General features: G+C 67.0%; 107 protein-coding genes, 1 pseudogene and 1 riboswitch (2 of these 109 cut by a window edge). Of the genes and pseudogenes, 58 read left to right on the top strand and 50 right to left on the bottom strand.

Annotated elements, in window-relative coordinates; translation table 11 throughout:
- Nucleotides 1–2,753 carry the 5' portion of a rhamnogalacturonan lyase family protein gene (locus tag CI785_RS17660; RefSeq protein ID WP_276308029.1) on the bottom strand. The gene continues 2,269 nt to the left of window position 1, outside the view, so only the first 2,753 of its 5,022 coding nucleotides appear in the window; the start codon lies at nucleotides 2,751–2,753; its stop codon lies beyond the left edge, outside the window.
- Nucleotides 2,754–2,994: 241 nt separating this feature from the next.
- Here CI785_RS17660 and CI785_RS12680 point away from each other — a divergent pair, with 241 nt between their 5' ends.
- From CI785_RS12680 to CI785_RS12665, 4 genes are all read left to right on the top strand, one after another.
- Nucleotides 2,995–3,915, top strand: coding sequence for an AEC family transporter (locus tag CI785_RS12680; RefSeq protein ID WP_105032450.1), 921 nt, complete (start codon nucleotides 2,995–2,997; stop codon nucleotides 3,913–3,915).
- Nucleotides 3,916–4,183: 268 nt separating this feature from the next.
- Entirely contained in the window at nucleotides 4,184–5,404 is a 1,221-nt protein-coding gene (locus CI785_RS12675) for an MFS transporter (RefSeq protein ID WP_157940266.1), read from the top strand.
- Between the two features lie 335 nt (nucleotides 5,405–5,739).
- Complete coding sequence (locus CI785_RS12670; RefSeq protein ID WP_105032448.1) at nucleotides 5,740–7,365, top strand: BCCT family transporter; 1,626 nt, start codon at nucleotides 5,740–5,742, stop codon at nucleotides 7,363–7,365.
- A gap of 53 nt (nucleotides 7,366–7,418) precedes the next feature.
- On the top strand, nucleotides 7,419–8,462 hold the full coding sequence (locus tag CI785_RS12665; protein ID WP_105032447.1) for an alcohol dehydrogenase catalytic domain-containing protein: 1,044 nt from the start codon (nucleotides 7,419–7,421) through the stop codon (nucleotides 8,460–8,462).
- Between the two features lies 1 nt (nucleotide 8,463).
- Here CI785_RS12665 and CI785_RS12660 read toward each other — a convergent pair whose 3' ends face one another.
- Nucleotides 8,464–9,498, bottom strand: a complete 1,035-nt coding sequence (locus CI785_RS12660) for an NAD(P)-dependent alcohol dehydrogenase (RefSeq protein WP_105032446.1) — start codon at nucleotides 9,496–9,498, stop codon at nucleotides 8,464–8,466.
- Between the two features lie 94 nt (nucleotides 9,499–9,592).
- Here CI785_RS12660 and CI785_RS12655 point away from each other — a divergent pair, with 94 nt between their 5' ends.
- On the top strand, nucleotides 9,593–10,168 hold the full coding sequence (locus tag CI785_RS12655; RefSeq protein ID WP_105032445.1) for a TetR/AcrR family transcriptional regulator: 576 nt from the start codon (nucleotides 9,593–9,595) through the stop codon (nucleotides 10,166–10,168).
- 41 nt (nucleotides 10,169–10,209) lie between these two features.
- Nucleotides 10,210–11,181: an acyl-CoA thioesterase gene (locus tag CI785_RS12650; protein ID WP_105032444.1), complete on the top strand. Its 972-nt coding sequence runs from the start codon at nucleotides 10,210–10,212 to the stop codon at nucleotides 11,179–11,181.
- A gap of 18 nt (nucleotides 11,182–11,199) precedes the next feature.
- Here the strand turns inward: CI785_RS12650 and CI785_RS12645 are convergent, their stop codons facing one another.
- The 5 genes from CI785_RS12645 to CI785_RS12625 all read right to left on the bottom strand — a co-directional run bounded on the left by CI785_RS12645 (nucleotide 11,200) and on the right by CI785_RS12625 (nucleotide 17,769).
- The gene (locus tag CI785_RS12645; RefSeq protein WP_105032443.1) at nucleotides 11,200–12,654 is read right to left on the bottom strand and encodes a hypothetical protein; all 1,455 of its coding nucleotides are present in this window, start codon (nucleotides 12,652–12,654) and stop codon (nucleotides 11,200–11,202) included.
- Between the two features lie 115 nt (nucleotides 12,655–12,769).
- The gene (locus CI785_RS12640) at nucleotides 12,770–13,843 is read right to left on the bottom strand and encodes a putative glycoside hydrolase (protein WP_105032442.1); all 1,074 of its coding nucleotides are present in this window, start codon (nucleotides 13,841–13,843) and stop codon (nucleotides 12,770–12,772) included.
- Nucleotides 13,840–15,534 (bottom strand): GT4 family glycosyltransferase PelF, encoded by a 1,695-nt coding sequence (gene pelF, locus CI785_RS12635; protein ID WP_105032441.1) that lies wholly within the window; start codon nucleotides 15,532–15,534, stop codon nucleotides 13,840–13,842. The genes CI785_RS12640 and pelF overlap by 4 nt, the downstream gene beginning before the upstream one ends.
- A gap of 45 nt (nucleotides 15,535–15,579) precedes the next feature.
- Nucleotides 15,580–17,040, bottom strand: a complete 1,461-nt coding sequence (locus CI785_RS12630; RefSeq protein WP_240615182.1) for a hypothetical protein — start codon at nucleotides 17,038–17,040, stop codon at nucleotides 15,580–15,582.
- Nucleotides 17,041–17,454: 414 nt separating this feature from the next.
- Nucleotides 17,455–17,769 carry an MmcQ/YjbR family DNA-binding protein gene (locus tag CI785_RS12625; protein ID WP_105032440.1) on the bottom strand — a complete coding sequence of 105 codons (315 nt, stop codon included), beginning with the start codon at nucleotides 17,767–17,769 and terminating at the stop codon, nucleotides 17,455–17,457.
- Between the two features lie 214 nt (nucleotides 17,770–17,983).
- Here CI785_RS12625 and CI785_RS12620 point away from each other — a divergent pair, with 214 nt between their 5' ends.
- Nucleotides 17,984–18,718, top strand: coding sequence for a hypothetical protein (locus CI785_RS12620; RefSeq protein ID WP_105032439.1), 735 nt, complete (start codon nucleotides 17,984–17,986; stop codon nucleotides 18,716–18,718).
- Nucleotides 18,719–18,786: 68 nt separating this feature from the next.
- On the opposite strand, the gene CI785_RS12615 is transcribed toward CI785_RS12620, so the two are convergent.
- Nucleotides 18,787–19,437 carry an SGNH/GDSL hydrolase family protein gene (locus CI785_RS12615; RefSeq protein WP_240615181.1) on the bottom strand — a complete coding sequence of 217 codons (651 nt, stop codon included), beginning with the start codon at nucleotides 19,435–19,437 and terminating at the stop codon, nucleotides 18,787–18,789.
- A gap of 180 nt (nucleotides 19,438–19,617) precedes the next feature.
- Here CI785_RS12615 and CI785_RS12610 point away from each other — a divergent pair, with 180 nt between their 5' ends.
- Complete coding sequence (locus CI785_RS12610) at nucleotides 19,618–20,262, top strand: nucleoside/nucleotide kinase family protein (RefSeq protein WP_240615180.1); 645 nt, start codon at nucleotides 19,618–19,620, stop codon at nucleotides 20,260–20,262.
- A gap of 188 nt (nucleotides 20,263–20,450) precedes the next feature.
- On the opposite strand, the gene CI785_RS12605 is transcribed toward CI785_RS12610, so the two are convergent.
- Together CI785_RS12605 and CI785_RS12600 are read right to left on the bottom strand one after the other, a co-directional pair.
- A complete protein-coding gene (locus CI785_RS12605) occupies nucleotides 20,451–21,233 on the bottom strand; it encodes a ThuA domain-containing protein (protein WP_105032437.1) in 783 nt (260 codons plus the stop codon).
- Nucleotides 21,233–22,324, bottom strand: coding sequence for a Gfo/Idh/MocA family protein (locus CI785_RS12600; RefSeq protein ID WP_240615179.1), 1,092 nt, complete (start codon nucleotides 22,322–22,324; stop codon nucleotides 21,233–21,235). The genes CI785_RS12605 and CI785_RS12600 overlap by 1 nt, the downstream gene beginning before the upstream one ends.
- Before the next feature lie 152 nt (nucleotides 22,325–22,476).
- On the opposite strand from CI785_RS12600, the gene CI785_RS12595 reads away from it, so the two are divergent.
- From CI785_RS12595 to CI785_RS12585, 3 genes are all read left to right on the top strand, one after another.
- Nucleotides 22,477–23,334, top strand: coding sequence for an SDR family oxidoreductase (locus CI785_RS12595; protein WP_105032436.1), 858 nt, complete (start codon nucleotides 22,477–22,479; stop codon nucleotides 23,332–23,334).
- A gap of 116 nt (nucleotides 23,335–23,450) precedes the next feature.
- The gene (gene soxR / locus CI785_RS12590; RefSeq protein ID WP_105032435.1) at nucleotides 23,451–23,891 is read left to right on the top strand and encodes a redox-sensitive transcriptional activator SoxR; all 441 of its coding nucleotides are present in this window, start codon (nucleotides 23,451–23,453) and stop codon (nucleotides 23,889–23,891) included.
- A 62-nt stretch (nucleotides 23,892–23,953) separates the two neighbouring features.
- Nucleotides 23,954–24,472 carry a flavin reductase family protein gene (locus CI785_RS12585; RefSeq protein ID WP_105032434.1) on the top strand — a complete coding sequence of 173 codons (519 nt, stop codon included), beginning with the start codon at nucleotides 23,954–23,956 and terminating at the stop codon, nucleotides 24,470–24,472.
- 42 nt (nucleotides 24,473–24,514) lie between these two features.
- Here the strand turns inward: CI785_RS12585 and CI785_RS12580 are convergent, their stop codons facing one another.
- Nucleotides 24,515–25,528, bottom strand: coding sequence for a zinc-binding dehydrogenase (locus tag CI785_RS12580; protein WP_240615178.1), 1,014 nt, complete (start codon nucleotides 25,526–25,528; stop codon nucleotides 24,515–24,517).
- Nucleotides 25,529–25,685: 157 nt separating this feature from the next.
- Here CI785_RS12580 and CI785_RS12575 point away from each other — a divergent pair, with 157 nt between their 5' ends.
- A complete protein-coding gene (locus CI785_RS12575; protein WP_105032433.1) occupies nucleotides 25,686–26,105 on the top strand; it encodes a GtrA family protein in 420 nt (139 codons plus the stop codon).
- Nucleotides 26,106–26,286: 181 nt separating this feature from the next.
- Nucleotides 26,287–27,069 (top strand): hypothetical protein, encoded by a 783-nt coding sequence (locus CI785_RS17655; protein ID WP_157940265.1) that lies wholly within the window; start codon nucleotides 26,287–26,289, stop codon nucleotides 27,067–27,069.
- Between the two features lie 212 nt (nucleotides 27,070–27,281).
- On the opposite strand, the gene CI785_RS12570 is transcribed toward CI785_RS17655, so the two are convergent.
- From CI785_RS12570 to CI785_RS12550, 5 genes are all read right to left on the bottom strand, one after another.
- Nucleotides 27,282–29,111 (bottom strand): immune inhibitor A domain-containing protein, encoded by a 1,830-nt coding sequence (locus CI785_RS12570; protein WP_338064908.1) that lies wholly within the window; start codon nucleotides 29,109–29,111, stop codon nucleotides 27,282–27,284.
- Between the two features lie 183 nt (nucleotides 29,112–29,294).
- A complete protein-coding gene (locus CI785_RS12565; protein ID WP_105032431.1) occupies nucleotides 29,295–30,434 on the bottom strand; it encodes an aminotransferase class V-fold PLP-dependent enzyme in 1,140 nt (379 codons plus the stop codon).
- On the bottom strand, nucleotides 30,431–31,408 hold the full coding sequence (locus CI785_RS12560; RefSeq protein WP_105032430.1) for a D-cysteine desulfhydrase family protein: 978 nt from the start codon (nucleotides 31,406–31,408) through the stop codon (nucleotides 30,431–30,433). Before CI785_RS12560 ends, CI785_RS12565 begins: the two co-directional genes overlap by 4 nt.
- Nucleotides 31,409–31,541: 133 nt before the next feature.
- The gene (locus tag CI785_RS12555) at nucleotides 31,542–32,768 is read right to left on the bottom strand and encodes a DUF2382 domain-containing protein (protein WP_105032429.1); all 1,227 of its coding nucleotides are present in this window, start codon (nucleotides 32,766–32,768) and stop codon (nucleotides 31,542–31,544) included.
- A gap of 129 nt (nucleotides 32,769–32,897) precedes the next feature.
- Nucleotides 32,898–33,875 (bottom strand): MsnO8 family LLM class oxidoreductase, encoded by a 978-nt coding sequence (locus tag CI785_RS12550; RefSeq protein WP_105032428.1) that lies wholly within the window; start codon nucleotides 33,873–33,875, stop codon nucleotides 32,898–32,900.
- A 149-nt stretch (nucleotides 33,876–34,024) separates the two neighbouring features.
- On the opposite strand from CI785_RS12550, the gene CI785_RS12545 reads away from it, so the two are divergent.
- Both CI785_RS12545 and CI785_RS12540 read left to right on the top strand, forming a co-directional pair.
- Nucleotides 34,025–34,870 (top strand): metal-dependent hydrolase, encoded by an 846-nt coding sequence (locus CI785_RS12545; RefSeq protein WP_105032427.1) that lies wholly within the window; start codon nucleotides 34,025–34,027, stop codon nucleotides 34,868–34,870.
- Between the two features lie 76 nt (nucleotides 34,871–34,946).
- A complete protein-coding gene (locus tag CI785_RS12540) occupies nucleotides 34,947–35,171 on the top strand; it encodes a hypothetical protein (RefSeq protein WP_105032426.1) in 225 nt (74 codons plus the stop codon).
- A gap of 44 nt (nucleotides 35,172–35,215) precedes the next feature.
- On the opposite strand, the gene CI785_RS12535 is transcribed toward CI785_RS12540, so the two are convergent.
- On the bottom strand, nucleotides 35,216–35,911 hold the full coding sequence (locus tag CI785_RS12535; RefSeq protein WP_105032425.1) for a DsbA family oxidoreductase: 696 nt from the start codon (nucleotides 35,909–35,911) through the stop codon (nucleotides 35,216–35,218).
- A 64-nt stretch (nucleotides 35,912–35,975) separates the two neighbouring features.
- Nucleotides 35,976–36,140 (bottom strand): hypothetical protein, encoded by a 165-nt coding sequence (locus CI785_RS17170; RefSeq protein ID WP_157940264.1) that lies wholly within the window; start codon nucleotides 36,138–36,140, stop codon nucleotides 35,976–35,978.
- Nucleotides 36,141–36,272: 132 nt separating this feature from the next.
- Here CI785_RS17170 and CI785_RS12530 point away from each other — a divergent pair, with 132 nt between their 5' ends.
- Nucleotides 36,273–37,736 (top strand): protein adenylyltransferase SelO, encoded by a 1,464-nt coding sequence (locus CI785_RS12530; RefSeq protein ID WP_105032424.1) that lies wholly within the window; start codon nucleotides 36,273–36,275, stop codon nucleotides 37,734–37,736.
- 148 nt (nucleotides 37,737–37,884) lie between these two features.
- Complete coding sequence (locus tag CI785_RS12525) at nucleotides 37,885–40,230, top strand: coiled-coil domain-containing protein (RefSeq protein ID WP_105032423.1); 2,346 nt, start codon at nucleotides 37,885–37,887, stop codon at nucleotides 40,228–40,230.
- 82 nt (nucleotides 40,231–40,312) lie between these two features.
- Here CI785_RS12525 and CI785_RS12520 read toward each other — a convergent pair whose 3' ends face one another.
- Together CI785_RS12520 and CI785_RS12515 are read right to left on the bottom strand one after the other, a co-directional pair.
- Complete coding sequence (locus CI785_RS12520; protein ID WP_105032422.1) at nucleotides 40,313–40,831, bottom strand: gamma carbonic anhydrase family protein; 519 nt, start codon at nucleotides 40,829–40,831, stop codon at nucleotides 40,313–40,315.
- 98 nt (nucleotides 40,832–40,929) lie between these two features.
- Nucleotides 40,930–43,377, bottom strand: coding sequence for a glycosyltransferase family 2 protein (locus tag CI785_RS12515; RefSeq protein WP_105032421.1), 2,448 nt, complete (start codon nucleotides 43,375–43,377; stop codon nucleotides 40,930–40,932).
- A gap of 201 nt (nucleotides 43,378–43,578) precedes the next feature.
- On the opposite strand from CI785_RS12515, the gene CI785_RS12510 reads away from it, so the two are divergent.
- On the top strand, nucleotides 43,579–45,141 hold the full coding sequence (locus tag CI785_RS12510; RefSeq protein ID WP_105032420.1) for a chitinase: 1,563 nt from the start codon (nucleotides 43,579–43,581) through the stop codon (nucleotides 45,139–45,141).
- Between the two features lie 121 nt (nucleotides 45,142–45,262).
- On the opposite strand, the gene CI785_RS17165 is transcribed toward CI785_RS12510, so the two are convergent.
- From CI785_RS17165 to CI785_RS12485, 6 genes are all read right to left on the bottom strand, one after another.
- On the bottom strand, nucleotides 45,263–45,973 hold the full coding sequence (locus CI785_RS17165; RefSeq protein ID WP_157940263.1) for a hypothetical protein: 711 nt from the start codon (nucleotides 45,971–45,973) through the stop codon (nucleotides 45,263–45,265).
- A gap of 430 nt (nucleotides 45,974–46,403) precedes the next feature.
- Nucleotides 46,404–46,979, bottom strand: a complete 576-nt coding sequence (locus tag CI785_RS12505; protein WP_157940262.1) for a DUF7010 family protein — start codon at nucleotides 46,977–46,979, stop codon at nucleotides 46,404–46,406.
- 170 nt (nucleotides 46,980–47,149) lie between these two features.
- The gene (locus CI785_RS12500) at nucleotides 47,150–48,034 is read right to left on the bottom strand and encodes an NAD-dependent epimerase/dehydratase family protein (RefSeq protein ID WP_105032418.1); all 885 of its coding nucleotides are present in this window, start codon (nucleotides 48,032–48,034) and stop codon (nucleotides 47,150–47,152) included.
- The gene (locus tag CI785_RS12495; protein ID WP_105032417.1) at nucleotides 48,031–48,882 is read right to left on the bottom strand and encodes an oxidoreductase; all 852 of its coding nucleotides are present in this window, start codon (nucleotides 48,880–48,882) and stop codon (nucleotides 48,031–48,033) included. The genes CI785_RS12500 and CI785_RS12495 overlap by 4 nt, the downstream gene beginning before the upstream one ends.
- 93 nt (nucleotides 48,883–48,975) lie before the next feature.
- Nucleotides 48,976–49,206: a hypothetical protein gene (locus CI785_RS12490; protein ID WP_105032416.1), complete on the bottom strand. Its 231-nt coding sequence runs from the start codon at nucleotides 49,204–49,206 to the stop codon at nucleotides 48,976–48,978.
- A gap of 109 nt (nucleotides 49,207–49,315) precedes the next feature.
- Complete coding sequence (locus CI785_RS12485) at nucleotides 49,316–49,777, bottom strand: Fur family transcriptional regulator (protein ID WP_105032415.1); 462 nt, start codon at nucleotides 49,775–49,777, stop codon at nucleotides 49,316–49,318.
- Nucleotides 49,778–49,851: 74 nt separating this feature from the next.
- Between CI785_RS12485 and CI785_RS12480 the strand changes: the two genes are divergently transcribed.
- From CI785_RS12480 to CI785_RS12460, 5 genes are all read left to right on the top strand, one after another.
- A complete protein-coding gene (locus CI785_RS12480) occupies nucleotides 49,852–51,513 on the top strand; it encodes a catalase (RefSeq protein WP_105032414.1) in 1,662 nt (553 codons plus the stop codon).
- Nucleotides 51,514–51,614: 101 nt separating this feature from the next.
- Nucleotides 51,615–52,721: a spore photoproduct lyase family protein gene (locus tag CI785_RS12475; RefSeq protein WP_105032672.1), complete on the top strand. Its 1,107-nt coding sequence runs from the start codon at nucleotides 51,615–51,617 to the stop codon at nucleotides 52,719–52,721.
- A gap of 99 nt (nucleotides 52,722–52,820) precedes the next feature.
- Nucleotides 52,821–53,522 (top strand): TetR/AcrR family transcriptional regulator, encoded by a 702-nt coding sequence (locus CI785_RS12470; RefSeq protein ID WP_105032413.1) that lies wholly within the window; start codon nucleotides 52,821–52,823, stop codon nucleotides 53,520–53,522.
- Between the two features lie 159 nt (nucleotides 53,523–53,681).
- A complete protein-coding gene (locus tag CI785_RS12465) occupies nucleotides 53,682–54,149 on the top strand; it encodes a carboxymuconolactone decarboxylase family protein (RefSeq protein ID WP_105032412.1) in 468 nt (155 codons plus the stop codon).
- Nucleotides 54,150–54,269: 120 nt separating this feature from the next.
- Nucleotides 54,270–55,673, top strand: coding sequence for an NAD(P)/FAD-dependent oxidoreductase (locus tag CI785_RS12460; protein WP_105032411.1), 1,404 nt, complete (start codon nucleotides 54,270–54,272; stop codon nucleotides 55,671–55,673).
- Nucleotides 55,674–55,727: 54 nt separating this feature from the next.
- Here the strand turns inward: CI785_RS12460 and CI785_RS12455 are convergent, their stop codons facing one another.
- Nucleotides 55,728–56,810 carry a TerC family protein gene (locus CI785_RS12455; RefSeq protein ID WP_105032410.1) on the bottom strand — a complete coding sequence of 361 codons (1,083 nt, stop codon included), beginning with the start codon at nucleotides 56,808–56,810 and terminating at the stop codon, nucleotides 55,728–55,730.
- Between the two features lie 206 nt (nucleotides 56,811–57,016).
- Between CI785_RS12455 and CI785_RS12450 the strand changes: the two genes are divergently transcribed.
- The 3 genes from CI785_RS12450 to CI785_RS12440 are packed head-to-tail and all read left to right on the top strand — an operon-like array spanning nucleotide 57,017 to nucleotide 59,055.
- Nucleotides 57,017–57,718 (top strand): histidine phosphatase family protein, encoded by a 702-nt coding sequence (locus tag CI785_RS12450; RefSeq protein ID WP_105032409.1) that lies wholly within the window; start codon nucleotides 57,017–57,019, stop codon nucleotides 57,716–57,718.
- Between the two features lie 15 nt (nucleotides 57,719–57,733).
- On the top strand, nucleotides 57,734–58,288 hold the full coding sequence (locus CI785_RS12445; RefSeq protein WP_105032408.1) for a DUF3090 domain-containing protein: 555 nt from the start codon (nucleotides 57,734–57,736) through the stop codon (nucleotides 58,286–58,288).
- Nucleotides 58,288–59,055: an SCO1664 family protein gene (locus CI785_RS12440; protein WP_105032407.1), complete on the top strand. Its 768-nt coding sequence runs from the start codon at nucleotides 58,288–58,290 to the stop codon at nucleotides 59,053–59,055. The genes CI785_RS12445 and CI785_RS12440 overlap by 1 nt, the downstream gene beginning before the upstream one ends.
- Nucleotides 59,056–59,178: 123 nt before the next feature.
- Here the strand turns inward: CI785_RS12440 and CI785_RS12435 are convergent, their stop codons facing one another.
- The gene (locus tag CI785_RS12435) at nucleotides 59,179–60,219 is read right to left on the bottom strand and encodes a PDDEXK nuclease domain-containing protein (protein ID WP_105032406.1); all 1,041 of its coding nucleotides are present in this window, start codon (nucleotides 60,217–60,219) and stop codon (nucleotides 59,179–59,181) included.
- A 68-nt stretch (nucleotides 60,220–60,287) separates the two neighbouring features.
- Here CI785_RS12435 and CI785_RS17550 point away from each other — a divergent pair.
- Nucleotides 60,288–60,491: pseudogene (locus CI785_RS17550) on the top strand (DUF4193 family protein); the annotation flags it as partial.
- A 151-nt stretch (nucleotides 60,492–60,642) separates the two neighbouring features.
- Here CI785_RS17550 and CI785_RS17160 read toward each other — a convergent pair.
- The 4 genes from CI785_RS17160 to CI785_RS17155 all read right to left on the bottom strand — a co-directional run bounded on the left by CI785_RS17160 (nucleotide 60,643) and on the right by CI785_RS17155 (nucleotide 62,774).
- Nucleotides 60,643–60,834: a hypothetical protein gene (locus tag CI785_RS17160; protein WP_157940261.1), complete on the bottom strand. Its 192-nt coding sequence runs from the start codon at nucleotides 60,832–60,834 to the stop codon at nucleotides 60,643–60,645.
- Between the two features lie 83 nt (nucleotides 60,835–60,917).
- Complete coding sequence (locus CI785_RS17770; RefSeq protein ID WP_476692380.1) at nucleotides 60,918–61,328, bottom strand: ubiquitination-like system serine protease family protein; 411 nt, start codon at nucleotides 61,326–61,328, stop codon at nucleotides 60,918–60,920.
- Nucleotides 61,325–62,500 (bottom strand): DUF6791 domain-containing protein, encoded by a 1,176-nt coding sequence (locus CI785_RS12425; RefSeq protein WP_105032404.1) that lies wholly within the window; start codon nucleotides 62,498–62,500, stop codon nucleotides 61,325–61,327. Before CI785_RS12425 ends, CI785_RS17770 begins: the two co-directional genes overlap by 4 nt.
- Nucleotides 62,475–62,774 carry a multiubiquitin domain-containing protein gene (locus CI785_RS17155; RefSeq protein ID WP_157940259.1) on the bottom strand — a complete coding sequence of 100 codons (300 nt, stop codon included), beginning with the start codon at nucleotides 62,772–62,774 and terminating at the stop codon, nucleotides 62,475–62,477. Before CI785_RS17155 ends, CI785_RS12425 begins: the two co-directional genes overlap by 26 nt.
- Before the next feature lie 104 nt (nucleotides 62,775–62,878).
- On the opposite strand from CI785_RS17155, the gene CI785_RS12415 reads away from it, so the two are divergent.
- The 3 genes from CI785_RS12415 (at nucleotide 62,879) to CI785_RS17765 (ending at nucleotide 64,580) form a co-directional block, all read left to right on the top strand.
- Complete coding sequence (locus CI785_RS12415) at nucleotides 62,879–63,214, top strand: type II toxin-antitoxin system RelE/ParE family toxin (protein WP_105032402.1); 336 nt, start codon at nucleotides 62,879–62,881, stop codon at nucleotides 63,212–63,214.
- Nucleotides 63,215–63,229: 15 nt separating this feature from the next.
- Nucleotides 63,230–64,351 carry an ImmA/IrrE family metallo-endopeptidase gene (locus CI785_RS12410; RefSeq protein WP_105032401.1) on the top strand — a complete coding sequence of 374 codons (1,122 nt, stop codon included), beginning with the start codon at nucleotides 63,230–63,232 and terminating at the stop codon, nucleotides 64,349–64,351.
- Nucleotides 64,352–64,463: 112 nt separating this feature from the next.
- Nucleotides 64,464–64,580 carry a DUF4913 domain-containing protein gene (locus CI785_RS17765; RefSeq protein ID WP_157940258.1) on the top strand — a complete coding sequence of 39 codons (117 nt, stop codon included), beginning with the start codon at nucleotides 64,464–64,466 and terminating at the stop codon, nucleotides 64,578–64,580.
- A 154-nt stretch (nucleotides 64,581–64,734) separates the two neighbouring features.
- Here CI785_RS17765 and CI785_RS17150 read toward each other — a convergent pair whose 3' ends face one another.
- Nucleotides 64,735–65,592, bottom strand: a complete 858-nt coding sequence (locus tag CI785_RS17150) for a hypothetical protein (protein WP_157940257.1) — start codon at nucleotides 65,590–65,592, stop codon at nucleotides 64,735–64,737.
- Between the two features lie 628 nt (nucleotides 65,593–66,220).
- Between CI785_RS17150 and CI785_RS12405 the strand changes: the two genes are divergently transcribed.
- Nucleotides 66,221–66,439, top strand: a complete 219-nt coding sequence (locus tag CI785_RS12405) for a hypothetical protein (protein WP_105032400.1) — start codon at nucleotides 66,221–66,223, stop codon at nucleotides 66,437–66,439.
- A 233-nt stretch (nucleotides 66,440–66,672) separates the two neighbouring features.
- On the opposite strand, the gene CI785_RS12400 is transcribed toward CI785_RS12405, so the two are convergent.
- On the bottom strand, nucleotides 66,673–67,485 hold the full coding sequence (locus CI785_RS12400) for an oxygenase MpaB family protein (RefSeq protein ID WP_240615177.1): 813 nt from the start codon (nucleotides 67,483–67,485) through the stop codon (nucleotides 66,673–66,675).
- Nucleotides 67,486–67,961: 476 nt separating this feature from the next.
- Here CI785_RS12400 and CI785_RS12395 point away from each other — a divergent pair, with 476 nt between their 5' ends.
- Complete coding sequence (locus CI785_RS12395; RefSeq protein WP_105032399.1) at nucleotides 67,962–69,884, top strand: hypothetical protein; 1,923 nt, start codon at nucleotides 67,962–67,964, stop codon at nucleotides 69,882–69,884.
- Between the two features lie 21 nt (nucleotides 69,885–69,905).
- Here CI785_RS12395 and CI785_RS12390 read toward each other — a convergent pair whose 3' ends face one another.
- The 8 genes from CI785_RS12390 to CI785_RS12355 all read right to left on the bottom strand — a co-directional run bounded on the left by CI785_RS12390 (nucleotide 69,906) and on the right by CI785_RS12355 (nucleotide 76,334).
- Nucleotides 69,906–70,301 (bottom strand): hypothetical protein, encoded by a 396-nt coding sequence (locus CI785_RS12390; RefSeq protein WP_240615176.1) that lies wholly within the window; start codon nucleotides 70,299–70,301, stop codon nucleotides 69,906–69,908.
- Between the two features lie 113 nt (nucleotides 70,302–70,414).
- Complete coding sequence (locus CI785_RS12385) at nucleotides 70,415–70,717, bottom strand: hypothetical protein (RefSeq protein ID WP_105032397.1); 303 nt, start codon at nucleotides 70,715–70,717, stop codon at nucleotides 70,415–70,417.
- A gap of 10 nt (nucleotides 70,718–70,727) precedes the next feature.
- The gene (locus CI785_RS12380) at nucleotides 70,728–71,390 is read right to left on the bottom strand and encodes a recombinase family protein (RefSeq protein ID WP_105032396.1); all 663 of its coding nucleotides are present in this window, start codon (nucleotides 71,388–71,390) and stop codon (nucleotides 70,728–70,730) included.
- Between the two features lie 191 nt (nucleotides 71,391–71,581).
- The gene (locus CI785_RS12375) at nucleotides 71,582–72,595 is read right to left on the bottom strand and encodes a ketopantoate reductase family protein (protein ID WP_105032395.1); all 1,014 of its coding nucleotides are present in this window, start codon (nucleotides 72,593–72,595) and stop codon (nucleotides 71,582–71,584) included.
- A 64-nt stretch (nucleotides 72,596–72,659) separates the two neighbouring features.
- Entirely contained in the window at nucleotides 72,660–73,082 is a 423-nt protein-coding gene (locus CI785_RS12370) for an organic hydroperoxide resistance protein (RefSeq protein WP_105032394.1), read from the bottom strand.
- A gap of 149 nt (nucleotides 73,083–73,231) precedes the next feature.
- Nucleotides 73,232–74,560: an NtaA/DmoA family FMN-dependent monooxygenase gene (locus CI785_RS12365; protein ID WP_276308032.1), complete on the bottom strand. Its 1,329-nt coding sequence runs from the start codon at nucleotides 74,558–74,560 to the stop codon at nucleotides 73,232–73,234.
- Nucleotides 74,561–74,730: 170 nt separating this feature from the next.
- Nucleotides 74,731–75,516, bottom strand: coding sequence for an SDR family oxidoreductase (locus CI785_RS12360; RefSeq protein WP_105032392.1), 786 nt, complete (start codon nucleotides 75,514–75,516; stop codon nucleotides 74,731–74,733).
- 233 nt (nucleotides 75,517–75,749) lie between these two features.
- Nucleotides 75,750–76,334 (bottom strand): TetR/AcrR family transcriptional regulator, encoded by a 585-nt coding sequence (locus tag CI785_RS12355; RefSeq protein ID WP_105032391.1) that lies wholly within the window; start codon nucleotides 76,332–76,334, stop codon nucleotides 75,750–75,752.
- Between the two features lie 216 nt (nucleotides 76,335–76,550).
- Between CI785_RS12355 and CI785_RS12350 the strand changes: the two genes are divergently transcribed.
- Both CI785_RS12350 and CI785_RS12345 read left to right on the top strand, forming a co-directional pair.
- Nucleotides 76,551–78,026: a DHA2 family efflux MFS transporter permease subunit gene (locus CI785_RS12350; protein WP_105032390.1), complete on the top strand. Its 1,476-nt coding sequence runs from the start codon at nucleotides 76,551–76,553 to the stop codon at nucleotides 78,024–78,026.
- 103 nt (nucleotides 78,027–78,129) lie between these two features.
- On the top strand, nucleotides 78,130–78,684 hold the full coding sequence (locus tag CI785_RS12345; protein ID WP_170068240.1) for a flavin reductase family protein: 555 nt from the start codon (nucleotides 78,130–78,132) through the stop codon (nucleotides 78,682–78,684).
- Nucleotides 78,685–78,765: 81 nt separating this feature from the next.
- On the opposite strand, the gene CI785_RS12340 is transcribed toward CI785_RS12345, so the two are convergent.
- The 3 genes from CI785_RS12340 to CI785_RS12325 form a co-directional block, all read right to left on the bottom strand.
- Nucleotides 78,766–79,674 (bottom strand): DNA/RNA non-specific endonuclease, encoded by a 909-nt coding sequence (locus tag CI785_RS12340; protein ID WP_105032389.1) that lies wholly within the window; start codon nucleotides 79,672–79,674, stop codon nucleotides 78,766–78,768.
- Nucleotides 79,675–79,721: 47 nt separating this feature from the next.
- Complete coding sequence (locus CI785_RS12335) at nucleotides 79,722–79,925, bottom strand: hypothetical protein (protein ID WP_205753628.1); 204 nt, start codon at nucleotides 79,923–79,925, stop codon at nucleotides 79,722–79,724.
- 455 nt (nucleotides 79,926–80,380) lie between these two features.
- The gene (locus CI785_RS12325; RefSeq protein ID WP_105032386.1) at nucleotides 80,381–80,665 is read right to left on the bottom strand and encodes a ribbon-helix-helix protein, CopG family; all 285 of its coding nucleotides are present in this window, start codon (nucleotides 80,663–80,665) and stop codon (nucleotides 80,381–80,383) included.
- Between the two features lie 525 nt (nucleotides 80,666–81,190).
- Between CI785_RS12325 and CI785_RS16860 the strand changes: the two genes are divergently transcribed.
- From CI785_RS16860 to CI785_RS12290, 10 genes are all read left to right on the top strand, one after another.
- Nucleotides 81,191–81,709: a mismatch-specific DNA-glycosylase gene (locus tag CI785_RS16860; RefSeq protein ID WP_108724250.1), complete on the top strand. Its 519-nt coding sequence runs from the start codon at nucleotides 81,191–81,193 to the stop codon at nucleotides 81,707–81,709.
- 167 nt (nucleotides 81,710–81,876) lie between these two features.
- Nucleotides 81,877–83,508: a class I SAM-dependent DNA methyltransferase gene (locus CI785_RS12320; protein ID WP_105032385.1), complete on the top strand. Its 1,632-nt coding sequence runs from the start codon at nucleotides 81,877–81,879 to the stop codon at nucleotides 83,506–83,508.
- 19 nt (nucleotides 83,509–83,527) lie between these two features.
- Nucleotides 83,528–84,667, top strand: a complete 1,140-nt coding sequence (locus CI785_RS12315) for a restriction endonuclease subunit S (protein ID WP_157940255.1) — start codon at nucleotides 83,528–83,530, stop codon at nucleotides 84,665–84,667.
- Between the two features lie 96 nt (nucleotides 84,668–84,763).
- A complete protein-coding gene (locus CI785_RS12310) occupies nucleotides 84,764–87,958 on the top strand; it encodes a type I restriction endonuclease subunit R (protein ID WP_105032383.1) in 3,195 nt (1,064 codons plus the stop codon).
- A 125-nt stretch (nucleotides 87,959–88,083) separates the two neighbouring features.
- Nucleotides 88,084–89,148, top strand: a complete 1,065-nt coding sequence (locus CI785_RS12305) for a restriction endonuclease (protein ID WP_105032382.1) — start codon at nucleotides 88,084–88,086, stop codon at nucleotides 89,146–89,148.
- 422 nt (nucleotides 89,149–89,570) lie between these two features.
- Nucleotides 89,571–90,701, top strand: coding sequence for a hypothetical protein (locus CI785_RS17365; protein ID WP_205753627.1), 1,131 nt, complete (start codon nucleotides 89,571–89,573; stop codon nucleotides 90,699–90,701).
- A 203-nt stretch (nucleotides 90,702–90,904) separates the two neighbouring features.
- Nucleotides 90,905–91,726 (top strand): hypothetical protein, encoded by an 822-nt coding sequence (locus CI785_RS17145; RefSeq protein WP_157940254.1) that lies wholly within the window; start codon nucleotides 90,905–90,907, stop codon nucleotides 91,724–91,726.
- A gap of 1 nt (nucleotide 91,727) precedes the next feature.
- A complete protein-coding gene (locus CI785_RS17140) occupies nucleotides 91,728–92,159 on the top strand; it encodes a hypothetical protein (protein ID WP_157940253.1) in 432 nt (143 codons plus the stop codon).
- A gap of 216 nt (nucleotides 92,160–92,375) precedes the next feature.
- Nucleotides 92,376–92,861: a restriction endonuclease subunit M gene (locus CI785_RS12295; protein WP_205753626.1), complete on the top strand. Its 486-nt coding sequence runs from the start codon at nucleotides 92,376–92,378 to the stop codon at nucleotides 92,859–92,861.
- Nucleotides 92,839–93,381 carry an NYN domain-containing protein gene (locus CI785_RS12290; protein WP_205753625.1) on the top strand — a complete coding sequence of 181 codons (543 nt, stop codon included), beginning with the start codon at nucleotides 92,839–92,841 and terminating at the stop codon, nucleotides 93,379–93,381. Before CI785_RS12295 ends, CI785_RS12290 begins: the two co-directional genes overlap by 23 nt.
- Nucleotides 93,382–93,505: 124 nt before the next feature.
- Here CI785_RS12290 and CI785_RS17135 read toward each other — a convergent pair whose 3' ends face one another.
- From CI785_RS17135 to ribD, 5 genes are all read right to left on the bottom strand, one after another.
- The gene (locus tag CI785_RS17135; RefSeq protein WP_157940252.1) at nucleotides 93,506–94,156 is read right to left on the bottom strand and encodes a DUF6308 family protein; all 651 of its coding nucleotides are present in this window, start codon (nucleotides 94,154–94,156) and stop codon (nucleotides 93,506–93,508) included.
- A gap of 350 nt (nucleotides 94,157–94,506) precedes the next feature.
- A complete protein-coding gene (gene ribH, locus CI785_RS12280; protein WP_105032379.1) occupies nucleotides 94,507–94,989 on the bottom strand; it encodes a 6,7-dimethyl-8-ribityllumazine synthase in 483 nt (160 codons plus the stop codon).
- 51 nt (nucleotides 94,990–95,040) lie between these two features.
- A complete protein-coding gene (gene ribB / locus CI785_RS12275) occupies nucleotides 95,041–95,667 on the bottom strand; it encodes a 3,4-dihydroxy-2-butanone-4-phosphate synthase (protein ID WP_105032378.1) in 627 nt (208 codons plus the stop codon).
- Nucleotides 95,667–96,326, bottom strand: coding sequence for a riboflavin synthase (locus tag CI785_RS12270; RefSeq protein WP_105032377.1), 660 nt, complete (start codon nucleotides 96,324–96,326; stop codon nucleotides 95,667–95,669). Before CI785_RS12270 ends, ribB begins: the two co-directional genes overlap by 1 nt.
- 52 nt (nucleotides 96,327–96,378) lie before the next feature.
- Nucleotides 96,379–97,419 carry a bifunctional diaminohydroxyphosphoribosylaminopyrimidine deaminase/5-amino-6-(5-phosphoribosylamino)uracil reductase RibD gene (ribD, locus tag CI785_RS12265; protein WP_105032376.1) on the bottom strand — a complete coding sequence of 347 codons (1,041 nt, stop codon included), beginning with the start codon at nucleotides 97,417–97,419 and terminating at the stop codon, nucleotides 96,379–96,381.
- Between the two features lie 190 nt (nucleotides 97,420–97,609).
- Nucleotides 97,610–97,751: riboswitch (FMN riboswitch) on the bottom strand.
- Nucleotides 97,752–97,894: 143 nt separating this feature from the next.
- Here ribD and ribA point away from each other — a divergent pair.
- The 14 genes from ribA to CI785_RS12195 form a co-directional block, all read left to right on the top strand.
- Entirely contained in the window at nucleotides 97,895–98,533 is a 639-nt protein-coding gene (ribA, locus tag CI785_RS12260; protein WP_205753624.1) for a GTP cyclohydrolase II, read from the top strand.
- 118 nt (nucleotides 98,534–98,651) lie between these two features.
- On the top strand, nucleotides 98,652–99,341 hold the full coding sequence (locus CI785_RS12255) for a GntR family transcriptional regulator (RefSeq protein ID WP_105032374.1): 690 nt from the start codon (nucleotides 98,652–98,654) through the stop codon (nucleotides 99,339–99,341).
- A 145-nt stretch (nucleotides 99,342–99,486) separates the two neighbouring features.
- Complete coding sequence (locus tag CI785_RS12250; RefSeq protein ID WP_205753623.1) at nucleotides 99,487–100,224, top strand: SDR family NAD(P)-dependent oxidoreductase; 738 nt, start codon at nucleotides 99,487–99,489, stop codon at nucleotides 100,222–100,224.
- Nucleotides 100,217–100,822, top strand: coding sequence for a carboxymuconolactone decarboxylase family protein (locus CI785_RS12245; RefSeq protein WP_105032372.1), 606 nt, complete (start codon nucleotides 100,217–100,219; stop codon nucleotides 100,820–100,822). The genes CI785_RS12250 and CI785_RS12245 overlap by 8 nt, the downstream gene beginning before the upstream one ends.
- Before the next feature lie 65 nt (nucleotides 100,823–100,887).
- Nucleotides 100,888–101,895 (top strand): TAXI family TRAP transporter solute-binding subunit, encoded by a 1,008-nt coding sequence (locus tag CI785_RS12240; protein WP_105032371.1) that lies wholly within the window; start codon nucleotides 100,888–100,890, stop codon nucleotides 101,893–101,895.
- Between the two features lie 3 nt (nucleotides 101,896–101,898).
- The gene (locus CI785_RS12235) at nucleotides 101,899–102,402 is read left to right on the top strand and encodes a hypothetical protein (RefSeq protein ID WP_105032370.1); all 504 of its coding nucleotides are present in this window, start codon (nucleotides 101,899–101,901) and stop codon (nucleotides 102,400–102,402) included.
- A complete protein-coding gene (locus tag CI785_RS12230; protein WP_105032369.1) occupies nucleotides 102,399–104,630 on the top strand; it encodes a TRAP transporter permease in 2,232 nt (743 codons plus the stop codon). Before CI785_RS12235 ends, CI785_RS12230 begins: the two co-directional genes overlap by 4 nt.
- The gene (locus tag CI785_RS12225; protein ID WP_105032368.1) at nucleotides 104,627–105,913 is read left to right on the top strand and encodes an MFS transporter; all 1,287 of its coding nucleotides are present in this window, start codon (nucleotides 104,627–104,629) and stop codon (nucleotides 105,911–105,913) included. Before CI785_RS12230 ends, CI785_RS12225 begins: the two co-directional genes overlap by 4 nt.
- Nucleotides 105,910–106,815 carry a dihydrodipicolinate synthase family protein gene (locus CI785_RS12220; protein WP_105032367.1) on the top strand — a complete coding sequence of 302 codons (906 nt, stop codon included), beginning with the start codon at nucleotides 105,910–105,912 and terminating at the stop codon, nucleotides 106,813–106,815. Before CI785_RS12225 ends, CI785_RS12220 begins: the two co-directional genes overlap by 4 nt.
- Complete coding sequence (locus CI785_RS12215; RefSeq protein WP_105032366.1) at nucleotides 106,815–107,588, top strand: SDR family oxidoreductase; 774 nt, start codon at nucleotides 106,815–106,817, stop codon at nucleotides 107,586–107,588. The genes CI785_RS12220 and CI785_RS12215 overlap by 1 nt, the downstream gene beginning before the upstream one ends.
- Nucleotides 107,589–107,620: 32 nt before the next feature.
- Complete coding sequence (locus CI785_RS12210) at nucleotides 107,621–108,523, top strand: fumarylacetoacetate hydrolase family protein (protein WP_105032365.1); 903 nt, start codon at nucleotides 107,621–107,623, stop codon at nucleotides 108,521–108,523.
- 25 nt (nucleotides 108,524–108,548) lie between these two features.
- On the top strand, nucleotides 108,549–109,766 hold the full coding sequence (locus tag CI785_RS12205) for a CaiB/BaiF CoA transferase family protein (protein WP_420808236.1): 1,218 nt from the start codon (nucleotides 108,549–108,551) through the stop codon (nucleotides 109,764–109,766).
- 4 nt (nucleotides 109,767–109,770) lie between these two features.
- The gene (locus CI785_RS12200) at nucleotides 109,771–110,931 is read left to right on the top strand and encodes an acyl-CoA dehydrogenase family protein (RefSeq protein ID WP_105032364.1); all 1,161 of its coding nucleotides are present in this window, start codon (nucleotides 109,771–109,773) and stop codon (nucleotides 110,929–110,931) included.
- A gap of 7 nt (nucleotides 110,932–110,938) precedes the next feature.
- A protein-coding gene (locus CI785_RS12195) for an IlvD/Edd family dehydratase (protein WP_105032363.1) crosses the window boundary here: on the top strand, nucleotides 110,939–112,652 show its 5' portion. It continues 53 nt past the right edge of the window; the window shows 1,714 of its 1,767 coding nt (coding positions 1–1,714); the start codon lies at nucleotides 110,939–110,941; the stop codon falls past the right edge of the window.

Here is a 112,652-nt window from a genome sequence, read left to right as displayed (position 1 = left end):
TAGGTCGCGCCGTCGGCGCGTCCCACCAGCTCGAACTCGCCGAGCGAACCGTCGGCCTTCGGCTCGGCGCGATACACCTGGTAGAACAGGGCGCCCTCCGACGGCGTCCAGCTGATGGTGACGTCGTTCTTGTTGACCGCCCCGAGGACCAGGCCCGCAGGTACCGGCGCCTTCGGGACGTCGGGATCCACGGTGGTGAGGACGAGCGCGTTCGAGGCGACGGACTCACTGCCGCCCGCATCGAGCGCGACGACGGTGTAGGTGTATTCGAGACCGACGTCGGCCGAGGTATCCGTGAAGGCCGCTCCCGTCACATCGCCGACGGCGACGCGCCCGGTGGAGCCCGTCGCGGTGCGGTACACCCGGTAACCCGTGGCACCCTCGGCCGGCTGCCAGGCGAGGGACACGGCCACGCCGGATCCGTCGATGGTGAGGTCCCGCAGCTCGAGCCCGGAGGGCGCGAGTTGCAGCGGGGTGATCTCGATGCCGTTCAGGCGCGACGACGTCCCCGTCATCACGAGGTTCAGCTGACCGTCGGTCACGGTGACGGGTTCGCTGGTCTTCCGGGCCACGGCCCCGGCTCCGGCGTTGGCCGACCCGAAGTCCTTGCCCTCGAGCTGGACGTTGGAGCGGCTGGTGCCGATCCAGTCGCCGTTGTAGGTGCGGACCGAATAGGCGCCGTTGGGAACGTCGACGGCGAAGGTGTGTGCCGGTGTCGGCAACAGGAAGTCACGTTCGAGATCCGTGGGGCGCGGCGTGAAGGCGACACCCCGGTCCCGCCCGCCGAGCCCCGTGGTGTTCAGGAACCCCCAGCCGCGCTCCGCGGAGTAGGCGCTCGTCTGGTTCACCTCCGTGTAGCCGGGCATGACGGGCGATCCGGCGAGTTGCACGTCGAACCGGTAGAGCGGCGACCTGGTGGCCACCCGGACCGCGGCGGACGGTGCGGAGTCGCCCCGGCCGTTGACCGCGACGACACGCACGTCGTACTCCCTGCCCTCGGCGAGGCCGGGCACCGCGGCCTGGGGCAGCGTCGAGGTGGTGACCAGCGCGTAGGCGGCATCGTCAGCACCGGCGTCCCTCCGGAACACGCGGTAGATGTCCGCGCCCTCGACGGCGCGCCAGGTGAGCTGGGCACTCGCGTTCGAGACACTGGTGACGACGACCCCGGACGGGGCGGCGGGTACGGCGGCCGGGGGCTCCGCCTCCTCCACCTCCGCCGCGAGCGGGATCTCGAGGGCGGCCACGCCTCCGGCGACGAGCCGTGCCATCTGGATGGCGCCGTACTCCTGGAAGTGGGTGTCGTCGACGGTGCCGGTGGGCCTGCTCGGGTAGACCCCGGCCGGCACGTGGAGGAAGACGGACTTCGCCGTCTCGGCTCCGATCTCGTCGAGGTACTCGCGGCTGGACGCGGCGAGGTCCACGAGTGGCGTGCCCGTCTCCGCCGCGAGCTTCCGCACCGCTTCGACGTAGGCCGGGAAGGACACCACCGCCTTGCCGTCCGCCCCGAACGCACGGCGGGAGACGGGGGTGACGAGGACCGGGGTGGCACCACGCTGCCTCGCCCCGTCCACGTAGGTGCGGAGGTATTCGTAGTAGTCGGCGGGGGCTGCGAAGCGGTCGTCGACGCCGTAGCTGTTGTCGTTGTGCCCGAACTGGACGAAGAGGTAGTCCCCGGGCTTGATGCCGCGCAGAACCTCGTCGAGGCGTCCCTGGCTGATGAAGTTCTTGGAGCTGCGTCCGCCGATCGCCCTGTTGTCCACGGTGACGTCGTCGTCGAGGAAGCGGTCGATCATCTGGCCCCAGCCGGCCTGCGGCGCCACATCCGAGCGGTAGGTCTGCACCGTCGAGTCGCCCGTGAGCCAGACGGTGGGCGAGGGGGCCTGTGCACGGTCGGGCAGTCGGGTGATGGTCAGGGCATTGAGATTCGCGGCCGTGCCTGCGAGGTCGAGGTTGAGCTGCCCGTCCACGACCGCGATGTCGAAGGACATCTCGAGGTACTGACCGGCCACCCGGGTGGTCGGTTGCACCTTCGTCATCTGTTCGGCGACCAGTGCGATGTCGGTGGGTCCGGCCGCGTCACCCGCGATGAGGGTGACCGTGTAGTCCCCGTTCGGCAGATCCACCACCAGTTCGGTGTCCCCGACCGTCACGAAGTCGGACCGGAGGGCGTCGGGTGTCCCGCGGTCGCTCGCCGTGACCTTCGAGGGATCGACGAAACCCGCGCGGGTGCCGGGACCGTAGGCGGTGGTGGCGCTGATCGCCGTCGCACCGGGAGCCACGGCGCCCGACCCGAGGTCGAAGCTGAGTTCGCCGCCCTCGGGCAGTGCCGGCGGATTGTTGTAGAAGCTGGACGCCGTGGCCGCTGACGGCGCGGTGACTCCGTCAGCACCGCGTGCCCGGACCCGGTAGAAGCGGGGCGCCGAGGTGTCGGCGGTGGTGTCCGTCGCGAAGACGTCGCCCGTCGTCTCCGCCACGCGCACATAGTCCCCGTCGATCGTGTCCGCGCGGAGCACGATGTATCCGGTTGCACCCGGCACCTCGTTCCAGCGGAGCATCACGCTCGAGTCCGTCAGGCGTGCGAGCCGGACGTTGGTGGGCACGGGAAGCGACGACGACGGCTCCTCCGCGGCGGCGGGTGGAGGCGGAGGGTCGACGGCGAGAGCGGGCACCCCCGAGAGTGAGACGCCGAGGACGGTCACTCCTGCCAGGAGCGGTGACCGGAAAAGGGCGCGTTTGAGACCGGATGATGACATGAGGAGGTACCTTCTCGCTTCGTCATTGAAAACGGGGTGGGGATCCACCGCAGTACCGGGACGCCGGATGGGGCGGCGTCGAGGTGGAGACCGGCGGTGACGTGCAGTCAGCCTAACGGCGGTCCATTCCGCGATCAAGGGATTTGGGAAAACGCTTCCCACGAAAAGTTCGGCGGTCGACGCGGAACGCACTAGGTTCGTGGAGGGCGGCCGGACCGCCCGTGGCGTGGAGGGAGGACCGATGCTGGGAGTGCTGGGCGGATTCGCCGTCGTGGGAGCCGTGATCCTCGTCGGCTATCTCGCCGGGCGGCTCGCGATCGGCGGGCCCCAGGCCGGGTTCACCCTCAACCAGGTGGCCTTCTTCGTGACCAACCCGGCCCTCCTGTTCACCGTGCTGGCCGACGCCGACCTCGGGGCGGTGTTCTCCGAGTACGTGCCGATCGCGCTCCTGTCCTCCCTCGCCGTCGCGGCGCTCTACGTGGCGCTGAGCCGGGTCTTGTTCCGCCGACCCGCGGCGGAGACCGCGATCGGCGCCATGGCCAGCTCCTTCGTCAACGCGAACAACATCGGCATCCCCATCACCGTGTACGCGCTCGGAGACCCGACGCTGATCGCCCCGGTGCTGCTCGTCCAGCTCCTGCTGCTGGCGCCGCTCTACCTGACGATCCTGGACCTGACCTCCAGCCGGAAGCCGTCCGTGGGGGCCGTCCTGACCCAGCCGTTCCGCAATCCCATGATCATCGCGTCACTGCTCGGCGTCGCCGTGTCGGGGACCGGGTTCCGCCCGCCCGCGCCCCTGTGGGACTCCCTGGCGCTGCTCGGCGGCGCCGCCGTGCCCATGGTGCTTCTCTCGTTCGGCATGTCCCTGCCGGGAAGCCGCCCGCTCCGGCCCGGACCGGACCGGCTGCAGGTGCTCACCGCCACCGCGCTCAAGACCGCCTGCATGCCGGTTGCGGCATATCTGATCGCCCATCATCTCTTCGGGCTCGACGGCGAGAGGCTGCTCGGCGCCGTGGTCGTGTCGGCCCTGCCCACCGCGCAGAACGTCTTCATGTTCGCGAGCCGCTACGGCCGGGGCATCCCCCTCGCCCGCGACACCGTCCTGCTGTCCTCGGCGCTCGCCATCCCGGCGCTCGTCGTCGTCGCGGCCATCCTTGCGTGAGCGCCACCGGCGCCCCGACCCGCAACCGGGCCGGAGACCCCGCCGCACCCCCGCGGCGCCGTCGCAGATCCGCGGGTGCGCCCCGGTACCTCCGGCCGTTCGACGCGGTGGCCTGTCCGCGGAGGTACGGCAGGAATGTCCCGGGACCTTCCGGTGTTGCCATCAGAGAAGTCAAGGCTCTCCGTGGTGTTGGCTCGAGTACGCCCCACGGTTCCCAACGGCGCAACCGAGGCAACGACCGCCGGCAGTTCCCACGATTGGTACCCCCTTGTCTGTCTCCTCCCCGGTGAAAACCACCGCGCCGTTCCCCTATATCGGCCTGCTGTCGCTCGCGGGCGCGATCTTCGTCTCCGTCACCAGCGAGTTCCTGCCCACCGGGCTCCTGCCCGCCATGGCCCGCGACCTCGACGTCGGGATCTCGACGGCCGGCTACCTCGTGACCGTCTTCGCGGGCACCGTCGTCGTGGCCACCACGCCACTGGCCGCCGTCACCCAGCGGTTCTCGCGGAAGTCGCTGGTCGTCACGGTGCTGCTCGTGATCGCCGTCGCGAACGTCCTCGCGGCCATCGCCCCCACCTACGGTGTCCTGGTTGCCGCGCGCATCCTCGGCGGACTGGCACACGGACTCTTCTGGGCCGTGGTGGCCGCCTACGCCGCGCACCTCGTCCCGGCCCAGCAGCTCGGCAAGGCCGTGGCCATCACAGCCGGCGGCGGCACGGCCGCCTTCGTGCTCGGGGTCCCGGTGGGCACTGCGATCGGCAACGCGCTCGGCTGGCGCGCGGCCTTCACCATCATCGGTGTGGTCGTGGCGATCCTGGCCCTCGTGATCGTGAAGTTCCTCCCACCCGTGAACCACCGCCAGGAGCGCGCCGCCGGCGAGGAGCCCGTCCCGCTGCGCCGCGACCCGAGCTTCCGCGGCGTGCTTCTCCTGTGCACCGTCATCCTGATCCTGATCACCGGCCAGAACGTGTTCTACACGTACATCGCCCCCTGGCTGACGGACGTCTCGTCCTTCGAGCCGGAATCCGTGGCCCTGGTCCTGTTCCTCTACGGCGGGGCCGGCATCATCGGTCTCGTCGGGGCCGGATACGCGGCCGACCGCTTCCCGCGCAAGGCCTTCGCCGGCGTCGTCCTGGTGGTCATGGCCGCCGTCCTCACCCTCGCCCTCGCGACCACCAACACGGTGGTGGTGCTGATCGCCGTGATCGTCTGGGGTGCCGCGTTCGGTGGCATCCCCGCCATGCTGCAGACCCGCATGCTGCGCACCGCCTCCTTCCGCACGCGCGACCTCTCGGCCGCCCTGCAGACGACGGCGTTCAACATCGGCATCGGTGGGGGTGCACTGCTCGGCGGGCTCCTGCTCGACGGGATCGGCCTCGATGTCCTGCCCTTCGTCATGATCCTGCTCGTCGCCGTGGGTCTCGGGCTGAGCCTGACCACCGACACCGCCACGACCCGCCGGGAGCGTCGCCGCCTCCGGGCGGGCTGACCCGGGCGAGGGTCTCCTGCAGGCCGGTGCCACGAGAGCCCTCGGAATGGGTGCTTCGTCACACTCGAAGCGCCTGCCAGGTCGCTCCTGCCGGCGTCGGCGCAGCCCCTCCGAGAGTGACGCACGGTGACGGAGGACGAGGGAGGGCATGGCGGCAGGAACAGCCCGCGATCCCCGCGAACCCAAGGAAGCAGGGCCGGTGGGCCGGTACCGGGGTCGGCGCCCGAGAGGCGGCTCCGGCTGCGCCTGACGCACCAGGAGGGGGTTCCGGCAAGGGTTTTCGGGGCTCCGATCCGCCGGGCCCCGGTGCCGGCCGCCCACGTACCCTAAGCCCTATGTCTAATTCCACCGAGCACATCCAAGGATCACCGCCCAGCGAGGACACGCCTTTCGAGGCCCCTCCGGGAGAGGCTCCTGCCAAGGCTCGGCTGGATCGGCCCGTCCTGTTCGTCTCGCTCACGATCGTCATCCTGCTGATGCTCACGGCGGTCGTCTTCCCCACCGGCTTCTCGGATTTCACCACCTCCGTACTCAACGGACTGGTGGCGAACTTCGGGTGGGCGTTCGTGCTCACGGCCACCGGCTTCGTGGTGTTCGCCCTCTTCCTCGCCTTCAGCAAGTACGGCCGGATCCCGCTCGGGAAGGACGGCGAGAAGCCCGAGCACTCGCGGGCGTCCTGGATCGCGATGATGTTCAGCGCCGGCATGGGCATCGGCCTCATGTTCTACGGCGTCACCGAGCCCATCTCCCACTACCTCGCCCCGCCGGTCGAGGGCATCGCGCCCGGCAGCTCCGAAGCGGCCCAGCAGGCCATGAGCTACACGCTCTTCCACTGGGCCATCCACCCCTGGTCCATCTACGCCGTCGTCGGCCTGGCCCTCGCCTACTCCGCCTTCCGCAAGGGACGCGGCGCAGGTTTCAGCGGTGCCTTCACGGCCCTGTTCCGCGGACGCCCCACCCCCGCCGGGATGCGGGCCATCGACGTGTTCGCGATCTTCGCGACCCTCTTCGGCTCAGCCACGTCCCTCGGGCTCGGTGTCCTGCAGATCAACGGCGGGCTCACGAAGGTCTTCGGCATGGGCAGCAGTCTCGCCCTCCAGATCACGCTGATCGCGATCCTGACGGTCTGCTTCGTCGTCTCCGCGGTGTCCGGCGTGAGCCGCGGCATCAAGTGGCTGTCGAACGGCAACATGATCCTGGCGCTGGCCCTGCTCTTCTTCCTGTTCGTCGTGGGGCCCACGGTCTTCATCCTCGAACTCATCCCGGCCTCGGCGGGCAACTATCTCATCGGCCTCCCCCAGATGTCCTCCCGCACGGGTGCGTTCGGCGGGCACGAATGGCTCGCGGCGTGGACCATCTTCTACTGGGCCTGGTGGGTCTCGTGGACGCCCTTCGTGGGCTCCTTCCTCGCCAAGATCTCGCGCGGCCGCACCATCCGCGAGTTCGTCATCGGCGTCGTGGCCGTACCCAGCATCATCAGCGTGATCTGGTTCGGCGTGTGGGGCGGTTCGGCCCTCAGCCTGCAGAACACCGGCGTGGACATCGCGGCGGCGAACGCCGAGAGCCAGGAGTCGGCGATGTTCGCGCTGCTCGCCGAATACCCGCTGGCCTCCGTCACCTCGATCCTCGTGGTGGTCCTCGTGGCCGTCTTCTTCATCTCGGGTGCTGATGCCTCCTCGATCGTGCTGGGGTCGCTCTCCTCCTTCGGTGCCGCCGTCCCCCGCAAGTGGCTGACCATCCTCTGGGGCGTCCTGACCGGTGGCGTCGCCGCCGTCCTGCTCTCCGTCGGCAGCCTCGAAGCCCTGCAGACGCTGACCATCATCGCCGCCGCCCCGTTCCTGCTCGTGATGATCGGCCTGTGCGTGGCGCTCATGATGGACCTGGCGAAGGATCCGCTGATCACCGGGGGGCGCCGCACGGGGTCGCGTGCAGTGCGCAGGACCGTGCGCACCAGGGTGTGACGACGTCTGCGGGCGATGCACCGGGCGGGGACTCCCCGGGGCAGAATGGTGCGATGCGCGCTGTCTGCTTCGACGGGTTCTCCGCCCGCCCCGTCCTCCGGGACGTCCCCGCCCCCACCCCCTCGCCGCGCGGCGTCGTGGTCCGCGTCGAGGCCACGGGCCTGTGCCGCAGCGACGTGCACGGCTGGCTCGGGCACGACGACGGCATCACCCTCCCGCACGTCCCCGGCCATGAACTGGTGGGTACCATCGAGGCCGTCGGCGACGACGTACGGCTCTTCTCCGTGGGGGACCGCGTGACGACGCCGTTCGTCTGCGCCTGCGGGCACTGCCCGGAGTGCGCGTCCGGCAACGGCCAGGTGTGCCGCAACCAGACCCAGCCGGGCTTCACGCACTGGGGCTCGTTCGCGGACCTCGTGGCCCTGCATGACGCCGACACGAACCTCATCGCCGTCCCCGCCTCCCTCGATGCCGGCGCGGCGGCGCTCCTCGGCTGCCGTTTCGCGACGTCGTACCGCGGCCTCGTGCACCAGGCCCGCCTCGGGGCCGGGGAGTCGCTCGTGGTGGTCGGGTGCGGCGGCGTGGGCCTGAGCGCCGTGATGATCGGCGTGGCCCTGGGCGCACGGGTGGTTGCGGTGGACATCGATGCCGCCGCACTGGAGCGCGCCGCACGCTTCGGCGCCGACCGTACTATCGACTCCTCCGGCCTGTCCCGCGCGGAGGTGCTGGCCGGGCTCGCCGAAGCGGCGCCGCAGGGCTTCGACGTCTCGGTGGACGCCCTCGGCCGGGAGGGGACCGCCGCCGTGGGGATCCTCGCGCTACGCCCCCGCGGCCGGCACGTGCAGATCGGCCTCTTCCCCTCCGATCCCGTGATCCCCATGGGCGCCGTGATCGGCCGGGAGCTGTCCGTCCTCGGCAGCCATGGCATGCCCGCGCGCGACTACCCCGGGCTGCTGGACCTCGTGGCCGCGGACCGGCTGCGCCCGCAGGACCTCATCGAACGTCGGATCCCGCTCGAGGACGTCCCGGACGCCCTGGTGGCGATGGCCGGCGACCGGTCCGCGGGCGGTGTGACCGTCATCGACGTCGGCGCCTGAACTACGCGGTCAGGTCGAGGACGAAGCGGTAGCGGACGTCGTTGCGCCGAAGCCGGTCCAGCGCCTGGTCGACCTCGCCCACGGGCAGCACCTCGACGTCGGCCGTGATGCCGTGCTCGCCGCAGAAGTCCAGCAACTCCTGCGTGGCCCTGGTGCCGCCGCTGCCGGCCGACGCGAGGCTCTTGCGGCCGATCAGCAGGGCCATCGGGTCGAAGTCAAGGCGCTCGGTGATGCCCAGGGTGCACAGCGTGCCGTCCAGGGCCAGCGCCCGTAGGTAGGGGGTCATGTCGTGGGTGGCAGATGCCGTGTCCAGGATCAGATGGTGCGTGTCGAACTGTGCGGCCATGGCGGCGTCGTCGCTGGAGAGCACGACGTCGTCCGCGCCGAGCAGGTACGCCGCATCGGCCTTGGCGGGTGACGTGGTGAAGACGGTGACGCGTGCGCCGAGCGCCTTGGCGAGCTTGACGGCGAGGTGCCCGAGGCCACCGAGCCCGACGACGCCCACGGAACTGCCCGGTCCCACCTGCCAGCGCCGCAGCGGCTCCCACACCGTGACCCCCGCGCACATCAGGGGCGCGACGGCAGCGGGGTCCAGCTGCGGAGGGATGCGGTAGGCGAAGTCCTCACGGACCACGTACTCGTCGGAGTAGCCGCCCTGCGTGGGCAGGCCGTCCTGGCGGTCCACGCCTCCGTAGGTGAGGGTCGGGAAGTCATGGCAGTAGTTCTCCTGGCGGGCCAGGCAGGCCGGGCACGTGCCGCAGGAATCGACGATGTTGCCCACGGCGACAGCGTCCCCGACGGCGAACCGCGTGACGTCCGCGCCGACCTCCGTGACCGTCCCGGTGAACTCGTGGCCGGGTACCAGCCGGGCCGATCCCCGGGCGGCCGACGCGAGGGCATCGAGGTCGCTGTGGCAGACGCCGCAATAGCCGATGCCGACGGCGATGTCATCGGGGCGGAGGTCCCGCCGCTCGAAGGTCCAGGGCGTCACGCCGGTGCCGCCCGGGATCGATGCGAATCCATTGGTGTGTCTCATCTGCACTCCTTAGAAACCAACTGTTTGGTTATACGGGGAGACTGTACCTGCCGCTGAGCCGGAAATAAACCAAACGGTTGGATAGACTGATCGGATGGGAAACAGCGATGCCACCAAGCAGCGGATCCTCGAGGCGGCCACCGAGGAGTTCGCCGAGCGCGGGATCGCCGGGGCGCGCATCGACCGCATCGCCCGGGCCGCGCAGGCCAACAAGGCCCAGTTGTACGCCTACTTCGGCAACAAGGAGCAGCTCTTCAGCGCGGTGCTCGCCGAGCGCCTCCGCGCGATCGTCGACGCCGTGCCGATCGACGGCCGGGACCTGCCCGGCTACGCGGTGCGCCTGTACGACGACTACCTCGCGCACCCCCTCGTGGTGAAGCTCGCGGTCTGGACGCGGCTCGAGCGCGCGCCCTTCGGCGGACTCGGTCCGGAGATCGGCACCCTCGACCAGCCCAAGTTCGCAGCCATCGCGGCCGCCCAGGCCGAGGGGCTCGTGGACCCGAGCATCCCGCCGTCGGACCTCTTCTCGATGGTCATCGCGCTCTCCCTGACCTGGTCGCCCGTGAGCACCACGATCGCCGCGTCGCCCGACGACGACGACGCGGAGCACGAGCACCGTCGCCGCCTGATCCGCACGGCCGTGCGCCGCCTGGTCACCCCCGACGCGTAGCGCTGCTTCCGGATGCGTCCGGAACGTGGTGATACTGGGTCATGAACCCCTCCAACTCCATCACCCTGAGGTTCCTCGCCTCCCCCACCGACCTCGGCCACAGCGGGTCGGTGGACGCCGGCACGGTGCTCGAGTGGGTGGACAAGGCGGCCTACGCGGCCGCCGTCGGCTGGGCGAAGACGTACTGCGTGACCGCGTACGTGGGGAACATCCAGTTCGCGGATCCGGTGGTGGTCGGTGACCTCGTGGAGGTCGAGGCCACGATCGTGCACACCGGCACCTCGTCGATGCACATCCGCACCATCGTCTCCTCCGGATCCGTCTCGGGGGGCGACGGCGGCAGGCGCAGCGAGTGCCTCGTGATCTTCGTGGCCGTGGGCCCCGACGGCCGGCCCGTCGCCGTCCCGCCCTTCGAACCGCGCTCGGATGCCGAGCGCCTCGAGAGCGAGCACGCGGTGGCCCGCATCGCGGTCCGCAAGGAGATCACCGAGGAGATGCGCCGCCAGGCGTACACGGACGCCGGCACCGCGGAGCGGACCGTCCTTCGGTTCCTCGCCGCGCCCACCGACGTCAACTGGGGCGGGAAGGTGCATGGCGGCACGGTCATGGACTGGATCGACGAGGCCGCCTACGTCTGCTCCACGCGCTACTGCGGACTGGACACCGTCGCCGTCTTCTCGGGCGGCGTCCGGTTCCTCAAGCCGCTGCACATCGGGGACGTCGTCGAGGTCGAGGCACGCCTCGTCTACACCGGGCGCAAGGGCATGCACGTCGCGGTCCATGTGCGCTCCGGCAGCCCGACGTCGCGGGAACTGGACCTGACCACCGAGTGCCTCACCGTCATGGTGGCGCGCGACGCCGAGGGCACGGCCGTCCCGGTGCCGCCGTGGGTGCCGCGCTCCGAGGAGGACCGGCGTCTGCACGAGCACGCCCGGGACCTCGCGCTCATCCGCAGCCGCGCCCCGGGCAGCGTCCTACCCACCCACCTGCGGGCCGTCGTCGACCGAGCGTAGGTGCGGGCCCGCGGTGGGTCAGCCGATGGTCGCGGACCGTCCGGGGACGGTGAGCGTCTTCCCGTAGGCGGACACCGAGCGCGTCAGGTTGGTGGTGTTGACCGCGACGACGCTCCCGTTCGAGAGTTTCACCACGTTCACGCCGCTGAGTGTCACGGGGCCGACGGTCGCGTACGCTCCGCCGGTCACGGCCTTCGTGAGCGCCGTGACCTGCGGGTCCGAGGCGGCGACGGAAACCGTGGTGACGGTCTCGAAGTTCGCGTCGTCGTCCCACGCATTGTCCTGGCAGGTGGGCTCCGCCTGGGAGAGCGTGGCGGTCATCTGCCGGGCCGAGACCGTGCGGGTCTGCAGCAGGTGCCCGAGCGTCATCCGGTGGTCCAGCACGCGGCGCGCCTTGCCCGCGGCCACCACGGAAGCCCTCGCGCCGAAGCCGTCGCGCAGGCACGGGGCCGAGGAGCCGATGTCGCCGCCCTGGCGGTAGGCCGCCGCCGGGAGTTCACGCAGGGGCACGGAGTAGTCGTGTTCCACCACCGGCATCCCGGCGGCCGTGATGGCCCTGTAGGCGGCGGTGGCCTGCTCCAGGTCCACGAGCGGCGCTGGGCGCCCCGTACCGTTGGAGACGACGTGCTCGCGGAGGGCGAAGTCCACGCTGCCCGTGGCCGCCAGTTCTGTGGCGAGGTCCACCTGATTGCTCCAGGCCGGGTAGACGCCGAGGTTGACGGCGACGGGGACGTCCCGGCCCAGGGTGCGGGTGAGCGTCGCGTCGAAGCGCTGCACCGCGGCGATGAGGGCCTTCCCGTAGGCGTCGTCGCTCGCCCAGGGGCCCCACTGCCCCACGTCGACCATGTCCTGGCCGTGTGAGGGCGACATCGAGGCGTCGTCGAGGAAGATGCCGTCGAACCGGGCGGCAGGAGCGTTCGTCGTGCCCCGCTGCGCGTCCGTGGTGAGGATGGTGCGCGCCGTCGCGGCGCAGGCATCGGCGTAGGCCGGGGACAGGTCGGCGACGGTCAGGTAGGAGTAGCCCGGGTAGGAGGCGAAGCCGTCCTCGTTCACGGCCACCTTCGGGTTCGGCGTGGTGACGGCGAACTGCCTCCCCTCCGACGTCGCCGTGTCCGCGCAGGAGTTCCGGAAGACGCCGTTCCACGGTTCGGCATCCCGCATGGCACCGATGTTCAGGTACGCGAGGAACGTGGTGCCGGGATTGGCGGCCTTCATGTCGGAGAGCGTGCAGTCACCCGGCGCGTCCGTGGTGGCCGTCATGGGGTCGACGATCGCCACCGAGACCTTGCCCGTGAGCGCTGCTCCCGGGCAGAGCAGCTGGCCCTGCCGGTACCCCTGCAGGTAGGCCGGCAGCTGCTGGCCGCTCCCCTTCGGCACACTGCCGGCGCTCGCAGGCGTGACGAGGGTACCGACGGCGAAGGCGAGGGCCAGCGCGGTGGAAACAGCCGTGACCCCGGCGGCTTTGAGTCTCATACGCACATCATGGATGTGCCCGTTCCGTCAGGACAGGTGAAGGGCCCGACCGTCGGTAATCCTGAGCAGAACCTGCGCAAGGACCCGCCCGCCCGTCAGCGGGGGGAGGCGGTGGTCAGGAGGGGCGGCGGAACAGGACGCCGCGCTGCGGTTGCAGCACCACGGACGACGGCGCGGAGCGCCCCTCCGCGTCCACGAGGCCGGCCGGCACCCGCACCCTGCGGCGCCGGCGGCCGTCCCGGTTGAAGTTCACGGCGGCGAACCCGTCCTCGAACTCCCGCCACCAGGCATGCCTCCCACCCTGCGGTGCGGTCCGTGGGGCCCCGAGCTGCCAGTCGAGTTCGGGTGCGTGGTGGAGGCGGCTGTAGTCGTCGTGAGCCGTGGCACTGTATGCACCGCGGCCCTCGCCGAAGATCCAGAACGCCGCGAGCCCGTAGACGAAGTTGGGGTGGCGGTCGTCGCCGTCGGTGGGGACGCGGAGGATGGAGAGTCCGGGCCCGGCGGCCTGGGACAATTGTGCCTCGGCCGTCACCGGATCGAACAGGTCCACGGGGCTGTAGCCGAGCCAGACCTCCTCGAAGCCCCCGCCGTAGGCGGCGTGTGCGGCCCACCGCCCCGGTTCGCGGCGCGACTCGGCGATGTTCGGCACGAGGATCTTGCCGGCGGCGTTGAGCGCCGTCCCGGCCGCCTGTACGAGGTCGCCGAGGGCCGTCCGCAGTGCCGCCATCTCCGTGGCGCCCTCGATGGGCAGCCGGAGGCCGTAATAGTCGTCGAACACGTCGTTGTCCGCCATGACGCCGTCGAACGGCGAATCCCGCAGTTCCTCGACGACGTTGCCCACCCAGCGGCGCTGGTAGTCGGGATCCCACACCCGCATCTGCCAGTGCCCCGGATAGCGCTCCCACTCGATGCGGGAGCCGTCCAGGCGCGTGGCGAACCAGGCGCCGTCCGCGTCCGCCTCCCCGTAGGAGACGCCGGAGGTGAAGACCGGTCCGGGCTCGTAGCTCCGCACGGACGACAGGCACTTGTAGCAGAGCACCGTCATGTCCGGGCGGAGCCGCTTGAGCTCCTCGGCGGCGTCGACCTCCCACGGCTGGAGGATCGCCGCACGGTAGTGCTGGGCCGCGAACTCGAGCTGGCCCGGCAGGAGGGGATCGCCGTACCGGATCCAGGCGCCGACGCCGGTCACAGGCCGGACCGCGTGAGGTCCCCGAGGCCCGTCGTCGTGAGCTCACCGAGATCCGTGATGTCACCGACCGTCCGGTAGATCTCGTTGTAGGAGGACATGATCTCGTGCATCTGGAAGAACTCCTGGACGCGGGTGCGCGCGTTCGCCGCGTAGGTCCGGTAGAGCTCCGCGTTGCCGATGACCGCGCGAATGTTCTCCGCCATCTCCTCCACGTCGCCCGCGATCACGAGTTCACCGCACGGCCCGACCGTGCGGCCGTCCCTGGCGTGGAGCTCGTCGCCGATCAACTGGCGCATGCCGCCCACGTCGGTGCCGACGGTGGGGATGCCGGCGGCCATGGCCTCGAGCACCACGATGGGCTGGCCCTCGTTGTAGCTCGGGAGCACGAGGAGGTCGAACTGGTCGAGCATGTCCCTCACGTTGACCGTGCCGTGGACGGTGACGTGGTCGTGCAGCCCGAGGCTCTCGATCTTCGCGAGGCACGCCTCGTAGTACTCGGGCACGTGCTCGGTGGGCCCGAGGACGTCGAGGTGGAGGTTCGGGAAACCGTGGCGGCGCAGGATGTCCATGCTCGACAGCAGGTCCAGCAGTCCCTTGATGGGAACCACCCGGGCGATGTAGACGAGCTTCCAGACGTGGTCGTCGCCCCGCTGCGCCAGCAACTCCTGCGCGGCGCGCCGGGCCCGGTACTTGTCGTCGAACTCCTCGATCACCATCGCGTTGGGCACGACGACGGACTTGTCGATGTCCGTGCCGAGACGTGCCGCCTCAGTGATGGCACTGGGGTACAGATAGGTGATGAGGGTGGCGCTGGGGTAGCAGAAGTGACCCATCTCGGTCCACCACGCCATCCACGCCCGCTGCTCCGGTGTGACGTCGAACGTCCGGTAGTCCTCCGAGGTGATGGACAGCGCCATGTTGCGGTCCAGCAGCGTGTTCACCGTGTCGCGCACGTACAGGTTGTGTTCTGTGAGCAGGAATGACGTGCCGTGGTCCCGCGCGGCTGCGGCCCCCAGCAGGGAGGCGTAGCCGGTGGTGTGGGCGTGGTAGACCCGCGCCCTCGGCATGGTCTCCCCGAGGACGGCGAAGGCGAGCGAGAAGAAGTTCCGCAGCGTCCAGAAGGAGTCCGCCAGGGACAGGTCGAGCTGGGGCATCCGCTCGGAGAGTGCCTCCATGAACTCCTTCGATCCCAGGAGGGCCCAGAGCGGGAAGGTGCGGGTGCGCTCGTTCAGCCCCTCGTCGATCAGCTGCCACAGCGGCTCCACCTCGCCCCGTTCGGACAGCGCGTACAGCGCGTCGAACACCCGGTGCGCGAGCGCCGAGCGCTCCACCGGGGTCATCCCGAGATCCCTGGAGGACACCGCCATGAAGTCGTGCCGGTGCTCCTGCAGGCTCAGGTAGACGGGGCGCACCCAGGCCACGTTCGCCGGCATCCCGTACAGGTCCTCCTGGGGTGACGCGGAGTCCCAGGTGATGTGGATGATGCCGTAGGTGAGGTCGGGGTTGTGGGTGACGATATCGTGCACCACCGCCGAGACCCCGCCCTTGAGGTACGGGTAGGTGGATTCCATGACGATGGCGACGTCGACGTCCGCGTAGTGGACCTGTGCTGCCGCCTCGGCGGGGAGGAGGGCGGCCGGGGACTGCTCGAGCGCGGCGTGACGGGCTTTCGGGTTCTTGAAGACGTACATGGTTCTTCCTTGTCGCTGGGAGCGGGTCGGGTCGGTCGGTCGGGGCTACCAGGACGTGGCGTGACGCCAGAACAGGGTGTACTCGGGCTGTGTCCAGTGCCGTTTGTAGAGCACCCATGCGACGGCGACGAGCACGAGGTCCGCCACCACGAGCAGGCTGTACGCCAGCAGGGCTCCGGCAGAACCCTGCACGGCGCCCACCAGCAGGAAGGCTGCCGCGCACAGCGCGAGGTGGGTGCCACCCAGGATCTGCGGCAGGACCTTCTCGCCGATGTAGTCCAGTTCGTAGCTGAGGAGCGTCAGGATCATGAAGGCCCAGGACGCCACGCCCACCGCGACGGCCAGCAGTGCGCTCACGGGCTGGATGCCCTCGAGCAGCAGCACGACGACGAGGGTGAGGATCATGCCGACCGCGCCCGTGCTGAGGATCGCGCGGTCCACCGTGCGGCTCAGTGCCCGGGACCTCGTGGCGAGCAGCGTGAGTGGTTCCTCGGCGATGGTGCGGTGCAGTTCGGTCACAGCCCGGTCCACCCGCGGAGCGAGATTCACGAAGTAGTAGTTGTAGGCGACGACGGCGGGCAGCATCGCGAGGAACACGATCACCACCTGGAAGTCGCCGTCCGTGACGAGGAACAGGACGAACTTGTCGGCCCAGAGCACCGCGCCGAGCAGGAGTCCGCGCACGAGGTCGGCCGAGAAGTGGCGGGCGTCGAGTCGGCGGGCGAACCGGGCTGCTGCCAGACCGCGTCCCATGGCTGCGACCTGTGTGAGGGTTCCGAGCAGCGGCGGGAGCCACCAGAGGGTGGGGGCCGCGAACAGTGCCACGGCATACGCCGCCCAGGCGAGAGCCCAGAGCCCGCGGCGTTCCCCCACGTTCGTGAGGATGAGGGACTGGACGAAGAGCAGGTGGAGGGCGCAGAGGGCGGCGTAGGTAGCGAGGGCCGGGAGGGACCAGTGCGTGGCGAGCCACAGCGGCACGGCGAAGACGACGACGAGCGGCAGCGACTGGATGAACATCGCGGGCCAGGTGGTGCAGAAACGACGGGTGATCGCGGCCATGTCGCGCTCGGCCATGAGATCGCCGATGGCGCGGTAGGCCGGAAGGCAGGCAGCCTGCGCGAGCCACGGGACGGTGATGGAGGAGGCGAGCACCACGAGGGTGAGCTGCACGCCGCCGACGTCGACCGCGGCCATGGCGGGGCTGACGAGCGGATAGACGAGGTTCAGCAGGATCACCGGCGACAGGTACAGCAGGAGCCCCGCGCCGCGGCGATTGCCCCCGTCGGACTCCGCGGCCCCGAGGGCGTCGGAGGAGCCGGGGCGTACGAGCAGCAGCAGCGTGACCATGAGCAGGAGGATCCCCGCGGCCAGGAGGACGGAGGACCAGCCGGCCGGCAGGACGGAGTCCGCGAGCGGCACGAGGGCCGTCAGGATCAGCGCGACGATGATGGCCACCGTGCGGCGTCGGGTGAAGGAGTCCTGGACGAGGGACTGCAGAGAGGTCATGATTTCCCCTGGGCCGCTCGTCGCCGGACGGCGTCGGACGGCCTCGTGTGAGACGGATGTGGGACAGGAGCACTTCCAGCTGCACACCGGTGGAAGCCGGCCCGGCAGCTGTGTGCACGGGTCAGGTCCAGCCCGTTCGCCCACCCCGGAGGGAATAGGTGCGTCGTCGCCGGCTCTGCCAGCGAGCACCGGTCTCAAAGTATCGAGTGGGCGGTGGTCGCTTCACGAGTAGGGATCCCGTGGCCTCACGAGGTCACTTGCTCCCCCTCGGCCCCATCTCTACCTGTCGGTGGGTACCGCCCTACTCGCGAACGGCCCCGGGGACTACCTACAGCCCAGCGATGGTGCGGGACCTGTTCCGGCCCTCGGATCACCGCTGCGTGACCAACACCACAGCCGTTCCCCGATCCTGGTTCAGCGCCGTGAGGGCGTCTCGTCGGCGATGCGGTAGGACTCCCCGATCAACTCCACCAGCTGGTCGTGCTCGACCCGGCCGAGACGCACGAGCACGAGCGATTCGTACTTCTCGTGGTGCGGGTGGAGCAGGAAGACGCCGGGCTGCATCGCGAGGAGCGCAGCACGCTCGGTGGTCTTGACCGTCAGGACGGTGTCGTCCCACATGCGCGCGAAGAGCGTCCGGGCGAACCATGCCGGCCGGTTCCAGCTCAACCGCTCCGACGTCCCGGGCAGGGCGAGGCATGCAGAGCGGACGTCGTCTTCGCTGACCATGGACCAACCATGGCACCGGGCGCGGAGCCGGTCCAGTGGTTTACCGGGCACCGCCGGTTCCTGCGGTATCACCGCGGTATCACTGCGGTGTCACGGGAGGGGCACGGAACGGCAACAATGCCACGATCTTGATTCCAGTTCGATCGCACTCCTTTCCCAGGGCGCAGGCGGGTCGCACCATGGAACGGTCCACCCACGATACGAAGGAGTAGCCATGGGTCGCCAGAACAAGCGGTCATCGATCTGCTGCGGGGCGTTGGGCCTCGCATTCCTCCTCTCCTCCTGCGGTTCCGGTTCGGGCGCCGCGACGCAGCAACCGCCGCCCGCCGCGGAATCGACAGCGACACCGGTGACGACACCGGCCGGAACACCGGTCGCTGAACCGACGACCGATACCACGGAACCGGCGCCCGGCACGTGGGTCACCTACACGACGTCGGACGGCAGTCTGTCCTTCGACCACCCCGCCGGGTGGACCGTCGCCGATGCCCCGGAGCCCCCGCCCGCGGGCGTGTCCATCGCCATCGGGGACGCCACGGGCCGGCAGCTCGCGACCCTGCAGACGAATCTCGTCACAGGGGCCGTCTGCCCGGCGGAACTCCCTCACGCGCAGCTGGACACGGAGCCGCTCCCGGCGCTCTCGCAGGGGACGGCCACACCGAGGTTCGTGTTCGAGGGACGCACCGACCCCACCGTCGCCGATCCGGTGGCCGCCACCACGCTCGCGTACGGGATCACGTCGGCACCCGAGCCCACGGGCCCGGGAGCGTGCCCCATCGCCCACTTCTTCTCCTGGCCGCCGTCGGGGGCCGCCTTCGGCGGCATCTACGACCCGTACCTGATCTACCCGGGGAAACCGCAGCACATCGACACACCCCAGGCCTACATGGAGACCCAGGAGTACCAGGACATCAGGGCGATGATCACCTCGCTCCGCCCCGCCGGGTGAGCGGTGCGAGTCGGTCGGGCGGGGCTGCAGCTTGCCGTAGGGACAGCTCTGCCCCGGCCCGACCGAGGTCACCGCACAAGAACGGTGGACGAAGGACGGTCCGGGTCGGGCAGGAGGAACGCGGAGATGGCGGCCGCGATCTTGGCTCCGCCCTGCACGGAGGGTTCGATGGGGTTCGCGTAGTCGCCGTCGTCGTCGCACACCAGCCGCAGGTCGACGACGGACACGCCCCGCGCGAAGGCGGCCCGCGTGATGATGTCGTTGAAGAACGCCAGGGCCGTGCGGATCACCGTGGAGCCCGGCTCCGAGGCGGGTGTGTCGTAGATGGTGCAGACGGCGGTGGGCAGCCCCACCGCGAGGACGCCGTCGAGCATCGCCCCGTAGTCCTGCGCGAACGCCCTCCGGGGGGCGTCGAAGGCGAGCAGCGCCTCCATCACCCCGCCCACCGGGAGCTGCAGCAGGTGCCGGTACCCGAGGGCGTCGTTGCCGCCGGCGCTGACCACGAGGTGCGTGGCGCCGGGCGGCAGGGCGCGCAGCTGACGCGCGACGCCGGAGGTGACGTCGCCGTCGACGGCCAGCAGCGTGGCGTCCCAGCCCGCGGGCAGGGCGTCCCGCACCTGCGCGACGACGTCGGGGCCCCCGTCGACGTACCGTCCGTTGTCGAGGATCGAGTCCCCGAGCAGCACCACGTGTCCCATCTGGCCTCCTGATCCGGTCACCCTTCCATCGTGGCCCGCCAGGGAGCGCGTCCACCAGTGCGTACCCGTTCCACCGCGGGGCGTCGATCGCGGTACACGCGCGGAGCCGGGCAATCTCCCGGGCTGCCGGTGCATGGGCGGCACGGCATGATGGACGGAGGATCGGCGCAGCCCGGTCCCCGACCCCCGGAGGACACTGCCGTGAATGCCGTGACCGTCCGCAACGCCGCGGAGCTATGCGGGCTCCTTCCCGGACCCGCCGACGGTCAACGGGCCATGCTCGGGATCGTCGGTCCGCCGGGCGCGGGCAAGTCCACGATCGCGGCGGCGGTCGTCGGGCTCGACCCGGACCAACATGCCCTGGTGCCCATGGACGGGTTCCACCTGGCCGACCAGGCGCTGGACGGCCTCGGGCTCCTCGACCGGAAGGGAGCGCCGGAGACCTTCGACGCCCACGGCTACGCCGCCCTGCTGGCGCGCCTGCGGAGCAGCCCCGACCACACCGTCTACGCGCCTGCCTTCGAGCGCGACCTCGAACAGCCGCTCGCCAACGCCCTGCCGGTGCAGCCGTCGTCGTCACTGCTCGTGACGGAGGGCAACTACCTGCTGCTCGAGGAGCCCGGGTGGCAGGACGCGCGGGAGCTCCTCGACGAGGTGTGGTTCATCGACGTGGACCCCGAGGTGCGCCGACGCCGTCTCGTGGCCCGGCATGTCCTGTTCGGGAAGACGCCCGCAGCCGCCGAGGAGTGGGTGCGTCGCGTGGACGAACCGAACGGGGCGCTCGTCGCTGCCACCCGGGCCCGCGCGGACCGCGTCCTGGACGTCTCCGAGTGGCAACTCACCTGATCCGTCACCATCATCGGGACGATCGCCGTACCGACGGTCCGGACCGTGTCGATAACCAGTACCGACGGGCGTCCGCTGCATCGACCCCGCGACCGGTGTGGCGGACCCCGATCACCCGACCCCGCGCCGCAGCGCTCGTGGCCGGGCGGACCGGCCTGCCTTCTACGCAGCGGGGGCGGCCGGTCCGATCAGGCCAGGAACCAGTCCCGCGCCGGGTTCTCGACGCCCGGGGCCTCCCGCCTCGTCCGGTCCGCGCGGGGCTGCGCCACCCAATCGACGGCGTTCGCGAGCACGCGCTGCACCTGCGGATGGTGGTAGACCGGGTACTCCTGGTCGCCGGGGCTGAAGTAGAAGATCCGGCCCTTGCCGCGCGAGAAGGTGACGCCCGAGCGGAAGACCTCGCCGCCCTCGAAGGAGCTGATGAAGATGAGGTCGTCGGGTTCGGGGATGTCGAACAGCTCCCCGTACATCTCCTGCTCGGGGATGACGATCGGGCTCTCGATACCCGCCGCGATGGGGTGCGACGGCTTGACCGTCCAGACCAGCTCGCGTTCTCCGTCGTTCCGCCACTTCAGGGAGCACGTGGTGCCGAGGAGCCGCGTGAGGATCTTCGAGAAGTGACCCGAGTGCAGCACCACGAGGCCCATGCCGCCGAGGACGTGCCGGTGCACGCGGTCGACGACGTCGTCGGACACCTCACCGTGGGCGATGTGGCCCCACCACAGCAGCACGTCCGTACCGGCGAGGCGCTCCTCGGTGAGTCCGTGCTCGGGATCGGCGAGGGTCGCGGTCGTGATGTCCGAGCCGGGGAAGTAGCCGGCGAGCGACTCCGCGATGGCCCCGTGGATGCCCCGCGGGTACATCTCACCGATCGTCATGGGTTCGTTGCGGACCTCGTGGACGCCCTCGTTCCAGACGACGACGGTGGGCTTGCCGTCGAAGGTGATGCTGGTTCCGGTGCTGTCCGCCATCAGAGCTCGACCTCCCTGTGCCGGGCCGCGGATGCGTAGCAGGCGTCGATGATGCGGGCCCGGCCCAGCGCGAGCGAGCCGTCGTGCCGCCCCCACTCGGCCTCGCCCGCGCGGATGGCGGCGAGGAAGTCGTCGACCACGCCCTGGTGGCCCAGCGACGGGCCGACCTCCGGCTCGTAGTCGCCCTTCTCGGTGTAGACGTGCAGGCTCTCCACGGCGCTGTACGGCGCACCGGCCCTGGTCAGCTGGGCACCGCCGTCGGTCCCGTAGATGCGGAAGTCGAGGAGATCGTCGGTGTCGCGGTAGGCGGCCCAGCCGGCCTCGACCAGCAGCGTGGCGCCGCCTTCGAGGCGCATGAACGCCGAGGCGAAGTCCTCCACCTCGAACGCGGAGCCCACGGCCTGCGCGCTGTACTCGCCGCCACCGCCCCGTCCCTGCGGTCCGAGCTCGGAGTAGGTCGACGCCGAGACCGAGAGGACCTTGGGCTCACCGAGCAGGTGCAGCGCGTAGTCGATCACGTGGACGCCGATGTCCGCGAGCGGTCCGCCCCCGGCCATCTCCCGGTTGGTGAACCAGCTGCCCAGCGAGGGGATGCCGGCGCGGCGGAGCCAGGAGGCCTTCGCGTAGTAGGGGCGGCCGAGCTCGCCGTCATCGAGCACGCGCTTGAGGGCCGTGATGTCACCGCGGCGGCGGTGGTTGAACGCGACGTCGAGGACGCGCCCCGCCTTCCGCGCGGCGTCGACCATGAGCTGTCCCTCGTCCCCGTTGCGCGCGATCGGCTTCTCGCTGAGCACGTGGAGGCCCCGCTCCAGTGCGGCGACGGTGATGGGGGCATGGAGGAAGGTCGGGACGGCGACACTGATGGCGTCGAGCCCGTCGAGTGCGATCAGGTCCTCCCACCGCTCGACGGCGTGGGGGATGCCGTACTCGTCGCGGAGCTCGGCGAGGAGGTCCGGTTCCATGCCGGCCAGCCCCACGATCTCGACGTCGGCGCTGTTCGCGTAGGCCTCGAGGTGCTGGCGACCGGCCCAGCCGATCCCCACCACCCCGACCCTCAGGCGGCGCTCCTGATCGGATGGGCTCTGGTGCACGGCGAGGTCCTTGTCTGTGGGGGGCTGGTCTCCTTCCAGTCCTATCGTGCCGCTGCGGCCACTGTCCACGCGGAGTGGCGGGAAGTCTTTTCGGCCGTGTTCCGTTGGCGCTGGTAGACGCACCACCCGGGTGCACGAACTGGAGGACAGCCATGACCATCGCCATCACCGGAGCCACCGGCCATCTCGGCCGCCTCGTGATCGAGCAGCTGCTCGCACGCGGCGTGGACCCCTCGACCATCGTGGCCGGCGGGCGCAACGAGGAGGTCCTCGGCCGGCTGGCTGCGCAGGGCGTCCGGACGGCGCGCATGGACTACGCCGACGCCTCCACGCTCGACGACGCCTTCGCCGGTGCCGAGAAGATCCTGCTCATCTCCGGCAACGAGGCGGGGCAGCGCACCGTGCAGCACAAGGCCGTGATCGACGCGGCTCGGCGCGTGGATGCGACCCTGGTCTACACGAGCGCACCGAAGGCCTCGACGACGTCGCTCGTCCTCGCGCCCGAGCACAAGGCCACCGAGGGTCTGCTCGAGGGCTCGGGCCTCACCTACACGGTGCTGCGCAACAACTGGTACACCGAGAACTATGACGACACCATCCATCAGGCGGTGTCCACGGGCAGCATCCTGACCGGGGCAGGGGGCGGAAGGGTCGCGAGCGCGCCGCGCCGGGACTACGCCGAGGCCGCCGCCGTCGTCCTGCTGTCCGACGATTACGCGGGTGAGATCCTCGAGCTCGGCGGCGACGAGCCCTGGACCTTCGACGAGCTGGCTGCCACGGTCGCCGAGGTGGCAGGGACGCCCGTCGCCGTGGACAAGGTGTCTGTGGACGAGCACGTCGCCGCGCTTACGCGCTCCGGGCTGGACGAGGGCACGGCTCGCTTCGTCGCCGCCCTGGACGCCAATATCGCCGACGGCGCCCTCGCCGGCAGCGACGGCACCCTGTCCCGCCTCATCGGCCACCCGACCACGCCCCTGAAGCAGTACGTCGGGGAGCTGCTCGGCCGCTAGCGCGCCTCCGCCGGCCGGCTCCGGGCATGTGCCCATCGGGAGCCGGGCCGGCGCGGGTACTCTCCGCCGCAGGACCCGGCGCTACGCTGGCACGACGACGTAGCCCAGGAGGAACCATGCCGACCGACCGGGACCTCTCCGTGGGGCAGGTGGCCGCGCGCAGCGGCATGAGCGTCTCCGCCCTGCACTTCTACGAACGCCAGGGGCTGATCCGCAGTCGCCGCACGAGCGGCAACCAGCGCCGGTACGATCGCTCCGTCCTGCGCCGCGTCGCCGTCATCCGCGCCGCTCAGCGCGCCGGCATCCCGCTCGCCACCGTCGCGAAGGCCTTCGCCGAGCTCCCCAGGGACGGCGTCCCGGACCAGGAGGACTGGCAGCGGCTGTCGGCGGCCTGGCAGCAGGAGATCGAGCAGCGCATCGCCCAGCTCGAACATCTGCGGGACCGGCTGGACGGCTGCATCGGCTGCGGCTGCCTGTCCCTTGCGACGTGCGGCTTCGTCAACCCGAACGATGACGCCGGCCGGCGCGGCATCCCGTCCACGCTGCTCGACCCCTGAACGTCCGCATCCCGACAGCCCGATTTGACCTCAACCTTTGTTCAGGTTCTAGCGTTGAGAGCATGACAGTCTCTGCCGGCCACGCCCCCACCGCCGACCTCTTCAAGGACGCCTTCCGGGCACACCCCGCCGGGATCGCTGTCCTCACGGCCCGGGGACCCGACGGGCCGGTCGGCCTGACGGCGTCGTCGGTCTCCTCGGTCTCGGCCGAGCCGCCCGTCCTCACGTTCTCCGTGTCCACGGCGTCCTCGTCGGCAGCAGCCCTCGTCCGGGCTGACACGCTCCTGGTCCACCTGCTGGGTGCGGACCAGCTCCGGATCGCCCGGCTGTTCGCGACCCGAGGAGCCGATCGCTTCGGCGGAGCCGTCGCGTGGCAGCCGCTACCCTCGGGCGAACCGCTCCTGACCGACGCGCCCTGGGCCCTGCGCTGCCGCATCCTGCACCGGCTGCCGGTCGGCGGATCGATGATCCTCGCCGCGGAGGTCGTGTCCATCGAGCAGCGCGGACACGACGACGCGGGGCCGCTGGTCTACCACAACCGCTCCTACCACCGGCTGGACGACCGGTCGATGATGGACTGACGCCCTCCCTGCCGATCGTGCAGGCTCCGCGGACACCGACCGTCAGGGCACCAACACCAACCGGATGGGGTTGCCCTCCTTGCGCTCGAGGCGCGCAACAGCGACCGCGGCGTCACGCAGCGGAAGGGTATCGCTGATGGAGCGGGCGAAGTCGAGGCGCCCGAGTTCCGCGAGCGCCACCAGTTCCGGCACGTGGTGGGCCTCGGACCCGTAGTGTCCGCGGACCTGCTTGCGCGTGTAGGAGAAGGCCGTGCTGTCGGAGATGGTGATCGGGTTCCCGCTCAGGCCCACCAGGACGAGCCGGCCCTGCAGCCCCAGGCACGAGAGCGCCTGCGCCCGCACGACGTCCACTCCCGCGAAGTCGAAGGCGACGTCGAGCCCGCGCCCGCCGGTCGCCGCGGCCATGGCGGCGGCGAAGTCGTCGGCACGCGGATCGAGGGCCACGTCGGCGCCGAAGGCGAGGGCCCGCTCGCGGGCCTCGGGCAGGATGTCCACGGCGACGATGGGCGCGGCGCCGATCATGCGCAGCAGCTGCACGCCGTGGGCTCCGAGTCCGCCGACGCCCCAGACGCCCACCGCCTCCGCCGGCCGCACCTGCCCGGTGGACACGATCGAGGCCCAGGGGGTCGAGACGGCGTCGGGGATGATGGCGGCCTGCTCGAAGGAGAAGTCCGGACCCAACGGCACCAGCACCCCGGCGGGCACCACCACGTACTCGGCCCAGCCGCCGTCGTAGTCCACACCCATGGTGAGCGTGACGCCCCGGTATTCGTAACCGGCCTGCAGGACCACGCGGTCGCCCGCGGACCAGCCCTCCACGCCGTCACCGGCGAGATCCACGCTGCCCGAGACCTCGTGCCCGAGGGTCACCTCGTCACCGCGGAGGTGCAGGGGCTTCAGGAGCCCTTCGATCAGGTGGACGTCGGAGAGGCACACGCCGGCAGCCCGGACCTTCACGCGGACGAAACCCGGGCCCGGCACGGGCACCGGCACCTCCTTGACCTCGAAGGATCCGGTGCTGACGTCGAGCCGTCCGGCGAGCATGGTTTCGTTCATGGGGTCCTCCGTGGGTAGGCCCTCATGCTAGCCACGGTGGGGCGCCCGGCGCGGTCGGGGGCCGGCCTTGACCAGGTAGGCCGCCGCGTGGCCTGCAATTGGTTACTTAGGCAACCTAAGGAGTAGAATCCAACGTCGTCGATGGAGGAGGAAGAGCATGAGTGGCGCGGTGCAACGCCTCGGATCCTTCGCGGCCGTGGGGACGCTCGCCTTTCTCGTCGACATCTCCGTCTACAACATCCTCGCCGCCGGATGCGGCGTCGGACCGATCACGTCGAAGGTGTCCTCCGTGGCCCTGGCCACCGGCGTCTCGTGGCTCGGCAGCCACTACGTGACATTTCGTCAGTTCGCCGGCCGGCCGAAGCGCGAGGAGGCGCTCCTCTTCGGCCTGACGAATCTCATGGGGCTGGGTATCGCAGCCGCGTGCCTGTTCGTGTCGCACTACGTGCTGGGCCTCACGGGTCCACTGGCCGACAACATCTCGGGAAACGTCATCGGCGTCCTCCTCGGCAACGTGTTCCGTTACGTCGCCTACCGCTTCTTCGTCTTCCGCCCGGCGGCCCCTGCGCACATGTGAGTCCGCTGGGGCGGGGACAGCCCGTACGACGTCGGCACCATCTGGCAAGCACGACGGCAGCGGTCCGATCAGTGGGCGTGGAACCGGAGGCTCCGTACGATGGGAAGTGACCGTCAGCCAGCTGGGGACACGTGGCCCTCGTGCCCGCAGCGGCTCGCCACCCCTCGGAGAAGACTTTGCCATGCGCGCGCCCACATCCCTTGCCCTCCTGGCCCTCAGCGCCGGCCTCCTGTCCACCGGTGCCGAAGCGGCCTGGGGCGTGGGCACCACTGCCCAGGCCGGCACCGGAGTGACCCGGCAGATCACCCCGGCGGTGGATCCAGCGCCGCGACCCACCGGTGAAGTCGTCATTCCGTCGGTCGTTCCCCAGCTCGTCGCGCCGACGGCTCCTGTCGTGCCGCCCGTCGACCCGCCTACCGACGAGCCGGTGGTTCCTCCCGTCAACCCGTCGGAACCGCCCGCAACACTCCCGGGGGAACTACCCATGGATCCGCCGGTCGAACCACCGGTCGACCCGGGTACGGCACCTCCGGTCGAGCCACCCACGGAGAAGGCCCCCGATCCGTCGGAGTCACCCACCGAGGAGCAACCCGACGTCGCGCCGCCGACGAACCCGGCGACGGACGACCCCGCGTCGCCCCCGCCCAGTCAGGGCGCGCCGGCCACGTCCGGGCCGGCCCGAGCGTCCGCGGCAACCGGGAACGGCACGTCCGGGGTGGAGGTCTTCCGGGCACCGGTTCAGCGCTCCCCCGCCCCCTACCTCGACCCGTCCTCCACGCCCACCGCTCCGGGGACGGCCACGCCCCAGGCGGTGGACGTGCTGGCCGAGGAGGACGTGGAGCAGGCCCGTCTCGGCCCGTCAGGGCGCTACGTCGCCGCGGGAGTCCTCAGCCTCGTGGCGCTGGCGCTGGCCGTCGCGGTCGCCGTCGTCGCCAGTCCGAGACGCCGGAGGGGTACGCACTAGTCCGGGCCGGGCCGGACGGCTCTCCGTCGTTCCACGTTGTCCGGCCGGAAGGACCCCGATTCGCCGCGTTCCGGTCCCTTCACGCCCAAGAACCAGGAACGACGGCGGCGCATCCTGCCGCAGGAACCAGGAACAGTGGCCCTGACAGGGGCACCGCAGACGCAGAAGGAGCCGGGAATTACCTCCCGGCTCCTTCTGCGTGCTGATGCGGATTAGCGGACCTGGAGGGTCAGCATGCCCGTCGAGTTGGACTGGATCACTTCGATCTTCGTCCCGGTGCCGGCGACGACGACCGAGCCCTGCGGGTTCGCGGCGTCGTAGTAGGCGGTGGGGTTGGTGTCGTCGAAGACGGCGACGCCGCGCTGCGACGGCGCGGTGAGCGTCGTCATGCCTGCCGCCGTCTCACGGTGCAGGCTCAGTGGATCGGTGGCCTCCTTGCCGAAGGTGGCGTCGAAGCTCTGGATGCGGTTGCGAACCATGGTGCCGTCGGACCAGGTGAGGGCCTTCGGGTGTGCGTCCACGGGCAGGGCCAGACCGGCGCCGGGGTGCTGGCGCGTGTTGTTGTTGGACTGCGCGGTGTTCCAGTACGTGATGCTCAGGCCGTCCTGGTACTTGTAGTGCTCCACGGTGTCGGGCGAGGTGAGGCCCCAGCCGAAGTTGTACGGACCGGTGGCGAGCGTGGCGTCGTAGCCCGCGTACACCCGGTTCTCGGCGATGTAGAAGCGGTTCTTGCCCGCGGCGTCCTTGGGCAGGTTCACGACGACGGCCTGCGGGGCCTTCGTGGCGTGGAACGAGGGGCCGATCTTGTGGGTCGACTTCTCGCCCGCGGTCGCGACCTCGTAGTCGAGCCAGCCGAGCTGCAGCTTCTCCCAGGCACCCATGTGGTTCGGGGTGGTGCCGATGGAGCCGTCGCCGTGGCCGAGCCACGAACCGGAGCTCATGAGCGTCCAGAAGCCGGTGCCGTTCTCGCCGCCGCTCGTGTCGTACAGGTCCGGCAGGCCGAGGTCGTGGCCGTACTCGTGCGCGAAGACGCCGAGGCCGCCGTTCTCGGGCTCCGTGGTGTAGTCGCGGATCCAGACGTTGGACTGGCCGATCTTGATGCCGCCGTAGGGGTTGGCTGCGGGGCCGGCGGTGCCGCGTCCCGCCTGGCCGACCGCCCAGCGGTGGGACCAGATGGCCGACGACGCCGCGCCGGCCTCCTCGCCCTCACCGGCGTGGATGGCCTGGAAGTGGTCGATGTAGCCGTCGGCCTCGTCGAAGTCGCCGTCCTTGTCGAAGTCGTAGCGATCCCACTGGTCGAAGGTCGCGAGGTACGCGTCGATCTCGGCAGCGGTCTTGCCTGCAGCGACCTGGGAGTCGTACCAGGCGTTCGCGGTGTCCTGTACGAAGCGGGTCATGTCCGCCTGGCTCTCGGTCTCGCCGTAGCTGGCCGAGTTGTAGGGGACGGTCACCCAGTCGCTGACGTCGCCGTCGACCGTGTACCGGCCGCTGGACATCTCCTCGTAGACGCCCTTCAGCGACTCGCCCTCCGTGCCGAAGAACATGTCGAGGTAGTGCTCGCGGTCGAAGGTGTCGGACCAGTAGGTGGAGTTGTCCACCGCACGGTTCGGCTCCTTGATCGCGCCGTTCGTGGGGCCCGGCGTGGAGGTCGGGAAGCGCGGATCCACCTTGTCGCCGAAGTCGACGAGGAAGGACAGGATCTGGTCGCTGTCCTGCAGGCCGTACTGCGCCCACTGGCCAGGAGCGACCTTGACGGCCTTGGAGCCGTTGCGGTCCTCGACCTTCGCCTCGCCGGAGATGACTTTCTCCACGCCCTGCTGGTTGAGTGCGCGGCGTTCGTCGGCCGCAGGGTCGGAGCGGTCGTCGGCCTTCGCCGCTGCGCCGTCAGCGCTCGGCGAGGACATGAAGGACGACGTCGCGGTCGGTGAGTCCGCCGCGGTGCCGGTGGTGGCCTGTGCGCTCACGGGAGCGAGCACGACGGCGCTGGTCACGGCGAGCGCCATCGCGCACCGCAGCCCCCGGGTACGAGTGGTGAGATTCAAGGGGTCTCCTAAATGAAATATCCCAGCTGATGCAGAGCAAGCTCAGGGTAGGTGCCTGAGATTACGAACATGTTGCCTAGGTCACATGTTCTGGGTGGGACGCTAGCACCAGCCGCGGACACTTTCAGGATTCGGTTGCGTTCTGTGAACCATGTCGTGCCTCGTCCGCCAGAAGGCGGTCCGTCAGGTGAACGGAGCCAGGACCTTCGCAGCCTCGCCGAACACCTCGGAGCGGGTGGTGGCGTGCACGGAGAAGCGGATGCGGTCCTCCCCGTGCAGCGTCGCCGTGATGTCGGCGGCCGCGAGGGCAGCGTGTGCCTCGGCCGCCCGCCCGGGGACTTCCGCCACGACGATCCCGGCACTCTCCGAGCGGTCCCTCGGCGAGAGGACTTCCACTCCGGCGGCGTCGAGCTGCTCCACGAGCCCCTGGGCGTGGGTGGCCACGATGCCGTCGATCGCCGGCACCCCCACAGTCTCGATCAGTGCGAGAGCCTCCGCGAAGGCGCCGGTCGCGTAGGGCGAGAGGTTCGAGATGGAGAAGCGCTGCGCCCCGGGCAGCGGCGGGTGCTCCTCGCCGTCGTACCGGCGCGGATCCGTGACGCCCGTCCAGCCGGTCAGCAGCGGCTCGATCCGCTCCATGCCCTGCGACGACAGGGCGAGGGCGGCCACGCCCCACCCGGCGCGGACCCACTTCTGCGCGCCCGCGATGAGCACGTCGGCCAGCGTCCATTCGACGTCCGCCACGCCGAAGCCCTGGATGCCGTCGACCACCAGCAACCGGTCGGGTCCGATCACCTCGCGGATGCCCGCCAGGTCCGCACGGTAGCCGGTGCGGAAGTCGACGGCGCTCACACTCACCGCAACGGTGTCATCGGTCAGTCCGCCGGCGACGACGTCGGGCGTCATGCGCGTGCCCGGCCCACCGGTCAGGTCGACGCGGGCCCGTCCCACCGCGCTGGTGCGCAGCCAGGGGTAGGTGTTGGAGGGGAACTCGCCGGCGTTGACGAGCACCGATCCGCCGGGCAGGCCGAAGGCCACCTGGAACAGCCCGAGCGAGGTACTGCCGGTCAGCCCCACGTTCTCGAGGGGGAAGCCGCTGAGCCGCGCGAAGGCCTCCCGTGCGCGCAGGTCCTCGTGGTGCAGCACGTCGCTCGCATCGGCGACGGCATTGCCTGCGAGCTCCAGGAGGTGTGCCACCCGCTCGCGGACCGCACGCGACGGTGGCCCGTAACTGGCGAAGTTCAGGTACCCGGGAGCCTCGGTGAAGGCGTCCGAGTAGGACGCGAAAGCGGCGGCGTCGTCGTGCCCTGCAGACGTGTTCATCCGGCCATGATCCTCTCGAGCGCCGTCGTGTGCCCCAGCAGTCCGGGCAGCCCTCCGGTGTGCCAGTAGACGATGCGCTGCCCCGCCGCCAGCTCACCCCTGCGGACCGCAGCGACAAGTCCGGCCATGGCGCGCGCCGTGTAGGTGGGATCGAGGACGAGGCCCTCGGTACGGGCGGCCAGGCGCATCGCGTCGAGGACGTCGTCGCTGACGGAACCGTAGCCCGAGCCGAGCAGGGTCCTGTCGATCCGCAGGGCGGGCTCGTCCTCGGGTTGCCCGGTGAGCTCCGCCACCATATGGGCGACGGCGGCGGACGGCTCCGACAGTGCACCGGTATCGACGCCGAGGACGCGCTCGGCGCCGAGCGCGGCCACGAGTCCGGCCATCGTCCCGCCGGAACCGACCGCCACGACCACCTGCTGCACCGACGGGTCCTGGTGCAGGAGTTCGTCGCCGGCCATCCGGTAGCCGCTGGCGCCGAGGGCGTTCGACCCGCCGAAGGGGATGACGCCGGGTCGCCGGCCCTGCGCGGCGAGCTCGTCGGCCACCTCGTCCACGCGGGTGGCGAGCTCCTCGTCCGAGGCGTCGCCGCACCAGTGGAGGGAGGCGCCGAGCAGTGCATCGAGGGCGATGTTGCCGGTGGGCGCGGCCTGCCCTGCCAGCACGAGGACGACGTCCACCCCGAGCCGGGCGCCCGCGGCAGCGGTCAGGCGGGCGTGGTTGCTCTGCGCCGCCCCACTCGTGATCAACACGTCGGCACCCTGTGCAAGCGCCGTCCCGGCGGTCCACTCGAGCTTGCGCACCTTGTTCCCGCCGCCGCCGAGCCCGATAAGGTCGTCGTGCTTGATCCAGAGGTCGTCCGGATCGAGGCCGAGGGCAGCGGCCAGCCGGGGCGCGGGCTCGAGCGGCGTGGGCCAGGACGCGAGGCTCGCCCGGACAGGGGTTCCTACGGATTCCTCGGTCGGACTCGTCATGTGTGCCTCCGGTGGTGGGCGGGGTGCGGCTCCCGCCGCTCCGTCCGAAAGCTATCAGGTGGAGGCCGGTTCGGGGCAGCACGTACCGCCCGGAGGAGGTACTGCCGCCTCCCCCGGCGCGGCGGCCGTCCTGTCAGCGCTTCTTGTTCTTGCCCTTGATGAGGGGGTTCGGGTTGTTCGTCACGATCCTCCCCGCCTGATCGTCGGATGTCGCGACCCGGCCCCGGCCGGTGCTGCCGGTAGCGCGGCGCGTGCGGCCCCCGGACCGGCGGGTGCCGGTATCGGCGCCGGTCTCCCCCTCCCCGTCGACGGAGCTGGCGATGCGCTCCTTGCGCACCTGCTCCCTCACCGTCGCCCTGCCCGTGACCTTGGTCCTGCCGAGCCGGACACGCTCGACGGCGACGGTCTCCTTGCCCATCACCACGGCGTGTTCCTCGCGCCCCACGAACTCGACGGCCTCCTCCTGGAACAGCGAACCGGCGTAGTCGCTGTCGAGCGTCGCCGACGTGATCGGCTCGCGCTCGATCACCAGCTCCTCCCGCTCGACCGGTACGGACTGCGACACCTCCTCGGTGACGACGTACTTCCGCAGCCGGACGCGCGCCGCCTCGTACTCCTCCGTGTCGACCCGCAGCCGTTCCTCGGAGCGGACCACCCAGGGCGTGCCGCCATCGTCGTGCGTCTCCGTCGGCGTCGGCGTCGGCGAGGGCGAGGGCGAGGGCGAGGGCGAGGGCGTGTGGGTCGGAGCAACCGACGCGTGGGCCTCCGTCGGCGTGTCCGTCTCCGCCTGCGCGTAGGTTTCCGTCGATGCCTCGGAAGGGGTGTGGGACATGGGAGGAGCTGTCACCGCGGCGGTCGCGGACGTCGTGCGTGCCGGAGCCTGCGCCACCTCCGTCACGGGGACGGCGGCTGTCGCCGCCATGGCCGGAGCCACAGCCGTAGCGGCCGTAGCGGGAGCAGCGGCTGTCACCGCCGCCGCGGCCGTCGCCGGAACAACCGCCGTCGCCGCAGCAGCCGGCACCTCGCCCTGCTTCGCCGTCGGGTGGATCAGGCCGTAGTGCCGGTACAGAGCCCTCTCGTCCTCGGGGCCCAGGTGGCCGTCACGCTCGGTGGACGGTGCATGCTTGATCAGGTCCCGCGGGTAGCGGACCACGAGGTGGTCGCCGTCCACCGAAGCTCCTGCGAGCGGCACGAAGGACTCCTTGGTGCCGAACAGTCCGGTGTGGACGGTGACCCAGGTCGGCTCCTCGGTGGCGTCGTCCAGGTACACCACTCCGATCGAGCCCACCTTGTCCCCCTGGTCCGTGACGACCGCGCGATGGTGCCGGATGAGGGGGTTGAGGTCGTTGAGCGTGAGCATGGTGTTCCTGTCGTCGGTGAAGCCCGCCTGATTCGGCGCATGAACGAAACACTAGAGCCACCCGGCGCCATGTAACAAGCATGCTTACCATTCGTGGTCCGACTGGCCATCGCGCCGGGCGGGGAGGCGTCAGGGCCGGGTCAGTATCGCCAGCCGTTCGTCCGACGCCTCCTGCGCTCCGAGGTCGTAGGCTCCACCGCTGACCAGCAGTTCATCCGCACCCGTGCGCGCCTGCACCTCGGCCAGCTGCCGCTCCACCTCGGGCACCGTCCCATAAACGGCCGTGGCGAGTGATTCCTCGATGAGGCCTTCCTCCCGGGCGGTGGGCGGCTCCGACGGGACCGCCTCGAGCGGCGGGAAGTACCCCCTGGTCCTCGAGACGGCGAGCGCCCGCGCTTCCGGCAGGAGCAGGCGGCGCGCGTCCTCCGTCGTCTCCGCCACCGCCACGTTCAGCGACGCGGTCACGTGCGGTCTGTCCCACCATGCGGAAGGGCGGAAGGAGGCGCGGTAGCGCTCGAGTGCCGGCTGGCCGTCCCGGAACAGGGCGGGTCCGCCGAGGACGACGGCGAGGCCGGCCTTCGCGGCGATGTCCACGCCCTGCCCGGTGGCGAGGACGAAGACCGGTGTCCGGCCGGCGTCCTGCGGGCGGGCCGTGACCGGCGCGGTGCCGTCGAGGAAGGCCAGCAGTTCGGCGATGTCCTGCCCGAACCGGTCCGCCTCCTCCCTGCCGGTCCGCAGCGCGGCGCGCACCGCGGAGGTGAAACCGAGCGATCGGCCGATGCCCAGGTCGAAGCGGCCTCCGGACAGGGCAGCCAGCGTCGCGGCCTGCTCCGCGACCACGAGGGGCTGGTGGTTCGGCAGCATGATGCCGCCCGTCCCGACGCGGATCGTCGTCGTGGCGGAGAGGACGGCGGCGGCGAGCACAGCCGGCGCCGACCCCGCGATCCCCGGCACGCCGTGGTGCTCCGCGACCCAGAACCGGGTGAACCCGAGCCGCTCGGCCTGCCGGGCGCGCCCGATGACGCGCTGCAGCGTCTCCGCCTCGGAGGACCCGGTCCGCGACTGGGCGCGGTCGAGGATGGACACACCGGCGAAGGGAAGGGGCATGTCTACAGGAACCGCGCCGGGGTCGGAGCCATTCCGGCGTCCCCGGGAGCCCCCTGCTTCGGATAATGACGGTGGCGCGCGACAGGATGGAATCTCGCCGCCGGTTGGAATCCTGCAGCCGGCGCGGTCTCACCGAAAGGACTCCCGCCATGATGGGCGCCCACCATGCTGCCTGCGGCGCCGCCGCCTGGGTTGCCGCCACCACCCGGATCGAGGTGCATCCCGGCCATCTGGTGCCCCTGCTGCCGGACGCCGTCACCCTCGGCTTCGGGCTGCTCGACGTCAGTCCGGTCGGCGTCGTCACCGGTGCCCTCGTGACCGCCGGCGCGGCGCTCCTGCCGGACGCCGACCACCACAGTGCCACGATCGCCCACTCCCTGCCGCCGTTGTCCAATCTGCTGTGCGCCGGGATCGGAGCGATCTCCGGCGGTCACCGGCGGGGCACGCACTCGCTGCTCGGCGTCGCCGCGTTCGTCGCCGTCGCCTTCGTCGCAGGGCTCTGGACCGTCGAGACGGCCGACTTCGGCACCATCTACCCGGGCGCCGGCCTGCTCACGGTGCTGCTCGTCTCCTTCGCGGCGAAGGCCCTGAAGATCATCCCGGACAGCATGCGCAGGTCGCCGTGGGCGGTCGGCCTGACGGCGGGGGCGTTCGTCACGGCGTTCGCCCCCGAGGAGCAGTTCTGGTTCCCGCTCGCGGTGGGGATCGGCGTGATCGCGCACATCCTCGGTGACATGCTCACCACCGGTGGCTGCAACCCCCTGTATCCGTTCCGACTCCGGCGGCCGCGCGGCCTGGCGAAGGTGCCGGTCATCGCGCAGGTCTGGCGGCCCAATGGGAACATCGCGATCCCCGTGCTCGGCAACGCCGGTTCGTTTCGGGAGTGGTGTCTGCTGGTGCCCATCTCGCTGTATGCCGTGTGCGGCATCGGGTGGGCCATCGCCCGGATCAACGACGGCGGCATGGTGGTCGCGCGCGCGGCGGGCCTCACCTGATCAGGCTTCGTTCACGAAAACAGCCGGAAACACGGGACGGCTAGTGTCGGAGCAGATACCGCCACAAGGAGGGCTGATGGGCCGCGACGCATTGTTCTTCGATCCCCTGCACGGAACGGACGCTCCGGAGGAACCGGTCCCCGCGTCCGGGGAGGGCTCGGCACCGGACCAGGGGTCCGTCAACGAGCCTCCACGGAACAGGACGCCCGACCCGGAGGAACTCCAGGCCCGGCGTCGGCGTGAACTCGAACGCGTTCAGGACGAACTGCGGAAGATGGCGAGGGGCGCGGCGCGCCGCTGACGACGGAACAGGGGCGCCGCCGTCCGCGGGCGTTCAGGGGGACTTCAGCAGCCGTCCGGGCCGCAGGCGGGTCCGTCGGGCGACGGCGTGAGGGAGACCAGGGGGTGGGACTCCCGCCATGCCTGGTCGAGGGCTTGCCGGAACGTCTCCACGGGCTGTGCGCCGGAGATCCCGTACCTGCGGTCGACGACGAAGAACGGGACACCCTGCACGCCGAGCGTGCGGGCTTCCTCGATGTCATGGCGGACGTCGTCGGCGAAGCGGTCGCCGGAGACGGTGTCGCGGATCTCGTCCTCGTTCAGGCCGACGCCCGTGCCGAGGGAGACGAGGACCTCGACGTCGGAGGTGTCGAGTCCCTGCTCGAAGTGGGCGGACATGACGGCTTCCTTCGCGGCGTCGCCCAGACCGTGCGACTTCGCGAGGTGCAGGAAGCGGTGCGCGGTGAAGCTGTTGCCCACCACCACGCTGTCGAAGTCGAAGGAGAGGCCCTCGCCCTCGGCCTGCCCGGAGAGGTGCTGCCACATCTGGCGGACCTGCTCGGGCGCGATGCCCTTGCGTTCTGCGAGGTACTGCTGCTCGGTGCCCTCGTAGTGGTCGGGAAGGGACGGGTCGAGCTGGTAGCTCTTCCAGGTCACCTCGACGCTGTCGCGGTGGGGGAACTCGGCGAGGGCTTTCTCGAAGCGGCGCTTGCCGACGAAGCACCACGGGCATTTCACGTCGGACCAGATTTCTATCTGCATACCTGGCGCAACGGCGGAACGCTCAGGCCCTATTCCCGGAAGGACGAGGGCCTGAGCGCTGCTGCTACTTCCGGTTGAGCAGGTTGCGGAGAATCCCGCCGGCCTTGCCCGTCGGCACGGGCGTGCCCCGTCGTCCGGCAGCCCCGCCGGCGGTCCTGCCCGTGGTCGCGGTGCCCGACCTGCTGAGGTAGCGGTTGGCCGCGGTCCTGATCCTGTTGCTGATGCCCATGGTGATCTCCTTCGATCGTGCGCCTCGTCACCCGAGAACGTCAGGTGGCTTACTAGTTTACGATCCGGAGGCCACTTGGGCCAGCATCTCCACAGGCGCCGGCATCGCAGTGGGCGGGCGTACGGTGGAGGGATGAGCGTGCCCACACACTCCAGGATCATCTTCGACGGCCGCTTCGCGCGGGAACTGCCCGAGATGGCGGTCGCCTGGCAGGCCGACGACGCCCCCTCCCCGAGACTCCTGGCCCTCAACGAGCCGGTGGCCGCGGAGCTCGGATTCGAGCCCGGGTTCCTCCGCTCCCCCAAAGGCCTGGCCCTGCTGCTCGGCACCTCCGTGCCCGACGGCGCAACGCCGGTGGCCCAGGCCTACTCCGGCCACCAGTTCGGCAGCTTCAACCCCCGCCTGGGCGACGGCCGGGCGCTGCTGCTCGGCGAGGTGACCGACGTCGAGGGCCGCCTCCGCGACATCCACCTCAAGGGCTCCGGCCGCACACCCTTCGCGCGCGGCGGGGACGGCCTCGCCGTCGTCGGTCCCATGCTGCGCGAGTACATCGTCAGCGAGGCCATGCAGGCCCTCGGCGTCCCGACCACGCGCTCCCTCGCCGTCGTCGCCACCGGGCGCGATGTACGCCGCGAGACCATGCTGCCGGGCGCCGTCCTGACGCGCGTCGCGAGCAGCCATCTGCGCGTCGGAAGCTTCCAGTACGCAGCGGCCACCGGCGAGCAGGATCTGCTGAAGCGCCTCGCCGACCATGCGATCAGCCGCCACTATCCCGAGGCCGCGACTGCCGAGCGTCCCTATCTCGCCCTGTTCGAGTCGGTGCTGTCCGCGCAGGCCGCGCTCGTGGCGCAGTGGATGCTCGTGGGCTTCCTCCACGGCGTGATGAACACGGACAACATGACCATCTCGGGCGAGACCATCGACTATGGGCCCTGCGCGTTCATGGACGTCTTCGACTACTCCACGGTCTACAGCTCCATCGACCGCGGCGGCCGGTACGCCTACGCCAACCAGCCGCTGATCGCCGAGTGGAACCTCGCCCGCCTCGCCGAGACGCTCCTGCCGCTCATCGACGAGGAGCAGGAGCAGGCCATCGCCCTCGCCGTCGGTGTCCTCGAGTCCTTCCGCCCCCGCTACAGCGGCGCCTGGCTCGAGGGCATGAAGGCAAAACTGGGGCTGCCCGATGACGTCGAAGACGAGGTCGCGTCAGCGTTGGCCAATGACGTCCTCACCCTCCTGCAGGAGAACCACGTGGACTACACGTCCTTCTTCCGGGGACTGAGTTCGGTGGTCCGCGGCGACGCCCGGCCGGCGCGGGACAAGGTGCTCGACGTCGCCGCCTTCGACGCCTGGGCCGAGCGGTGGCTCACTCACGGGCCCGACGCCGACGCCATGGACCGCGTGAACCCCGTGTACATCCCGCGGAACCATCTCGTCGAGGAGGCACTGGAGGCCGCGACCGCGGGCGACCTCGGCCCCCTGGACAGGCTCGTCGAGGTCGTCGCCCGCCCGTTCGAGGAGCGCCCGGGGCTGGAGCGCTACGCCGCGGGCGCCCCGGACGACTTCGGCAAGTACACGACCTACTGCGGGACCTGACGCGCAGGACAAGGCCCGCAGGTAATCGGCAGCGTGCGTCCAAGTAGTTGCCTTCGATACTCACGTAGACAGCACTGTTTCCTGTGTGAACTATCGCCCCTACCTTTGGGGAGGCGATGACGCCTCCCCAAAGCCTTCAGGAGCTTACGTGCGCACCAGCAACACCACATCCACCCTCACCCGCCGACTCGCGACCGCAGTCCTCCTGCCGGGCATCCTCGGTGGAGCCCTGGTCCTCGCCCCGCAGGCATCCGCGCAGTCAGGGCCGACGTCGGGGGTGTGCAACGGGGTGGTGAACCAGGCGGCGCATCGGGGCACGGTGCAGGAGAACCTCCTAAAGAACGCGGCGCGAAAGAATGCGGACGTCATCACCAAGCTGCAGGCCGAGCGGTCGGTACTGCAGGTGAATGCCGCCGCCCTCACGACGCAGATCGACGACGCCACCAAGGCAATCGCCGCTCTCGAGACCCAGAGCGCCCAGTTGGATGCCGCCGAGAAGAACGCTCAGACTGAGCTCACTGCCGTCACCGCTCAGCAGGCGAGCACCGCGAAGGCCATCGAGACGGCCACCTCGGACCTCGCGAACCTGCAGGCGCAGCAGAAGGACGTGGCCGCCGCGCTCGCACCGCTCCAGGCGGAGCTGACCGCGGCTGAGGCCGACGCGGACGAACTGCGGAAGCAGGCACTCGCCACCACTGCCGACGTCGATGCCGCGCAGGAGTCGCTCCGCCTCGCAGAGAACGAGCTGGCCGGCCTCGAAGCCGACGCAGCACGGACAGCGGCCGAACTGACACTGCAGAAGGACGCCATCGCACAGGCACAGCGCGAGCTGGCGGCCCTCACGACGACGGCGGAGGAAGCAGAGACCACTGTCGGCGCAGCACAGCAGGCGGTGACCGATTCCGAGGGCGCCCTGGCGCAGCTCGTCGCTGCCGGCACCACGGCGCAGTCCGCTCTCGATGCCCAGCAGGAGGAGATCGAGGCCGCCGCCCGGTCGCTCACGGGGCTTCGGGTGCAGGCCGCGACGGCCGGAGACGCCGTCGCGGCACAGCAGGCCGCCATTGCAGCAGCCCAGACCGATCTCCTCGCTCTCGAGGGTGCGGCGACGCGGGCAGCAGACGCCGTCACGGCGCAGCAGGCCGCCATCACCCGCGCCGACGGTGAACTCACAGCCCTGCGCGCAGACGCTGCCATGGCTGCGGACGCCGTTGCCGCCAACAGCAGCGGCCAGGCCGCGGTCACTGCCCAGATCTCGGAAAAGCAGAAGATGATCACCGCCAAGAACGCGGAGATCACGGCCAAGCAGGGCGCCCTCAACACTGCCCAGGGCGAGCTGACTACGCTGCAGAACCGTCGGACGGCTCTCCTGGACGAGATCGCGGCACTTACGTCGCAGATCAACGGCAACGGTAATGGCAACGGCAATGGCAATGGCCGGCGTGCCGAGCTGATCGCCCAGCGCAACGCGAAGCAGGTGGAACTCGACGGCGTCAATACGCAGATTGCGAACAAGAGCTCTCAGATCTCCAGCCTGCAGGGCGACCTCCAGGGGCTCCAGAGTCAGGTCGACAAGCTCAATACGGAACTGCTGGCGAAGCAGACCGAGAGCAGCAACCTCCAGAAGGAGGCCGCACCCCTGCAGGCGGCGTTGACCGCGGCGAACGCCTCCGTGCTGACCAAGGAGTCGGAGGTCAGGACGCTGCAGGGACAGCTGCCCGCACTGCAGACTGCCCTGACCGAGGCGAACACCGCGGTTGCCGCCCAGCAGGACACCGTCACGGCCCTCCAGGCGCAACTGCCGGCTCTTACAACAGCAGCAACTGCAGCCCGTGACGCCGTGACGGCGCAGGAGAAGGTCGTCGCAGCTCTGCAGTCCGAGCTGCCACGCCTGACCGGGGACGTCGCCGCGGCCGAGGCCGCCATCGCCGCCCAGAAGGACGTGCTCGGCGGCCTGAGGACCGACCTGAGCGATGCCGAGGCGCAGCTCGCCTCGGCCACCGCAGCCGTTGCGACCAAGACAGCCGACCTGACCGGACTGCAGGATCGCCTGCCCACGCTTCAGGCCGCCGCGGAGAGCGCAGCCCGGGCCGTGGTGACCAAGCAGGGGGAGATCAGCACGCTGAATGCCGAGCTGGACAAGCAGGTCGCGGCGCTTGCAGGGCTCAACACCCGGATCACCGCCAGGGAGTCCGAGGTGCTCACCCTGCAGGGCCGGGTGGCTCCGCTCCTCGCCCAGCTGGACAAACTCAACGGCGAGATCAGTGCCACCGAGGCCCAGCTCAAGAGCCTGCAGGGACAGTTGACCACCCTCGACAAGCAGGTCACCGATGCCCAGACGGTCCTTCGCGGACTCGAAGGCCAGAAGAAGACCAACAAGGATGCCATCGCGGCGCAGAAGGCCACCGTGGCCACCCTCCAGGGCAAGCTCGGCGATGTTCAGAAGCAGATCAAGGCCATCGACGGGCAGATCGCGCTCGGCGGCTGCGTGGCCTGACAGCCCGACGCATCGCAACACACAGGAGCCCCGGGACCGGAAGGTTACCGGGGCTCCTGTGTGATGCAGGGCCACTGCCCGGTCAGGTCGTCGACGCCGCCCGGTGCTCCTGCGCCAGGCTCCTGTACTGCTCGGCGTTCGCCTTCACGCCCTCCACCTCGTCGTCGGTGAGCTCCCGGCGGACCTTGGCGGGGACGCCGGCAACGAGCGACCGCGGCGGGACCACTGTGCCCTCGAGGACCACCGCTCCCGCTGCGACCAGCGATCCCGTCCCGATGACCGCGCCGTTCATGACCGTGGCGCTCATCCCGATGAGGCAGTCGTCCTCGATGGTGCAGCCGTGCACCACGGCGCCGTGTCCCACGCTGACCCGGTCGCCGATGACCGCCGGATACCCGGGGTCGGCGTGGACCACGACGTTGTCCTGCAGGTTGGTGCCTTCCCCCACCCGGATGGGTGTGGTGTCCGCGCGAACCGTGGCGCCGTAGAAGACGCTCGAGTGTCCGCCCAGAACCACGTCGCCGATCAGCGTCGCCGTCGCAGCGACGAACACCGTCTCGTCCACGCGGGGTGTGTTCCCGCGGAAGGGGATGAGGCTCATGCCGGCACCAGCTTTCGGTCGATCATCCGGCGGCCCCGACCGGGACGCCTCGCGAGCAACCAGTCAATCAGCCACTCGCAGATCAGTCATCCTCCTGCCTACCGCACACCGGCCCGACGGCGCCGGTCATTGCCCGAGCGCAGGTCCCGGTTCAGGCGCCGGTCGCCGTGGTACAGGATCGACTCCCAGTCCGCCTCCGCGGCGGTCTTCGGGACGACCTTCGACTCCTCGACCTTCTTCACCCGCGGCGCCACGTACAGCCAGTTCAGGACGCCGAGCCACATGTCCACGAGCGAGTTCTTGATCCCGATGTAGGCGCGGATGGCACCGGCGGCCAGGACGGCGTTCAGGGCGGCGAAGACGGCGTTGCCCCAGTTCCTCTCCATCACGTCCCGGGCGAGCGTGAGCAGCGAGAACGCCACGATGGCGTACGGGATCACCACGTAGAGACCCGGCGCCGCGGTGCGGTCCTTGACCTTCGGCGTGCGCACGAAGGGGATCTTCTCCCCCGTGAACGCCTGCTGTATGGACTTCAGCACGCCGGCGAGGTTGACCGGCAGCAGCACCAGGTTGAAGCCGTAGATCCGGAAGATGTCCGAGAAGCGGTGCCCGCAGTCCCGCAGGTCGCTGCCCATCGCCAGGAAGTACGGGGCCGCGGCGAGGAACACGACGGGGCTCAGGAGCCGGCTGTCGTACGGGTACGCCAGCAGGAACAGCAGCCCGAAGCTCGCCCATGCGATCGACGCCATGTAGTTCACGCGCAGCAGCACCTCGCGGGCGAGCACCTGCTCGCGGAGGTGACGGCGTCGTCGTAGCTGGTTCCACAGCTTCGGCAGGATCAGCAGCCCGCCGTTGGCCCAGCGCCGGCGCTGGACCACGAGGGACCCGAAGTCCGGCGGGGTGGCGCTGTAGCTGAGGCGCTCGGGGTAGTTCATGAGAGTCCACCCGTGGGTGCCGAGGTCCACGCTGGACTCGGTGTCCTCGATGACCGTGCGGTCCTGGATGTAGGTCTTGATCTCGAAGCCGCCCACGTTCTCGACCTCCACGATGTCCTCCACCGCCCGCTTCCGGATGACGGCGTTGGCGCCCACCCAGAAGGTGGCCCCGTAGTAGGACTTGCCCTGATGCAGGATGTGCTGGATGTCCGTCGTCGCGCCCGCCACTCGCTCGATACGCGTCGGCGCACCCCGGAAGGACGAGTACGGGGTCTGCGTGACGGCGATCCGCTCGTTGCCGGGCGATTCCAGCAGGTACACCAGCCGCACGCAGTAGTCGCGCAGCAGCAGCGAGTCGGCGTCGAGCGTGAGCAGATAGGTGGAGTCGGGCACGTCCAGGACGTCGTCGCCCTCCGGCTCCTCCCCGTCCGCGAGCGGACGCAGCACCGTGCCGGTGGCCACCTCCTCCTTCCGCCACCGCTGGCCCATGAGCGAGATGTAGGCGTTGAGGTTCATGGCCTTGTTCGCCTCGTGCGAGAGTGACGCGTAGGCCTTCCGCTCGAATGTCTCGAGCCGCGTGTTGAAGATCCGCACGAGCCGCAGGTACTGCTCGCGGATGCGGTCGGGCCGCGGGCACTGCTCCTGCACCAGTGCGGCGTCGAGCGCGAACATGGTCAGGCGGAGCTCGCGCGCGAGTCCCATGATCACGAGGTCCACGAAGAACTCGTCCACGTGGTCCTCCACCGTCTCGGCGTCGGCCATGTCCTCGAGCCACAGGGCGGCGGACTCGTACGCCGCGATGAGCGGAGGCAGGTCGTCGCACGACGGCGGGGCGTCGGCGCCACGTGCGGCGAGGTCCGCCTCGAATGCGGCCAGCGCAGCGGTGGCCCGCGTGGACGGTTCGAGGAGGGCCGACTCGATCTCGAAGGACAGCGCCCGCGTGGCGTCGAGCCGCTGCCGGATCACGGGATCCGTGGGGTGTGGCGGATCGTCGAGGAGGAGCACCACGCGGATGTTCGGGAACTCCTGCAGCGCCGCGGACCAGAGCGTGGCACGCACGACGGCGGGCTCCTCGGCGTAGGAGGGCACCAGCACGGTGATGCCCTCCTCGTGGTGTGCGAAGTGGCGGTCCAGCTCGCCGCGCGGTACGCGCCGGTGGTCCCGGAACCGGTACAGCGCACCCTGCCGCGCCAGCAGGTACATCAGCGCGGAGAACGTCAGAAAGGTGACGACGATCAGGTACGACGCCGCCTCGATCTGGAACCGGAACCCCGCGTCCGGGTTGTTGGCGAACTGCCGCAGGATCGTCGTGACGATGTACGTGAGCCAGGCCAGCACCGTGACCGCGATACCGATCCGGCCGAGGGCGATCTTCCGCGACGACGGCGTGGGGTGCACGATCGACAGCGGCTCGGAGCGCCGCTCGGCACCCCACTGCCGCCGCCGGGCCGGCGCGGTGACCGTGGCAGCCGCGGCCACCTGCTCGCGGACCGTTTCGGCAGCATCCGACGACGGCGCAGCAGTCGCCCGGGTGCCCGCGGCCGCGCCGCTCCGGGCACGCGCCCATCGGCGGGGCGTGGCGGACGCGGTGGCATCGCTGTGTCTGGACATGGCTACCTCTGCACTCAGCGGACGGGTGGACACACGGCGTCGCCCCCGCGACATGCAGCGCCACTGTCTACCGTCGGATCGCTCGCCATCGGCGTTAGGCGAAAGAATGACGTGGGCCATAATTTCCCTTACGCTTCAAGCGTCTCGCGCACCTGGGGTGCGCTCTTTCGCCTCGTTCGGGGCTGTTCTCCTGGGGTCCATGTGTCTGCACGCTTTCCCGGCCGGAAGCTCTCCGTCCTCCGCCTCTCACTCCTGTCCGTCGTCGTCGGTGGTCTCGCCGTCGGCGGGCTCACCGGCTTTGACCGCTGGGAGGACGCCCGCGCCGCGGAGAGCACGGGCGCATTCTTCGCGGGGTACGTGGACGTCACCGCGACGCCGTCCTACGAGTTCGAGGACCCGGCGGCCGGGATCGGCGGCAGCGCGGTGCTGTCCTTCGTCGTGGCGTCCAAGACCGAGCCGTGCACGCCGTCCTGGGGGACCTTCTACGGGCTCGACGAGGCCGAGGCCGCGCTGGACCTGGACCGCCGCGTCGCACGGCTCACGCAGGACGGCGGCGAGGTCATCGTGTCCTTCGGCGGGCTCCTCAACGACGAGCTGGCCACCGCCTGCACGGATCCGGAGGACCTGGAGGACGCGTATGCACAGGTCATCGACCGGTACAAGCTCTCGACCGTGGACCTCGACATCGAGGGCGAGAACCTGAAGGACACCGCCGCGGGCAAGCGCCGCGCCGAAGCCCTCGCCGCCCTGCAGGCCGAACGCGCCGGCGGCGACACGCCGCTCAACGTCTGGCTGACCCTGCCGGTCGCGCCGTCCGGGCTGACCACGGACGGGACCGCCGCCGTCGCGCAGTTCCTCGAGGCAGGCGTGGACCTCGCCGGGGTGAACGTCATGACGATGGACTACGGCGGAAGCCGCCCCGAGGGCACGAGCATGCTGACGGCGTCCCAGAATGCCGCCGACGCCACCCACCGCCAACTGCAGGTGCTGTACGAGCGGGCGGGTATCGACATCGGGCCGCAGGCGGCCTGGCGGAAGATCGGGCTGACGCCGATGATCGGGCAGAACGACGTCAAGGGCGAGGTCTTCACGCTCGACGACGCCAAGGCCTTCAACACCTTCGCCATCGAGCGCGGGGCGGGCCGGATGTCCATGTGGTCGCTGAATCGCGATGCCACGTGCAGCGAGAACTACGCGGACACCACCGTGGTCTCGGACTCGTGCAGCGGGATCGACCAGGAGGGCCTGTCCTTCGCCGCGCTCCTCGGCGCCGACTTCGAGGGCCGGGCCTCGACCCTCGCCGAGGAACCCGTGGTCGAGGAGTCACCCGCCGCCCTGGTCGAGGACGATCCCGAGACGAGCCCCTACCCCATCTGGTCCGACGTCGGCACGTACCGCGAGGACGACCGTGTGGTGTGGCACGGCAACGTGTACACGGCGAAGTACTGGACGCAGGGCGACCTGCCGGACGATCCCGTGCTGCAGGCGGAGGAGACCCCGTGGACGCTGCTGGGTCCGGTGCTGCCGAACGAGCGCCCCGTCCCGGCGGTCACCGCGCCGGCCGGCCTGTTCCCCGCGTGGGATCCGAAGGCGGTGTACGAGAGGGGCGACAGGATCCTGGTGGACGGCCGCGTCTTCGAGGCGAAGTGGTGGAGCCAGAGCGACAGCCCGGAGGCGGCGGAGCAGGGCTCGGACGCCTCGCCGTGGCAGAAGCTCGACGACGCGGCGGTGCTGAAGATCGTCGAGGAGAAGTCGGGCTCCTGACCGGTCAGTCTCTTGCCGCAAGGATTCGGATCCGGCAGGGGGAACGCCAGTGCCTGGTGACCGACCATGATCTACAAGCTGGCGTGAGCGGAGATGGCACCATGCACGCGGATCAGCAGAATCACCTCCCGGCCCCTTCTGTAGGGGTAGGAGTCGGAACAGTCGAGGAGTGGGCTGGTGCAGTCAGACGATCGGGGTCACCAGATGCGCCCGGAGCCGTCACAGGGTTCCAGAACCGGTCGATCGCGAAGTTGGCTTCGGGACGATAGTCGTTCCTCGCGTAGGAGTCGAAATAAGCTGCGTGCTCTTTCGAATCGAAGAGATAGCCGGCTTCGTTCCACACTCGGAGTATGAAATGAGTAGCATCCGCCGGGTTGTACTCAATGGACCACTCCTGTCCGTCGAGCAGGACTCCCTCCTGACGGAGTTGGTCGTCTGTGGGCCCATCATCCCCTGAGGGGGAGGAATGGACCCGAATAAGTACCTCCCAGAGGGCCTCCGCTGTGGCTGTGTCGACCGCTGTTTCAGGGTTCTCGCGAAACGGTACCAACGTTGAGGTCGGGGTCGAAGGACCCTTCCGGCTGGTGAAGGCCGTAATTTCGGTCTGATACGTCCATGCTTGAGGGTGCCAAACGGCCACGACGTAGGTTCCTTCTACCATCGTCTCGTACGACACCTCGAACCCGGCGGGCACCGTGAATCCCTCCATATAGGCGAAGGCATCCTCGAGACTGGAGAAGCGATCCCCTCCCGGGCCAGAGTCCGTGTAGAGGCTAGCCGCCATACCGTCGAAAGCCCTCGCGATGCTCTTGACCCACTCGTCCAGGTACAAGCTCTCCCGAACCGCGTCGGCATCGCTATGGTGCTGATCCGTACCTGCCGTAGAAGTACCGCTTGGGGAAGCAGCCGAAGCAGACGCGGTAGGTGTGGTTGACGCAGCAGCAGATTGGGAGGCGGCACTGACGGAGGGTTCGGGGACTCCGGTAGCTGTCGTTGCTGACGAGGCAGTGGAGGGAGGCGTTTCCCCATCGCCGGAGACGAACGAGCAAGCCGAGAGGCAGGCTGCGAAAGATAATGCGATGACTACTTGTCTCCCTCGAGCGCGCATGAGAGTCCCGTCTGACGTGAAACCGTCTTTTCGAGCGCACCCAGGTGCGCCAATCATGCCACCTCATGAGTGCATCAGGCAGGTCCGATGTGGTGAGGGTCTATTGCCCTACTGGGCCACGTCCAGTGATAGTTGGCCGCCAACTCCTGACCGGTCAGGCTCGCGTTCGTGACGCGAAGGCCCCGAGGCTGTAGGCGAGGACGAGGCATGCCATCGCCAGCCCGGAGGCGACGGCGGCCACCAGTGCACTCGTCGACGTCCCGATGAGCAGGCCCGCACCGCCGAGGAGCATCAGGGTCCCGCCCAGCGTGTAGAACATGCGTTCCTTGAAGGCCCATGCGAAGGGCAGGAAGTGCACCCCGACCACGAGGGCGATCAGCGCCGGCCGGAGTTCCGCGACTCCTGCAGCCTCGAGCAGTCCGGAACCGGCCGCGATGACGGCGAACTCGGCGATCACGCACAGGACATAGACGCCGATCTGCCATCCCCGGGCGGGGACGAACGGCCCTAGGGGACGCGGAGCCACGAACAGGAACCAGAGCGTGGCCGCCACTACGGCGAGAACCAGGACGCGGGCGCCCATAGCCACCGGTCCGGTGGATCCCGAGGTGTAGGAGAAGACGAACACGCAGGCTCCTACCAGCCCGATCAGTGCCCCGAATCGTCGCGGGTCTGCCAAGCGGGGAGGAGTGCCGTCGGAACGGGGGCGCCGGGCTGTATCGACGATCATGGCCCCAGCCTCCCAGAGAGGGAGGCGGAACAACACCCTCGGCGCAGAACCCGGGGCGGTCGGCTCCGCATGGGGGCGAGCCCCACCCGCTACCGCACCGCCCTCGGATCAGCTCGAGGAGACAGCTCGTGATCGGCGCGACGTGCTGCTGGGCGCCTCGTGCTCGCGGTCTACCTGGTGAGGGTTTTCCCCTCCGCGTCGAGGTAGTCGCGCCAGGACCGCTTGGGTTCCCAGCCGAGCATCCTCTGCGCCTTCTTGCTGGAGATACCCGAGGCGTCCGTCCGGTCCAGCTCGCGCAGTTCGATCCGGTCGCCGTAGTACTTCGCGAGGATCTCGGCGAAGTCGTAGCCGCCCACGTTGTCGGGGGAGGCGATGTAGAAGACCTCGTGGCCCGGCAGGTCCGACTCCGTGGCGAGCACGATGGCGTCCGCCAGGTCGTAGACGTCGATGTAGCTCCACAGGTTGGGGCTCAGCACCGAGGCGTCCCGGATCTGCGGGCCCAGGTTGTGCTCGTAGTTGCCCTCGAACTGCACCCAGCAGGGCCGGATGGAGATGCACCGGATGTCCGCCCGACGGGTCGCGGCGTCCATGAGCTGCTCGCCGAAGTGCTTGGACAGGGCGTAGGGGTCCTGCGGGCGGATGGGGTGCTCCTCGTCCACCGGCGCGTAGTCGGGCAGGAAGTCGCGCTCGGGGAAGAAGAACCCGGGGACGGTCTCACTCGAGATGTAGACGAAGCGCTTCACACCGAAGCGGATGGCCGCTTCGAGGACGTTGAAGGTGGCCATCATGTTGGTCTGGAACACGACATGGGGCGGATTGCCCGTCGGTTCGGGGATCGCGGCGATATGCACGACGGCGTCAGCGCCGTGGACCACGGCGTAGGCCTCCCCCGCGTCGGTGAGGTCAGCCATCGTGTACCGGGGCGCATCGCCGGTCTTCCGTTCGAAGCCCGGTCGGGTGAGATCGGTGGCGTGCACCTCGTGGCCTGCGTCGATCATCGCCTGGGTCGTGGCGCGACCGACCTTCCCGTGGGCGCCGGTGATCAGGACCTTCATGGTGTCTCCTCGGATTGCTGGGTGTCGACCCCGGTGCTCTCGCTGATCTCCCGCCATTCCTCGAGCGAGGCGAGCTGAGCCCGCAGGACGTCGGTGTGGGCGGAGGTCGCGTCCGCCCCGAGCACGAGCACCTCGGGGGTGTCGTCGGATTCCACCGCGGTGATGATGGCTGCCGCTGCCTTGGCGGGGTCGCCGGGCTGCGTGCCGTGGCTGGTGTCGTTCTCCTTGCGGCGCTTGCCGGCGGTCTCGGCGTAATCGTCGATGGCTTCCGGGGACTGCTGGAGGGACCGGCCGGAGAAGTCCGTCCTGAACCCGCCGGGTTCCACCACCATCGCCGTGATACCCAGGGGTTCGAGTTCCTTGCGCAGCGATCCGGTGAGCCCCTCGACCGCGGACTTCACGGCCGCGTAGTACCCCGAACCGGCGGGGGTGATCCTCGCGCCGATGGAGGACAGGTTGACGATGGTGCCCGAGCGGCGGGACCGCATCTGGGGCAGGACGGCCTTGATCGCATCCACGGTGCCGAAGAAGTGCGTGTCGAACAGGGTGCGCACGTCGCCGTCGTCGCCCTCCTCCACGGCGGCGCGGTACCCGTACCCGGCGTTGTTCACCAGCACGTCGATCCCGCCGAACGCCTCGGTCCCCCGTGCGATCGCCGAGCGCAGCTGGTCGGGGTCGGTGACATCGAGGGAGAGGGCCAGCGCCGCATCAGGGTACGGGGCTGCGAGGTCCTCCACCGTCGCGGCATCGCGGGCCGTGACCACCACGTTGTTCCCGCGCTGCAGGGCGGCCTCGGCGAGCGCGCGTCCGAGTCCCGTCGAGCAGCCGGTGATCAGCCACGTGGCCATGATGCCTCCTCCGAAGCGCCGACGCTCTGCCGGCTACGGGTCCAGTCAACGTCATGGTCAGGGTTTGTGCACCACCCGCGACGGAACGGGCTGCTAGCCCATGTAGGTGTAGGAGCCGCCGGATACCGGGCGGGGTGCCGCGGTGGTGACGTAGCCGCTGCAGGCGGCAGAGGTGGGCCTGCGCGAGGTGTAGGTGCCCGTCGTCGCCTCGTTCCGCGGCGTCCTGCGCGCCGTCGTGACGTAGCTCCCTGCGGAGGGGACGGGCACCATGCTGCTGCCGGAGGTAGGGCGGATGTCGGTGCGGGTGGAATCGATGAGGGTCATGATGTCTTCCTTGTGGGTGTATCCGGGCATGACGGCATGAGGACGCGAGAACGTATGCCCGGAAGGGAGGCGCCGGACCCTGATGGGTCGACGCCTGGGTGGTATGGATTTAGTCGTCGTCGGTGGACGCGGCCGTGCGGCATTGCTCGCACAGGCCGTTGAACGTCACTTCGGCGGCGAAAATGGTGAAGCCGGAATTGTCCGATGGCTCCAGGCAGGGTGCCTGCCCGATCACGCAGTCGACGTCCCGGACGGTCGCGCACCGAATGCAGACAAGATGGTGGTGGTTGTCCCCCACCCTGCACTCGAACAGGGCCGGTGACCCCGGAGGGTCGAACCGGCGGACCAGCCCGGCGCCCGTGAACGCCGCGAGGATTCCGTAGACGGCTTGTGGGGACGTGCTCGAGAGCTCGTCCTTCACGCCGTCGAACACGCGCTCGGCGCTCGAGTGCGGAAGCTGCTGCAGGGCGCGCAGCACAGCGACCCGGGGCGCCGTCACCTTCAGCCCCGATGCACGGATCATCTGCCGGAGCAGATCCGTGTCGGAGAGGGAAGAAGGTGCGGTGGGCATGGATAACACTGTACCGTTTGTTTTGAACTACTCAAAACAAACCGTTGTTGAGAGTCCGTTGTGAGGAGCACCGCATGACCGATGTCGCCAGCCAGCCGCCCGCCAAAGGGGACGACCGTCCCGTCCTGACCAACCGCCAGGGCCACCAGGTCTACGACAACCAGAACTCCCGTACGGTCGGGGCCCGCGGCCCGGCGACCCTCGAGAACTACCAGTTCCTCGAGAAGATCACCCACTTCGACCGCGAGCGCATCCCGGAGCGCGTCGTCCACGCCCGCGGATTCGTGGCCTACGGCGATTTCGAGGCCACGGGCATGGTCGGCGACGAGCCGATCGCCACCTACACCCGGGCCAAGCTGTTCTCCGAGCCCGGCAAGAAGACCGACGTCGCCATCCGCTTCTCCTCCGTCATCGGCGGCCGTGACTCGTCCGAGGCCGCCAGGGATCCCCGCGGCTTCGCCGTCAAGTTCTACACGGAGGACGGCAACTGGGACCTGGTGGGCAACAACCTCGCCGTGTTCTTCATCCGCGACGCCATCAAGTTCCCCGACGTCATCCACTCCCTGAAGCCGGACCCCATTACGTTCCGGCAGGAGCCCGCGCGCATCTTCGACTTCATGTCGCAGACCCCCGAGTCGATGCACATGCTCGTCAACCTCTTCAGCCCGCGCGGCATCCCGGCGGACTACCGCCACATGCAGGGCTTCGGCGTCAACACCTACAAGTGGGTCAACGCCGACGGCGACACCAAGCTCGTGAAGTACACGTGGCAGCCGCAGCAGGGCGTCAAGAGCCTGACCGAGGAGGACGCCGCCAACATCCAGGCGACCGACCTCGGCCACGCCTCGAAGGACCTCTTCGAGGCGATCGAGCGCGGCGACTACCCCAAGTGGGACCTGTACGTGCAGCTGATGGAGGACCGCGACCACCCGGAGCTCGACTTCGACCCGCTCGACGACACGAAGACCTGGCCCGAGCAGGACTTCGAGCCCAAGCTCGTGGGCACCATGACCCTGAACCGCAACGTGTCGGACCACCACAACGAGAACGAGCAGATCTCCTTCGGCACGGGCGTGCTCGTGGACGGACTGGACTTCTCGGACGACAAGATGCTCGTGGGCCGCACCTTCAGCTACAGCGACGCCCAGCGCTACCGCGTCGGCCCGAACTACCTGCAGCTGCCTGTGAACTCGGCGAAGAACGCGCCCGTGCACACCAACCAGAGCGGCGGGCAGATGTCCTACGCGAGGGACCTCGCTCCCGGGCAAAACCCCCACGTCAACTACGAGCCCTCCATCACCGGCGGCCTCCGCGAGGGCGAGTACCCCACGCACGACGACCAGGGCCCCGAGATCCAGGGACGGCTGACGCGCAAGCGCATCCCCCTCACCAACGACTACCTGCAGGCGGGTCAGCGCTACCAGCTGCTCGAGCAGTGGGAGAAGGACGACCTCGTGGGCAACTTCGTCACGCTCATCGGGCAGGCGGCACGCGCGGTGCAGGAGCGCATGGTCTGGCACTTCTACTTCGTGGACGACGAGCTCGGAGCCCGCGTGGGCGAGGGCCTGGGTATCGGCCTCGACGAGGTCAAGGACCTGCCGCCGCTGGCCAGCCAGACCCTGTCCGACGACGAACTGGCCCGCCTGAAGAACCTGGGCAACAACGGTCTCCGGAACGTCGAGGGCCTCACCATGACGCACTGCGTGCCCAACGAGCACGTCGTCGTCACCCGCTAGACAGGCCCCTCGAACAGCAGTTCGAACAGCCGCTGAAACAGGGACGGCGGGTCGGTTCCCACGGAACAGACCCGCCGTCCTCGGTGTTGTACAGGGTAATGATGACAGCCCAGGAACTGGACCTGACCACCCTCTCTCCTACCCGCCTGTGGGTCCCCAAACACGTGATGATCACACGGGCTGCAGCCGAACTCCCGCACACCGCCGAGATCGTCCGGCGGTGCGAGCGCGCCGGGGTCGACGACATCCGGTTCCTGTCCGGGAACGCGCTGACGGGCCTCCGCGGCGCCACCGAGCGCGAGACGTACGCGTCCGCGAAGAACACGCTCGCGGTGGTCGTCGCTCCACCCAGTGCCCTCAAGCCGCAGCCGATCCCGCCGAGCGCCGACTGGCGGATCGACCTCGCCAAGGGGTGCCCTGCCCACTGCCAGTACTGCTATCTCGCCGGATCCCTGCAGGGCCCGCCGGTGACCCGCGCGTACGCCAACCTCGATGACGTCCTGGACGGCATCCGCACGCACGCCGGCAGGGGGTCCGTCACCCGCGGGACCATCGAGCGCGGGGACGAGGGGACGACGTTCGAGCTGTCCTGCTACACCGATCCCCTCGGCATCGAGAGCGTCACCGGCTCCCTCGCCGCTGCCATCTCACGGGTCGGCGCGGGTGAGTTCGGGAACGACGTCCAGCTGCGCTTCACCACCAAGTTCGACGACGTCGGTGAGCTCGTGACCCTCGACCACGGACGCCGTACCCGCATCCGGTTCTCGGTCAATGCCGCCGAGGTGGCCAACCGCTTCGAGGGCGGCACGGCGCGCATGCCCGCGCGCCTCGCCGCTCTCCGCGCGATGGCGACCGCTGGCTACCGGGTGGGCCTGACCATCGCCCCGATCATGCCCATTCCCGGCTGGCGGGAGCAGTACGGGGCACTGCTCGACGACGTCGCCGCGGCCGTCGCCGGTATCGAGGACCTCGATCTCACGGCGGAGATCATCACGCACCGCTTCACCCCCGCCAGCAAGGAGGTGCTGCTCGGGTGGTACCCGAGGACCAAACTCGAGATGGACGAGGACCTGCGCAGCCAGAAGCGCTCGAAGTTCGGCGGCGTGAAGTACGTCTACCCGAAGCAGACCATGACCGAGATGCGCGGCTGGTTCACGGAGGAACTGGAGCGGCGCCTGCCGGCCGCCAAGCTCCTCTACTGGACCTGACCCACACCGCGGTGAGCGCCGATCGCGCGTTCTCCCGGTTCACGTGCGGGGTGTAATCTCGCCACTGCGAGGACCCGCGGGCGAGGATCGGGAGTTGCCATGACAGCGATCGACGGAGCATCCGGTGGACTGATGCCTGCAGCCCCCGGACGGCGGAGCATTCGGTCCGCGCCCCGCAGCGGCGCCGATCCGGCGCACCCCCTGATCGCCTCACACGAGGCCGAGGTGAGGTCGCGGGTGCTGAAGGCGGCCAGCACCCTGGTGGACCGCCTGACCTACGACGCCGTGACGATCGACGCCGTCGCCCGCGCCTCAGGCGTCAGCAAATCGACCCTCTACCGCTACTGGCCCAGCCGGCAGCTGCTGGTGCTGGAGGCCTTCACCTACAAGACCAACCTCCTCACGGACGTCGAGGACACCGGGGACGCCGAGCGCGACCTCCATTCCTACCTGGTGGCGCTCACGTACTGCCTGAAGGTGGGCGGTGCGGCATCCACCGTCGCCAATCTGCTCGCCGAGGCGATCCGCAGCGAGGACTTCGCCGTGCAGTTCCGGGAGACGCTGATCCGCGAACGCCGGCAGGGATTCCTCGCGATCCTCCGCCGCGGTCAGCATCGGGGCCAGATCCGTCACGACGTCGACCTCGTGACCGTCGTCGACGCCGTCTACGGATCCATCCACCACCGGCTCATCGCAACGGGGCAGGACATCGACGGCGCCTTCCTCCGGAGCCTGACCCGCTTCGCGATCGACGGCACGGCCTCGGCCGCGTATGCGGCTGCTGTCCGCGCGAGGACCTGAGCACGCGCTGAAGGCAGCGTACGACCGGGGCGCACGAGGCCGCCCGGTGGAACGATCGATGCCACTTCGTCCCATTCCTTCGTCCGTCGCCGGTCTCCGGCGTGATGGTGGTTCCACCAGCAACCGCTGCTGGGACCACCACCCGAAGGACTGGACGTCATGACCACGAGAACCGCCGTCGCCCGCACCGATCTCGGTAGCCGACACCCCCAGCTGTACCGCGCACTGGCGCCGCTCGCGAGGCTCGCCGACAGGACCGCCATCGAGGAGGGCCTGTCACCACTGCTCGTCGAACTCGTGAAGCTACGCGCCTCGCAGGTCAACGGCTGCGCGTTCTGCCTCCGCATTCACGCCACTGATGCCCTCGCCAAGGGCGAGACACCCATCCGCCTGAGCGTGCTCTCAGCCTGGCGCGAGAGCGAATACTTCACCGAGCAGGAACGCTCCGCTCTCGCCCTGACCGAATACCTCACCCGGATCCAGGACGCACACCACAACTCGGGGCTGTACGCCTCGGCAGCCGCGCACCTCACCTCGGGACAGATGTCCGCGGTGGCGTGGATCGTCATGGCCATCAACGCGTACAACCGGATCGCCATCAGCAGCGGCTACCGCGTCATCCCCTGACCCGGACCCTCGACCGCTCACCTGCCCGAACACGCAGATCCGCCGACATCGGCATCGGTAACACAGCAACCGGACGGCGCACCAGGCGCCGGCACATCAGACAGAATTCGGAGGCGCATCATGCGCAAGATCCTCATCATCGGCGGCGGTTACGCCGGCTTCTACACCGCATGGAAGCTCGAGAAGTACCTGAACCCCGGCGAAGCACAGGTCACCCTCGTGGACCCGCTGCCCTACATGACGTACCAGCCGTTCCTCCCCGAAGTGCTCGCCGGCTCCATCGAGGCCCGCCACAGCGTCATCGTCCATCGGCGACACCTGAAGAAGACACGCATGGTCACCGCCAGGGTGGACTACCTCGACCATGCCCACCGGACGGCCACACTGCACTTCTCCGACGGACACAGCCGCCAGGAGTCCTACGATGTCGTCGTCGTCACCGCCGGCGCCGTCACTCGCACCTTCCCCATCCCCGGCATCGCCGATCAGGCGATCGGGGTGAAGAACATCGAGGAGGCGGTCCTCATCCGGGACACCCTGCTGCGTAACATCGACGCAGCGGCCGCCCTGCCGCCCGGTCCCGGACGGGAGAGACTCCTCACCGTGGTGTTCGTGGGAGGCGGGTATGCGGGCATCGAGGCCTTCGGCGAACTCCGGGCCCTCGCGACCGCCGCCCTGAAGAAGTACCCGGAGTTGACCCTCGCCGAGACGCACTTCCACCTCATCGAGGCCACCAGCCGGATCCTGCCGGAAGTCTCCGAGAAGACCAGCCGCTGGGTCCTGCGGCACCTCGACGACCGCCAGGCCTTCATCCACCTCTCGACACAGGTCACCTCCGCGACCGACCGGCGGATCACGCTGTCCACCGGTGAGACGCTCGACGCCGGACTGCTCGTCTGGACCGCAGGTGTCATCGCCAACCCCCGGATCACCAGGAACACCGACCTGCCGGTCGACGAGCGGGGCCGCATCATCGCTCGCGCCGACCTGCGCATCGGCTTCCCGGACGAGCCGATTGCTGACGCATGGTCCGCCGGCGACAACGCAGCCATCCCCGATCTGACCGGGGGCGGTGTGGGCGGTTACACCGTCCCTAACGCCCAGCACGCGATCCGGCAGGCCAAGCTCCTGGCCAGGAACATCCGCGACACGCTGCACGGCGGCGTGGCGCATGAGTACTTCCACCGCAACCTCGGAGCGGTCGCCACCCTGGGCCTCGGATCGGGCGTCTTCCAATCCGGACCGATCGTCGTCAAGGGCTTCCCGGCGTGGATCATGCACCGCGGCTACCACGTTCTCGCCATCCCCACGTGGGAGAGGAAGTGGCGGGTGCTGTGGGGGTGGTGGAACAACTTCTGGCTCGGGCGCGACACCGCCGGCCTACGCGGCCTGGAGACGCCGCGGGCGTCGTTCGAGGAAGCAGCCTCCTACAGCCGGCCGAACGCACCTCGGGCGGCCGGGCAGGACGGTCCTGTCGGCCGCCTGGTCCCGCTCCCAGGTAGTCACAAGGCACCGGCACCCTGACTACAGCGGACGCTCCCGGCAGCCAGAAGCTGCCGGGAGCGTCCGATCGTTCAGCTACTTGCGTGCGCCCGCGCTGGTGTTCGCGTCGTCGTCGGCCTGGGGGTCCGCATCTTCGCCGTCGGGAACCGCGGTGGCCACTTGGTCGCCCTGCACCTGGTCGCGCTGGTTCCTGCCGCCGTCGCCCCGGGTCTTCAGCAGGCTCGCCACGGTGGCGACGGTGATGGTGGCGGCGATGAACAGCAGCGAGAACCAGATGGGGATCTCGGGCACCCAGAGCAGCGGCTCCCCGCCGTTGATGAAGGGCAGCTCGTTCACGTGCAGCGCGTGGAAGACGAGCTTCACGCCGATGAACCCGAGGATGACGGCGAGGCCCTGCGCCAGGTAGACCAGGCGCTCGAGCAGTCCGCCGATGAGGAAGAACAGCTGCCGCAGGCCCATGAGCGCGAAGGCGTTGGCCGTGAAGACGATGTACGCCTCGTTCGTCAGGCCGTAGATCGCGGGGATGGAGTCGACGGCGAAGATGAGGTCCACGAAGCCGATCGCGATGATGGTCAGCAGCATCGGTGTGGCGTAGCGCGTGCCGTCCTTCTTCACCGTCAGTTTCGCCTCGTGGTACTCGTCGGTGACGGGCAGGACGCGGCGGACGAGCTGCATGAACTTGCCGTTGGCGGGGTTGGACTCGTGGCTGCTGAAGGCCTGGCGGTAGGCGAGGACGAGCAGCAGGGCGCCGAAGATGTAGAAGATCCAGGAGAAGTTCTCGATCAGGCTCGCGCCGATGGCGATGAATCCGCCGCGAAGGATCAGGGCGATGATGATGCCGATCATCAGCACCTTCTGCTGGTACTTCTTCGGCACCGCGAAGCCGGTCATCACGATGAGGAACACGAAGAGGTTGTCGATCGACAGGGCCTTCTCGGTCAGGTAGCCGGCGAAGTACTCGCCGCCGAAGTCCCAGCCCGACACCACGCCGATGCCGACGCCGAACAGCAGGGCGAGGCCGATGTAGAAGGCGGACCAGCGGGCGGATTCGCCGATGGTCGGTTCGTGGGGTTTGCGCACGTGCGCGAAGAATTCGTAGACGAAGAAGAGGACCGTCACGGCAAGGGTGATGAACCAGATCAGGGGTGTGACCTGCATGAGGGGGGCTCCCAAGGGTAGGCGTCGGACATAGGCGCCAAGGTCTCCTCCGTCCGGCCGGAACCGGGACCGATGGCCCGGGATGCATTGCTGCATCCGTAGTGACGGGTCCATCGCAATCGGGAGTACTCCCCTTGATACGTCCATGCTAACGCATGGGGTATCTCCCGTCATTCCCTGGTGTCGCGGGTGGCTAGGCTGGGTGGATGGCCACAGTCATCCTTGTGCGGCACGGCCGCACCACAGCGAACGCCTTCGGACTCCTGGCCGGCCGGACTCCCGGCGTCAGTCTTGACGAGATCGGCCGCGACCAGGCGGCCGTGACCGGCGACCGGCTCGCGGCCGTGCCTCTCGTCGGCGTGGTGTCGAGCCCTCTCGAGCGGTGTCAGCAGACCGCCCGGTTCATCCTCGACCGGCAGACCGGCGCCCCGCACGCGCCGCTCGACGCCGATCTCACCGAGTGCGACTACGGCCAGTGGCAGGGCCGCCTGCTGAAGGATCTTGCGACCGAACCCCTGTGGTCGGTGGTGCAGTCGCAGCCGTCCGCCGTCGTCTTCCCCGGCGGCGAGTCCATGGCCGCGATGCAGGCCCGGTCGGTGGCAGCCATCCGACGCCGTGATGCGGCCTTCGAAGCGGAGCACGGGCCCGGCGCCGTGTGGGTGGCGGTGAGTCACGGTGACATCATCAAGTCGATCCTCGCCGACGCGTTCGGCATGCACCTGGACCTGTTCCAGCGCATCGACGTCGGCCCCGCCTCCGTGTCGATCGTGCGCTACGGCACCGGCCGGACGACCGTCCACGCGACCAACACCGACGCCGGGGACCTGTCGTGGCTCGCGGCCAGCGCCGCCGCCGGCGATGCGCCGGTGGGCGGTGGCGCAGGGCACACGGCGCCGCCAACCCCGTGACCCTAAAATAGACCTATGCCTACAACTGTTCACGAGTTCGCCTGGCCTGACCGCGTCGTCATCGGCACCATCGGCGTTCCCGGGGAGCGCACGTTCTACCTGCAGGTACGCGCAGGGAAGCAGATCGTGAGTATCGCCCTGGAGAAGCAGCAGTCGGCCCAGCTCGCCGAGAAGATCGACGAGATCCTGGACCAGCTCGTCACCCTCGAGGGCAACCCCTTCAGCGTTCCCACGAGCACGCCGATCGAACTCGTCGACAACGACCAGCTCGAGACGGTCGAGGAGCAGTTCCGCACCGGCGTCATGAGCCTGGGCTGGGACCCGACGACGGCGCAGATCGTCGTCGAGGCCTACCCGATCGCCGAGGTCGAGGCCGACGACGACGGCTTCCTCGCCGACGATGACGACGACGACGCCTCCGAGGTGCTGCGGGTGCGGATGCCGGTCGGTACCGCCCGAGCCTTCGCCAAGCGCACCCGGGAGGTCGTGGGTGCCGGGCGTCCGATCTGCGTCATCTGCGGTCACCCCATGGACGCCGACGGGCACACCTGCACCTTTCCCGAGGTCTGATGCCGGTGCCTGACCTGATGACCGCCGAGTTGACGCTCACCGGGCGTATCACGACGGCGTCGAACGCCACCTTCCTGGGCGGCATCGGCGACACGGCGGTCGTGTACAAGCCGATCAAGGGCGAGAAGCCGCTGTGGGACTTCCCCGACGGCTTCCTGGCCCACCGGGAGGTGGCCGCCTACCTGATCTCGGAGGCCTTCGGCTGGAACATCGTGCCGCGCACCTGGCTGCGCGATGGTCCGTTCGGTGAGGGCATGGTGCAGCTCTGGCAGGAGACGGACCCCGATCAGGACGCCGCGGACCTGGTCGCGGCGGACGACGTCCCGGAGACCGGCTGGAAGCAGGTCCTCGAGGGCCAGGATGAGAACGGGCGGATTGTCGCCCTCATCCACGAGGACACGCCGGCGCTGAGGCGCATGGCGGTGTTCGACGTCGTCGTCAACAATGCCGACCGGAAGGGCGACCACATCCTCGAGATGGCGGACGGGCACCGCTTCGGCGTGGACCACGGGCTGACCTTCCACAGCGACCACAAGCTGCGCACGGTGCTGTGGGGGTGGCTGGGTGAGGCGCTGACCGCCGAGGAACTCGACGGCATCGACCGTGTTCGCGAAGGGCTGCGGGGTGAGCTGGGCCGGGATCTGGCGGAGTTGCTCACCGCCGAGGAGATCTCTTCGCTCGCCGCGCGCTGTGCCGCCCTGCGCGCGACCGCGCGGTTCCCGGGCCCGAGGGGTGAGATGCCGGCGGTGCCCTGGCCGCTGTTCTAGGCTCACTGCGGCCAAGGGCTTCGCTCCCGCAGCTCACTCAATGGTGCGTTTCGATCCTGCAATCGGACAACCGATAATTGACCTTATGTCAGGTAGTGGTTCGGGGAGGGGCTGAAACCCCTCCTATTCCGCGCTTTCGGATGCGATCTCGTCAAAGGCTGCGGCAAGTTCATCGGCGGCCGGCAGGGCTCGTCGTTCCGCGGCCGGCAGGGTTTCGTACGTGTAGGTGGATACGGCCATTGGTGACTCGGAGCGGCCGAGGGCGTAGCGGACGGTGTGGTCGTTCTTGCTGCCGCAGATCAGGATCCCGACGGTGTCGTTATGTGCCTCGCGGCGGAGCTTGTCGTCGACCAGGGCGACGTAGAAGTTCAGTTTCCCGGCGTATTCGGGCTGGAACTTCCCGGTTTTGAGCTCGATGACGACGTAGCGCAGCTGCTCGACGTGGAAGAACAGCAGGTCGATGTAGAAGTCATCTCCCTCGACCTCGAGGTGTACCTGCCTGCCGACGAACGCGAACCCGGGACCAAGCTCCCGGAGGGTGTCGACGATGCGGTCCATAAGGGCCTGCTCGAGATCCCGTTCAGCGACCTCGCCGGACAGCCCGAGGAATTCGAAGGCGTAGGGATCCTTGGCTGTCTGCTGGGCCAGCTCGGAATCGCCCGCTGCGAGCTGGCGGCTGAAGTTCGACGGTGCTGTGCCGGTGCGCTCCATCGACTTATTCATGACCATGTTCGCCAGCACGTTCCGGGACCAGCCGTACTCCACCGCTGCGGCGGCGTACCAGTCACGCGATGCCTGGTTGTCGAGCTTGTCCAGAAGCAGAACGACGTGGCCCCAGGGCAATTGTCCAACAGGCTGTTGGACAATTGCGTCCTCGTTCCAAGCGGCCGCGAAGGCCCGCATGTACTGCAAGTTGCTGCGCGATAGACCGGTCATATCCGGGAACTCGGCCCGCAGATCATCCGCCAGCCTCTTCATGACCCCGGTCCCCCACCCCTGGCGCTCACGCCGGATCAGAATCTCGTGACCCAGGTGCCAGTACAGCTCGATCAGCTGCGTGTTGACCGTCCGCCGGGCTCTCTGGCGAGCACGCCGCACGCGGTCTTTCAGCGCCTGCAGGGTCGAGCCATACTCATCAGGCAGGGCGACGTCAGAGGTTGTCATGCTTCGATCCTTTCAGAACCCCGCTGACGCGCCGAGTCATAGAGTCGCCCCCGAGCCCCTGATGAACGCAGACCGCCGTCATCGACGTCGAGGACGGCGACACCGCCGAAGGCTTCGACCTGCCCGGGGCGATCCTCGAAGAAGAACTTCTGGTACAGGTCATCCCCGTGCAGGAAGACGAGTTCGCCTGCATGTCATGCTTCCTCGTCCATTACCGGACCCAGCTCGCACGCGAAAAGGCCGGCGACAAGTACTGCGCCGAGTGCGAAGGGGGACCACCAGCCCGCCAGTACACAACTGACGGATGCGAGGCACCACCCCACCGTCCGTCGCTGCACGCGCTTCTTCAGCAACAAGTGGAGCTATCTGGAACCACCCCTGGCAGCCTTCGGCATCGGGGCCTTACAAGGAACACCCTTTCCGTCACTTCTCGGCGCAATCGCCTGCTTTGCTAGCGCCACTTCCTCCCTTCAATTCGGTGAAAGGATGATCAGAGATCTTCGATGCGGGTACCGGTACGAGAACTAAAACCGACACATAGTTGAGGCCCTGAAATTCGGCAACCAACGATGTCAGACGCCCCGCGAGCACCTCGTTGAGAATCTGGTCGTTCACCTCATGTCAACTGAGGATGACGCAGCCCGGGTTGATACCTGCTTGCTGCCGCTCGCCACCGGGCTGCCTGTCACCCCCGTTCCTCAACGTCGCCAACAGCTTCCATTACGCAGTACCCTGAGGATCGTTCCCAGCCGCGCTCGGATGGTGCGCGAGGCGAAGTACTGTCGCCGATCGTGCATGTCTCGGCTAGCACCGCGCGAGATTTCGTCGCTAGTCCAGTCGCGAGCCCAGACAACTTGGCCGTTCTGAATCAGGTAATGAGACCGACAGGGGAACCCCCAATTGCCTATCGACGGGTGAAGCGTTGGCATCGAATTAGCCAGACGTATAGTCCATCCGGACGGGTTGAGTGGGGTAACGACCTTGTTTCCGCATCCACAGGCGCAGTCATGCACGGCCGTTTGATGCGTGTAGGAAACATACAGCACTCCACTATCACGTACTTTTGGGACTGTATCGACTATTTTCGCGTCAAAGTAGCGTATCGTCACTGGGTTCTCTCCGAGTGAATCAGCTGCCCACTGGCAATGGTGTAAGTCGTATGCAACTCATTGACGTCGTCCCGGTAGAACCCCTTAAGCTTCTTCCACTTAATCACGGCGAGGGTCGCGTTCAACGCGTTCAGATCAGCGAGTTGGATGTTGCGCTCATACTCATCTTCCCGCTCGTCAGTAAACGAGATCCTGCGCTCCACGTGCGCGTTGTTCTCTTGGGTGACGGTCGTGGTTCGCACAATTCCTCCAAGCGCGTCCCGCTGGCGACTGACTCCCATACCTACATCGATCAAAGGAATCCCCTGCTGCGTCAGCCACTGGATGATCTCCTGCTTCACGGGACTTGTATCAATTGCAACGAATACGAAGTCCAGTCCGCTGAGGTGCTCTATCGTGCTGGCGTCGATCATTTGCGGGTGGGCAATGATTCCGCGATGCATCGCCGAGTACTGCGAAGCAAAGTACTCAACCTTGGTCTGCCTCTTATTGAGTTGTCCCAGAGTAGCGGCGCCGGGTGCCCTGAAGGCATTGTGCGTGAGAAAGTCATCCGGATCCCAGAGATGAATCTCCGGCACCGGCGTCTTCGAGACGAGATCGAGAATGTAGGAGCCGCTTCCTCCGAGACCCACGATCCCGACCGGCCCGGTGGCGAGTCGCATGCTGAGGGTGCTGATACCGGCGCGCGCTGATGCGGAGTCAAGGTAGACAAATGGCGACTCGTCCTCATCGGTCTCTATGGGACGGAAGGTGCGGGCGGTAGCCCGAGGATCGACCGCGCGCGCCGGCCCCACAATCACTCGAACGTACTGGCTGATCTTTTCGTAGTAGTCGGCGTAACGCCCGCTAGCTGGCTTTGTCGACAAGTAGGAGTTGGAGATGAGCCCCGGTATCGGTTCCTGGGTGCCCAGCATAGCGATAACTTCGTGCATCGGGACGCCCGGAGCTTTGTGGGGAACCCCGGTGAAATAAACAGTGTGAGGCTCGGGAGGGGCGGTGGTCTCGCCAGCAAGGTTGAGTTCAGAGAGTACCTCCCCGACTGAAACCTCACCGTTCGCGGTCAAGTAAGGGACGTTGCTGATGACGAGATGCCCGTGGCGGATCGATACCTCATATCCATCCGCCATGAGCCTCGCGAGATCAGCGCTAGGACTTTCCCGTAGGCGTGACATCAAACGCCGCACCCTTCTTCTTCACGGTCACTGACTCGCCAGCCGCCAGTTCTCCTTCATGGTGGCGACCCTTGGCGCCTCGGAAAGTGACGGTGTAGACAGTGTCCGGACCAGGCGAGACCGGGTAGGCGATCGATACGACCTCCTCGAAGGTCAGGTGATCATCCTGAACCTCCTCCAGCTCCCCGTTCACAGCAATCTCATAGAACTTCTCAGGCTTCTTTGACGACTCGGCGCGGGAGTGCTCGCCCGCTTTTGGAACTGTGTTACTCATGAGGTACAGCCTTTCTCCGGACGGAGCCGGGATATTTTTGCACCGAACAGGTACAAAAAACACTTTAGCACACCTGACCGGTGTATGATTATTAGGAGGTCGGCATGGACGTCGGCTTCGCGAACTCGCGGCTCGCGCGCATGTGTAACAGCACATCACTACGGGTTCGAAAGCTTGGTCAGGAACGAGCCGAGAAGCTCCTGATGCGGCTAGACCAGCTGGCCGCATCAGATAATCTCGCGGAGTTCCACAGGCTGCCGCAGGCCCGGTGCCATCAACTCGTCGGAGGTAGGGACGAACAGTTCTCCGCGGACCTCGATGGTCCATATCGACTGATTTTTGAAGTAGCCAATATTCCAATCGCCCGCCTTACCGACGGCGGAATCGACCTCTCCCTCGTTACGCGTGTTCGCGTGCTCGAGATTGCAGACCCTCACTAGACGGAACCGAGATAGATGATGACCGCAGCATCTCAAGTCACCTCAGACTGGACGCCCTACGCGCCGGACCAGGTGAGCTCCCCAGGCGCAACATTGCGAGAAACACTAGAAACGCTCCCGCTGTCACAGACTGATCTCGCGACTCGGACGGGACTATCTATCAAGCACATCAATCAAATTGTCAGCGGCTCAGCCGCTTTGACTCATGAGACCGCCATAAAGCTGGAGCGGGCTACAGGCGTCCCCGCCAAGATATGGAACACCCTCGAAGCAAACTATCGCGACGCCATCTCGCGGATGTCTGAACGCGAGTCGTTATCAGCTTCGAAAGAATGGTTGCGCCTAATGCCAGTGGCAGCGCTCCGTAAAAAGGGCGTCGTCACTGCAACTCTGCGTGACCCAGGCACGCTACTGCAGGAAATTCTTCAATTCTTCGGTGTTTCGTCAATTGAGGCGTGGGAGGAAGCTTGGGCAAAACCTTCAGCGGCGTTCCTACAGTCCTCGGCGTTTGAGGCCGACCCCGGCGCGGTCGCAGCTTGGTTGCGTCTTGGCGAACAAGCTGCAATAGACGTAGATACGGCACCTTTCGACCGAGCGCGATTGAAAGCTGCAATTCCGCGGCTCCGGGCGCTCACGGTCCTCTCCCCTGAGGCGTTCTGGCCGCAAGTTGTAGCTATTTGCGCAGATGCCGGTGTAGCGGTCGTGCTCGTTCCGGAGGTTCCGGGAGCCCGGGCACATGGAGCTACACGCTGGCTCTCGCCCACAAAAGCACTAGTCCAACTGAGTGTTCGACATAAGCGCAACGATCATCTGTGGTTCGCGCTTTTCCATGAACTGGGTCACGTTCTTCTTCATGGTAAAAAGGAAGTCTTCGTCGAACATAAACTTGGCGCCGACGGTGGAAGAACTAAACAGGAAAAAGAAGCAAACGAATTTGCCGGAAACACACTTTTACCACCATCCGCGGAGCAAAAGCTAAAAGCAGTAACTACTTATTCGGATGTAAGGAGATTGGCGGAGGAACTAGGTGTCCATCCAGGAGTCGTTGCTGGTCGGATCCAGCATGATCGGGGTAATTACTCGTTTGGCGTACCAGACCTGTTCGTCTCGCTTCGCGTTGGCCGTGACGAAAGCTAGCTCGAGCGGCTAGTTAGGACCCCGAGGCTGTCAGCCCAACCGATCTCATCGAATGGGTTGAGCACATCGTATCCAGATTGCAGTCTGTGGATCGCTTAGGCGGCCAACACTGGTGCCGCCGTGGTGGAACCATCTGGAGGCAGTCGACCGCCTTCGTGCGCTACATGAGCGGTGGTTGGAAGCTCATGCAGTCGGAGTCATGTCGAGTTGGTGGGGTCGGCCACTTTGACAGCCTCTCCACCGTCCTTTTCGCGAAGCGCGGCCTCTTCGGTGAGTGCGGCACATCGTACCGACCCAGACGGTTTGACGGACACTCGCGCGCGAAGCCCCCTAAACAGCTGGGCCTAGGGGTAAACCTCAGATCTACATATCACCACTGTGCGCTACCGGTCACCAACTGCGGGCGAACCTCCAACAGGTAGCTCCTTCAAATTTTGATCGCCGTCTAGTCGCCAGCGGACACCCTCAGGATCTGTGAACTCAATAGCAACTTGAGAGGTCAGCCATCTCAAAGCCCTACTATCATCGCCTGCAAACTGGCCAACGCCAGTCACCTGCCAAGCGAGTTCCTTCCGCATTCCGGCGGTCCCGAGCTGATTTTCCTCCACCCTGTCAATTTGTACATTCATGTCGATCAGCTGTGGTGCAGCAGGAACAATTAGCTTGTTATCGGTGAAGGGTCGAGGGAGGTCCAATGTCCCTTTCTCTTGGAAAACTGCTGTCACGCTTAGTGTCAGGTGGCCATCTGTTGGCCGGGTCTGCCCAGAAAGGGCACGCTGATGTGAAGCCCCTACTGAGAACCGAATAGACCGAGCGTACTTCTCGCGTTCCGCCTGGTTCCGCTCAGCTTCTAGCTCGAGCTGTTGCCTAACCGCCGCCAACCCTCGCAGTTGTTCCCCTATAGCCACAGCCGCCTGATCTTCCACCTGAGTTCGCCATTGTTCATCTTGAATCTCAACGGACCTTCTCTGTGTGCGAAGCGCCGCCACTGCCCCAACGAAACCAAGAAATGTTACGACCACGCCGGCCCATTCGGCGACGTTGCCGACCTCAGTGGCGAGCGGTGCAGACTGGAGATTTAGAGCAGTAAGAAGTAGTACGACGCCGGCCAGGAGTCCTGCACTAATGGCGCCTAGCGAGTACTCAAGGTCTGTTCGCTCGACCAACCATCGGTGCAACAGCTGCCGCTTGGTCAGCTCTAACTTCTCCTGCTTGCCCACCTGATGTTCCAGTTTGTCCATTCGACAAGTCTCACGCGTATAGCTGGCATCCGTAACACGCTGCTGTCGGGCTACGCATCCTGTTCGGTTATCAGAGTGAGCGTCCGCTGTCCCTCTTCGCCTGTTCTGCTCGACGATTTGCTGCTGCGGCGTCATTCGTACCTGCCACCGCCTTACGTGCCTGACACTCGGCGGCAGTCGCTTTCCTGCTCTCAATGAGTTCGGCCTGCCGCTGACTGAATCCTGTACCGGAGTTGGTACGGCGTGCAGCCACGTCGTTCTTGTCACTCACAGGTGTTTTTTGCCTGCTGGCGAGCTCGCTCGCTCGTCCCCGACGGAGCAGTGCTCAACGCCGTAGGTGCGAGGGTGTGCCGATCCTGGGAGGAAATAAGCGACGCAGGAGCGCCGGACAGGACCGGTGTGCCCGATGCCGGCGGAGCTGGTTGACGCTGCGGAGCGGGGACGCATAATCCGTAGGACAGCAGCAAAAAGACTCGGACGGGATGCGACGAAGGAGCAGCCTGACCGTGACAGGCCGGAGCGAAGCGCAGGACCATCGCCCTGCTCGGAGCCCTAGCGGAGAGCAGGGAAGCACTACACGGTGAGACAGCGCTGGCCACGAGACATTAGTAGGGTCAGGATCATGACTATGGGGACGAACAACCAAGCACAGACAAGAACACGCAACTCGAAGCGCGACGCGGCGATCTATGGTTTCGCGGGCCTGATGTTCGCATTGGTTTCGGTGATGACGTTCTCGAGCGTTGACGCTTGGTACATGGTCGTCGGTTCCTGCCTCATCGTGATCGCGGCCGTCGTGTGGGTCGCTAGAGCGATCATTGCGCTGCGTCAGGACGACCGACCATGAGTCTCTGGAGCCGCTACCTGTTCGGGGCCGCACTCGTATTCGGAATTAGCGTGACAGTTCTCGCCGAACGGTTGCCGGCAGGGTGGGGACCCGCGTCGATCTTTACCGTGGTTCTGGCTGCATCTGCGTTCCTGATCTGCTCCGTCATCGACTACCGGCGTGAGCGTGCAGCGGTTCGCACTCCCGAGGACTAGCCGGCCGAACGGCTGGTCGGATGGCTGTTCAGGCGCAGCTCAGGCTTCGTCGAGCCAGTCCGGGCGGCCGGCGAGGCCTAGCCGGTAGCGCGCCGCGTCCACGGAGGGGCTATGCGGGCCGAGGGCCAGTTGGAAGGTCCGCAGCTGCAAGCGGGTGCGCTGCAATCGGAGGCGGTTTGCGAGCGAGCGGTCGCCGCGGCCGGGCACCCCGGCGAGGGGAGCCACGGACGGGGAGATGACCAGCGCTCCGGCGCTGGCGATGCCGCTGTAGAAGATCCGTTCGGCTCGGTTTAGCCCGTCCGGGGCGGACAGGAAGGTGAGCAATTCGGCGGGGACGGGTTCGAGGTCGGGTTCCAGCGCGCGCAGTGCCTCCGTGAGTTCTCGGCGGTTGACCGGGAGATCTTCGGCTCCGAGGGTCTGGGCGCTGCGGGACCAGTCGGCGACGTAGGTGTCGGCCCAGTTGCGGCCGAACCGTGGGGCCAGGTCGTGACCGACGGCTTCGTGGGCCCCGAGGAAGGCATCGGTGAAGGCCAGGTGCACCCAGCGCAGTAGGGCGGGGTCGGAGGCGGAGTAGGCGCGGCCGTCGTCGGTGGTACCGCTGACCCGCCCGTGCATGCGGCGGACCCGTGCCGAGTCCCGCTCGGCGAGTTCCGCGGAGCCGAAGGTGGTGATGGTGAGCCAGCGTGCGGTCCCGGCGAGGCGGGCCCAAGGATCGCTGCGGTAGGAGGAGTGCCGTGCGACCCCGGCCATCGCCAGCGGGTGCGCGCCCTGCCCGAGGAGGGCCGCGACGCCGCCGACCAAAGTGGAAAGGCCACCGTGAACCTGCCAGACGATGCCGTCGGGTTCGAACAAGCCTGGACCCTCCCCTACCAGGGCGATGTCGCGCACCCAGTCCGGCGCCCCGGTGGGGTCACCGGAGACCCGGGCACGAAACGCGCTACGGACGCGGTGAGCCAGATCGGCAGGGCGAGGGATCGAGCTCACAGGCATGATGCTCCAACGACGGACACCCGAACACCCGAACACCCGAACACCCGGACACCCGAACACCCGGACACCCGGACACCCGGACACCCGGACACCCGGACACCCGGACACCCGGACAGGAATCTACTACAAAGCGTAGAACACGGACCTGACACGGCGATGGCCGAGAGGACCCTTCCGTGGTCAGAGAAGCGTTGGTGCCTCGGGGTCGATGCCGCGAAGCAGGGGTCGGATGATCGGTTCATCCAGGGCTCGGAGAGCCCATATCTCGCGCTACTTCATGGTTCAAGATAGACACGAACATGTATTGGCATCGGGTAAGTCCCGAGAAGGAGGCTTTCATGATGATCGAGTACAACGTCAGTGATCACTGGTCAGCTGATGATCCAGACTGGCCGAAATCGCTAGTCTCGTCACTGGACCGGCGACGCGGGCTGAGCGCGAATCCTCCTTTAACGACCGTTATGAGTGAGATATCTGCATGGGTCCAGCTGGCCAGTGGCATCGAAGCCTGGAGGCCACGTCCGAACCGAGCTTCATTGAAGCTCGACCTGACGGAGTCCGTCGAAGCAGTGGGTCCGGCGCTCAAGGCTTACATTGCCGCTCCTCTCGTGGCATTCCAAGATGCCTTTGATCGTCTGACTGAAAGCCCGAATGCAGTCCTTGAGCAACCCCCTGGTACTCGTACCCGCTCAGAATGGATTGGTGTAGAGAGCACTGCGAAAGACCTTCAGGATGCGCTCCTCGAGGACGATGCAGTGCGCGCTAGCTGGGACGATCTTGTTGCAGCCTCTCAGGACCGCACGTTGGTGCGACGGGAGTATCGCCCGATTGCCGAACTCCTTTTCGACCAAGTACAACGACGCGGCATGCCCGCGGAGCGGGCTGCTAGCGCCCTCGTTTCAATCGTCGCGTTCGGGCGTGATCCTGATGATCTTCCCTGGGTTGAAACCAGCACTCCCTTCAGCGAACGAGTCTCGAAGGCGCGCGCATATGTGGGGACGCCAGTCGATGTTGAACCCACCGTGGTTTGGTTGGGCTATAAGGGGCGCATGCACATCCATCTATCAGCAGGCCGAGTCTCGTTTTACGAGGCTCAGTGGGCAATCCCGAATGCTGAGCCAGCCCCACACAGGTACGACTTCGCTCACAAGGAAGAGCTTTGGAACCTGGTACAGCACAGCCACATCTTTCGCATATCGGAACGAGAGGACGAGGAATACAACGTTGACACCATCGTGCGCGTTGACCTTGGCACGACCACGGGCGCCGACGCACTGGAACGTGCCGTGGAGATGATCGACATCATCCTCAGTGTCTCGATCCACCGTTCTGGAGGGATTCGCCCGCAACTCGCGGAGTACGCAGTGCTTCGCTCAGGACGCAGCAGCACTGCCGGACATCAGGCTGTCCGCGACAGCACAGGCTTTCCTAATGACACCTGGGGAGCGAGCATGACTGCTGAGGCAATCACGGCACACGGTCCACGGATTGCGGATGCTCTCGCTCGCGAAGATCTGCCCAGATTTCTGGCTGCAGCGGTTCAGGTACAGACCGCCGCTGATCATCCGTTCAGTCGAGATATGGCGCTACGGAAGCCGTCGGAGGCAGACATCAGCAGCGTGATCCCGCTTTCGGACCGCGTCGTGCAGCACGTGGCGGCACATGCCGCGATGAGTCCAAGCTCATTGTTCACGCTACTCGGTGAGCGGTGGGCTCACGCTCGATGGCTCACTGACCTTCAGCGAGCTGTTGGCATGTGCTTACTCGGTCTAAGCGGGAATCAGGACTTGCTCAATGAGCTGACCCGCAAATGGATGTCTGATCATTCAGAGCAGCCCTGGGTCCTACTTATCGCCGATCGGTCTGAAGACTTTCTATCTCTCTGCCGCCTCGAGCACGAACGTGCGTGGATACAACGCATGTTCGCCAGCATTAGTGACCACACAAGCTACGCACTCCTCATCGAGGACTACACCCGCGAGGGAAGGGCGCTGGAAGATCGTCGGCGCCGCGTCCGTAACGCATTGGTTCATGGAAACCCTGCAAGCTTCGACGTCGTGCAATCCGTTCGTGAGTACGCCCAGTTCTTGAGCGGCAGCGCACTGCACCTAGCGCTGGAGGCCTACGTTGACGACTCGGATCCAGCAACCGCTCTGGCGACCAGGACGGATGAACTTATTGCAATGCAAGGCGGACAAGATGCAGCGAGCTTCTGGCGTGGAGAAACTCAACCAGACGACGGACTTCATCCGCTCCAATGAGAACGAACCCGCCCACCTGGGTCAGAAGAGCGTTGGCGCTTCGGGGTCAATGCCAGTGAGCAGGGGGCGGATGATCGGCTCGTTCCATCCGTGCTCGAGGAGGGCTGTGCGCAGCTCGACGGAGTGGGCGCGGAACTGGGCGCGCCCGACACGGCGCCACCGGAAGGTCGAGGCATTCGCGTGCCGGCGCTTCTGGGATCGGTCCAGCATGTTCAGCGCCTGGGTGCCGGGCAGCAGGTGACTTTCTGTCCCGGTGGTCGCGTGAACGCACAGAGGGACGTCGCAGACGTGCATGAGCGCGATCCCGGGGTGCAGGGTCTCTCCAGTGAGGTGTTCGTAGGCGTAGCGTTGCGATCGCAGGGCGCGTTGCTCGCCGTCCCTTGTGACCCAGAATCGCCCGTACCCGTCGTCGGCCACGGCGCCGGTCCAGATCCAGCAGTCGTGAAGCCGCGGACCCTTGACGACTTTCTCCCAAAACCGGTCAGCTTCTCCCCTGCACTGCCTCACCGCCGGCTACCTCCGCCAGGACGTCATTGGACCCGCGCGGGACGACGGACGATCGGCCGGCGACCTTCCATCCGCACCACACCGACGATGACCAATGCAGCTGCACCGATGATCAGCCACTCGGCCCACCACGGACTATCGGAGACGGCGACCGGAACGAGCAGCAAAAAGAACCAGAGCGCGATCGCCAGGGCGCCGGCGACCTGATTCCGGACCCGCGGCGGGATGGGCAGCAGCAGCAGCGGCAGCTGGAGGATGGCGCGGACGAACAGGTAGCTGTACCGGATGCTCGAGGTGAGCAACCAGCGGATGATTCTGATCATCATGTTCTCCTGATCATCGAGAGACCTCTGGGGCGAGCCGGGCCTCAAGTGCTTCGACCTCGGCCGCTGGTTTCGCCGGTGATTTCGACTTCGGCTTTCGCCCCTTTGCAGGAGTCGCCTGGTCGCGCTTGAGTGTCCGGTAGATGGTGGTCCTGCTGACCCCGAGGACCTGACCGATCTGTTCGACGGTCATGTCCTGCTGCTCATACATGCGCCTCGCGGCCGTGGCCTGCTGAGGGGTGAGTCGCGGTGGACGCCCCCCGGTGCGACCTCGAGCTCGGGCTGCCGCAAGGCCGGCGTTCGTGCGCTCCTTGATGAGGTCACGTTGGAACTCTGCGAGGGCGGCGAAGACGTGGAAGACGAGCCGACCGCCAGGTGAAGTGGTGTCGATCGTTTCCTGAAGTGACTTGAACCCAATGCCCTTGTCCTGAAGCGCTGTGAGCTGGTCAATGAGGTGACGGATGGAGCGGCCGAGCCGGTCGAGCCGCCACACCACGAGCGTGTCCCCCGGCCTGAGCTGATCCAACAGCTTCGTGAGCTCTGGCCTCTGATCAAGGGATCCCGGAATAGTGTCGACGAACACCCGATAGCAGCCGGCAGCAGTCAGCGCATCGACCTGCAACGCGGCGTCCTGGTCCGTCGTCGACACTCGCGCGTAGCCCAAAAGGTGTCCCATGCTCCTCAATGTAGCGGAACTCATCCCAAACCAGCAGAAGTGAAACATAGATTCTGACACTGAGTATTGCTACAAGAAACGGGCCCTCCAGAGTCTCAATCGAGGATTAGCGAGATCTGTAGCGAAAACGTTCGTATTTGGCACTTGGGCCCCGGCGGAGCCCCGGGGCTCGCGTGCTTTCCGGGGACCGATTACGCGTTGTGGAGACGGTAGGCGAGTTCGCGCAGGGCAGTGGCGTCCTGGCCGCCTGCTTCGGCGCGTTGGCGGGCGTCGTCGATGAAGTCGAGGTCCTGGCGGTTCACCTTGCCGCCGTGGTGGTAGGCGGTGAAGTCGGCGAAGTCGAGGGGCTTGGACTGCTGGGCCATGTGCCGGAACATCTGCAGGACGCTTTCAGGGGTGGTCTGCTCGGCGGCGGCTTTGCCGGCGGTGCCGAAGACGTTCAGTTGCTGGATCTCGCGCATGCTGTTCGCGCCTAGCTGCCACGTCTCGTCTGTCGCGTCGATGTCGTCGAGGGATCGCCAGTCGAGGAGCCCCCAGGCGAGGATCGGGGCGAGCATGGAAAACCCAATCTCCGATCCGGCTGCGGACTCAATACTCACGGGAATGCCGTTGCCGGCGTAGAGGGTGGCGAAGGCTTCGGCGAGGTTCGGGGAGCTGTCGTCGATGAGGAACCGTGCCGGGCCAAGGTGTTTGATGGCGTAGTCCGCTTGGGCGAGCAGGTCCGCGTCGATGCTCGGGTCCGCGGGTAGGTTCGCGGCACCGACCTCGTGGACCAGGGCGTTGGTGTTACCCATGGCGACCTGGTCGCCGGACAGACCGGACTGAGCGAGGAACCAGGGGATGACCTCGATGCCGACGGCGTTGAGGATGACGCCTGTGTTCGTACCTCGGAACGCCCGTCCGATTTCTTTGGTCAGGGTTAGGCCTGCTTCGGCGTGGAGGGAGGCGTTGTCGAGGGTGACGATGAGGAAGTCCAGCTGCTGGTCGGACAGGGCGGCGGGGTTGGTGATGACGTCGTACCCGGAGAACCGGTCGAGGGTGTTGTCGTCGTAGGAGTACATGACCTGCGGGCGGGAGAGCTGTTCCTGGCGGTGCGGGCGGACGAGGAAGGTGACCTTGGCGCCGGCGCGGACGAGGTCGTAGGCGGCGTTGACGCCGACCGATCCGGCCCCGACGATTCCGATGGAGGGGATGGTGTCAGTCATGATCGTGGTCCTTCGTGTCAGGTAGGTCGGAGGCTCTAGTGGAGGACGTCGGCCCGCCAGGGGGTCAGTCGTCGCTGACGGAGATGGTGACGGTGATGTTGCCGCGGGTGGCGTTGGAGTAGGGACAGACCTGGTGTGCGGCATCCGCGAGGGACTGTGCCTGGTCGTGGTCCAGGTCGGGGATGACGACCTCGAGGTCGACGGCGAGCCCGAATCCGCCCTGGCCATCTGGCCCGATGTGGACCCGGCTTCCGACAGAAGAGTGCGGGATCCTCACTTTCTGGGTCCGGGCGACCATCTGCAGTGCGGAGTGGAAGCATGCCGCGTAGCCGGCAGCGAACAGTTCTTCCGGGTTCGCGCCACCGCCGGCGCCTCCCATTTCCTTCGGGGTTACCAGGTCCAGGTCGAGCGTCCCGGTGGTGGTTGTGACATGGCCGTTTCGGCCGGCGCCGGTAGCGAGAGCTTCAGCGGTGTAAACGATGTCCATGACGGGACCTTTCAGAAGGTGGGTGAGTCCGGTGCGTGAGTTCCGTGGAGGTGCGCCGGGGTACGTGATGACACGGCCGGTCGAGGATCACCCCCGAGGGCGCAGCCGTGGGGCTGCCCTAGGGTTCATCGCCCGACCGGCGTCACCGTCTAGGAGGTTGCGTCGCCGTCGGCGAGGCGGGGATCGGGTCCGAGCTGTTCGGGCAAGCCGAGGTGGTCGCGCAGGGTGGAGCCCTGGTATTCGTCGGGGCGGAGCCCGCGGCGGCGCAGGATCGGCACGACGTGGTCGACGAAGTCGTCGAACCCGTCGTGGACGTCGTCGATGACGATGGTGAAGCCGTCGGTGACACCGGCGTCCCACCATTCCTGGAACATGTCCGCGACCTGCTCGGCCGTTCCGACGACTCCTGGATTCGGGTCGAGGACTCCGTGACCGAGGATCTCCCGTGGGGTTCGGCCCTGGCTTGCGAGCCGGTGGGCGAGGGTCTCCTGCTGATTTCCGGAACGTGCGTGTAGTCCCTGGACCTGCGTAACCGTCAATGGCTTGTCCCTGTCGGCCGGGTCCAGGCGCAGGCCGAGCAGCCTGGAGAGCTGACTGATGCGCTGCTCGATGCCTGCGGCGTCTTCCAGTGCCATGCGCCGTTCGACGGCTTCCTGCTGTGTTGCGCCGAGCCCGAAGCCGACGAAGGAGAGATACCTCGCCTCGTCCGGGTTGCGGCCGGCGTTCTCGGTCACGGACCGGATGATGTCCCGCTGAGAGCGGGCGTCAGCCATGGAGTAGGGGTTACCGATGATGCCGTTGGCGTACATGCCCGCGGCTTGGATGCCGGCGCCGCTGGCGAAGGGCATGAAGATGACCGGCTGGCCCTGCTCTGACGGCGGGATTTGAAGTGGTCCACGGGATCCGACCTGACGGCCGTGGAGGTTGATCGGCTGGATGTGCGAGGTGTCAGCGAACCGTCCGGTGACCTTGTCCGGGGTACCGGCTTCCCTCCCCCAGCTCGCCCACAGCGCCTGGGTGATCTGGATGACCTCGTGCAGACGGCCGTATTTCTCCTCTTTCGAGGGCACGGGGCGGCCGTAGTTGGCGAAGGCTTCTGGTTCGTAGCTGGGGATGAGGTTCCATCCGGCGCGGCCGTGACTCATCACATCCAGTGCCCGGAGCTGGCGTGCGATGCCGTAGGGCTCGTTGAACGACGTCGACATCGAAGGGACCAGGCCGACCTTCTTCGTGGCGTACGCTATGGCGCCCATCAGCATGACCGGGTCGATAGACACGATGGGCGGACCCGACTCCAGGTCGCCCCAGATGAAGACACGGTCCGGGTAAAAGAGGTAGTCCAGCCCGCCCCGCTCAGCGATCTTGGCGGTGCGCACGTGGGTCTCGACGTCGGTGTAGGCGTTGGGGTCAGCCCACGGCATCCGCCACGCCCCCGGGTGAGCGCCATACGTCGTCCCCAACACCGTTCCAAGCAACATCGGCTTACTGGTCATGGCCGTCCTTCTCCTCGCGAACATCAGACCCCACACGCACTGGGTCTCTCACCTATGAGAATACGGAGACACTCTCCGTATTGCAAAACGACAGTTCCGCTGCGGCGGGATAGACCTCTTCCTGGAGGGGCGAAGGGGCCTGCCAGTCAGCTTGGTCAGATGGATTCTGGGCGGTGGATGCTTTCGGCTCCCCCGTCGAGGAAGATGACCTGCCCGGTCACGTGCGTGTTCTCGGCACTGGTCAGCCAGGCCAGCAGTGCCGCTGGTGCTTCCGGTGGCGCAGCAGGGCCGTTCAAGGGTGAGGGGGCTCCGGCGTCGAGGATCTTGCGGCCCTCGGCGGTGGCCAGGACAGGGGCGGTCATCGGCGTCTTGATGACTCCGGGTGCGACTGCGTTCAGCGCGATGCCGGCGCCGGCCCACTCCGGGGTCGGGGCCTGGGCGCGGACCCACCGGGCTATGGCGTACTTCGAGGTCGTGTAGATGAAACTGCCGCCGGACGCGTTCACCGTCGTGCCGATCCGCTCGGCCTCCTTCAGCGCCCCGGGTTCGTCGTCGGCCATCAGGCGTTCGAAGAGTGCGTCGTCGGTCTCCTGGATGGCGGCGATCGAGGACACCACGACGGCGCGAGGAGCATCGGAACGGACCAGCAGGTGTCGAAGTCCCTCGACCGCGGCCTTCGCAGCGAAGTAGTTCACGCTGACGGTGATCGGGGCGGGAACGACGAGACCGGCGACGGCGATCACCGCGTCGACCCGGCCACCGCTCAGATTCGTGACCTGGTCGACGAGCGTTGCACGTCCCTCGGCGGTACTGAGGTCCGCGGTGACATCGGCGTCCCGAAGGTCGACGCCGATCACCGTCTGCCCTTCCGCGCGCAGCCGTTCGAGTGTTGCCTTGCCGATTCCCGACGCCGCGCCGGTGATCACCGTCGTCCTGGTCATGATGCTTCTCCTGTACGTGAAGTCTGGCTATTGGGGTCTAGGTATTGGGGGCTGGGTGCCGGTCTTCGGGCATGCTGTTGCCGCACATGGGGCTAAAAGTGCTCATAGGGCGGTCTTCACGAAGGCGCAGGAACCGCTCATTCGCCTGTCAGCCAGGCTTGGCGCTCGTGACCAGCCCAGCCAACTCATCCGGCCCTGTTGGGGCGGCCGATTGAGTGGATGGACGAAGTTTTCTAGGTGGCGGGGATCATCCAGCCGGTCTTATGGACGGCCTGCAGGACGGCCGCTGAGGAGTCATCAGCCAGGACGGCGCCACTGACCCATGCCGTGGCCAGCACGCCCAGGAACAGGTCACGACCCCGGACCCATTCCTGCGCACGGTTCTCGCGTTGCGCCGCAACGAGGAACCCTTCCGTGGCCGTGATGAAGTTCTCGCACGTCGTGGCCAGCGGTGAGGACTCCTCGAACAACGCGACACGCAGCGGTTCGGGCAGCCCGTCGAAAGCGGTCGAGTAGTCATAGAGCGCCTCCAACCACCGCTCCAGGGCGCGGGCAGTGTCCGGCTCGTCACGTTCGATCACATCGCGGCGGTCGAAGAGCTCGTCATACCGGGCCTGAAGCAGCGCAGCGATCAACGCTTCACGCGTGGGGAAGTGCCGGTACAACGTCCCCGGCCCCACACCAGCCCGCTTCGCGATCGTGTCCAGCGACCCCGAGACGCCCTCCTCGGAGAAGAACTCTTGGGCCACCTCGAGGATGTGCGATCGATTGCGTTCCTTGTCAGCACGCATCCGAGGGGCGCTTGTCCCTGCAGTCATGTCAGCTCCTTTGTCGACAAAACGGAGACTACCTCCTCTCTGCGGGAAGCAGCAAACCGACCGCGCCCCACCACTGCGCGACGCTCGGCAGGACGGTCACATTACGAAACGGAGACAGTCTCCTTGACGAGGACACGCCCCGGCCCGTAGCCTCACCGGGGAAGCGGAGTGTGACTCCGTATTGTGTTTTGTCTTACGAGAAGGGCCGAATCCGGCATGAGTCAACACCTGGACACCGCGGTGGCGGGGCCTCCCACACCTGCACCGGTGCGGGACCGCTTGAGCCCCGCTGAGGTCGTGGTCATCACCGTCCTGTCCTTGAGTGCCTTCGTGATGATCCTGAGCGAACTCGCGATGGGCGTGGCGCTGCCGCAGGTCATGGACGACCTCGAGGTGACCGCCAGTGTCGGGCAATGGCTCACTACCGCCTACGCGTTGACGATGGCCGTGATCATCCCCTCCTCGGGCTTCCTGATGCAGCGTTTCAGCTTGCGGACACTGTTCCTCGCGACCATGGGCCTGTTCACCCTCGGAACGGTCATCGCGGCGGTGGCACCGGGTTTCGAGCTCCTGCTCATCGGCCGCATCGTCCAGGCCATCGGAACAGCGGTCCTGCTGCCGATGCTCACGACCACCGCGATCCGCCTGGCACCCGAGGGTAGACGGGGCCAATTGATGGCGATCACCACCGCTGTCCCGGCCGTCGCCGGCGCGATCAGCCCCGCCATCTCCGGCATCGTCGTGGCGCAGCTGAGCTGGCGCTGGATCTTCCTGCTGGTCCTGCCGCTGGCGGTCCTCGCCCTGGTCCTGGGCGGCTGGAAAATCCGCAACCTCGACCCCACGACGGCGGTCAGGATCGACCTCCTCTCCCTCGTCCTCGCCGCGATCGGCTTCGGCGCCCTGCTCTACGGGCTCTCCACGATCGGTGAGTCCCACGGAGGCGCCTCACTGCTGATCGCCGGCGCAGCACTGGTTGCCGGGGTGCTGGGAACGGCAGCGTTCATCGCCCGGCAGTGGCGCCTGCAGCACCGAGACGCAGCCATGCTCGACATGCGCGTCTTCGCGCACCGCGACTTCAGCCTCTCCGCCGCCATCTTCCTGGCCATGGTGATGACCGCCTTCGGACTCAACGTCGTGTTCCCCCTCGTCCTGCAGAACGTCCTCGGACTAGGGGCACTCGAGACCGGGCTGCTCCTCATCCCGGGAGGGGCCGCGATCGCGATCACCGCGGCATCCGTCGGCCGCGTGTATGAGCGCGTGGGACCACGCCTGCTCGTGGTCTCCGGCGCTGTCATGGCAGCTGCCGGCTGGGCGCTGCTCAGTACCGCCACCCCGGGCACGGCCATCGGTATCCTCCTGGCCCTGCACCTGCTGATCAGCATCGGGCTCGCATTCATGTGGACACCACTGTTCACCCTCGCCATGGGCTCCCTGCCACGCCACCTCTACCCGCACGGCAGCGCCGCCCTGAACACCCTGCAGCAACTCGGCGGAGCCGCCGGCATCGCCGTCCTCATTACAGTCCTGACATGGGTGACCAATGCCCACAGTGCAGGTTCCGGCGTATCACTGGAAGGCATGCGGGCCGCGTTCATCGCCGCGCTGATCCTGACCCTGGCCTCAGCCGTCGGCGCCCTGCTGCTCCCCCGCCGCGCAGCAACTGTCCCCACAGACCTCCCGATAGGGCACTGACCGGACGATCCGACACAGGTACCGGCGCAGCCGTCGGCACAAAGAACTGGACGCGGAGATCCCCTCCGAAGATGAGTAAATGAGTGAATGAGTAAGGGTGAAGATGCAGGACGCAGTGAAGGATTCGACGGTTCAGCAAAGCAGCACAGGAGTCAACGCGGCTATCGTGCGGGCAGAGATCGGTGAGCCCACCGCTCAGGCCATGCGACGCGTGACAGGTGCCTTCCCAACCGGGATCAGTCTCGTCGCTGCCATCGTCGACGGACATCCCGTGGGTCTGCTGGCCAACTCGTTCACCTCCGTGTCCCTGGACCCGCCCCTCGTCTCGGTCAACGTCGCCCTGACCTCCACGACCTGGCCCGCTCTTCGCAACGCCACACGATGGGGCATCAGCATCCTCAGCGCCGGCCACGCCGACAAAGTCAGGATGCTCTCGCGCCCCTCAGCCGAACGCTTCACCGACATCGACTGGTACCAGACCGAGGACGGGGCGGTGCTACTCACCGGATCCTCCGCCACCTTCCAGGTCAGCCTCGAAACCGAAGTCCACGCCGGTGACCACGCCCTGGCCCTCCTACGGGTACACGGTCTACACCGAGACATGGACGCCAACCCCCTCGTGTTCTACGGCAGCCAACTCCGGCAGCTCGCCGCATAACCTCAGCACCAGCAGCGGGTGCACGATCCTTCACTGACCCCTCAGAACATCGACGATGACGGCGCCTTCCAGGCGTCGTGATCAGCTGTTGAGGTCGAAATCGAGATCCAAGCACTCCGGGCTGGAGAGCTCCCGCCATGCAGAGGTCACGCGCGCGCTGGGCAGGGTTGCAGCGATTGGCATCCGATCAACGGCAGCCAGCTGATCGAGGTCCAGCCTGGTGAGTGCGGCAATGTCGCGGATTGGCACTTGGAAAGTCCGGAACGGCCCCAACGGTGGCGCGTCATCCCCAACAGCGTCGGGCTTCGGTACATCGTCGAGGTCAGCGAGCTGCGGTGTCTGGTCCACGACGTACCCGGTCGCCGCCAAAGCACCTTCCTGCAGGAGGACGGCGACCTTGAAGTACCGCAACGGGATCTCCACACCCCGGTACACGGGGTCGACGTCGCTGAAAATGGGCCCGGTGAACACGATCAGGCGCCGGGCGTTATCCGCAGCGTTCTCCAGCAGGTATGACTCCATTCCCAGCCAAAGCTCCAGGCCCTGGTTGAACTTCGCCGCCTGCGGAGCAGCGTTCGTGTAGTGGAAGGTGTCCTCATTGGCCCGTTGGGCCTCTGCCCGGGTGTCGCCCCACACAGCCGATGCCCGCCGCACGAGGTGTCCGCGGTCGATGTCGTTGCGCGCGTAAACCCGCTCCCCCGTCTGCTGATCCTCCGGCAACCGCGGATCCAACCGCCACTGAATCCCCGACCGATCCAGGTCCATGAGCTTCGCCCCGTCGATACCAAGCGCCGTAATCGCCGCCAGCCGCTTATCCGGGCGCATCAACACCGAAAAGTGCGTATACGGAAGCAGGACCGTCTCAACCCTGGCCAGGGCCGGCACCGGCACCGGCACACCCAAAAACTGCTCGTCGAAGCCCCCGCGATCGTCGAGACTCGCGGCCGTGGCGGTGTGCGCGGTTTGGGGTGTGGGCAGGGTGGCGTCCATCCGGCGAAGCTACCAGCGACAGGTGACAACGCGATGAACGGTTGCTCCTAGACCGCCACCAAACCGGCCGCGACAATGACCAAACCACCGGCCAGCAGCAGGACCGCCACTGCAGCCCACACCGTAGCCAGCCCGCCTGCGATTTCCGGTTGCCGGTCCTCTCCGAGGTGGAATGCCTCCAACAAAACGTTCGCTTGGAAACGCCCGATGACATGCCGGCCACGATAGGCAGCCAAGGCCAAGAGCATCATGACAAGACCGGCGCCCACACGGACCTCACCTACAACAAGGGCACAGAGGCTACCTCTGGTCCGGCTCAGATGTGGGCGTACCCAAGCTCCACGGTTCCTCCGGCTCCATGGACTCCACAGCTTGAGCAGTGTCCACCTCCCACTGCTCCGAGGCCTCCGTCAGTGGAAGACGAACCGGGTTTCGATCGCCCTGATCATTGAACTCCGGGTAAGTCAGCGGCACATTCTCAGCGCTAGTCATCCGCCGATCCTACTCACCACCCCACACATCCGATATGGGGCTGCAGCTCGGCCCGCCAGGCGGCCCTGTGTCAGCCAAGCAGCAGCCCGACGTTGCACCAGGGTCTAGACCCTCCGCCGTTCGTGTTGCAAAACCCGAAAAGCGACCCTAGAACCACACCGTTTGAGCTGATTCGCACTGTGGCGTTGGGGTGTACCCAAACGCCACAGGTGTCCTACTCCTCACGAGTGGGATCCTCCGATGACATGTGGCCAAGAAGTGGGGTTGTGAGCTGAATGAATTCCTGATGGAAGTAATCGCTTTCGTACACGGCGCTCGTTTGTGACCAGTGCTCGGCCTCGAGGGTGGGCAGCATCCTGGTGATCGCGGACCGCAGGTAAACACCACGGCTTCGATTCGTTCGCTCCGCCAGGGCATCCAGACGCTTAATGATGTCAGCGGTCAGGCGCACGGACACCACATGGTTGGGCTGCTGAGGTGACTGCTTACGGGTAACCATGAGGACCTCCTCTCGTCAGTGGTAAACACTGTTTACTACTGACCGCCGACAGTCACGGCTAGGGGCATATGACCGTGCCAGCAAGCTCACCAGCTTTTGGAGCACCGCCACGCTCGTTGGCTCAGCTCCCGTTGTTACCGGCGGCATGCGTGGGCTCGTTCGGCTAGGGTGGTGGGCAAGCGGAGCATTCAAGCTCCTTCGTGGCTGACCGCATCTAAGCGTGAACCGCGCACCGGGCAGGATATGAGCCCGCCGGTTGCGACAAGTCCAGGGAAACCGACATGTCGAACTGCACGAAGATTTCTTATTCCAGTCGTCGAGCCGCCGAGTTGGCGATACGAGCAATAGCTCGGAAATATGTGGCTTGCGGCCGCACGAGCCCGAGGGGTGCGTATTTTTGTAGTGCGTGTCGGTGCTGGCACCTTACCTCCAAAGTAGGAATGCAAAACCCACCGTGGATGAAGTCACCAGCCCGACTCTGAACGTCGCCTATGCAGTGCGAAAGCTGAAAAAAATGATGGAACGATGAATTCTGAGAGCCATGTACTGCCTGATGTTCTTCAAGTCGGACTGAAAGCCGTCATCGTCGGCACCGCGGTAGGCGATACGAGCAAAATTCACGGAGCTTACTACGCTAATCCCAGTAATCACTTTTGGCGTCGGTTAGCAATGACAGGTCTGACGCCGAAGTTGCGCCCCGAGGAGTACCCAGCGCTCCTCACCTTCGGGCTTGGGCTAAGCGACCTGAACAAGACGCAAGCCAGCAGCACCAATGACGGTCTCACTTACGATCTCAGCGGTTTCGAGACTCGCATAGGCCCTTATGCTCCCGCGTGGATCGTCTTCAACAGCAAACGAGCCGCTGGCTCCTACCTAGGCGTCAGCGACCGACACGTGCACCGCGGTCAACAGGATTGGTTGATCGGCAACAGCCGTGTGTTCGTCGTTCCCGGCTCAAGCAACAACTGGGATGCGCGGGTGATCGATGGACGTATGACGCTGGACTGGTGGCAAGCAATGGCAAGAGATGAATCTGCGTCCTGAATCGGCGAGGCGAAGAAACTGATCAGACAACTTGCCGTGGCGCGCCCACCCCTCGGCCAGCTGGAATCACTCGATACCCTGAGAGCGGACGGTGTAGCGGACAGGAAACCTACTCTCAGGAGTTCCCGCTTTGATTACGCCACAGCAGCAACCGAAGGATTCTGGTAATGCCCCCCAAAGTGAAGGTGGACCTCGCCCCGTCCACCATGAAGGAACTCAAGGACACCTTGTGGAAGGCCGCGGACAAGCTACGCGGCTCCATGGATTCTTCCCAGTACAAGGACGTGATCCTCGGCCTGGTGTTCCTCAAATATGTATCGGATGCGTTCGAGGAACGCCGCGGACAGATTCAGTCCGAGTTGGAAGCGGACGGACTCAACGAAGAGCAGATCGCCCAGTTGATCGATGACGTGGACGAGTACACCGGCCGTGGCGTGTTCTGGGTATCAGAACGGGCACGCTGGACCTACCTAGCCGACAACGCCAAAGGCCTGCCCGCGATTGACGGCGATGAGCCCAAGTCCATCGGCCAGCTTATCGACGAGGCTATGGACCTGATCATGCGAGACAACATGTCCTTGGCGGCCACGCTTCCCCGCATTTATAACCGGGACAACGTGGACCAGCGCCGACTCGGTGAGCTGTTGGACCTGTTCAACTCTGCCCGTTTCACCGGCCAGGGAGTCAGTAAGGCCCGCGACCTGCTCGGCGAGGTGTACGAATACTTCCTGGAGAAGTTCGCTAAAGCTGAGGGGAAGCGAGGCGGCGAGTTTTATACCCCGGCCGGCGTTGTCCGTGTTCTGGTCGAGGTCCTCGAACCGCACCGCGGCCGTGTCTACGATCCCTGCTGCGGCTCCGGCGGCATGTTCGTCCAAGCAGAGAAATTCCTTGCCGCACACGACATGGAAGGCTCGGACATCTCGGTCTACGGTCAGGAGCTCAATGAGCGCACCTGGCGGATGGCGAAGATGAACCTCGCGATCCATGGCCTCAACGCAAACCTCGCCTCCCGCTGGGGAGACACCTTCGCTCGTGACCAACACCCCGAACTTACCGGCGACAACGGCGCGGATTTCATCATGGCCAACCCGCCGTTCAACATCAAGGACTGGGCTCGCTCCGAATCCGACCCCCGCTGGAAGTACGGCGTCCCCCCGGCGGGTAACGCGAACTACGCCTGGATCCAGCACATCATTTCCAAGCTCGCCCCCGGTGGCAGTGCAGGTGTGGTTATGGCCAATGGCTCCATGTCCTCCAACTCCGGCGGTGAAGGCGAAATTCGCGCCCAACTTGTCGAGGCCGACCTGGTTTCCTGCATGGTCGCCCTTCCTACTCAGCTCTTCCGCAGCACCGGCATTCCTGTCTGCACGTGGTTCTTCGCGAAGGACAAGACCGCGGGACCCCGCGGCTCCATTGACCGAACCGGGCAGGTGCTCTTCATCGACGCCCGTAATCTTGGCTCTATGGTGGACCGCGCCGAACGCGCCCTGTCAGACCACGACATCGCTAAGATTGCGGGCACCTATCACGCGTGGCGCGGCACGGCTTCCGCGGTGGATGCGGGCCTAACGTACGACAATGAGACCGGCTTCTGCTACTCGGCCTCGCTCGCGGAGATCAAGGCCGCGGACTACGCCCTAACGCCTGGGCGGTACGTCGGCGCCGTTGATGTCGAGGACGACGGCGAACCGATCGAGGAGAAGATCGCTCGGCTGTCGAAGGAGCTGCTCGAGCAGTTCGACGAGTCGGAGCGGTTGGCGGCGGTTGTGCGCCAGCAATTGGGGCGGGTTAATGTCTGAGTGGCCGAGACTAGCGCTCGTGGATCTAGTTCAAGATCGCCAGATTTCTTATGGAGTCGTGCAGCCAGGCAGTGACATGGTGGGCGGGGTCCCAATCGTACGGGTTAAAGACGTGCGCAATGGAGTTATCGATGCTTCTTCGCCCATCAGGGTCGCTGCCGAAATAGCGTCGAAGCATAGCCGTACCCAACTTTCTGGAGGGGAACTATTGCTGTCACTGGTCGGGACCGTGGGGGAATCGGCTGTTGCCCCACGGTCATTGACCGGCTGGAACGTCGCCCGAGCGATAGCGGTGATTCGTCCGACTGGCGTTAGTGCCCGATGGCTGCAGCTTTGCTTCGAATCGGCCCCAATAAAGTCGGAGATACTGGGCGTTCTCAACACCACGGTGCAGTCGACACTCAATCTCGCGGATCTTAAACGACTGCGAATTCCGGTGCCGCCAGCGGAAGTCCGCTCGGGAATCGAAGAAGTGCTGGGGGCCCTTGACGACAAGATCGCCGCCAATATCACGCTTTTCTCAAAAATCGACGCCCTAGCTCAATCTAACTTCAAGTCAATGATTATCGATGCAGCACTGCAGCCGCTGTCTTCGACAGCTCAGTTTGTGAATGGCAAAGCATTCACGAAGGGTGCTAGTGGAACTGGACGCGTTGTCATTCGCATCGCCGAACTTAACTCCGGCATCGGCGGGTCTACCGTATATAGCGACGCCGACGTGCCTGAACAGTACGTTGCTAATCCAGGAGATCTGTTGTTCGCGTGGTCGGGATCATTGACACTACATCGTTGGTTCCGTCCGGCAGCGATAATCAATCAACACATCTTTAAAGTCATCCCTAACGAGGGCTTCCCCGCATGGCTAGTGCATGAACTTCTCCGGGAGAAACTTGCCTACTTCAAGTCCGTTGCAGCGGACAAGGCAACCACTATGGGACACATCCAGCGCAAACACCTAGACGAACCCGTGCTTGTCCCGAAGCCAGACGTGATTGCTCAGCACAGCGACATGATGGAATCGCTGTGGAAGCTGAGCCTAAGCACTCAGGTGGAAAGCCTTCAACTCGCCGAAACCCGGGACACACTCCTTCCCCAGCTGATGTCCGGCAGGCTGCGGGTCAAGGATGCTGAGAGAGCGTTGGAGGACGCGGGAGTGTGAGCTAGACCCGATTCGAACTAAGCGCCGTCTCGGGCACCAAAGCAGGGCATGCAAGAAGGTCTCAGAACAATGCCAGGTTCATCAGGGGGAAGATCAATGACAGCAACACCTGCACTAGCTTTCTCGGAAGCCGACTGGGAGGGCATGGCGCTTGAGCTTTTGGCCGAGCCGCTCGGCTGGGAGCCGATGTCGGGGCAGGCTATCGCGCCCGGCACGGGCGAACGGGACACTTGGGACGAGCTGCTGATTCGTCCCCGGCTGCTCGCTGCCCTGCAGCGGTACAACCCAAAAGTGCCGGTGCAGTACCTACAGCAGGCCCTCGCTGAAATCGCTGCGCCAAAGTCAACCGACGCCATGTCCGAGAATCACCGGATCCACAACTACCTTGTGGGTGGCTACCGGTTGAGTTACATCGATGTCGATGGCAATGAGGCCAACCCGACGATTCACCTCCTGAGCGCCGACCCAGACCAGAACGACTGGCTCGCAGTCAATCAAGTCACCCTGGTGCAGGGCGATTACAACCGCCGCTTCGATGTCGTGCTCTACTGCAACGGCATGCCGGTCAGTGTGATCGAACTGAAAAAAGCCGGCAGTGCCACCGCGGACGTCGCCGCTGCTCACGCCCAGCTACAGACGTATTTGCGTGAGTTCCCCATGGCTTTTCGCTTCTGCGTGTTCACCCTCGCCTCCGACGGCATCCAAGCGAAGTACGGAACCCCGTTCACCCCTCTAAACCATTTCTCGCCCTGGAACGTCGACGACGACGGGTTACCTGTCCCTCCGGGTCATATGGAGGACGGCGAAGCCGTGACCGCCCTGGAGACATCCTTGCAGGGCCTCTATAACCAGGAACGTTTCCTGCAACTGGTCCGCAACTTCACCGCGTTCGACGAGGGCTCGGACGGCCTGTCCAAGCGCATCGCGAAGCCGCACCAGTACTTCGCAGTGACCAAGGCCGTGGGCAGCACTGTCCAAGCCGTTGAGAGTAACGGCAAGGCTGGCGTCGTCTGGCACACCCAGGGTTCCGGCAAGTCGATGGAGATGGAGCTCTACGCTAACTTGGTGGCACGCCACCCCAAGCTCCGGAACCCGACAGTCGTCGTCATCACGGACCGGAACGAGCTCAACGGCCAGCTCTTCGAAAGCTTCGACCGCAGCCTGCTGCTCGCCGAGTCCCCCCAGCAGGTCAAGAAACGCTCCGAGCTCCGCGAGGAGCTGAGCAACCGCACCACCGGTGGCATCTACTTCACGACGCTGCAGAAGTTCGGGCGCAGCAAGGCCGAGAAAGACGCCGGCGCGGACCACCCGCTGCTGTCTGACCGGCGGAACATTATTGTCGTCGTCGATGAGGCGCACCGTTCCCACTACGACGACCTCGACGGATATGCCCGACACCTCAGGGACGCCCTCCCGAACGCAACACTGATCGCGTTCACCGGGACACCAATCTCCTTTGATGACCGCAACACCCAGGACGTGTTCGGTGAATACATCGACATCTACGACCTCTCCCGCGCCGTCGAGGACGGCGCAACAGTGCCCGTGTACTTCGAACCACGTCTCATCCGGGTGGGACTGGCCGCGGAGGTCACGGAGGAGATCCTTGATCGGGCAGCCGACGAGGCAACAAAAGGACTCGAGCAAAGCGACCGGGCACGCATCGAAGCAAGCGTCGCCATCGTCAATGCTGTCTACGGGGCGCCAGAACGCATCGCGGCGCTGGCCGCTGATCTGGTCGCGCACTGGGAGAACCGCAGCGCCCGGATGGGCAAGTTCATCGAAGCCCCGGGAAAGGCAATGATCGTCGGCGGGACCCGCGAGATTTGCGCGAAGCTGTACACGGCGATCGTGGAACTACGCCCCGACTGGCATTCCACTGACCTGGCCAAAGGCAAGATCAAGGTCGTCTACTCCGGGGACGCCACCGACCAGCCCCCCGTCTCTGATCATGTGCGCCGCGACTCGGAGAACGCGGTCATCAAAGAACGGCTCAGGGACGTCGACGACGAACTGGAACTGGTGATCGTCAAAGACATGATGCTCACCGGCTACGACTCCCCTCCCCTGCACACCCTGTACCTGGACAGGCCGCTCAAGGGTGCACTGCTGATGCAGACCCTCGCACGGGTGAACCGCACATTCCGGGGCAAAAAGGATGGCCTGCTGGTGGCATACGCCCCGTTGGCAGAGAACCTTGCGAAGGCCCTCGGCGAGTACACGAAGGACGACCGGACGAACAAGCCGGTCGGTAAAAACGTCGATGAAGCTGTCGGCGTGACAGTCTCGCTCGTAGGCTCACTGCGCGAGCTGTTGGCCGGCTACAACTGGAAAGCCGTACTCACCAAGGGCGGACCGAAAGCATTCGTCAGCGCGGCAACCGGAGCAGCAAACTACCTGCGCAGCCCCGAAACGCCGGGAAACCAGCCGGCCGAGGGCGAAGAAACCCTCGGCTCCAAGTACCGGCGGTACTCCAGCCAGCTCTCCCGGGCATGGGCGCTCAGCTCAGGCTCCGAGACACTGGCCGAGCTGCGACCAGAGATCCAGGTATATGAGGAAACCCGCGTGTACATGGCGAAGTTCGACGCCGAGGCCAGACAAGCCAGCGGCGAGCCAGTACCAGAGGAAATTCAGCGTCTGCTTGGGAACCTCATTGCCACTGCCACATCCTCAGGTGAGGTCCTGGACATCTATGAGGCGGCCGGAATGCCAAAGCCGTCCCTGGATGACCTGACCCCCGAGTTCATCGCAAAGACGCAGCAGGCCCGGAACCCGCAACTGGCCATTGAAGCACTACGCAAACTCATCGCCGACGAATCCGCGAAGACCACGCGGAACAACGCCATCCGGCAGCGGGCGTTCTCCGAACGCATCACTGAGTTGATGAACAAGTACACCAACCAGCAGCTGACCTCCGCCCAGGTCATCGCCGAACTAGTAGAACTGGCCCGTGAGGTCGCGGCCGAAGGGAACCGGGGAGCACAGATCACACCCCCGCTGAACACGGACGAACTAGCCTTCTACGATGCTGTGTCGCAGAACGAGGCCGCTGTAGCGGTTCAGGGCGAGGGGAAACTAGCTGAGATCGCCCGTCAACTGGTCAACGTCATGCGGCGGGATGTACGCACGGACTGGACAGTGCGCGATGACGTCCGCGCGAAACTCCGCTCCTCCATCAAACGACTCTTGGTCATCAACGGGTACCCGCCGGACAAGCAGCCAGAGGCCATCAAACTCGTCATGGAGCAGATGGAATCCATGGCACCCCGGTTCGCGGAGGCACGAGCCTAACTACAGCGTGGACCACGCTGCGTGTCATCAAAATTGCCCGGCGCCGGAGGGTCCCGGATCGGTTCACGGCATACGCTGAGACTGGTCGGTGCTGTGCCGAGGAGCTTGTTAGACGGGGGTGCTAAATGACTGCGTGGATTATCCGGGCCGGTAAATACGGCGAACGTGAGCAGTGGGCCCTCCAAGAGGGCGTAACAGGTGGGGGCTGGTTCGAAGTCGCGGACCTAACCGCAGCAACGACTAAGGACCAGGTCCGCGCCGCCGTCGAGACCGCGTTCCCGACCGCCTCACCCGGACGAATCGCGAACTTCACCGGCCAGCTCTGGGCGATCCGCCACACCATCACACCCGGCGATCTCGTGGTGATGCCATTAAAGACCACTAAGAAGATCGCCCTCGGCATCTGCACCAGAGGCTACGAATACCGGGCAAGTGAGACCGATCCGAACACCCGCCACACACTCACTGTTGACTGGAAGACCACCGACATCCCCCGGGCCGCGATCAAGGACGACCTGCTCAACACCATCAACGGGGCCATGACCGTCTTCCAGGCATCGAAGAACAACGCCGAACAACGCCTGCGTCGTCTCCTCGACACCGGGCTCGACCCGGGCAACAACCCACAGACCACCCCTACCCGAACCACCACTGCGACCGGTTCGACTGGTGGTAGTGAAGCTGATGACGTTACTGACCCGGCTGCAATTCCGACCTTGGAGACCATTCGGGACCGGGTACGCACCCACCTGGTCGAGAACTTCAAGGGACACGGCCTCACCGAGCTCGTGGCAGGGATCTTGCGCGTAGAAGGTTACGTCTGCGAGGTGTCCCCACCTGGGCCAGACCAAGGGGTAGACATCATCGCCGGCCGCGGACCCCTCGGCCTCGACTCCCCCACCCTCATCGTCGAGGTGAAATCCGAAGAGGGACCTATCGGCTCATCGGTCGTGCGCGGCCTTCAAGGAGCCATGGGCCAGCACCGGGCCGATCAATGCCTCCTTGTCGCATGGGGAGGGCTGAAGAAGCAGGCACGAGCTGAAATACGCACCGACCGCCTCACAACCCGGATCTGGGACGCCGACGACGTCCTCGACCACCTGTTCGAGGTCTACGACCGGCTCCCCGACGAGTTACGCATGAGAATCCGCCTCACACGCGCCTGGGTCCTCGATGAAGAAACCGGATAAACACCCCCACAGTGGTCCTCATCTAGCCTCCTCCCTTCACCGGTAACGTACCGCAAGCTCACCTATCCCGGGTTCGTCGTCAGCTGCACCGCGACGGTAGAGGGCACCGTTCGAAATTGGATCCCCTTACGTACGGACGCTGTTGCGTTGAGGTGTACCCCAACGCCACAACCATGTGGTGACGCTTCACCCCGCAAATCAGGCGGCCCTCCAACGCGCTATGGACTCATGGGATAGTCGTGGCTATGATCTTTCTCGGGTGGTTCTGGACCTCCCTACTCCGAGTCTGAGTCCCACGCTACGAAGACCTCGAGGACAACAGTTGCTGATCCAGGTTTTGCTACCTTTCGGATAAGAGATCTCTCTCAGAACCAAGGGGCTTGTAGGCGTGGGGTGCAAGTCTCGGGATTGAGATTGAGATGATGTCCATCAACAGCACAAATGACCGCTCGGTGACGCAAGATGCCCGCGCATGGCAAAAGTTCACCGAGGGCAAGCACACGGCCGCGTTGCGACAAATGAGGTCACCATTCGCTCAAGGCCTCTTGGGTGAAAGAGTCAGCGCACGACAGCTAATCTCCACTCTGCGCGACCACCCCCTGATCGGTGCCGACGAGGGAGATTTTGTCCTCGGTCACATGGGGTTCTACGCCGACGATCTTTTCACCTTCGATGGCGAAAAGGACTACATCCAGCTCGCCCTGGTCGTTGAAGTGCTTCGCATGTTCAGCCTGGAGGACCCTGCCACTCCTCCAAGCGTCGGTAGCTACAGGCTCAAGCACACTGTTGAGAAGTTCCTTCCCTCTCCGTATTCGTATGTGACTAACGGGCAACTGATTTGGGCGGCAGCTGCGCTGGATCTTCCCATTGCCGAGTACGACACCGACGGTGGGCCTAACCTGCTGATCGGCATACCGGACCGGGAGCATGAATATGTACGAGCCATGGTCGAGGGCGGGGCGAACCAGCCAAAGGCACATCACTTCCGTCCACCTGGATTCGCCTACCTGCAGGATGCACTCCGGCGCTGCGCTGCGGGTGAGCGGGTCGAAGACGAGTGGGAGAAGCCAGCCGCCGGGAAAGTGTCAGCTCCGTTCCATGACTGGTTGATAGCGCAAGCTGAGCGGGACAATCCGGTCGGGACCTTTGCCGGCGACTACGCCGAAGGTGTCCGGCGGAGTGAGCACCGGTTCACTTCTACGCCCGACGACTTGCTGACCCTCTTGACCGAGGTCTCTCGTTCTTCTGAGGCATACGATGCGGCTCGAACTGCGATTGGGGAATGGCTTGAGACCACTCCCCAACCAAAGGGGGTCCGTACTCCGACTATCAGTGCGACGTCCGAGGCTGTTGGATATGGTGAGCGCGCCGGCACGACGGAGCGGATCGAATTCCGGTGCCCATGCGGTGACGGGATGATCGTCGAGGAGCACGACAACATTCCTGGGTTCCGCGACCACAGCGTCTGGATCGAGTGCAGCAAGTGCTCGGATGAGTGGAGTTTCCTCGACGGGCAACCTACGCGCGGCTGGGCCTTACAACCAGTGCTCTAACGACCTGCCCTAGACAGCTCCGTCCGCCAGGCGGAGCTGTCTAGGGCAGGCCTGCTTGAATACACCATTCACTCAGGCTGGATCGGTGTGGCGCAGACTGAAGTCGGCGCAGCACCTCGGGGCGAACCACGATCGCTAACCAACACCGACACCCAAATCACATCGATCAGGCTGGCAGGAAAAATTAAGACTACTGTTAATACGTGGACCGAAGAAAACTCATTCAATCGTTTGCCCGTCATCGTTTCAACGAGCAAGCTTTCGTTGCGTACCCAGATCATCCACTCCTGTCCCGAGGCCCCGATCTGCTGGCAAGTAACGACAGTGGTTTAGTTGCGGCTTTCATGTACAGCAGCCCCTGGTCTCGCCCTGCATCTCCTAGTGAGCAAAGCCGAATACTTCTGTCCCGCCTCGCGTTACCGGAAAACACAGCATTTTGGCTCATAATCTCTAACAATAAATTACCCGTCTCAACAAATGATTACGCGCTATTCGACGTAGCAACAACGCTGATGGATGAAGAGGGTGAAACCTCGAACGACATATCGGTGGATGAGGATTTTCGGCACGTTCTTCCAGTACTAAAACGCTTCAATTCAGAGCGATTTGCGGCTGCTTGGGCTCCGCCGAAAAAGCTGAACTCCATCGACATTAAAAAACCGGGGTTTCCCACTTCCAGAGTTCATTCTAATCGCCACAAGTCATTCGCGTCATGGATTGACCTCTCAGTTGATGGAAGTCTTTCCGCGGAAATTGATGAAGAACATGGCAGGACACAGTTGATTTCCCGAGTTAGATCATTTTCCACTGCGGCGACATCCCTTGATTACGGGATTGGCAACGGAATCTCACCACTGTTCCAGACGGCTAAATTGCTTGAGAACGGCGATGCTTACCTCTCGTTGCACAGAGCTGATATTAAACAGAATTGGCGACCCGAAGGTGCCACCACAAATGATCTCTTGAAACCTTTCCGAACTGCTGCGTTCGCGGGCGCAGCGGTCAAGTACCCGGCGTTGGGATAAAATGAACTCTAAAAACAGATTGCTGACGCTTAATATTCTTATTAGCGGCCACTCCCATCTGATGAACTCACCAAAATTGACCGCAATCACTGGAGAACTCGCGCGTATTGATGCGACATCGAGGATTGCACAACATAGCGGTTGGTTGCTCGCCGTGCTACACACAACTCGTGCGCTCGATACCACGCTTCGCGAACTCCTTACTGCTAAGAGTTGGCTCCAACCGTCCGACTACAGTCTCGGAGACTATATGAAGCGCCTTCTAATCAAGGGTGCGTTGAGTCAAGGCGAGAAGGAAGCATGGATGGCTTCGATCGTGAACCAACGGAACAAGTACATGCATGCAGCTGGGGAGATGCCCGATCGAGTACGGGCTGACGCGCTATTGAGCGAGATGCATGCCTGCCTCGCCGTTGTTCTTAGCAACCCTTAGCTTGGCGTGTCGCGAAGACTACGAACGGTCCCTAGAGGCATGACCTGCTGGGGCGCGAGGACGGTCCGTCTACGTTCTGTACAGATACCCCTAGTATCCGCCTGCTTCTGGCTGCACTTCGTTCCATCTGCATAGCGCAGGTAGGGTTCGGAGTGAGTTCGTCCCGCGCTGCTTGCGAGGAGCACGGGCTTCATTCATGTAGAAGTAAGGATGGGGATGTCACGACTTACCGACCTTCTGCGCGCTGCCAAGCAGCTCGACCCGCAACTTGGCAAGGATCTCGAGAGCGAGATCCAGCCGCTGCAGGAGCGTTTGCCTTTTGAACTCAACTTCGAGCGGCACGCCCCTGAAGCTGTCGAGCTCGCCGGCCACAAAATCCGCAAAGGAAGCAAGGTCCGCGTCCTTCCTCCTAGGGGATCCACGATTGCTGGTGACAAGCGTTTGTGGCGCGTTGAAGCACTTCAAGGGGATACTGTCGAAATCTCACTTCTCGACAGTGCGGAAGATGAAATTCGCACGGTCGAGCGTGATGACCTCATCCTGGTAGCCGAGTTCCGAGACTGGATATACCCGGGGCTTCGTCCAGACGGCACGGTCGAGCGTGGAGGTGATAAACCTTTTCACACCGTTATCAATGGTACAGTAAATACTAAAATCAGACCGCTGAAAGGTTCAAGTTTTGACACTCTATGTCTATGTTGATAATTCCAACGTATGGATTGAAGGAATGCGACTAAGTGCAGTAAAGAATGGCTTAGCTAAAGATATACGTGAAGCAATGAATAAAGGAATTAGCGACCCATCATGGACGTATGATTTTGGTCAATTATATAAATGTATTTGCCCTGATACTGCGCAGATTGGCCGCTCAAGCTTGTTTGGATCTTTGCCACCAGACAACGACTCCCTCTGGGAGCTTGCTAAAAAAGAAGGTTTCGAAGTCTTTACTTTTGCCAGAAATGCGGCAAACAAAGAAAAACAAGTCGATGTTGCCATAGCTACACAGATACTCTCTGATTCATTCCAGTACATGAAGCCTGGGGATAAAGTTGTTCTTGTTTCTGGAGACAGAGATTATTTACCGGTAATCGAGAACCTTAGGGAACGAGGTTTTGAGACAGTCGTAACCTTCTGGGAGCACGCAACCGGAAAGGAACTTAAGACTGCCCCAGTTTCCTTCTCTCCACTTGATCCACTATTTGACCACCTGACTCGAAAATAGATTCTTAGCAGAAAATTATTTTCTATTGAGGCGCGAATTTTCTCACCAAATTTCTCAGTACCCATGAAGCTTCCTTACGAGAGCGGTATAAATGCTCGAGCATTGCGTGGACGGCATGGCATCCTCACCAGACCAAGATGTCGAGCAGACGAAGGTCAGTGAGCTTGTCGAGCCGATGGACCCGCGCCACCTCGTCGTCCTCTGACGAGTCGAAGTCGCGGAGCCGTTGACGCAGTTCGTCTATCGCACCGGTGGTGCGTGCCTCGAGGAGTTCTTCGCGGATGACAACCCATGCTCGCTGGTACCCCCCGAAGTCACGGTAGGTCCTGCGCAGACCCCGGGTCTGCGGCTTGTATGCCTTTAGTAAATGAGTGTCCAGAATCGGGTAGAGGGCTGGGTACTTCAGGTAGAGGACCTTTGAGAGTTTCGCGATGCTTACATCTGGGGACGTTCTTTCAGCAAAGTGCCAGTACAGGTCTGTCATGCCGCTGAACAGTCCACTCGTTTCCTGCGGGTCTGCGTCAGCCAGGTCCGCAGTCGCATCGACCCATGGTGCTGTAGCCGCTGCATCGACGAACCGGGCAGCCTGTGCGTAGGACATTCGTGAGCTGACCTTCCGTGTGCGCATGACCTCATCGGTGGTCAGTACGCCCGGTTCTCCTGTGCCTTGTAGGTCGAAGGCCAGCGGTGTCTTCCACGGATAGCCTTTCAATCGTGCAAATGCGTCAGTGACGGAATAGGTGGTACCGGCAACGGTGAGGGTCCGATTGGTCATGGATCGATAGTGCCAGCACTCAGATATCACAAGCCGCTGGACGCGCACAAGAACCGTCTGAATGTGTTTTCGACCGAAAATTGTTCATAGGATCTGCTGCACGAATAGGTGGCTCTGCGCGACACCACCTGAGCAGACCGAAGCTTCGACGCCCGAAGCCGATATCTATTTCGTATGCGCTGTTATCGGCAATCGAGCCTCGTGCGGCCCACCAGCACCATCACGACTCAGTGCTGGCGAAAGCGAACGCACGTATATGGCCGCGAGTGCTGGCTTCACCGAGTAGCACTGACGTTGAAACACGAACGGGGCCTGCGCAGCAAGGGACCCCCCCGCCGCCGTCGCCAGTCCTACCGCCAGCGGCGGAGGACTGCTGCGGTGGCCAGTGCCGCCGAGACGGCCTCGTGCCCCTTGTCCTCCGACGAGCCGGGCAGCCCCGCGCGGTCGAGTCCCTGCTGCTCCGTGTCGCAGGTCAGCACCCCGAACCCCACCGGCACGCCCGTACGGACGCTCACCTCGGTGAGGCCGGACGTCGCCGCCTGGCACACGTACTCGAAGTGCGGGGTACCACCGCGGATCACGACGCCGAGAGCGGCAACGGCGTCGAAGGACGGCGCCACGCGCGCGGCGGCCACGGGCAGCTCGAAGCTGCCGGGCACGCGGATCTCGGTCACCTCCGCTCCGGCCTCGGCAGCCGCACGACGGGCGCCGTCGAGCAGACCGTCCATGATCTGGGTGTGCCAGCTCGCCGCGATGATCGCGAGGCGCAGGGGTGCGCCGTCCTGGGTGGGCAGTGCGCTGATGTCGATGCTCGGTGCTCCGTGGCCGCTCATGGTTCTCCTTCTGGTGGGTGCTGGAAATGGGGTGGTGCAGGTGGATGTCCGTCAGGCGCCGTCGCGGGCGTGCAGGTATGCGACGAGGTCCTCGATCGAGACGAGCGGGAGCCCGTGGTCGTCGGCGAACCGGCGCAGCGCGGGAAGGCGCATCATCGACCCGTCGTCGTGCACGAGTTCGGCGATCACGGCGGCGGGCCGCTTGCCGGCGAGGACGCTGAGGTCCACGCCGGCCTCGGTGTGGCCCGGGCGCACCCGTACCCCGCCGGGAGCCGCGCGGAGCGGGAAGACGTGACCGGGTCGAGTGAGATCTGCCGGCAGCGTTGCAGGATCGGCGAGGACCGTGGCGGTGCGCGCACGATCGGCTGCGCTGATGCCGGTGCTGACGCCCCTCGCCGCATCGCAGGACACCGTGTATGCCGTGCCCTTCGAGTCCTCGTTCACCGCCGTCATGGGCGGCAGGAGGAGCCGGTCGGCGTCCTCCGCCCGCATTGGCACGCACAGCACGCCCGAGGTCCAGCGCACCGTCCATCCGACGAGTTCGGGGGTCGCGTCCTGGGCGGCGAAGACGATGTCGCCCTCGTTCTCGCGGTCCTCGTCGTCGACGACGACGACGGCACGCCCGGCGGTGATGGCCGCGACGGCGTCGTCGATGGTGTCGAGCCGGATCTCGCCCATCACGGGGCTTCCGGGGCGTGCGGCCCGCCCTGCGCGTCCACCGCGGCGAAGCCCAGGAGCCGCTCGGCGTACTTGGCGAGCACGTCCATCTCGAGGTTGACGGGGTCGCCGATGGACTTCGCGCCGAGGCCGGTCTCGCGCAGGGTGGTGGGGATGAGCCCCACCTCGAACCACTGCTCCTGCTCAGAGGGCGCGCTGACGGCGGTGACGGTGAGCGAGACGCCGTCGATTGCCACCGATCCCTTCTCCGCGGCGTAGCGTCCCAGCTTCTGCGGGAGTCCGAACCGCAGCCGGTGCCAGGCACCGAGGTCCTCACGCTCGAGCAGCACGCCGAGGCCGTCCACGTGTCCCTGGACGACGTGCCCGTCGAGCCGCCCACCGGCCGGGACGCACCGCTCGAGGTTCACGGGGGCACCCGGTTCCAGCTCGCCGGTGGTGGTGCGGCGGAGGGTCTCCCCCATCACGTCCACGCCCACGCGCCCGCTGGCGCCGTCGAGGGTGACGGCCGTCAGGCAGACCCCGTTGACCGCGATCGACGCGCCGGGCTCGAGATCCCTGCCGGTCTCGGGGGCTTCGAAGACGAGCAGGGCGCTCTCGCCGTCGGGGGTGACATCGAGCGAGACCACGCGGCCCTGCTCGGAGACTATTCCTGTGAACATCGGTTCTTCCTTCGGGTGGAGCGGTCGGAGTGGTGAGCGGGGTGAGCCGGGGTCACCCGGGGTGGAGGTGCAGTCGTACGTCGGCGCCGAATCGCTGCATGCCCGGGCCGCCGGCGTCGTCGAGCCTCCAGGGGCTCGCGTCGGCCAGTGTCTGCACGCCGAGGTCCGGGAAGGCTGGTGTCCCCTCGCCGAGGATCACCGGTGCGATGTAGGAGAAGAGCTCGTCGACCACCCCTGCCTGCAGGAAGGCGGAGGCGATCCGCGGACCTCCTTCGACCAGGAGATGGCGGACGCCCCGGCGGTAGAGCTCGTCCAGTGCCTCGGGGACGTCGTGGGTGGTCAGTTGGAGGAAACCGAGACCCCGCACGGCGGCGCCCTCCGGCACGGGTGTCCTGCCCATGACGACCCGCAGACCGATCGCATCCGAACCAGCAGGAGTGGCGGTGCGTGCCGTCAGCCGGGGATCGTCCGCGAGGACGGTGCCGGTCCCCACGAGGACGGCGTCGGCCAGGGCCCGGATCCGGTGTCCGTCGGCGCGTGCCTCCGGGCCGGTGATCCACTGGCTCGTGCCGTCCTGCGCCGCCACCCGCCCGTCCAGGGACTGCGCCGATTTCAGGGTGACGAAGGGGCGGTGCGTGGCCGTGGCCGAGCTCCAGCGCGCGTTGAGCTGCTCCGAGCGGGCGGCCTCGAGGCCGCCGATGCACTCGACGCCGGCGGTGTGCAACTGCTGGGCGCCGCCTGCGGCAGCGCCGTTCCGGTCGTCGGCCGCGTAGACCACGCGGGCCACCCCGGCGTCGATGAGCGCCCTGCTGCACGGTCCGGTGCGGCCGGTGTGGTTGCAGGGCTCGAGGGTCACCACGGCGGTGGCGCCACGGGGGTCGTTCGCCCGGGCGCGGGCGTCGGCGAGGGCGGCGGGTTCGGCGTGCGGTGTCCCTGCTCCCCGGTGATGACCCTCCCCGAGGATCGTGCCCTCGGGTGAGAGGAGAACGGCGCCGACGAGCGGATTGGCGCCCCTGACCCCCTGGGCGGCGAGCGCGAGGGCGCGCTGCATGGCGTCCGCTTCCGCGCGGGTGGTGCCCGACGTCATGCTCATCGACGAGTCCGGGCAGGGGCGAGGGCGCTTGCTGCGGGGCTGCTGGCTTCGACGAGCCGCTGCGGACGATCCATGCCGATCCTTCACCGATACGACGGCTCCGGGCAATGGCTGCAGCAGGGGACACGTCGCGGCACGAGTGACGACGACGGACGCCACCCGTACGACGGGCAGCGCTCAGATCCTGCTGTTCGTGCTTCTCCCATCCAGACTTTGACTGTCGGTCCCGGAATTCCACCGGCTCAACCGCCCCTGCTCCGCGGGTGCGGAACATCAGGCGGGTCGCGGACTATCACCGCCGGTTCGGACTTACACCGACCCCGGAGCACGTACTGCGTCCATTGTTTCACAGGGGCGCGACCCACTCCCACCCGGGCTGCGGGATGCGCCCGACGCAATAATCGGCGTCGTTCATGCGTTGATCAGGATGACGTCGGCTTCCGCGGCGTCCTCGTCCGCTCCTAAGGTTGATGTCATGTCCACGCATCTCGTGTCCCCGTCCCTGCCTGTGGCGGTCACGCGGGTCGTCGAAACGGTCCTCCCCACGCAGCACGGCGTCTTCCGCATGATCGGCTATCGCGATGACACCGCCGCCGAGCACATCGCCCTCGTGCGCGGGAACGACGACGACCTCGACGGCGCTCCGCTCGTCCGGGTACACAGCGAGTGCCTCACCGGTGATGCCTTCGGGTCGTGGCGGTGCGACTGCGGGGACCAGCTCGACGCCGCGCTCGCGGCCATCGACGAGGAAGGCGCCGGCGTGGTGGTGTACCTCAGGGGCCAGGAGGGACGCGGCATCGGGCTGCTCGCCAAACTCGAGGCCTACGCACTGCAGGACCTCGGAGCCGATACCGTGGACGCGAATCTCGCCCTCGGACTGCCCGTGGACGGTCGCCGCTACGACCAGGCAGCCGGCATCCTCCTGGACCTGGGAATCGATACCGTCCGGCTCCTGTCGGGGAATCCCGCGAAGGAGGAGGCGCTCGAGGCCCTCGGTGTCACCGTGAAGGAACGCCGCGGCCTCGCGGTGACCGAGCGGAGCGAGAACCGGGGCTATCTCGCCACCAAGCGCCTGCGCATGAACCACGACGCCGTGCCACCGACCCACAGCTGATCGGCCGGATCCCACCGCCGACGGGGCGGAGCGTCAGGACCGTTCGACGGCGACCACCGGATCGTTGCGCCCGGACTAGAATTCGGACGATGAGTGCCGAACGAAGTGGACTGGTTTCATGACGAGCAATGCCACGGAGGGCTCCAGACGCCCGCCGACGGCCCAGGCCTTCGTGCTCGCCGAACTCCGGCGGGCGATCATCGCCGGGGAGTTCCTGCCCGGACAGCCACTCCGCCAGGACGCACTGGCGGAACGGTTCGGCGTCAGCCGTGTCCCTCTCCGCGAAGCGCTGAAGACCCTCGAGTCCGAGGGGCAGGTCCACTACGAACCCCACCGTGGCCACAGGGTGGCCACCCTCTCCCTCACGGATCTGCTGGAGGTGTACCGGATCCGGCAGCTGCTGGAGGGGGAGGCTGCACGGGTCGCGATGACGAGGACGCTCAGCAGCACCGTCCTGGAGGATCTCAGGAGTGCTGCCCGGGACGTCGAGACGGCGAGCGGTGCAGGGGACCTGCTGGGGATGACCGAGGCGAACCGGCGGTTCCACTTCATCCTCGTGGAGGCAGCCGGGATGCCGCGTCTGGAGCGGATGATCCAGATCCTGTGGGACGCGACCGACGCCTACAGGTTCGTCTACTACGGATCGGAGTCCAACCGTTCACGCGTGGAGGACGAACACGTCCTGATCATCGAGGCGTTCGCGGAGCGGGACACCGAGAAGCTCATCCTCCTGCTGGACGAGCACCGCGAGCACGCGGTGAAAGCCCTGAGGACCTTCCTGGAGGCCGGTTCCGCTCGAGAAAACTGACCGTTCGGACTCCGACCGGAGTAGTTTTGTGATGCGGGTTACATTCTGTCCGCAAATTGTATACAGTCTCCAATGAGGTGCACCGACGGACCTCGGCGCCCCTCGGGTGCCCACGCTTTCTGCCCAGAGAATCGGAGATGCTTCCTTGGCTGATTGGCTTGGTATGGAGGATCAGCGGGTGCTGGTGGCCGGTGCCGGTGGCATCGGCGCGGCCTGCGCGGAAGCCTTCCTCCAGGCGGGAGCACGGTTGCTCGTGGCTGACCAGAACGCGGAACGCCTGTCCGGCTTCGCCGGTACGGCGAGCACCATCACCGCTGATCTGACGACCACCGACGGGTGCGAGCAGGCAGTACGCGCCGCGCAGACGGAGCTCGGGGGCCTGGACATCCTCGTGCACGCGGTCGGCATCAACAACCGCGTGCCCATCCTCGACACTCTGGACGAGGACTGGGACAGGATCCTCGATGTCAACCTGTCCAGCGCCTTCCGCCTCGGTCGTGCCGCCGGCCGCATCATGGTCGACGCCGGGTACGGCCGGCAGATCTACTGCTCCTCGGTCTCGGGCCTGCTCGCCCATCCCGACCACGGGCCCTACGCCGCGAGCAAGGGCGGACTGAACCAGCTCGTCCGGGTGATGGCGCGGGAATGGGCGGCCAGCGGGGTGACGGTCAACGCGATCGCGCCGGGCTACGTGGAAACGGCCCTGACCAGCGCCTACCTCGACCGCCCGGGCGTGCGTGAGCTCTACACGGGCCTGGTTCCGGCCGGCCGGCTCGGCACCGTCGACGACCTCACCGGCCCCGTGCTCTATCTCGCATCCCGGCAGGCGGCCTTCGTCACCGGCCACGTCCTCTACGTGGACGGGGGGCGGACCCTTGTCTGAGGCCACCGACACCACGAGGCCGCAGCACACCGGACGGTTTCCGCTGCTGACGCCGGCCGAGCTCTCCGCCGAACAGCGCGTGGTCTACGACGCCATCGCAGGGCCCCCGCGGGGCAACGGGACGTTCACGGTGGTCTACGACGACGGCGCGCTCGCCGGCCCCTTCAACGCGATGCTCCTCGCCCCCGCCCTCGGCAATGCCGTCCAGGTGCTCGGTGCCGTCCTCCGCTTCGAGGGTGCTCTCGACGGACGACTGCGCGAACTCGTGATCTGCGCGATCTCCGCGGACCTCGACTCGGCCTACGAGTGGTACGCCCACAGCCGGGTGGCAGCGACCGTGGGAATCGTCGAGGACGAACTGGAGCACCTCAGGAAGGGCGGCATCCCGCCCACCCTCTCCCCCGCCGAACGTGCCGCGCTCGACCTCACGAGACTGCTCCTGCGGGGCGCCACCGTCGACGACGACACCCATGCCCGCGTGCTGTCGCATGTCGGGCACGCCGGAGTCGCGGAGCTGTCCCTGCTGGTGGGCTACTACCGGATGCTCGCGGGCCTGCTCGCCGTCGGGGACATCCCGGCACCCGGCCCGGGACCCTGACCACCAGCACCGCGTCTCCCCCTTCCACCAAGAACCAGAAATCACCGACAGCAAAGGAAAATTTCATGACCACGAACCAGCGAAGCCGGAAGCGTCTCTGCGCAGCAGCACTGATCGCCCCCGCGCTCTTCCTTTCCGCCTGCGGTAGCCCCGAACCCACCACGAGCGGCGGTGGAGGCGGGGCCGAGGAAGGCGGCGGCGGCTCGCTCTCCATCGCGACGGGCGGCACCGGCGGCGTCTACTACCCCCTCGGTGGCGGGTTCGCCACCGTGATCCGCGACAACATCGAGGGCTACGACGCCACCGTCCAGGAGACCAACGCCTCGGTCGACAACATGCGCCTCATCGAGAACGGCTCCGCACAGCTCGCCTTCTCCGTGGGTGACGTGGTGTCCGACGCCGTGGAAGGCGCCGGCGAGTTCGAGGGCAGCCCCGTGGAGATCTGCTCGCTCGGCAACATCTACAACAACTTCATGCAGGCCGTCAGCGTCGACGGAACCGGCATCCAGTCCGTCGAGGACATGGCCGGCAAGGTCGTCTCCGTGGGGGCGCCGGGCTCCGCCACCGAGGTCGGAGCGCTGCGCATCCTCGAGGCCGCGGGGATCGACCCCGAGACCGGAGTGGAACGCCGCCAGCTCGGCGCCGCAGAGACAGTTGCCGCGCTGCGGGACGGCACCATCGACGCCGGATTCTGGTCCGGCGGGCTCCCCACGGGCGCGCTGATCGACCTCGCCAGTGACGGCGACATGGTGCTCGTGCCCATCGGCGAGTACGCCGAGCCCCTCGCCTCCCAGTACGGCGACTACTACGTCGCTGAGGACATCCCCGCCAACACCTACGAGGGCCAGACCGAAGCCGTCCCCGCCATCGCCTCCCCGAACCTGCTGGTCGCGAGCCCCACCATGGACGAGCAGCTCCAGCAGGACATCACCCAGGCGATCTTCGACAACGAGGAGGCCCTCATCAAGGTCCACCCCGCCGCCGTCGAGCTCGATGCCGCCACCGCCGGCGACATCTCCTACATCGAGACCTGCCCGGGCGCCCAGGCCTACTTCGACGAGGCCGCGGGCTAGGGAATGCGGAAGCCGGCCGCCGTCGTCGTCGCCCTGGCATGCCTCGGCATGCTGGGGGGCATGGGGTTCGCGAGCGCGTCCGGTCAGCCGGACGTCCTCGTCACCATCACCAACGACGACGGCGAGCTGGCGAGCGTACCGCTCACCGGGACCGGCTTCTCCGTGAGCTACCGCAACTCGCTGTACGGCACCCGGGCCGAGGAACGCTACACCCTCGGACCCGACGGCACCTTCGTGCTGGACCAGATCGCAGCCGACCAGCTCGCGGTGCTCGAGGAGTACTACGCCGTCCCCGGCGTCCCGTCGGCTGCCGCAGAGTCCGATCGCCGGGAATGGGTCGTGGAACCGGACCCGGCGCGGCCCGCCGTGTTCGAGGAGCTCTCGATCGCGGCGACCGACCTCGGACAGCGCACCCTGCACGTGGACGGCGCTCCACCCCTCGAACTGTGGAGCCTCGTCGACGACAACAACCCGTTCGTTGAGTTACATCTCAAGGAGACACCATGACCGAGCGACCAGACGGCAACGGCGCCGTGAAGGCGCACACCTCCGCCCCAGCCCCCAGGCACAAGGCGTCCACGCCGGACGAGCATGCGGACCGTGCGAGGCTGAAGGAGGACGAGCCGGTCAGCCCCCTCGAGCGGGAAGACATCATCGACGAGGAAGCACTGATCGCCGAGTTCGAGGCGGAGAAGCCCGCGCGGCACCTGAGCGGACTCCCGGGCCTGCTGATCAAGATCGCCGGTGCAGGGCTCTCGCTCCTGGCCCTCTACTGGGTCTTCAATCCCATGCCCACCCAGTTCTACCTCCCGCTGTTCCTCGGGATCGGCCTGTCCCTGACATTCCTCGTCTACCGGGGCTGGGGACGATCGGAAGCCTCGAAGGCGAAGAGGTCGGGGGACAACCCGGGCATCGCCGACTGGGCTCTCGCGATCGTGGCGCTCGTGCCCTTCCTCTACATCGTCTCCGACTGGGACGGCTTCTTCCGGCGCGCGATCACTCCCACCTACCTCGACCTGGCCATGGGCGTGATCGCCATCCTCGTGACCCTGGAGGCATCACGCAGGACCGTCGGGATCCTCGTGCCGCTGGTGGTCGTGGGCTTCTTCGCCTACGCCTCCTTCGGCTCCCTCGTCCCCGCTCCGTTCAACACCTCGTCCTTCAATTGGATCCGCCTCGTGGGCCACAACGTCATGGGCACGCAGGGGCTCTTCGGTGTCCCCACCGACGTGGCAGCGACCTACATCATCCTGTTCACCATCTACGGGGCGGTCCTCGGGGCATCCGGGGCCACCAAGTTCTTCATCGACCTCTCCTTCTCGGCCTTCGGCCAGTCCAAGTCCGGGCCCGGCCGCACGGTGACCCTCGCGGGATTCCTCCTCGGCACGGTCTCGGGCTCGGGAGTAGCGACGACCGTCACCCTCGGTGGTATCTCCTGGCCGCTGCTCCGCAAGGCCGGCTACCCGAAGGAACACGGCGGTGCCATCCTCGCTGCCGCCGGCATCGGCGCCATCATGTCCCCTCCCACCCTGGGAGCGGCCGCCTTCATCATCGCCGCGCTCCTCGGCGTCTCCTACCTCCAGGTCCTCATCTGGGCCACCATCCCCACCGTGCTCTACTACTTCGGCATCATCCTGGCCATCGAGATGGATGCGCGCCGCTTCAAGACCAGGGCCGTGGACTTCGACGTCAAGCCGGTGGGCAAGCTGCTCCTGCGCTTCGGCTACCATTTCAGCTCCCTCGCCGCCATCGTCGTGTTCATGGCCATGGGCATGACCCCGTTCCGTGCCGTCGTGTACGCCACGATCCTCGCGTTCGTGCTCAGCTTCCTCGACCGCGCCTCCTGGATGACCCCCCGACGCATCTTCGACGCGCTCGCCACCGGTGCCACCGGAGCGCTGTCGGTCATCCCCGTCATGGCGGCAGCAGGACTGATCGTCGGCGTCATGACACTGACCGGCCTGGGCCTGAAGCTCGCCAACATCATCGTGGACTTCGCCGGCGGCAGCCTGCTCCTGACGGCCATCTTCTCGGCGATCTCGGTGATCCTGCTGGGACTGGCGGTCCCCGTAACGGCGAGCTTCATCATCTCGTGGGTCATCATCGGGCCCGCCCTGCAGGACGTGGGCGTCCCCGCGTTCGCGGCAGCGATGTTCATCTTCTACTACTCCGTGCTCAGTGAGGTCTCACCTCCCACGGCGCTCTCCCCCTTCGCCGCATCCGCCATCACCGGCGGCAAACCGATCCAGACCATGTGGCTCACCTGGCGCTACACCCTCTCGGCCTTCCTCGTACCGTTCATCTTCGTGCTCTCCGGTCCGGGCGTTGGACTGCTGCTGCAGGGCGGCATCGGCACCGTCGCGCTGGCCTTCGCCGTCTCGCTCCTGGCCGTCGGCGCCCTCGCCGTCGCCACCGGAGCCTGGCTGTTCGGCCCGGCCCGCTGGCCCGAGCGGATCCTGCTCGGGCTGGGATCGCTGCCGATGCTCGTCATGGAGCCGATGTACATCGGCATCGGCGCGGCGATCATCGCCGTCGGGGTCGTCGTCCACCTCCTCGGCCTCAAAATGCGGGGGCACCACCCGGACGAGGGTGCTGAAGCACCCGCCGAGCTCGCCACGTCGGGCGCTTCCGGCGCGTCCGGCGCGGGAGGCGCCACGGCCGTCGGCCAGGCCTCCGGCACCGGGACGGACGGCGCTGCCGACGGAACTCGCCGCACAGGAGCCGAATCGTCGTGACCCCCGCCAAGCCGCCGGGCGCGGGCGGCACCCTGCTCCAGGCCGTCACCGTGACCACCCTGGGCGTGCTGCCCGCCTTTCTGGTCGGCGCCCTCGCCGTGCAGATCCGGGACGACCTCGGCATCGGTCCCGCCGAGATGGGCATCGCCGCGGCGACCCTCTTCGCGGTCTCGGGGGTCGCCGCGCGGCGGCTCGGCCGGCTCGTGCAGCGGATCGGGGCGGCCAGGGGAATGGTGGCCTCGGCAGTCCTGGCCGCCGTCGCCCTCGGCGGGGCCGGCCTGGCACCGACCTTCGGGGTGCTGATCGCCGCCCTCGTGGTGGGCGGACTGTCCAACGGCCTGGCCCAGCCCGCGGCGAACCTCGGAATCTCGCGGGCGGTGGTCCCGGGCAGGCTCGGACTGGCGTTCGGCATCAAGCAGTGTTCCATTCCCGCCGCCGGCCTGATCGGGGGCCTCGCCGTTCCGGGCATCGCCCTGACCCTGGGCTGGCGCTACGCCTTCGCGCTGGGCGTCGTCCTGGCGGTGGCGCTGGCCCTGTGGGCCGGCCTCACCGCGCAGGGACCGGAGCGCCCGACGACGGGACCCGCAGCAGCCGCCGACCGCGGCACCCCACGGCGCGGACTCGTGCTGCTGGCCATCGGCGCCGGCCTCGCCGCGGCTGCCGCCACCTCCCTGGGGGTGTTCCTCGTGGATTCGGCGGTGGAGTCCGGGATGTCGCCCAGTGCGGCAGGATTCCTCTTCGCCGGCGCCGCGCTCCTGGGGCTCTCGATCCGCATCGTGCTCGGTGCCGCCATGGATCGGTATCCGCAGCGCAGCCCCTACATCCTGGTGGCCAATCTGCTGGTGATCGGCGTGGGCGGCTACCTCCTCCTCGCCTTCGGCTCCTCCGCGGCGTTCGTCTGCGGGGCGCTGCTGACCTACGCGGCCGGCTGGAGCTGGCCCGGGCTCGTCCACTTCGCCGTGGTGCGCGACAACCGGCAGGGCGCCGCCTCGGCCACGGGGGTCCTGCAGACCGGGCTCTCCCTCGGCGCCGCCGTTGGTCCCCTGCTCTTCGGTTTCCTCGTGGCCGCGACCTCCTACCGGGTCGGTTGGCTGACCGCCGCCGTCGTCGCCCTGCTGGCCGCAGCGACGTTCCGGCTCGGCCGGCGGAGCATCCGTGCGGCACGGTCGGCAGCAGCGCCCCTGCCCCCGGAGGACCCGGGGCCCGGCGCGCTTGCGCCGGACACGACTCCCCGTCCAGCCACCACCGCTGGAGGACCACCCATGAAAGGAACGTCCCCATGACCGACCCGATCCCGCACCTGTCCCCCGGACTCTGGGGGGTGCTGGCAACACCGTTCAGCGGAGCGGACCTCGCCGTCGACACCGACTCGCTCCGCCGTGAGGTCCAGCTGTACACGGGACTGTCGGCCACCGGGATGGTGGTCCTCGGCGTCTTCGGGGAGGGTGCGTCACTGACCGCTGCCGAGCAGTCCCTCATCGTCCGCACGGTCGCCGACGAGGCGGGGAGCACCCCGCTCGTCGTCGGCCTGTCCGCCCGCACCACCGCCGTCGCCATCGAGCAGGCCTCCACCGCCGTCGAGGCCGCCGGCAGCAACCTCGCCGCGCTCATGGTGCAGGCGAACACCGGCGACCCCGAGGTGCTGTCCGCCCACCTGACGGCCGTCCACCGCGCCACGGGAGCGGGCATCGTGCTGCAGGACTACCCGGTGGCCTCCGGCGTGAAGATCAGCGCCGAACAGATCCTGCGCGTCGTGGAGCAGTGCAGCTTCATCGTCGCCGTGAAATCGGAGGCGCCCCCCACCGCGTCCGCGATCGCGAAGCTCACCCGCTCCACGGACGTCCCCGTCTACGGCGGGCTGGGCGGCGTGGGGCTCCTGGACGAGCTCGCAGCGGGTGCGGCCGGCGCCATGACGGGCTTCTCCCACCCCGAGGGCCTGCAGATCGCGCTGACGGCCTTCGCCGACGGTGGTTTCGCCGGCGCTCGCAGTGCCTTCGCGCCGTGGCTGCCCCTGGCAAACTTCGAGGGCCAGCCCGGGGTGGGCCTCGCCCTGCGCAAGGAGATCCTGCGCCGCCGGGGCATCATCGCCGACGCATCGGTCCGGCCGCCCGCACCCTCTCTTCCGCCTGAACTCGCGGACCTGATCGACGCGCACCTCGACGCCGTACGAATGGAGATCGCCTGATGGATACCGGACTGACAGGGAAGAACGTACTGGTGCCCGGGGCGAGCTCCGGGATCGGCCTCGCCATCGCGCAGGCCCTCGGCGCCGAGGGGGCGAACGTCGTGCTCGCCGCGCGCCGCGAGGACGTGGTGAAGTCCGAGGCGGCCCGCCTGCCCTCCGCGGTCGGGATCGCCCTGGACCTGAACGACGACGGCGCCCCGGCCGCGCTCGTGGAGGCCGCCGAGAGCGCGTTCGGGCCCATCGACGTCCTGGTCCTCAACAGCGGCGGACCTCCTCCCGGCGGCGCGGCCGACATCACCGACGTACAGGCCCTCGCCGCCGTCCACCAGCTGCTGCTCCAGCACGTGCGGCTCACCTCCCTGGTGCTCCCGGGCATGAGGCAGCGCGCCTGGGGGCGGATCGTGGCCGTCGGATCCAGCGGCGTGCAGCAGCCGCTGCCCAACCTCGCGCTGTCGAACCTCGGCCGCGCCGGGCTCGCGGGCTACCTCAAGACCCTGGCCGCGGAGGTCGCCGCCGACGGCGTGACCGTCAACATGGTGCTCCCCGGCCGCATCGACACCGAGCGCGTCGCGTCGCTGGACTCGGCCGCGGCCCAGCGGACGGGCGCCACCCCCGCCGAGGCGCGTGCCGCGTCCGAGGCGGGCATCCCGGCACGCCGGTACGGCACCCCCGCCGAGTTCGCCGCCGTCGTCGCCTTCCTGGCCAGTGCACCGGCGTCGTACGTCACCGGAGAACAGATCCGGTGCGACGGCGGCATGGTCCGCGCCTACTAGCCCCCCGTCCTCCGACCCGAAAGGGCAGCTTCATGGCTCCCAGCATCCTGCACCTCTGTTCCATCACCTCCCCGACCTCCCCCGGGAGCGAGCCGGGGGCTCCCGGACCCGAGACGGCGGCGGTCGTCCACCCGCGGCGCGGCCTCGCCCGGGTGCGCGACCTCCTGCCCGGTTTCTCCGGCGACATCCTCGAGGTCCTCACCGGTGATCTCCTCGGGCAGCTCGACGCCGCCGCCGAGGCCGCCGACGACGCCGTCTTCAGCGATCCCGAGGACGCCGTGTACGGCGCCCCCTACCGCCACCCCCGCATGCTCTGGGGCATCGGGCTGAACTACATGGAGCACGCCTCCGACCTCTCCGAGGGCGTGCCCGAGGAACCCGCCTCGTTCATCAAGGGCGACCACACCGTCATCGGACCGGGCGAGGCCATCCCCATCCCCGTGCAGAGCGAGCGCACCACCACCGAAGCCGAGGTGGCGGTGGTCATCGGCAGGTACTGCCGCAACGTGGAGCCCGAGGATGCGCTGGACTACCTGGCCGGCGTCGTGCCCGTGCTGGACCAGACGGCCGAGGACATCCTGCAGCGCAACCCGCGGTTCCTCACCCGCTCCAAGAACTTCCCCGGTTTCTTCTCCTTCGGCCCCCGGATCGTGCCGCTGGCCGAGGCCGTGGGCGAGGGGACCCTCGCCGACATGGAGGTCTCCACCGTGGTCAACGGTGAGGTGAGGCGCAGCAACACGGTCTCCCACATGCGCTACGACCCCGCCTACCTCATCAGTTTCCACAGCAAGGTGATGCCGCTGTATCCGGGGGACATCATCTCCACCGGGACACCCGGTGCCATCCACGTCACGCCGGGAGACACGGCCGAGTGCCGCGTCTCCGGCGTCGGCGTGCTCACCAACCCCGTCACCGCGGCCGGCCAGGGCCGCTGACATGTCTCCTGGAGGACGGATCCCGATGAGCACGACCACGGACACGCCGGCGTCCGGTACCGCGCCGGAGCAGAACCCGATGCCCGGGCCGCTGGAGGGGCTGAGGGTGGCCGATTTCTCGCGGGTGCTCGCCGGACCGTTCGCCTCCATGATGCTGGCCGATTTCGGGGCGGACGTCCTGAAGGTGGAGAGTCCGGCCGGGGACGACACACGGTCCTGGGTTCCTCCGGTCGACGAGCACGGCGTGGGCACTTACTTCTCCAGCGTGAACCGGAACAAGCGCTCCGTGGTCTGCGACCTCCGCACCGAGGAGGGACTGGCGAGGGCCCTGGCCATCGCACTGGAAGCCGATATCGTCATCGAGAACTTCCGCCCGGGGGTCATGCAGCGTTTCGGACTGGACTACGCGTCCCTGGTGGGACGCCGTCCGGACCTGGTGTACTGCTCCATCACCGGCTTCGGCAGCACCGGCGGGGCACACCTGCCCGGCTACGACCTCCTCGTGCAGGCGGTGGGAGGGCTGATGAGCGTCACCGGTGCGCAGGATTCCGAGCCGAGCAAGGTGGGCGTGGCGCTGGTGGATGTGGTCACCGGCCAGAACGCCGTGGTGGGGATCCTCGCCGCACTGCGCTCCAGGGACGCGACCGGACGGGGCCAGTGCGTGGAGGTCAACCTGCTGTCGTCCCTGCTCTCCGGGCTGGTCAACCAGGCGTCGAGCACGCTGGCCACCGGCGAGGCGCCCCAGCGGATGGGGAACGCCCACCCCAGCATCGCCCCGTACGAGACCCTGCTGACGTCCGACGGCCCGCTGGCGATCGCCGTCGGGACGGACAAGCAGTTCGATGCACTGGTGCGCGTCCTCGGGGTGCCGGACCTCGCGGCCGACCCCCGTTTCCGGGACAACTCGCAGCGCGTGGCGCACCGCGACGCCCTGAAGGTCCTGCTCGAGGAGCAACTGGGCGCCAGGAGCGCCGCCGATTGGGCCCAGCTCCTCAGTGCGGCGGGCGTGCCCGCCGGCAAGGTCAATTCCGTGGCCGAGGCGCTCACCCTCGCCGAGGACCTCGGGCTCGCCCCGGTCGTCGAGATCACCGACTCCACCACCGGACGCACCAGTCAGCAGGTGGCCAACCCCATCCGGCTCTCCGAGACCCCCGCGAGCTACACGCGGGTGCCCCCGCTCCTCGGTGAACACGACGGGGCAACCTTCGCACCCCACCTCCAGCCCACCGCTACCGGAAAGTAGACCCATGACCAACCCTTCCGACCTTCTCGACATCGATGCACTCCTCACGGAGGACGAGCGCGCCCTGCGCGGCCGCGTCCGCGACTTCGTGGACACCGCCATCAAGCCGAACATCGCCGACTGGTACGACCGCGCGGAGTTCCCCCTGGAGATCGTGCCGCGTATGGCCGAACTCGGGCTCCTCGGCATGCACATCAAGGGCTATGGCTGCCCCGGCCGGAGCTCCGTCGACTACGGGCTCGCGGCCCTGGAACTCGAAGCCGGAGACTCCGGGCTGCGCACCTTCGTCAGCGTCCAGGGCTCCCTCGCCATGAGTGCCATCGCGAAGCACGGTTCGGAGGAGCAGAAGAACGAATGGCTGCCGAGGATGGCCGCCGGATCGGTGATCGGCTGCTTCGGCCTCACCGAGCCGACCGGGGGCTCCGACCCCGGCAGCATGCTCACCTTCGCCCGGCGGGACGGCGACGACTGGATCCTCAACGGCAGCAAGCGCTGGATCGGGCTCGCCTCGGTGGCCCAGGTGGCCATCATCTGGGCACAGACCGACGACGGCGTCCGCGGGTTCGTGGTGCCGACCGACAGCCCGGGGTTCAAGGCCACCCCGATCGTGCAGAAACTCTCCATGCGCGCCTCGATCCAGTGCGACATCGAGCTCGAGGACATCCGGCTGCCCGGCACCGCCCTGCTCCCGAAGGCGAAGGGACTCCGCGGCCCCTTCGAATGCCTCAACGAGGCCCGCTACGGCATCATCTGGGGCGCCATGGGAGCCGCGCGCGACAGCTACTACGCCGCCCTCGACTACTCGAAGGAGCGCCTGCAGTTCGGCAGGCCGCTCGCCGGCTACCAGATCACCCAGCTCAAGCTCGTCAACATGGCGCTGGAGATCAACAAGGGGATACTGCTGGCCCTGCAGGTGGGACGACTCAAGGATGCCGGCACCCTGCAACCCCACCAGATCTCGGTCGGGAAGCTGAACAACTGCCGCGAGGCCATCGAGATCTGCCGTGAGGCCCGCGCCATGCTCGGCGGCAACGGTGTCACCCTCGACTACTCCCCGCTCCGCCACGCGAACAACCTGGAGAGCGTGCGCACCTACGAAGGGACCGACGAGGTGCACACGCTGATCCTCGGCAACCACATCACGGGCATCCCGGCGTTCCGGTAGCCGCACGATGACCGAATCTGTTCCTCCTGCCGGCCGGGCCGCCGGGATCCGGCGCGGTCTGACCAGCTACGGCGACGCGGGGTTCTCCCTGTTCCTGCGCAAGGCGTTCATCAAGGGCGCCGGGTACTCGGACGACGCACTGGACAAGCCTGTCATCGGGATCATCAACACGGGCAGCGGCTTCAACCCGTGCCACGGCAACATGCCCGCGCTGCTCGACGCCGTGAAGCGGGGGGTGCTGATGGCCGGCGGCCTGCCGGTCGATTTCCCGACCATCTCGCTCCACGAAAGCTTCTCGCAGCCCACCAGCATGTTCCTGCGCAACCTCATGTCGATGGACACCGAGGAGATGATCCGTGCCCAGCCCATGGACGCCGTCGTACTCATCGGGGGCTGCGACAAGACGGTACCCGCGCAGCTGATGGGCGCGGCGTCGGCGGGCGTCCCGGCGATCACGCTGGTCACCGGGTCGATGCTGACGGGCGGGCACCGCGGGCAGCGCGTCGGTGCGTGCACCGACTGCCGGGCCTTCTGGGGGAAGTTCCGCAGCGGGGAGATCGGTCAGGAGGAGATCGACGACGTCAACTCGCGTCTCGTGGGAAGCGTCGGCACGTGCTCCGTCATGGGCACCGCCAGCACCATGGCGTGCCTGACCGAGGCCATGGGCATCGCCCTCCCCGGGAGCGCGAGCCCGCCCGCCGTGACGGCCGACCGCGTGCGCATCGCCGAACGGACCGGGACCCAGGCGGTGGCCCTGGCCGCCCGTGGCACGGACATGAGCACCATCCTCACGCAGGAGGCCTTCGAGAACGGGCTCCGGGTCCTGCTGGCCATCGGCGGATCGACCAACGCGATCATCCACCTGACCGCCGTCGCCGGCCGCCTCGGAATCCGCCTCGACCTGGAGGACCTCGACCGGATGAGTGCCGAGACGCCCGTCCTGGTGGACCTGAAACCGACGGGCGCCTACTACATGGAGGATTTCCACCGGGCCGGCGGCGTGCCCGCCGTGCTGCGCGAGCTCGGGGACCTCATCCACCGCGATGCCCCCACCGTCACGGGCCGCACCCTGGGTGAGGAACTCGACGCGGCGGGGCCCGGCTTCCCCTCCGACATCGTGCGGCCGCTCACCGATCCGGTGTACCCGGAGGGCAGCCTCGCCTTCCTGCGCGGCAACCTCGCGCCGGGTGGCGCCATCATCAAGCAGGCGGCGGTGTCCCCGCATCTGCTGGAGCACACGGGCCGTGCCGTGGTCTTCGAGGACACGGCGGACCTCGCGGCGCGGATCGACGACGACGCCCTGGACGTCACCGCCGGGGACGTCCTCGTGCTGCGGAACATCGGCCCCGTCGGAGCACCCGGCATGCCCGAGGCCGGCTACCTCCCCATCCCGAGGAAGCTCGCGGCGCAGGGGGTGAAGGACATGGTGCGCATCTCGGACGGCCGCATGTCGGGCACCGCTGCCGGCGCCGTCGTCCTCCACGTCACACCCGAGTCCGCGGTCGGCGGGCCGCTGCGGCTCGTGCGGACCGGCGACACCATCACCCTGAGCGTTCGCCGCCGGTTGATCCAGCTCGAGGTCTCCCCCGAGGAGCTGGAGCGACGCGAGGAGGTGCTGGGCCCGCCCTCCACGCCGGCTGCCACGCGCGGGTACCGGAGGCTGTACGTGTCGGAGGTGACCCAGGCGGACGAGGGGTGCGACTTCCGGTTCCTCCAGAGCA

It is taken from the genome of Arthrobacter ruber (assembly GCF_002954225.1).
Classification (GTDB): domain Bacteria; phylum Actinomycetota; class Actinomycetes; order Actinomycetales; family Micrococcaceae; genus Arthrobacter_D; species Arthrobacter_D ruber.
Note: the sequence above shows the minus strand (reverse complement) of the source record. Positions and strands in the feature narration are given on the sequence as shown.

Excerpts from the sequence above, each read along its gene's own strand:
- CI785_RS12500 (WP_105032418.1), bottom strand. The coding sequence starts at position 48,034 with ATGAAGGTCCTGATCACCGGCGCCCACGGGAAGGTCGGTCGCGCCACG.
- CI785_RS12625 (WP_105032440.1), bottom strand. The coding sequence starts at position 17,769 with ATGGTCAGCGAAGACGACGTCCGCTCTGCATGCCTCGCCCTGCCCGGG.
- CI785_RS12335 (WP_205753628.1), bottom strand. The coding sequence starts at position 79,925 with ATGATGCTCTTGGCCTTGGCTGCCTATCGTGGCCGGCATGTCATCGGG.
- CI785_RS12630 (WP_240615182.1), bottom strand. The coding sequence starts at position 17,040 with ATGACCTCTCTGCAGTCCCTCGTCCAGGACTCCTTCACCCGACGCCGC.
- CI785_RS17655 (WP_157940265.1), top strand. The coding sequence starts at position 26,287 with ATGCGCGCGCCCACATCCCTTGCCCTCCTGGCCCTCAGCGCCGGCCTC.
- CI785_RS12220 (WP_105032367.1), top strand. The coding sequence starts at position 105,910 with ATGACCGACCCGATCCCGCACCTGTCCCCCGGACTCTGGGGGGTGCTG.
- CI785_RS12660 (WP_105032446.1), bottom strand. The coding sequence starts at position 9,498 with ATGAGACACACCAATGGATTCGCATCGATCCCGGGCGGCACCGGCGTG.
- CI785_RS17365 (WP_205753627.1), top strand. The coding sequence starts at position 89,571 with ATGTCCATCAACAGCACAAATGACCGCTCGGTGACGCAAGATGCCCGC.
- CI785_RS12670 (WP_105032448.1), top strand. The coding sequence starts at position 5,740 with ATGTCTAATTCCACCGAGCACATCCAAGGATCACCGCCCAGCGAGGAC.
- CI785_RS12665 (WP_105032447.1), top strand. The coding sequence starts at position 7,419 with ATGCGCGCTGTCTGCTTCGACGGGTTCTCCGCCCGCCCCGTCCTCCGG.
- CI785_RS12355 (WP_105032391.1), bottom strand. The coding sequence starts at position 76,334 with ATGACTGCAGGGACAAGCGCCCCTCGGATGCGTGCTGACAAGGAACGC.
- CI785_RS12380 (WP_105032396.1), bottom strand. The coding sequence starts at position 71,390 with ATGGGACACCTTTTGGGCTACGCGCGAGTGTCGACGACGGACCAGGAC.
- CI785_RS12605 (WP_105032437.1), bottom strand. The coding sequence starts at position 21,233 with ATGGCGGACAGCACCGGAACCAGCATCACCTTCGACGGCAAGCCCACC.
- soxR (WP_105032435.1), top strand. The coding sequence starts at position 23,451 with ATGCCGACCGACCGGGACCTCTCCGTGGGGCAGGTGGCCGCGCGCAGC.
- CI785_RS12385 (WP_105032397.1), bottom strand. The coding sequence starts at position 70,717 with ATGATGATCAGAATCATCCGCTGGTTGCTCACCTCGAGCATCCGGTAC.
- CI785_RS12270 (WP_105032377.1), bottom strand. The coding sequence starts at position 96,326 with ATGTTCACAGGAATAGTCTCCGAGCAGGGCCGCGTGGTCTCGCTCGAT.
- CI785_RS12580 (WP_240615178.1), bottom strand. The coding sequence starts at position 25,528 with ATGAACGAAACCATGCTCGCCGGACGGCTCGACGTCAGCACCGGATCC.
- CI785_RS12325 (WP_105032386.1), bottom strand. The coding sequence starts at position 80,665 with ATGGTTACCCGTAAGCAGTCACCTCAGCAGCCCAACCATGTGGTGTCC.
- CI785_RS12255 (WP_105032374.1), top strand. The coding sequence starts at position 98,652 with ATGACGAGCAATGCCACGGAGGGCTCCAGACGCCCGCCGACGGCCCAG.
- CI785_RS12440 (WP_105032407.1), top strand. The coding sequence starts at position 58,288 with ATGCCGGTGCCTGACCTGATGACCGCCGAGTTGACGCTCACCGGGCGT.
- CI785_RS12205 (WP_420808236.1), top strand. The coding sequence starts at position 108,549 with ATGAGCACGACCACGGACACGCCGGCGTCCGGTACCGCGCCGGAGCAG.
- CI785_RS12680 (WP_105032450.1), top strand. The coding sequence starts at position 2,995 with ATGCTGGGAGTGCTGGGCGGATTCGCCGTCGTGGGAGCCGTGATCCTC.
- CI785_RS12555 (WP_105032429.1), bottom strand. The coding sequence starts at position 32,768 with ATGCTCACGCTCAACGACCTCAACCCCCTCATCCGGCACCATCGCGCG.
- CI785_RS12230 (WP_105032369.1), top strand. The coding sequence starts at position 102,399 with ATGACCGAGCGACCAGACGGCAACGGCGCCGTGAAGGCGCACACCTCC.
- CI785_RS17135 (WP_157940252.1), bottom strand. The coding sequence starts at position 94,156 with ATGACCAATCGGACCCTCACCGTTGCCGGTACCACCTATTCCGTCACT.
- CI785_RS12485 (WP_105032415.1), bottom strand. The coding sequence starts at position 49,777 with ATGCCCACCGCACCTTCTTCCCTCTCCGACACGGATCTGCTCCGGCAG.
- CI785_RS12395 (WP_105032399.1), top strand. The coding sequence starts at position 67,962 with ATGATGATCGAGTACAACGTCAGTGATCACTGGTCAGCTGATGATCCA.
- CI785_RS12620 (WP_105032439.1), top strand. The coding sequence starts at position 17,984 with ATGGGTCGCCAGAACAAGCGGTCATCGATCTGCTGCGGGGCGTTGGGC.
- CI785_RS12650 (WP_105032444.1), top strand. The coding sequence starts at position 10,210 with ATGAACCCCTCCAACTCCATCACCCTGAGGTTCCTCGCCTCCCCCACC.
- CI785_RS12515 (WP_105032421.1), bottom strand. The coding sequence starts at position 43,377 with ATGTCCAGACACAGCGATGCCACCGCGTCCGCCACGCCCCGCCGATGG.
- CI785_RS17150 (WP_157940257.1), bottom strand. The coding sequence starts at position 65,592 with ATGGACAAACTGGAACATCAGGTGGGCAAGCAGGAGAAGTTAGAGCTG.
- CI785_RS12210 (WP_105032365.1), top strand. The coding sequence starts at position 107,621 with ATGGCTCCCAGCATCCTGCACCTCTGTTCCATCACCTCCCCGACCTCC.
- CI785_RS12410 (WP_105032401.1), top strand. The coding sequence starts at position 63,230 with ATGATGACCGCAGCATCTCAAGTCACCTCAGACTGGACGCCCTACGCG.
- pelF (WP_105032441.1), bottom strand. The coding sequence starts at position 15,534 with ATGTACGTCTTCAAGAACCCGAAAGCCCGTCACGCCGCGCTCGAGCAG.
- CI785_RS12560 (WP_105032430.1), bottom strand. The coding sequence starts at position 31,408 with ATGACGAGTCCGACCGAGGAATCCGTAGGAACCCCTGTCCGGGCGAGC.
- CI785_RS12310 (WP_105032383.1), top strand. The coding sequence starts at position 84,764 with ATGACAGCAACACCTGCACTAGCTTTCTCGGAAGCCGACTGGGAGGGC.
- CI785_RS12370 (WP_105032394.1), bottom strand. The coding sequence starts at position 73,082 with ATGGACATCGTTTACACCGCTGAAGCTCTCGCTACCGGCGCCGGCCGA.
- CI785_RS12480 (WP_105032414.1), top strand. The coding sequence starts at position 49,852 with ATGACCGATGTCGCCAGCCAGCCGCCCGCCAAAGGGGACGACCGTCCC.
- CI785_RS12445 (WP_105032408.1), top strand. The coding sequence starts at position 57,734 with ATGCCTACAACTGTTCACGAGTTCGCCTGGCCTGACCGCGTCGTCATC.
- CI785_RS17140 (WP_157940253.1), top strand. The coding sequence starts at position 91,728 with ATGAACTCTAAAAACAGATTGCTGACGCTTAATATTCTTATTAGCGGC.
- CI785_RS12365 (WP_276308032.1), bottom strand. The coding sequence starts at position 74,560 with ATGTTGCTTGGAACGGTGTTGGGGACGACGTATGGCGCTCACCCGGGG.
- CI785_RS12655 (WP_105032445.1), top strand. The coding sequence starts at position 9,593 with ATGGGAAACAGCGATGCCACCAAGCAGCGGATCCTCGAGGCGGCCACC.
- CI785_RS12495 (WP_105032417.1), bottom strand. The coding sequence starts at position 48,882 with ATGGCCACGTGGCTGATCACCGGCTGCTCGACGGGACTCGGACGCGCG.
- CI785_RS12585 (WP_105032434.1), top strand. The coding sequence starts at position 23,954 with ATGACAGTCTCTGCCGGCCACGCCCCCACCGCCGACCTCTTCAAGGAC.
- ribA (WP_205753624.1), top strand. The coding sequence starts at position 97,895 with ATGTCCACGCATCTCGTGTCCCCGTCCCTGCCTGTGGCGGTCACGCGG.
- CI785_RS12450 (WP_105032409.1), top strand. The coding sequence starts at position 57,017 with ATGGCCACAGTCATCCTTGTGCGGCACGGCCGCACCACAGCGAACGCC.
- CI785_RS12360 (WP_105032392.1), bottom strand. The coding sequence starts at position 75,516 with ATGACCAGGACGACGGTGATCACCGGCGCGGCGTCGGGAATCGGCAAG.
- CI785_RS12565 (WP_105032431.1), bottom strand. The coding sequence starts at position 30,434 with ATGAACACGTCTGCAGGGCACGACGACGCCGCCGCTTTCGCGTCCTAC.
- CI785_RS12340 (WP_105032389.1), bottom strand. The coding sequence starts at position 79,674 with ATGGACGCCACCCTGCCCACACCCCAAACCGCGCACACCGCCACGGCC.
- CI785_RS12520 (WP_105032422.1), bottom strand. The coding sequence starts at position 40,831 with ATGAGCCTCATCCCCTTCCGCGGGAACACACCCCGCGTGGACGAGACG.
- CI785_RS16860 (WP_108724250.1), top strand. The coding sequence starts at position 81,191 with ATGAATTCTGAGAGCCATGTACTGCCTGATGTTCTTCAAGTCGGACTG.
- CI785_RS12345 (WP_170068240.1), top strand. The coding sequence starts at position 78,130 with ATGCAGGACGCAGTGAAGGATTCGACGGTTCAGCAAAGCAGCACAGGA.
- CI785_RS17155 (WP_157940259.1), bottom strand. The coding sequence starts at position 62,774 with ATGAGTAACACAGTTCCAAAAGCGGGCGAGCACTCCCGCGCCGAGTCG.
- ribH (WP_105032379.1), bottom strand. The coding sequence starts at position 94,989 with ATGAGCGGCCACGGAGCACCGAGCATCGACATCAGCGCACTGCCCACC.
- CI785_RS12530 (WP_105032424.1), top strand. The coding sequence starts at position 36,273 with ATGAGCGTGCCCACACACTCCAGGATCATCTTCGACGGCCGCTTCGCG.
- CI785_RS12575 (WP_105032433.1), top strand. The coding sequence starts at position 25,686 with ATGAGTGGCGCGGTGCAACGCCTCGGATCCTTCGCGGCCGTGGGGACG.
- CI785_RS12475 (WP_105032672.1), top strand. The coding sequence starts at position 51,615 with ATGACAGCCCAGGAACTGGACCTGACCACCCTCTCTCCTACCCGCCTG.
- CI785_RS12535 (WP_105032425.1), bottom strand. The coding sequence starts at position 35,911 with ATGCAGATAGAAATCTGGTCCGACGTGAAATGCCCGTGGTGCTTCGTC.
- ribB (WP_105032378.1), bottom strand. The coding sequence starts at position 95,667 with ATGGGCGAGATCCGGCTCGACACCATCGACGACGCCGTCGCGGCCATC.
- CI785_RS12545 (WP_105032427.1), top strand. The coding sequence starts at position 34,025 with ATGATGGGCGCCCACCATGCTGCCTGCGGCGCCGCCGCCTGGGTTGCC.
- CI785_RS12320 (WP_105032385.1), top strand. The coding sequence starts at position 81,877 with ATGCCCCCCAAAGTGAAGGTGGACCTCGCCCCGTCCACCATGAAGGAA.
- CI785_RS12490 (WP_105032416.1), bottom strand. The coding sequence starts at position 49,206 with ATGACCCTCATCGATTCCACCCGCACCGACATCCGCCCTACCTCCGGC.
- CI785_RS12240 (WP_105032371.1), top strand. The coding sequence starts at position 100,888 with ATGACCACGAACCAGCGAAGCCGGAAGCGTCTCTGCGCAGCAGCACTG.
- CI785_RS12595 (WP_105032436.1), top strand. The coding sequence starts at position 22,477 with ATGACCATCGCCATCACCGGAGCCACCGGCCATCTCGGCCGCCTCGTG.
- CI785_RS12425 (WP_105032404.1), bottom strand. The coding sequence starts at position 62,500 with ATGTCACGCCTACGGGAAAGTCCTAGCGCTGATCTCGCGAGGCTCATG.
- CI785_RS12305 (WP_105032382.1), top strand. The coding sequence starts at position 88,084 with ATGACTGCGTGGATTATCCGGGCCGGTAAATACGGCGAACGTGAGCAG.
- CI785_RS12350 (WP_105032390.1), top strand. The coding sequence starts at position 76,551 with ATGAGTCAACACCTGGACACCGCGGTGGCGGGGCCTCCCACACCTGCA.
- CI785_RS12540 (WP_105032426.1), top strand. The coding sequence starts at position 34,947 with ATGGGCCGCGACGCATTGTTCTTCGATCCCCTGCACGGAACGGACGCT.
- CI785_RS12405 (WP_105032400.1), top strand. The coding sequence starts at position 66,221 with ATGGGGACGAACAACCAAGCACAGACAAGAACACGCAACTCGAAGCGC.
- CI785_RS12435 (WP_105032406.1), bottom strand. The coding sequence starts at position 60,219 with ATGACAACCTCTGACGTCGCCCTGCCTGATGAGTATGGCTCGACCCTG.
- CI785_RS12505 (WP_157940262.1), bottom strand. The coding sequence starts at position 46,979 with ATGATCGTCGATACAGCCCGGCGCCCCCGTTCCGACGGCACTCCTCCC.
- CI785_RS12455 (WP_105032410.1), bottom strand. The coding sequence starts at position 56,810 with ATGCAGGTCACACCCCTGATCTGGTTCATCACCCTTGCCGTGACGGTC.
- ribD (WP_105032376.1), bottom strand. The coding sequence starts at position 97,419 with ATGAGCATGACGTCGGGCACCACCCGCGCGGAAGCGGACGCCATGCAG.
- CI785_RS12235 (WP_105032370.1), top strand. The coding sequence starts at position 101,899 with ATGCGGAAGCCGGCCGCCGTCGTCGTCGCCCTGGCATGCCTCGGCATG.
- CI785_RS17170 (WP_157940264.1), bottom strand. The coding sequence starts at position 36,140 with ATGGGCATCAGCAACAGGATCAGGACCGCGGCCAACCGCTACCTCAGC.
- CI785_RS12200 (WP_105032364.1), top strand. The coding sequence starts at position 109,771 with ATGACCAACCCTTCCGACCTTCTCGACATCGATGCACTCCTCACGGAG.
- CI785_RS12375 (WP_105032395.1), bottom strand. The coding sequence starts at position 72,595 with ATGACTGACACCATCCCCTCCATCGGAATCGTCGGGGCCGGATCGGTC.
- CI785_RS12550 (WP_105032428.1), bottom strand. The coding sequence starts at position 33,875 with ATGCCCCTTCCCTTCGCCGGTGTGTCCATCCTCGACCGCGCCCAGTCG.
- CI785_RS12460 (WP_105032411.1), top strand. The coding sequence starts at position 54,270 with ATGCGCAAGATCCTCATCATCGGCGGCGGTTACGCCGGCTTCTACACC.
- CI785_RS12215 (WP_105032366.1), top strand. The coding sequence starts at position 106,815 with ATGGATACCGGACTGACAGGGAAGAACGTACTGGTGCCCGGGGCGAGC.
- CI785_RS12295 (WP_205753626.1), top strand. The coding sequence starts at position 92,376 with ATGTCACGACTTACCGACCTTCTGCGCGCTGCCAAGCAGCTCGACCCG.
- CI785_RS12465 (WP_105032412.1), top strand. The coding sequence starts at position 53,682 with ATGACCACGAGAACCGCCGTCGCCCGCACCGATCTCGGTAGCCGACAC.
- CI785_RS12645 (WP_105032443.1), bottom strand. The coding sequence starts at position 12,654 with ATGAGACTCAAAGCCGCCGGGGTCACGGCTGTTTCCACCGCGCTGGCC.
- CI785_RS12415 (WP_105032402.1), top strand. The coding sequence starts at position 62,879 with ATGGACGTCGGCTTCGCGAACTCGCGGCTCGCGCGCATGTGTAACAGC.
- CI785_RS12470 (WP_105032413.1), top strand. The coding sequence starts at position 52,821 with ATGACAGCGATCGACGGAGCATCCGGTGGACTGATGCCTGCAGCCCCC.